This is a genomic window from Xanthomonas prunicola, assembly GCF_002846205.1.
Lineage (GTDB): Bacteria > Pseudomonadota > Gammaproteobacteria > Xanthomonadales > Xanthomonadaceae > Xanthomonas > Xanthomonas prunicola.
In genome coordinates, this window is the sequence record NZ_PHKV01000003.1 from 229811 (window position 1) to 343915 (window position 114105).

The following is a 114105-nucleotide window of genomic DNA, read 5'->3' on the forward strand; positions in this document are numbered from 1 at the left end:
CCACGGTCGCGGAATTGTGCGAACACGTGCTGGGCCCGGACTACCCGACCACCGCCGAAATCATCACCCCGGCCGCCGACCTGCGTGCGATCTACGAAACCGGCCACGGCAGCGTGCGCGCCCGGGCCACCTACAAGAAAGAACACGCCAACATCGTCATCGATGCGCTGCCGTATCAGGTGTCTCCGTCCAAGGTGATCGAACAGATCGCCCAGCAGATGCGCGCCAAGAAGCTGCCGTGGCTGGAAGACATCCGCGACGAATCCGACCACACCAGCCCGGTGCGGGTGGTACTGGTGCCGCGCTCCAATCGCGTCGATGCCGAGCAGTTGATGGGCCATCTGTTCGTCACCACCGATCTTGAGCGCAGCTACCGCTGCAACCTCAACGTGATCGGCCTGGATGGTCGCCCGCAGGTCAAGAACCTGCGCCAGTTGCTGAGCGAATGGCTGACCTTCCGCAGCGACACCGTCACCCGCCGCCTCAACCATCGCCTGCAGAAGGTCGAGCGTCGCCTGCACCTGTTGGAAGGCTTGCTGATCGCCTTCCTCAACCTGGACGAAGTGATCCGCATCGTCCGCAGCGAGGACGAACCCAAGCCGGTGCTGATCTCGCGCTTTGCGCTGAGCGAAGAACAGGCCGAATACATCCTGGAAACCAAGCTGCGCCAGCTGGCGCGCCTGGAAGAGATGAAGATCCGCGGCGAGCAGGAAGCACTCGCCAAGGAACGCGCGCAGATCATGGCGATCCTGGAAAGCAAGACCAAGCTGAAGAAGCTGATCAAGGACGAGTTGATTGCCGACGCCAAGAAATTCGGCGATGCGCGCCGTTCGCCGCTGGTGCAACGTGGCGCCGCGCAGGCCATCGACGAAACCGAGATGGTCGCCAGCGAACCGATGACCGTGGTGCTGTCGGAAAAGGGCTGGGTGCGCGCGGCCAAGGGGCACGAGGTCGATCCGGCCGGCATGTCGTATCGCGACGGCGACAGCCTGCTGGCGGCGGTACGCAGCCGCAGCACGCACCAGGTGGCGTTCCTGGATTCGGATGGCCGCGCCTATTCCACTGCCGTGCACACCCTGCCCTCGGCACGTGGCAACGGCGAACCCTTGACCGGCCGTTTCTCGCCGGCATCGGGCGCGGCGTTCCAGGTCATGGCCAGTGCCGACAACGCCAGCCGCTTCGTGCTGGCGTCATCGCACGGCTACGGCTTTGTCACCCGCTTCGAAAACCTTACTGGTCGCAACAAGGCCGGCAAGGCGATGCTCAATCTCACCGCCGGCTCGCACGTGCTGACGCCAGCGCAGGTAAGCAACCCGCAAACCGATCGCATTGTTGCGGTCACCAGCGCCGGCAATCTGCTGGCGGTGCCGGCCACGGACGTGCCCGAACTGGACAAGGGAAAAGGCAACAAGATCATTGAGATCCCCAAGGCCAAGCTCGGTACCGAACGCGTGGTGGCAGTGGTCGCGGTAGCGCCGGGCAACACGCTGCTGGTGCGCAGCGGCGCTCGCACCATGAGCCTGTCGTTCAAGGAACTGGACACGTATGTGGGCGCTCGGGCAAGCCGTGGATCGCTGTTGCCGCGCGGATGGCAGAAGGTCGACGGGTTGGAGGTGCAGTAACGATTGTTCACCCCTGCGCCGCACGGCGGCGCGGCTGGGATTGCGGTCGCCTCAGGCTGCTGAGGCGTCGTTGTTGAGCCAGGAGGCGACGTGCAGTATTCGGATAACCATGAAGCGAAATCAGGCGATCTGATCCAGATCGACACGCTGTATCGCGGCAAGGTCACCGCCTGCATGGACACAGCCGATTACCTTCCGGGACAGGAAACCTGGAGCTACCTTGGCGAAGGCATCATGGTCGATACGGATTTCTGCGGCCTAGTCCATTACACGCAGGAGTCTGCGCTTGCCGAGGATCTTGTCCTTCTTCAACGAAGCGCGTCTGCCCCGCAGGGCAGTTGAACCTCCACTGCTCCCGTGCAACGCGACCAAACGTCTGAGCACGTTTGGCGTTTCAGGTAACACACCTGCTGATGCACCGGCATCACGTATTTGCGCTTTCCAGACACAACGATGCAGGCGCAAAGGCGCTGCCGACGCGGCGCAGCGCTTCATAACGCGCCATGCCGCACTCTCACATGACCGCAGTGGAGACAGCCACTGACAAGGCGATGCATGGACACGAATTTCTGGTTGGAACGTTGGCAGCTCGGACAGACCGGCTTTCATCAGCAAGAGGTGTTGCCGCTACTGCAAAAGCACTGGCCTGCCCTGCAATTGCCGCAGGAGGTCCGCGTGCTGGTTCCCCTGTGCGGCAAGACGCTGGACATGCATTGGCTAGCAGCGCAAGGCCATCGCGTGCTCGGCGTGGAGCTGTCGCCGCTGGCGGTAACGCAATTCTTCGATGAGGCAGGACTGCAACCGCAGCGGCATATCAGCGCCGCAGGCGAGCATTTCATCGCTGGCCCGATCGAGATCATCTGCGGCGATGCATTCGCGTTGGACGCCCGCGTGCTGGCCGATTGCACGGGCGTCTACGACCGTGCCGCACTGGTCGCGCTACCGGCCGAACTGCGCCAGCGTTATCTGCAAACGGTCTACGCGCAGTTGCCGACACACTGCCGCGGCCTGCTGATCACCCTGGAATATCCGCAGGCAGAGAAGGCAGGCCCGCCGTTCTCGGTGAACGCAACAGACGTGCACGCACTTTTCGATGCCGTTTGGCAGGTGGACCAGCTGGAAAACCGCGACATCCTCGATCAGGAACCACGCTTCCGCGCTGAGGGTGTCACTGGATTATCGACTGCTGTCTATCGCCTGCAACGCCACTGAGCACCGCTGTCCAAGCGGTACGGGCATCATCGCGACCGTCGCATGTCGCGCATGCGACCAGTGCCGCCAGCCGTTCAAGACCGCGCGGCGTTGCGCCAGGTGATGGTGCCGCATCGCAGCTCCGTGAAAATGCATCCGGCAACCAGCTGCAAATCGCCGGCAAGTCGCACAGCCCATAACCGGCAATGGCAAGGCGCTCGTCCTATGTCGAGCCGATGCCATGCTGCGTCAGTCAGGCGACTGCGCAGCATCGGTTGCCGGCTCAACCGGAAGCGTGGCCCTTGTCGATCTTCGAGGTCTGGTACAACTCCAGACCAATACGCTTGATCAGGCCAAGCTGCTGCTCCAACCACCACGCATGGTCTTCTTCGGTGTCCTGCAACTGCTTGAGCAATATGTCGCGGCTGACGTAATCGCCGTGGTCTTCGCACAGTTTCATGCCGGCGGCGAGCGCAGCACGTACTTCGTATTCGACCACAAGGTCGCGCTCAAGCATCTCCACCACGGTCTTGCCGGGCGCAAACTCGGCCGGGCGCATGTCCGGGTCGCCTTCCAGGAACAGGATGCGCCGCAGCAGCGCGTCGGCGTGCTCGGTTTCCTCTTCCATCTCGTGGTTGATGCGCTCGTACAGCGCCATCAGGCCCTGATCCTCGTAGCGGCGCGAGTGCAGGAAATATTGATCGCGCGCCGCCAATTCGCCGCGCAGCAGCTGCTTGAGGTAATCGACGACTTCGGGATGGCCTTTCATGATGTGCTCCAGCAACGCAATGCGCGCATGGTGCCCTAAGCCTGCGGGCAATGATCTAATCGGAATCACTTTCAGTTGCGCTTGCGGCTAGACCCGCCACGGTCATGTCCGCCGGTCACACTTCAACCGGGCTCAAGGAACCGACAATGCGTAAATGGCTGGGCCGGCTGCTGCTGGCAATCGTGCTGCTGGCCCTGATGGCCAGCATGGCGCTCTATCTATTAATGCGCGGCAGCCTGCCGCAGCTGGATGGTGACGGCGCCCTCAGCGGCCTGGCTGCGCCGGTCAGCGTGCAGCGCGATGGGCGCGGCGTGGTCACCATCGATGCGGCGAGCCAGCTCGATGCGATGCGTGCGCTCGGCTACGTGCACGCGCAGGAACGCTATTTCGAAATGGATTTGATGCGCCGTGCGCCGGCCGGCGAGTTGTCCGAGCTGTTCGGCGCCAAGGCCGTGGATCTGGACAAGCGCAACCGCGTGCACCGCCTGCGTGCCCGCGTGCATGCCAGCCTGGACATCGCCGCCGGCAGCCAACGCGCCGCATTGCAGGCGTATACCGACGGCGTCAACGCCGGGCTGGCCGCACTCCGAGTGCGGCCCTGGCCCTACCTGCTGCTGCGCCAAACGCCGCGCGCATGGACGCTGGACGACTCCATCCTGACTGGCCTGGCGATGTACGCGGACCTGCAGGACAGCAGCAACCAGACCGAACTGGCTGCCGCGCGCATCCGCGCCGTGGTGCCGCCTGCGCTGGCGGCGTTGCTCGACCACCAGGGTTCCAGCTGGGATGCGCCGTTATTCGGGCCGCCGCAGGGCGACGCCAGTTTGCCGGATGCGGCCACGCTGGACCTACGACGTCTGCCGCATCCGGCGACCGCCCCACACGCGGAAACGCCGACGCCAGGCAGCAACAACTTCGCAGTCGACGGCAGCCTCACCGCCGACGGCCGGGCCATCGTTGCCGACGACATGCACCTTGGCCTGCGCGCGCCCAATATCTGGTTCCGCGCACGCCTGCGCTATGCAGACCGCAACGCGCCCGATGGCAAGGTGGACGTCACCGGATTCACCTTGCCCGGCCTGCCGGCGGTGGTCGTCGGCAGCAACGGGCATGTGGCCTGGGCGTTTACCAACAGCTATATCGATACGGCGGATTTTGCACGCATTCCTGCGCCCACGCCGGGCCATGCGCAAGCGCTGACCACGCATATGGAAACCATCCGCGTGGCCGGTGCAGCGCCGGTGCGTTTCGAGGTGCGCGAAGCGGCGTGGGGGCCGGTACTGCACACCAACGCTGATGGCAGCATGCTGGCGTTGCGCTGGGCCGCGCAGCTACCGGGAGCGATTCGGTTGGACTTCGCACAGATGAGCACAGCGGGCGATCTGCAGGCGGCGTTTGCGGTGGCCGACCGCTCCGGCATTCCGGCCCAGAACCTGCTGTTGGCCGATCACAGCGGGCGTATTGCCTGGCGTCTGATCGGCGCGCGCCCGGAACGCAATGCAGGATGCAGTCCAAGCGGGATTGCCGAACTTGCGACCTCTGGACCTACGTCGAACGCAGCATCGAGCGCACCTGCAGATGTGGCTGCAACACCGTCGATGTCCGGCACTTGCCTGCCGTGGGCGCTGCGTAGCGATGCGGCGCCTGCGCTGATCGACCCGCCGTCGCACCGGCTCTGGACCGCCAACAGCCGCATCGTCGATGCGCAGCAACTGGCCACGCTTGGCAATGCAGGTTACGACCTTGGCGCGCGTGCGCAGCAGATTCGCGACGCGCTCTTCGCACAGCAGCGCTTCAACGAGCGCGATCTGCTCGCCATCCAGCTTGACGACCGCGCCCTGCTGCTCACGCGTTGGTGGCAGTTGCTGCGGGGCGTGGTCGACCACCGCAAGGACCCGGCGCTGCAACAGATCGCACTTGCCACGCGCGATTGGGATGGACATGCCTCCACCACGTCGACCAGCTACCGCATCGTGCGCGAATTCCGTAGCAAGACCATCGATGCCGTGGAAGCCGGCCTGCTGGCACCCGCCAACGCCGCGCTTGGCGAGGATTTCTTGCCGCCACGTCGCGCGCAGTTGGAAGGCATCGTCTGGCCGTTGCTGCAACAGCGCCCGGCCAACTTGTTACCGCCAGCGTTTGCAAGTTGGGAGCAGTTGCTCAGCGATGCGGCGCGTAACGCGCAGTCCGCCGTGATCGCAGAAGATGCGCAGAGCGATGTGCGCGGCCCGCACACCTGGGGCCAGCGCAATACCGCTGCCGTCTGCCATCCCATCGCACGTGCACTACCCGCCCTCGCCAAGCGTTGGCTATGCATGCCGGCCGACCACCTGCCGGGCGACCGCGATATGCCGCGCGTACAAGGCCCGGCCTTTGGCGCCTCCGAACGCATGGTGGTCTCGCCCGGCCACGAGCAGGACGGCATCGTGCACATGCCTGGCGGCCAGAGCGGACACCCGCTATCGCCGTTCTGGGGCGCAGGACACGACGATTGGGTGCATGGACGACCAACACCGTTTTTGCCCACTGCCACGCGCTACACGCTGCAGTTGCATCCACAGTAAAAGAGTGCGGCAACCCTGCTGCGCAGCGGCCAGGGAAGAAGGACGAAGACGTTCAAGCATCGCCGCTCCAAAAGCCCCTCTGCCCTCTGGACAGGGGTTGGGGTGAGGGGACGGCCAACGCGCAGTATTGGACTGGTGCGCAATGTCGCCGTGCACATCGGCGTTCAAAATGCTCGGGCGCACAAGCGCACGAGGCGTCGCACATACCCTCATCCGCCCTCCGGGCACCTTCTCCCAATGAGGGGAACAATGTCCCGGCGGAGAAGGGAAGCGATGCATTCTGCATTCCTGGCGTCGGCGTCTTCGCGTCTGGCGTGTCTACCTCCGCGCGTGGACCTGCAGTTGCACACGCAAATCGCACCTGCGTTACCAAGCCTCGTACCCCGCGGGCAGCGACCTCTGCAATCAAGCGCTCACATCATGCTAAGATGCATTTGATAACCATTCCCATTAGTGATCAATGCGCCCCACGCTTCTTGTCACCGCGCTCGCCGCTGCGCTCGCTCTGCATACCCAGCCTGCTCACGCTCAACACACCGCACCCACCGTGACCGAGCTGGATGGCGTGGATGTCGTCGGCCGTGCGCAGACGCTCTACAAATCCGAAGACGCTGCCGTTGCCACGCGCACCGATACGCCGCTGGCGCTGGTGCCGCAGTCGGTACAGGTCCTGCCGCGCGAGTTGATCGACGACCAGGCTGCACGGCAGATCACCGATCTGTATCGCAGCATCAGCGGCATCAGCTTCTTCAGCTATGCCGGTGTGACCTTGCGCGGCTTCCGCCAGGAGAACGTGCTGTACGACGGCCTGCGCGGCGACCCGTACGCCGGCTTCTCGGTGCCGCAACTGTTCAACATCGAGCGCGTGGAAGTGCTCAAAGGCCCTGCCGGTGCGCTGTACGGCGGCGGCGAACCAGGTGGTGTCATCAACTATGTAACGCGCAAACCAGGACATCAGGCGGCGCGGCGCGTGGAGCTGCAGGTCGGCAATCAATCCTTCGGTGCCGCCTCGTTCGAAGCCACCGGGCCGGCGCGCGAAGATGGCCGCATCCGCTACCGCATCGGCGCCTATGCCGATGGCGAAGACGGATTTCGCTGGAATACCGACAGCCAGAGCCAGATTGGCGATGCGTCGGTGGCCTTTGATATCGGCGATACCGGCGAACTGACCCTGCAGTACACCGACATCACCCAAAACCTTGGCGGCAACCGCCTGCGCGGCGTGCCGGTGGATAACGCCGGCAACTTCCTCACCGACCGGCGTTGGAACCACAACGAGCCCACCGACTTCCTGGACATGCGTGCCAAGGTAGCATTTGCGCAGTACCGGTTTGCGCCATCCAGCGCCTGGGAGGTGGACATGGCCCTACGTTGGTTCAAGAACGACGAGCATCAGATCTACCACGAGCCGATGGGCTTGATCGACCGCGATCGCGATGGCACTGCCGAGTGGATGACCCGACAGCTGCGCAATCAATACCGCGACAACGATGCGATCTCCAGCAACGTCAATGCGGTGTACCGCACCAGCACCGGCGCAATCGAACACAAGCTGCTGATGGGCGCTGACGGCTACCGCCTGGACGCCGATTTCCGCGCGCAAACCGCCAATACTGCCGACAGCGGACGTGTGCGTGGCCCGGTGCCGGGTATCGATCTGTTCAACCCTGTGTACGGGCGCAGCGGTTTCTACGATTACGGCCTGGACACCCTGCCCTGGCGCGCCACCAGCACGCGCAGTCAACGCTATGGCGCGTATCTGCAGGACGAACTCACGCTGACTTCGCGCTGGTATGCAATGGCCGGGCTACGCTGGGACGGTTTCAAAGACGACAACCTGCTGGACGGCTCACGCGTCACCGGCAACGATCTCAGTTGGCGCGTCGGCAGCACCGTTGTGCTGCGCGAGGGCATTAACGCTTATGCAAGTTACGCCAGCGGTTTCCTGCCGCAGGACGCCGCCAATCAGGACAGCAGCGTGGGTGGCCCGTTCGCACCAGAACGCAGCACGCAATGGGAAGTCGGCCTGAAGACGGCGCTCAACGATGGCGGGCTCACCCTCAACACGGCGCTGTATCGCATCGAGCGCAGCAACATCGTGCAGGCCAATGGCCGCATCGTCGATGGCGTCAATCAACTTTCTGCGCTTGGGCTGGTACGCAGCGAAGGCCTGGAAGTGGACCTATTGGCCGACCTCACCGAACGCTGGGTACTTAACCTCACCTACGCTTACAACGATGCACGCGTGCTCGATGCAGGTACCAACGGCATCACCAATGCGTCCGGTGATCGCTTCGCCAATGCGCCGCGCAACACCTTCGGTCTATGGACACGCTACGACCTGCCAGCATGGCACTCGGCGATCGCCTTTGGTGCCGACTACGTGGGCGAACGCGTCAGCCTGGACGGGCAGCGCGTCAAACCGTATGCCATTTACGACATCAGTTGGCAGACGCAGTGGGACGCGTGGAAATTGCAGATCAACGTCAAGAACCTGTTCGACAAGGTTTATGCGGTGAGCGGTTTCAACACCCGCGCCGGGCACTTTCCCGGCGAGCCGCGCCGCATCTACGCGCAGCTGGCTTACAGTTTCTGACGATCGCGCAGTTGGTGTGCGAGGTGCGTCCGCCGGCCGGTTGCGATGTCAGCGCGCATCATGCAGCACGCGTGCGATGTGCGCTTGCGCAGCACCGGCATGACTCACGCTTCAAGCGTTGAATCATGCACGGGCTGCAGCGAGTCGCATGCAGACGCATGTGCCAACGGCATGCAAACACTGCGCGACGGGGGCGAGCATCTTTGTGCGATAGACGATCGCGACGCCGAACCCCTTTCGTCGTGTTAGCAATGTGACGCACGTCAGTCGATGCGACTGCGTGCACACCGAATGCAGCCTCAACTGCAGCGATGGCATGAACCTGCGCCGAATCGTGCGGGTGCGCATGGGCTGGAACTTAACGTCTGGTGGGACACACTAGAGCCCGTCGCGATGTGGAGATCTGCTCCACACATCGCCCTCTTCCCCCCCACTGACCGGAATCCGCATGCCTTTGCTTGCCCGCTCCGTTTCCGCCCTGTTGCCACTGATGTTCGCGACGGCCTGCTCGGCCGCGCCGCCTGCCAAATCCGGCCCGCCGGATGCGCCTGTGGCTGCATGCACCGCCAAAGTACGTCCTGGCCAGGACCTGCAAAAAGCCATCGACAAACTGCCGCAAAGCGACAAGCCGGCGGTGCTATGCCTGGAAAAAGGCGAGTTCCCGCTCAATGGACTGGTGTCGATCCACCGCGGCAATTTCACCCTGCGCGGCCAAGGCCCCAGCACCGTCGTGCGCATGGCCGACGGCGTGCAGCAGCCGGCCCTGGTCGTCGGCGATTACGAAAACCAGCAGCCCACCGGCGTCATCCGCAATGTCAGCATCGAAGACATGCAGATTGTGGCCAGCACCGGCGACAAGGAGTTCATGCCGGAACGCCCCTACTTGAGCAATAGCGCGGTGGTGGTGCGTTCCGGGCAAGGCATCCGGCTTGCCGGCCTGCAGGTCAACAAGTGCCGTAGCGCGTGCCTGCTGAGCGAATACGATACCCGTGAGATCACCATCGAAAACAACGATGTGTCCGGTGCGATCTGGGACGGCGTGTCGTTCAACCGCACAGCGAAGGTCACGATGGTCAACAACTACATCCACGACAACGTGGCTGCTGGTTTAACCACCGAACACCTGGAAGATAGCGAGATCCGCAACAACCGCTTCGAGCGCAACGGCAGCCAAGGCATCTATCTCTCGGATGCGCGGCGCAATCGCTTCAGCAACAACCAGTTCGATGGCAACAAGGTGGCCGGTGTGTTCCTGGCCTGTGCAGTGCGTTATCGCACGCCCGAAATCCTGTGCTGGGACAACAGCATGAGCCAGGACAACGTGTTCGAGAACAACCGCTTCGCCAACACGCCATTTACCTACACCATCGGCGTAGACCGCGCTGCCAACTGCACGGCAGCCGACTTCAAGCCGAACCTGTGGCGCAACAACCAGGCCGATGTGGCTGGTGTGGATATCGATCCGCAGCGCTATGGCTACTGCGTGCGCCACGAGCAATAAGACACGTGCACCAAGCGCAGCGGCCGGCCGTGCAGCATTGCGCGCCGGCCGCTGCAGTTACGGCAGCCTTACGAGGCCAGCGCCTGCGCGTGCACCCCGGCAATCGCGCGGCCCGATGGGTCTGCCATCGCGGCAAAACTCGCATCCCAGGCGATCGCCGTCGGCGAAGAACAGGCAATCGACTTGCCGCCCGGCACGGTTTCGGCCGCTGCCTGCCCGGGAAAAAATTGCTCGAACAAGGTGCGATAGAAATACGCTTCCTTGGTCTGCGGCGGGTTGACCGGGTAGCGTCTGTCGGCGGCGGCGAGCTCACGGTCGCTGACATTCGCTGCGGCATGCGCCTTCAGCCCGTCGATCCAGCCGTAGCCCACGCCATCGCTGAACTGCTCTTTCTGACGCCACAGGATCGACTCGGGCAGATAGCCGGCGAATGCGTCGCGCAGCACGCCCTTTTCCATGCGCGTGGCGCCAGTGCTGGTCTTGTCGATCATCTTGAAACTGGCATCCATGCGCATGGCCACGTCCAGGAACTCGCGGTCCAGGAACGGCACGCGCGGCTCCACGCCCCAGGCCATCATCGACTTGTTGGCGCGCAGGCAATCGTAGTTGTTCAGCGCGTCGAGCTTGCGCACCAGCTCTTCATGGAATTCGCGCGCGTTCGGCGCCTTGTGGAAATACAGATAGCCGCCGAAGATCTCGTCGCTGCCTTCGCCGGAAAGCACCATCTTGACGCCCATCGCCTTGATCCGCCGCGCCAGCAAAAACATCGGTGTGGAGGCGCGAATGGTGGTGACGTCGTAGGTTTCGATGTGGCGAATGACGTCGGGCAACGCATCCAGGCCTTCGTCGAAGGTGTATTCGAAGCCGTGATGCACGGTACCCAGCGCAGCGGCGGCCACCTCCGCTGCTGCCAGATCGGGCGAGCCTTTCAGCCCGATCGCGAAGGAATGCAGGCGCGGCCACCATGCTTCGGTGGTGTCGTTTTCTTCGACGCGGTGACGGGCGTAGCGCGCAGCAACTGCTGCAACCAATGAGGAATCCAGCCCGCCCGACAACAACACGCCGTACGGCACGTCGGTCATCAGCTGACGGTGCACGGCACGCTCAAAGGCTTCGCGCAATTCCTGCAGTTGCACCTGCACACCTTCCACCTTGGCATATTCGCGCCAGGCGCGCTCGTAGTAACGGCTCAGTGCGCCGGTGGCGCTATCGTACCAATGGCCCGGCGGAAACTGCGCCGCATCGGCGCAATCGTCCACCAGCGATTTCAATTCCGACGCCACCCGCAGACGGCCTTCGCGGTCGTGCCCCCAGTACAGCGGCACGACACCGATCGGGTCGCGCGCGATGATCACCCGCCCGGCTGCCCTGTCCCACAACGCGAACGCAAAGATGCCGTTGAGGCGATTGAGATACGAGGCCGGCGTATCTTCGCGATACAACGCATTGATCACCTCGCAATCGGAGCCGGTCTGGAACGCATATGGCTGCAGCAGTTCGGCCTTGAGTTCGCGATGGTTGTAGATCTCGCCATTGACCGCCAACGCGAGCTGCCCGTCCTCGGAAAGCAACGGCTGCGAGCCGCCGGCCGGGTCGACGATGGCCAGGCGCTCGTGCACCAGGATGGCCCCGGCATCGACATACACGCCGCTCCAGTCGGGACCGCGATGGCGCTGCCGCTGCGAACATTCCAGTGCCTGCCGACGCAGCGCCTGCAAGTCGTCACCGGGTTGCAGGTCAAAAATACCGAAGATGGAACACATGGAAAGACTCCTGAAAAACTGCGGGGGTTGGCGGCCGGTGAGATAGCGTGCTGCATGGAAATGACACCCATAAAAAAAAACCCGCATCGGCCGATGCGGGTTTTCTGATTCCTGGGCGTTTGGTGGACGTCGCCTAGTCGCAGACCCGCATCGGCCACGCGCAATTATTCGCGCGCAGGTTGTTGCGGTTGGCGTTATTGTGGTTGGCGAGGCGGATAACCATGGAGCCGACGCTAACCGTTCGGTTTCACCGACGCAACTGTTTCAGCGGCAACGACGGCGTGCACGCCACTCGCTCACCCGACCAGCAAGCGCTCGATCAGCGTGCGATACAGCGCTGGCAGTGCTTGAAGATCAGCCACGCGCACGTGCTCATCGACCTGATGAATGCTGGCGTTGACCGGACCGACTTCGATGCACTGCGCGCCCAATGGCGCGATAAAGCGTGCGTCCGAGGTGCCGCCCCCCGTGCTCTCTTCCGGCGGCGCACCGGCGAACTCGCCCAACACCTCACGCGCGACGCTGCGCAACCGCCCTTCCGGGGTATAGAACGGCTCGCCGCTGCGATGCCAGCGCAGCGCGTAGTCCAGCGCATGCCGATCGAGCAATGCAGTGATCTCGGCCTCCAGGCGCGGCGCGTCCCAATGCGGCGTGTAGCGTAGATTGAAGGCCACCTGCAGCTCGCCGGGAATCACATTATTGGCGCCGGTGCCGGCATGGATGTTGGAGAGTTGCAGGCTGGTCGGCGGGAAGCTTTCGAAGCCGTCGTCCCATTGCCGGGCGACTAATTCGGCCAGCGCAGGCGCTGCCAGATGGATCGGGTTGCGCGCCTTGTGCGGGTACGCCACATGCCCCTGCACCCCCTTCACGGTCAGCGCGCCGGACAAGCTGCCGCGACGGCCGACGCGCAACAGATCGCCCAAGCGCTCGGTGGACGATGGCTCGCCGGTAATGCACCAATCGATCGCCTGCCCGCGTTCGCGGAAGATGTCGGCGACCCGGCGCACGCCATCGATGGCATCGCCCTCTTCGTCCGAGGTCAACAGCACCGCCAACGTGCCCGGATGCGTGGGGTGCGCGGCGACGAACTGCTCTGCGGCGACGACGAACGCGGCGACGCTGCCTTTCATGTCTGCCGCACCACGCCCGTACAGCACGCCGTCGCGAATCTGCGGATCGAACGGATCGCTGGTCCACGCCTGGCGCGGGCCCGGCGGCACCACATCGGTATGCCCGAGCAACACCAGCACTGGCGCACCGCTGCCATGGGTTGCCCACAGATTGTCGACCTCGCCCAAGCGCAGGTGCTCGCAGGCGAAGCCCGCGGCAGTCAAGCGCCCTGCAAGCAGTGCTTGGCAGCCAGCATCGTCGGGGGTCACCGAGGCGCGCGCGATCAGATCGCAGGTCAGCTCCAGCACATCGTTCATGTCGTCAGGCCTTATGTGATCACACGGTTGATGCATGCATCGCTGGGGCGGCATCCGGGCCATGCCACTGCATCGTCTGCACGCGCACTGCAAAACGCTCGTTTCCCGGCATGCGTCCGCCGTGGCTGCCGGTGACGACGAAGCCGCAGCGTTGGTAGAAGGCCAGTGCTGCGTCATTTCCTTCCAGCAATTCCAACGACAGGCCGTTTGGACGATCCTGCTGGACCGCTGCAACAAGCGCTGCGCCAACGCCGCGCCGTTGCGCGCCCGGCGCCACGTACAGCCATGTGAGTTCCTGCGCATCGTAGGCAACGAAACCCAGCACGCGTCTATCCAGCTCGGCCACGCGCAGCGTGTAGTCAAACAGTGACTCACGCTCGGCGGCGATCGGCAGGGGCAGGAATGCTTCGGGCAAGCCGGCCGCTCGCAGCTCTTGCTGCCGCGCCGCATCGTGCACGGCACACAGCTGGAGCCAGTCCTCGCCCTGGTAGGGCCGCACGTTCACTCGACGCCGAACCGCTTCTTGAAGCCGTTATCGGAGAATCCCTGGCTCAACGCGCCATCGTCGGTCACGACCACGGGCCGTCGGATCAGCTGCGGATACTCGCGCAGCAGCAGCTTCCATTCGGCCTGCGAGCCAGGCGTTTTTTTGTTGTCGGGCAGCTGCCGCCAGGTCGTCGAAGACTTGTTGATCAAGGCATCGAAGCCGCCCGCCTGTTCGGCCCAGGCGACCAGCGTCTCCGGCTCCGGCTTGTGCTCGCGGTAATCGACGAACGTATGGGCCAAGCCGAAGCGGTCCAGCCACTTGGTCGCCTTCTTGCAGGTGTCGCAATTCTTCAATCCGTAGAGCGTGGTCATGGTCTGCCCTTCTCGACTGCGCGGCGCGCGCTTGCGCGTGCCGACAGTGTGTTTGCCAATTGATGGTGTTCAAGGCCACATGCTGGGAGAAACACCACATCGGCGCGTTGGCCATGGAATTTCAGTGCCATCCGCAGCGGCGGAATCAGCCCTGCGACATCGACGCAGCGCAGCTCGGCAAGATCCACGCGCTGCGATCGTCCTTGTTGGACGATCTCCAGCGCATTGCCCGCATCGCAGACCTGCGCCCATCGGGTAGACGCCCACGTCAGACGCAAGCTCAGGACCACCATGAGTGCAGGCGCCAGCCAACGCAGAATGTCCAGCTGCTGCGGAACGCCATCGCGCATCAGCGCGCCGGCAGCGTAGACCGCCCCCCATCCCAACCATACGGCCGGGATGCCCCAACGGATCCAGCCACTGGGCGAACGTGACAGCATGGCGCCGAACACAGGCTGTGTCGTACTCAATCGGCCAGACCGCGCAGCAAGTCGTTGACGCTGGTCTTGCTGCGCGTCTTGGCATCCACCTGCTTGACGATCACCGCACAGTACAGCGAGTGCGAGCCGTCCCTGGAGGGCAGCTGGCCGGACACCACCACGCTGTAGGGTGGCACGTATCCATAGGAAATTTCGCCGGTGGCGCGGTTGTAGATGCGTGTGCTCTGGCCGATGAACACGCCCATGCCGATCACGCTGTGGTGGCCGATGACGACGCCCTCCACTACTTCCGAACGAGCGCCGATGAAGCAATGATCTTCGATGATGGTGGGGCTGGCCTGCAGCGGTTCGAGCACGCCACCGATGCCGGCACCGCCGGACAGATGGCAATGCTTGCCGATCTGCGCACACGAACCCACCGTGGCCCAGGTGTCGACCATGGTGCCTTCACCGACATACGCACCGATGTTGGTGAAGCTCGGCATCAGCACTACGTCCTTGCCGAAGTAACTGCCGCGCCGCGCCACCGCGCCCGGCACCACACGCACGCCGGCCTTGCGGAATTCGGCTTCATGGAAGCCGGCAAAGCGCGATTCCACCTTGTCCCAGAACGGCGCGGGCTGCGCATCGATCACCGCCATCTCGTTGACGCGGAAATACAGCAGCACGGCTTTTTTCAGCCACTCGTTGACGGTCCAGCCGCCCTGCCCATCCGGCTCGGCGACGCGGAATTCGCCGCTCTCCAGGCCGTCGATCGCGCGCGTGACCATTGCGCGCGTGGAGCCGTCGATCTCGTCCATGGTCAACGTCGCGCGACGTTCGAACGCGCTTTCGATACCGAATTTGAGTTCATCGCTGCCGACCTGCGTTGCGGCGCTGTGCACGGCCTGCTCGGCAATCGGCAGCGTCTTTGCCGCAGCAGCCTTCTTGCCGGCCGGTGCACAGACCACCTCAGTCGGCCGCTTGGCCACGCGCGGCGCGGCGGCGGTCGTCGTCTTGCCGACAGCCTTCTGTGCAGCAGTCTTCTTGCCTGCTGCGTCAGGTGCGGCAGTCTTTTTGCCGACAGCGCCAGCAGTGGCGCTCTTCTTGCCCGCGCCAACAACCGGCGTGGAGGCGGCGGCAACCGTCGCCTTGGCAGCCTTGCCGCGCGTTGCGCCCGTGGACTTGGACGCTGCGTTGGTGGTGGTCGCGCTCTGCTTGCGCGCGGTCTTCTTGCTGGTGGCCATGGGGGGTCTCCGGAGGGCTAGACAGGGTCGAGGCAGGCGCACAGCGCATCGCGCAGGGCCTGCCGGGCGGATTCGGACAACGGGCGGTCGTGCTCGTCGGTGATCTGGAACTGGTCTTCGGCGCGCTCGCCGAAGGTGGCGATGCGCGCGTCGTGCACGCGCAGGTTCTGCATACGCAACACATGCGCGACATCGGCGAGCAGACCGGGACGGTCGGGCGCGACCAGACTGATGCGGGTGCGGCGGCCGCCGGCGCTTTCGCTGAATTCCACCCGCGGTGCGAAGCGGAAGTGCCGCAACTGGCGCGGCACTGCGCGCCGTGCCGGGCGCACCTTCTGCAGGTCGCCGGCCAGCACCTGGCGCAGCGTTGCCGCCAGCCGCTGCGGGTCGCCGTCGGCGTAGGTGTCCTGCGGCAGCACTTCGAACACGTCGAAGATCGCATCGTGTGGCGCATCCAGCACGCGTGCACGGTGAATACCGTAGCCCTTGCGATCGAGCGTGGCCACGATGGCCGCAAACAGCCCATCGCGGTCCGTCGAATACACGAACACTTCCAGCGCATCGTTGTCCGGCACCGCGCGACGTGCCTTGACCAGGGTCTGGCCGATGTCCACTTCGATCAGCGACGCCGCCTGCCAGGCCAATTGCTCGGGACGGAAGCGCAGGAAGTTCTCGTCCGGCATGCCGGCGAATTGCCGGTCGATGGTGGCATCGTCATGCCCTTGCGCCTGCATCAGCGCACGTGCGGAATCGCGCGCTTCGCGTAGGCGTTCTTCGCGCGGCGGCGGATGCTCCAGACCTTCGCGCAAGGCGCGACGCGCGGCGAAATACAGGTCCGCCAACAAGCGATCCTTCCATGCATTCCACAACTTGGGACTGGTGCCGGCAATGTCGGCGCAGGTGAGTAGATACAAGTAATCCAGCCGTTCGCGGGTGCCGACCAGGGTGGCGAAACGGTGGATCACCTCCGGGTCGGAGATGTCCTGTTTCTGCGCGGTGACCGACATGCGCAAGTGCTGCTCCACCAGCCAGGTCACCAGTTCGGTATCGCCTTCGCTGAGGCGATGCGCAAGGCAGAACGCGCGCGCATCGACCGCACCCAGCTCGGAATGATCGCCGCCGCGGCCCTTGGCGATATCGTGAAACAGCCCGGCCAGCAGCAGCAATTCCGGCTTGCGCAGACGCGGCCAGACTTCATGCGCGATCGAAAAACGCTCGTCCGCACGGCCAGCGGCAAACAGCGCGATGTTCCGCAACACCATCAAGGTGTGCTGATCCACCGTATAGACATGGAAGAGGTCGAACTGCATGCGCCCGGACACACTGGCAAATGCCGGAATCCACTGCCCCAGCACGCCCAGCCGCGCCATACGATTGAGCGTATCGACCGCGCGCGGACCGCGCAGCAGCGCCATGAAACGATCGCGCGTGGCGGCATCGGCCACGTGATAGGCCGGCAGTTGCTGCAGCACTTCGGCCAGCGCACGCGCAGTCAACGAATGCAGGCCGCGCACCTCGCGATGTGCCGCCCATTGCGCGAACAGTGCGAACACTTGCAACACATCGTCGCCCGGCCAGCTCTCCGAGTCGGCAGCCAGATAACCGCGACGCAGGCTGAAGCCGCCGCCCAGCGGTTCCGGTGTCGCTTCGCCATCGAACTGCTCTTCGAAGCGCTGCAGCAGTCGGTCGCTGATGCGGCGAATCAACGCAGCGCTGCGATAAAAGCGCTGCATCATTTTTTCCACGCCCAGACTTTCCAGGTCGTCGGCAAACCCCAGCCGCTCGGCCAGGGTCTTTTGATAATCGAAACGCAAGCGCTCTTCGGGCCGGTTGGCCACGGTGTGCAGACCGAAACGCAGACGGGCGAGCTCTTCGCGCTCGCGGCGCAGCGCGGCGGCTTCGTCGAAACCCACATGACCCAGTCCGACCAAGGCCTCCAGGTCCTTGACCCCGAACGCACGCAGCGCCATCCAACCCAGCGTCTGCAGATCGCGCAGACCGCCGGGGCCATCCTTGATGTCGGGTTCGAGGTTGTCGGCGGTGTCGCCGAAACGCTGATGGCGCGCCAGCAATTCCTCGCGCTTGGCTTGGAAGAAATCGCGCGGCGGCCAGACCTGTGGCGGCGCGATTGCCGCGGCCAGTGCAGCGCGCGCGGCGGCATCGGCCACCAGTGCGCGCGATTCGATCAAGGCAGTGAGCACGGTCTGATCGGCGGCCGCCACCGTGCACTGCGCCGGTGAGCGCACCGCGTGGCTGATCGGCAGACCCACATCCCAGAGCAGCGCAAACAAGCGCGCCAAGGCCTGCTCATGCTGCTGCTGCGCAGCGCTTTCTCCCAGCACCAACACATCCACATCCGAGCGCGGGAACAGTTCGCCGCGCCCGTAGCCGCCAACCGCATGCAATGACAAACCGCTATCGGCCGGAATGCAGCGGGTCCAGGCATTGCGCATCAACTGGTCGACCGCGCGTGCGCGCAGCGCGACCAGGCGCTCGATCGGCTCGCCCTGATCGAAGCGCTTGCACAGCCGCATGTCCGCGTGCACCAGCAGCGGACGGGCCTGTGCGGCCCACCCCGCGTCGCCGGCGACGCCCGGGTCGGGTCGCTCCGCCGGCGTCTCCGTCATACCGGTGCGGGCGAATTGGCCGACAGCGTCAGCACATCCACGCCGTCTTCGGTCACTGCCACCATGTGTTCCCACTGCGCAGACAACTTGCGGTCCTTGGTGACCACGGTCCAGCCATCCGGCAGGGTCTTATGGTGATAGGTGCCTTCGTTGATCATCGGTTCGATGGTGAAGGTCATGCCCGGCTTGAGCACCAGCCCTTCGCCCGGACGCCCGTAATGCATGACCTGCGGCTCGTCGTGATAGACCTTGCCGATGCCGTGGCCGCAGTAATCGCGCACCACGCTGAAACGCTCGGCCTCGGCAAACTTCTGGATCGCGTGGCCCACATCGCCCAGCGTGGCGCCCGGCTTGACCGCCCGGATGCCGCGCCACATCGCTTCATAGGTGGTGTCCACCAGGCGCTTGGCCATCACCGACGGCGTGCCCACGTAGTACATGCGACTGGTGTCGCCGTGCCAGCCGTCCTTGATCACGGTGACATCGATATTGACGATGTCGCCGTCCTTCAACACCTTGGCCGCGCTCGGAATGCCGTGGCAGATCACGTTGTTGACCGAGGTGCATACGCTTTTGGGAAAGCCGCGATAGCCGACATTGGCAGGAATGGTGCCCTGCACGTTGACGATGTGGTCGTGGCAGATGCGATCCAGCTCGGCAGTGGTCACGCCCGGCTTGACGTGCGGGCCAACGATGTCGAGCACCTCGGCGGCCAGACGGCCGGCGACGCGCATCAGTTCGATTTCTTCTTTAGTTTTCAGATTGACGCTCATGGACGCGATTATCGCCGATTCGGGCTGAATCTGAACGACCCACGCCTGCGTTTTTTTGCAGGAACTCGCAGCGCGGCGACAAGCGAACGGTGCAGCAAAAACCCGTCGCAGCCGCCTATTCATGTGTGACGCCGCGCACCCCGCGTCAAAACCCGCATTAACGGAGCCATCCGCAGGACATCGCATTTTCACGAAAAATACCTGCCAAGACAGCGAGATAGCATGTGAATTTCGCGTGATTTTTGGCACAGTTAATGCATCGCAGGGAAGGCGACAACTCGTCGCATCATCAATGACCAGAACGGTCAAGGAAATGTCCATGCATACTGTCCGCCCTGTCCTGCTGTCCCTCGGCCTCCTCTCGACCATTGGCATGGCGAGCGCGGCAGACACCACCACTTTCAACGTCAAGATCGCGGTCACCAAGGCCTGCACGATCACCGCCGCGTCCGCCACGGATGTCGACTTCGGCTCGGTGCTCTCGACCTCGACCGCCAATGCGGACGCCAACGGCAGCGTGACCGCCCAGTGCACCGCATTGACGCCTTACAACATCGCACTGAGCGCGGGCAGCAATGCCGGTACCGCCAACGACGTCACCACCCGCCGCATGAAAAATACCGACGCGCTGGTGACCACCAACAACTTCATTGCGTACCAGCTCTACCAGGATCTGGGCCGCAGCACGGTCTGGGGCAGCACCACCGGCACCAACACGCTCAGCCGCACCGCCACCGGCCTGAATCAGGTCTACCCGGTCTACGGTCGTGTGACCAACCCGTCGGCCAACAATCCCGCGACCGGTAGTTACCAGGACACGATCACTGCGACGATCGTCTATTGAGCACGCGCATGCCTGTGCATCAGCTGTTGTCACGCTTACCCGCCTGGCTGATGTCGGCCGGGCTGGCGACGGCGCTGGTCATGGCCAACGGCGTCCTGCCGACGCCGGCACATGCAGCCAGCCTGCAGTTGGCGCCCACATCGCTGAGCCTGAGCGCCCAGCAGACCGCAGACGGGCTGTGGCTGAGCAACAGCGGCAGCGCGCCGGTCCAGGTGCAGACCCGCGCCTATCGCTGGACCCAACGCGATGGGCAGGATCAGCTCGATCCCACCCAGGATCTGCTGATCAGCCCGCCGATGCGCACCCTGGCCGCTGGCGAGCGCCAGTTGATCCGGGTGATCCGCGCCGGGCCTGCCCCAAGCGGGCAGGAGCAGTGTTACCGCATCATCGTCGACGAGCTGCCCAGCGCCGATGCCGACCGCAAAGGGATGCAGTTCGTGCTGCGTTACTCGGTGCCGATCTTCCTGCTGCCGCCCGGCAACACCGAACCTGCGCCGAACCTGAGCGCGCAAGTGGTTGCCGGCAGCGATGGCAAGGCGCAGATCCAGATCAGCAACACCGGCAACGGACATGCCCAGGTCGCCGACCTGCGGCACCAAGTCGATGGCGCGACCACGACCGCATTGAATGGCTTGGTGGGTTATGTGCTGCCAGGCCAGACCATGCGTTGGTCGCTGGGTGCGCCGCTGGCGCAGTTCGGCCGCGGCACCATCATCGCAAGGATCAATGGTGAGGCTGACGAACGCACCTTGTTGGCCGCGCCGACGGCGCCTTGATGCGGTGCGGCTGGCGATGACGCTGCTTGCGACCGCCAGCTGCCTGAGCAGCGCCGCAGCCGGCGATCTGGCCGACGTGGCGTCGCTTCCCGATCAGCCGCCGCCCAGCGCCACGCCACAGCCGCAAACGCTGTATCTGGACGTGACCTTGAACCAGGCCGACCGCGGCCTGGCGCCGTTCGAACTGGTCGACGGCCGGCTGCGCGGCGCGGTGGAGACCCTGCGCAGACTCGGCTTCATCCTGGCCGACCGCGCCCCTGGCGAATTGGTCGATCTGGACCGCCTGCCCGACGTGGAAGTGCGCTACGACGCCGCGCTGCAGCGGCTCGCGCTGCAGGTGCCGCTGGCGCAGCTGTCGTTGTCCACCACGGTGCTGAAAGCAGAAGAAGTGGCCCCGCCCAGCGCCACCGCATCGCCAGGCATGCTAGTCAATTACGATCTGTATGCCACCCGCAACGCCGGCGTCAGCAGCGCGTCGCTGGCCACCGAAGTGCGCGCCTTCGGCATCGGCCGCGGCATGGTCGACACCACCGCGGTCTTTCTGGCCTACGACCGCCCACAGGACAAACGCTGGCGCAGCGAAGCGGTGCGCCTGGACAGCGCTTGGCAGATGGATTTCCCCGACAGCGCCACCAGCCTCACCGTCGGCGACTTCTACAGCGGCTTCGTCGACTGGAGCCGCTCGATCCGCCTGGGCGGCGTGCAGATCGGCCGCAACTACGCCTTGCAGCCGTACCGCGTGCTGACGCCCACGCCCAGCTTCCTGGGCGAAGCGACCGTGCCTTCGACCGTGGAGCTCTACGTCGACGGGCTGCGCCAGTACAGCGGCCAGGTGCCGGCCGGCCCCTTCCAGCTGGCCGCACAGCCGGGCATCAGCGGTACTGGCCAGGCGCAGATCGTGGTGACCGACGCCTTCGGCCAGGTGCGCCGGCTCGACTTTGCGTTCTATGGCACGCCCCAGTTGCTGGCGCGCGGTGTTTCCGAATGGTCGGCGGGCATCGGCCATCTGCGTCAGGACTACGGCGTGCGCTCGTTCTCGTATGAATCGCGCACGGTGGCCAGCGCCACCCTGCGCAAGGGCCTGCGCGATGACGTCACCGTCGAGGCGCATGCCGAAGCCGGCGGCGACGTGGCCAATGCCGGCGCCGGCGGCGTGTGGCTGCTCGGGCCCGGCGGCGTGGTCAACGCCGCGTATGCGCATAGCCGGATGGGCGGGCTGCGCGGCGGCCAGTATGTGCTGGGCTTCGCTTGGAACAACCGTCGCTTCAACCTCAATCTAGGTACCCAGCGCACCCACGGCGACTACCGCGACCTGGGCGCGCTGCAAGGCGCGTTGCCGGCACGCATCAGCGACCGCGCGGTGTTCGGCGTCAACGTCAATGCGATCGGCTCGCTGGGCACCAGCTACGTGCGGCTGAGTTATCCCCAGGGCGACACCTCGCGCTATGCCAGCCTGTTCTGGTCGCGCAGCTTCGGGCGCAACTGGGCCGCCAACCTGTCCGGCAACCAGAACCTGGATCTGCGCAGCGACCGCAGCCTGTACCTGTCGCTGTCGACCACCTTCGGCGAGTTGCGCCAGGCCAGCGCTTCGATGCAGCGCAACGGCAACCGCACCGGATTCGTCGCCGATGTGAGTCAGCCGTTGCCAGGCGACGGCGACCTAGGCGGCATCGGCTGGCGCGTGCAGGGACGGGCCGGCGACGATGCCAATGGCGGGCTGGCCGAACTGGGCTGGTTGAACCGGGTCGGCCGCTACAACCTTGGCGCGGCCAATCAGGACGGCGACAGCTTCGGCTACGCCAGCGCCAGTGGCAGCCTGGTGTGGATGAACGGGAGCGGCTTTGCCGCGCGCGACATCCAGGATGCCTTCGCGGTGGTCTCCACAGACGGCCAGGCCGGCATTCCGGTGCGGCTGGAGAATCGTCTGATCGGCGTCACCGACGCACGTGGCATGCTGCTGGTGACACCGCTGCAATCGTGGCAACGCAATCAATTGTCGATCGATACCCTGAACCTGCCGGCGGACCTGCGCGTGGATCGCGTCGAAACCACGGTGACGCCGCGCCAGCAATCCGGGGTGGCGGTGCGCTTCGGCATCACCCGCGTGCGTGCGGCGATCATCGTGTTGCACGACGCGCAGGGCGCGCCGTTGCCGGTGGGCAGCGTGGTGCAGCGCGAAGGCGACGGCGAGCGGGTGGTGGTCGGCTACGACGGCGAGACCTATCTGGACAACCTGCAGCGCGACAACCGCCTGCTGGTCGAATCGCCGAACGGGCGCTGCACCGTGCAGTTCGCCTACCCGGCCGCTCCCGGCGGGATTCCGCGCGTCGGCCCGCTGGCCTGTCTGGCTGAGCAGAACACACCATGAGCATGCACCCACTCTGGCGCATGCTGCTGGCACTGACGATCGCCACGCTGTGGCTTGCGCCCACCCAGGTCGCGCGCGCCGACACCACCTGCACCGCCACCCTGGGCACCCCGCTGGCGTTCGGCAATGTCGCGGCCAATGGCACCAGCGATGCGGTGGCGACGCTCAACGTGTCCTGTTCGACCGCCGCGCTCAGCGTCCTGGGCTACTCGCAGGTCAGCCTGTGCCTGGACCTGGGGCCAGGCAGCGCCAGCGGCGGCCTGTACGCGCCGCGCCAGCTGCGCAACACCACCGGCGACAGCCTGGACTTCCAGATCTACAGCGACGCCTCGCGCACCCAGATCTGGGGCGCCACCGCATCGACCACCCCCTCACCGGTTCTATTGACACTGTCGTACGGTGTCCCGGTGGTCACCGGCGGCTCGCAGACCACCAGCGTCACCCTGTACGGGCGCATTCCGGCCAACCAGATCCTGTCGATCGGCAACCACACCAGCAGTTTCGGCGGCGCTGACACGGTGCTGCGCTACTCCTACAACGAGAGCGTCATCGGCATGCCGCCGGCACCGAGCAGTTGTACCGCTGGTGGCAGCGGCGCCAAGACCGCCAGCAACGCGTTTCCGTTCACCGCCTCGGCCAACGTGCCGGCCCGCTGCAATACCTATGTCACCACCGATCTGGATTTCGGCAGCATCGCCGGCAGCATCAACACGGCCATCGACCGCACCTCCACCATCAGCCTGGCCTGTACCAACCGCACCGCCTGGAACATCGGTCTGGACAACGGCGTCAACGCCAGCGGCGGCACCCGACGCATGCGCCACGCCTCCAGCGCCAACTATGTGACCTACCAGCTTTACCGGGATGCCGGGCGCGCCAACCTCTGGGGCACCACAATCGGGGTGGACACGCTCGCCGGCACAGGCAACGGCGTGACCCAGACAGTCACCGTTTACGGCCGTGCGCCCGGCGCGCAATTGCCCATCGCAGGGGCCTACAACGACACGGTGACGGTCTCCATCACTTACTGACAGTTAATAAAGTTCGCATGGGGAACGTCGCTATTTGTTACGTCTCCAATGCAAACGATTGCCTCCATGACACTGGTCACCCTCTTTAAAAGTCTGACCGTGGTTGCGCTCGTCCTCACTGCAACAGCAGCCAGCGCCGCCGCCGGCCGCGGCCCGGAAAATTCCACCCTGCACATCGGTTTGCGGCTGCTCAGCGGCTGCGAACTGCGCACCACCCCGCCACGTGCCAGCTGCTCCAGGGGCACGCCGATGGCGATCGCCCAGCCGGCACGCGCCACCGAGGCCCCCACCAGCACCGGCCAGGACGCCAGCGCACTTGCCGGGCCAGCGCCCGCCAGTGCGGCACGCATGACCACGATTGCGTTCTGACTATGACCATGCCCCGCTTGCTTGGTTGCTGGCTCGCGCTCGGAATGGCCTGCCTGGCACCGAATGGCAGCGTTGCCGCTGCCGAAATCGCGATTGCCCCCACCACGGCGCACATTCCCGCCGACAGCGACCAGACCGCCGTGTGGCTCTACAACCAGGCCGCAGTGCCGTGGCACGCCGAAGCCAAGCTGTACCGGTGGAGCCAGGACGGCGACCGTGAGCTGCTTGAGCCCGCCAAAGGCGCCACCGTCAGCCCGAGCCATTTCGAAATCCCGCCGCAAGGGCGGCAGTTGTTGCGGGTGATCCGTCTGGGACCAAGTCCGCAACAGACCGAAGACAGCTACCGCCTGGTGGTGACCCAGCATGCCTCGGAAGGCGACACCGAACTGTTGCGGTATTCCACGCCAGTCTTCGTCCTGCCCAGCGAGCCGGGCGATGCACACCCGGCTCTGCGGACAACCCTGTCGGTCGATGGCGCCGGTCTTGTCTTGAACGTGCATAACGCAGGACTTCACCATGCGCGCCTGGCCGACCTGGCCTACATCGATGCCGGCGGCACCCGCCGCAGCATTCGCGACAACCTGGCCGGCTACGTCCTGCCCGGCCAGACCCGTCAGTGGGCATTGCCGGCCAACCTGACCGTCGGCCATGGCCGTTTCGTGGCACGCGTCAACAGCGATATCGAGACGACGCTGGCACTGCAGCCATAGGAATCGGGAATCGAGAGTGGGATCGGCAGGCGCATCGGCGCCGCCGACTGCGTACAGGGCGTCCGGACGGCCAAGCTCTTGCGATTCCCGATTCCCGATTCACAGGCCTGAAGGCCTGGCGGACGCCGGCATTGAACCAATTGCACAGCCCCGGCCTGCCGACTATAATCCGTCGGCTGTTTTGCGTCTTTCACGCATTGCGTCGTTCACGTCGGACGTCACCGACGAATTCACACCTGCTGCCGCCATCCGCGCCGGGGTGCCCTCACACAGGGTTCGTCGCGGAGGCAACAGGGAAGCCCAACCCCGGAATCGAGTGCGTTTTGATGCGAGTCCCTCGCAACAGCCCGCACATCCATGTGCGGACTCTTCAAAGTCAAGGCCGCGCACGGTGATTCCGCTCTTATCGGAGTTACTGCAATGCCCCAAGTCACCATGCGTCAGATGCTGGAAGCCGGCGTCCATTTCGGCCACCAGTGCCGTTACTGGCACCCCAAGATGGCGCCGTACATCTTCGGCGCGCGCGGCAAGATCCACATCATCAACCTCGAGAAGACCGTTCCGCTCTTCAACGACGCGATGAACTTCCTGTCCTCGATCGCGCAGAAGCGCGGCACCATCCTCTTCCTGGGCACCAAGCGCAGCGCGCGCGAGTCCATCAAGGAAGAAGCCGAGCGTTGCGGCATGCCCTTCATGACCCAGCGCTGGCTGGGCGGCACGCTGACCAACTTCCGCACCGTCAAGCAGTCGGTTGCCCGTCTGAAGGAACTGGAAGCCGCCGAAACCGACGGCACCTTCGAAAAGCTGGTCAAGCACGAAGTGCTGGGCCTGCGTCGCGAACGCGAGAAGCTGGACGCCTCGCTGGGTGGCATCAAGGAAATGAACCGTCTGCCCGACGCGATCTTCGTGATCGACATCGGCCATGAAGACATCGCCATCAAGGAAGCCAAGAAGCTCGGCATCCCGGTGATCGCCGTGGTTGATACCAACTACGATCCGGCCCTGGTCGACTACGCCATCCCGGGTAACGACGACGCCATCCGCGCCGTGCAGCTGTACGCACGTGCCGCTGCCGATGCCGTGCTGGAAGGCAAGGCTGCTGCGCCGAATTCGGCGTCGGTGCGCGAAGAAGAGTTCTCGGCCGAAGCCGCCGACGAAGGCAAGGGCCGTCGCGCTCCGGCCAAGAAGGGCGAGAAGAAGGCCGACGCCCCGGCTGCCGAGTAATCGGCATGCAATGCGGCCGCACCATGCTGTGCGGCCGCAGCCCCGACGGCGCCCTTGCGGCCCGTCGCCGAGGCCACTGACTACATCTACGGGGGCGGCGGCACGCTGCACCGTCTCCTACTGGCGGAAACACTTCCGCCGCACGCATTCGTCCATATGAGGTAATTCCATGGAAATCACTGCTTCCCTGGTCAAGGAACTGCGCGAGCGCACCGGCGCCGGCATGATGGAGTGCAAGAAGGCACTCGTCGAAAACGCAGGCGACATCGACGCCGCGGCCGAGTGGCTGCGCAAGTCGGGCCTGGCCAAGGCCGACAAGAAGGCTGACCGCGTTGCCGCCGAAGGCCGCATCGCCACCGCCCAGACCGGCGGCAAGGCCGTGCTGGTCGAAGTCAATTCCGAGACCGACTTCGTCGCCAAGGACGAGAACTTCCTGGCCTTCACCGAGGTTGTGGCCAATGCCGCACTGAACTCGGATGCTGCCGATGCCGAAGCGCTCAAGAGCGTCAAGCTCGACAGCGGCGAGACCATCGAAGAGCGTCGCGCCGCGGTGATCGCCAAGGTTGGCGAAAACCTGCAGGTGCGTCGCCTGGTCCGTATCGATAGCGCCAACAACGTCGCGGCCTACGTGCACGGCGGCCGTATCGGCGTGCTGGTCGAGCTGAAGGGTGGCGACGTCGAGCTGGCGCGCGGCATCGCGATGCACATCGCTGCGATGAACCCGCCGCACGTCAAGGCCTCCGACGTTCCGGCCGAATTCGTTGCCAAGGAAAAGGAAATCGAACTGGCCAAGATGTCTGAGAAGGACAAGGCCAAGCCGGCCGAAATCCTGGAAAAGATCATCAGCGGCAAGATCAGCAAGATCGTCAACGAAGTGACGCTGTACGGCCAGCCGTACGTGCTGAACACCGACCAGACCGTCGAGCAGGCCGTCAAGGCCGCCGGCGCCGAAGTGGTCGGCTTCCAGCGCCTGGCCGTTGGCGAAGGCATCGAGAAGGTGGTGGAAGACTACGCCGCCGAAGTGATGAAGCAGGCCGGTCTGGCCTGATCTTCGCCACTCAGAAAAAAGCCGCGGCATGCCGCGGCTTTTTTTTGCCTGCACGCCACGCATCCGCAGCGTGGCGCGAATCTGAAGCGACCGCATCCGGCAGCGTGACAAGCGGCCGCAACGCTACAGATGCGATCGGCATTGCCGTTACCTCAACGATGGCGACCGGGCTTTTGGCGTTCATCACGCACGTTTTCCTGCGCGGCGATGGCAGGACATGGCGCGCCCCACTCAACGACCACAGCTGTATGCTTGTGGTCACTGTCGGCGATGACTCATGCAACCAGATCTCCAGGCCGCCCTGCACTACTGCCGTAACCTGCCATCGCCTCCCGGCATTGCGCTGCGCATCATCGAACTTGCGCAGGACCCGGATGTGGACATGACCACCACCGCCAACGTCATCGGCATGGACATGGCATTGACCGCGCGCATGTTGCGGGTGGCCAATTCGCCGCTGTACGCCAGCCGCCGCCGCATCGACAACCTCGGCCAGGCGTTGACCATGCTCGGCCTCAACGCGACCCTGAGCCTGGCGCTGGGCTTTTCGATGGTGCACGGCGTACGCAGCACCTTCATCGCGCACCCGTTGCATGAGCGCATCTGGCGCCGCGCCGGCCTGTGTGCGTTGGCCAGCCGTATCCTGGGCCAGGCCTACGGCATCCGCAAACCCGAAGAATTGATGTTGGCCGGTCTGCTGCAGGACATCGGCAAGCTGGCCCTGCTGCAAGGCGCGCCCGAGGTGTACGGGCCGCTGCTGGAACACGCACCCGACAACGCATCATTGCTGGAAGCCGAACGCGAACACCTGGGCGCCACCCATGCAGAAGTCGGCGCGTGGCTCGCGCATCAGTGGCAGTTGCCGCCGTACCTGCAGAATGCGATCGCACAGAGCGAAGAAGAACCGGCGAGCCTGGAGCCTTTCATGGCCTGCGTGGCGCTGTCCGGACGCTTGGCCGATATCTGGCTCTCGGCCAGTGCGGTCACCGCCACCGAACATGCCCAGCGGCAGGCCCAGGACGTGCTGGAGCTGGATGCCGAACGCTTCGAGAAAGTGATCGAACGCATCGCCGAATCACTACCGGAACTGGAGGCACTGTTCGACATCCGCGTGCCGCAACCCGAGCACATCCAGATGATCTTCGAGCAGGCACGCGAGCTGGCGATGCTGCGCAGCCTGCGTGAATTGCAGGACGTGGCCGAAGCGCGCCGGCATGCCGACGAATCGGAAAACCGCATGCGCCACTTGGCCGAACAGGCCAGCCGCGATGCGCTGACCGGAGTGTTCAACCGGCATCAGCTCGACACCGCGCTGACGCATGAATTCGAACTGGCCTCGCGCCAGGGCTGGCCGCTGTCGATCGCCTTCATCGACCTGGACGACTTCAAGCGCGTCAACGATGCGCACGGGCATCTGGTCGGCGATGAAGTGTTGCGCAACTTCGCGCAAACGCTGCAACGGATGGTGCGCACCAGCGATCTGGTGGCGCGCTATGGCGGCGAAGAATTCCTGGTGATCCTGCCCAATACGCCCGCCGATGCGGCGTTGATGGTGATCGAACGCATCCTGACCGAAACCGCACGTACGCCGATGGCGCAACTGCCGGGCGGCCCGTTGCATATCACCTTCTCCGCAGGCCTTGCCACGCATGGCGGTGTCGAGCGCCAGTTCGAAAGCATCGAACATTTATTGCAGGCGGCAGACAGCACGCTGTATCGCTCCAAGCATCGTGGCCGCAACCGCGTCACTGCCTACGATGCGACCGATATCCCGACACCGCCAAACCCGCGCGCACACTGAGCAACTGGTCACGCCGCTGCCAACAAAGGAATTTTTACCACGCCAGGTGACGGGCTTCCGCTAGAATTGCCGGCGTTTGTCGATCCCCTACCCCCGAGGTCTCCCCCATGTCCGAACTTTCCTATCGCCGCATTCTTCTCAAACTTTCCGGGGAGGCGCTGATGGGAGACGGGGATTACGGCATCGACCCCAAGGTCATCAATCGCCTTGCGCATGAAGTGATCGAAGCCCAGCAGGCTGGCGCGCAAGTGGCGCTGGTGATCGGCGGCGGCAACATCTTCCGCGGCGCCGGCCTGGCTGCCAGCGGCATGGACCGCGTTACCGGCGACCACATGGGCATGCTGGCCACCGTGATCAATGCGCTGGCGATGCAGGACGCGCTGGAAAAGCTCGGCGCCAAGGTGCGCGTGATGAGCGCGATCAAGATCAACGACGTCTGCGAGGATTTCATCCGCCGTCGTGCGATCCGCCATCTGGAAAAGGGCCGCCTTGCGATCTTCGCCGCCGGCACCGGCAACCCGTTCTTCACCACCGACTCGGGCGCAGCGCTGCGCGCGATCGAGATCGGCGCCGACCTCCTGCTCAAGGCAACCAAGGTCGACGGCGTCTACGACAAAGACCCGAAGAAGCACACCGACGCGGTGCGCTACGACAGCCTGACCTACGATCAGGTGATCATGCAGGGCCTGGAAGTCATGGATACCGCCGCCTTCGCCCTGGCGCGCGACAGTGACCTGCCGCTGCGCATCTTCGGCATGAGCGAGCCGGGCGTGCTGCTGCGCATCCTGCACGGCGAACAGATCGGCACCTTGGTGCAGGGCCGGAGCTGAGGGCGGGAATCTGGGATCGGGATTGGGGATTCGTTAGAGCGCAGTGCTGGCGCCTGCGTTGACGCCTGTCCGTCGAGCGCCTTCAGCGGCAAGTGAACCGGCTGCGCGGGTCCTGACGACCCGCGAGTCGTGAAACCCCAGTCCCGGCTATAATCTCCGGATTCAGCTCCACACGGATTCCGGCGATGCTCACCCAGATCAAACAAGACGCGCTCACGCGCATGACCAAGAGCATCGATGCTCTGCGCCATTCCCTGACCACTATTCGTACCGGCCGCGCCTCGCCGGCGCTGCTGGACGGCATCAAGGTCAAGGCCTACGGCACCGACACGCCCCTGAATCAGGTTGCCAGCATCAGCGTGTCCGAAGGCCGCTCGCTGGTCATCAGCCTGTTCGACAAGGGCATGATCAAGGACGTGGAAAAAGCCATTTATGCCTCGGATCTGGGCCTGACCCCGACCGTGGTCGGCACCGTGATCCGTCTGAACCTGCCGCCGCTGACCGAGGAGCGCCGCAAGGAGCTCAGCAAGTCCGTGCATGGCGAAGGCGAAGACAGCAAGGTCGCCATCCGCAACATCCGTCGCGATGCCAACCAGCAGGTCAAGGATCTGCTCAAGGACAAGGCCGTCACCGAAGACGAAGCCCGCAGCGCCGAAGACGACATCCAGAAGCTCACCGACAAGGCGATCAAGGATGTGGATGAGGTCGTCAAGGCCAAGGAACAGGAACTGATGACGGTCTGATCGTGGCATCGCCTGCCATGCATCCAGTCCCCTCTGCTGCTGACATACCGCGCCACATTGCCATCATCATGGATGGCAATGGGCGTTGGGCGCAGCGTCGGCGTCGTCCGCGCGTGATCGGCCACCGTGCTGGTGCGCGCGCGGTCAATCGCACGATCGATTTCTGCCTGGAAAAAGGCGTATCGGCGCTTACCCTGTTCGCGTTCTCCAGTGAAAACTGGGGCCGTCCGCAGGATGAGGTCGACGCGCTGATGAAGCTGTTCCTGCATGCGCTCGACCGCGAGGTTGAAGAACTGCAGCGGCGTGGCGTGCAGGTGCGCTTCATCGGTGACCGCAGCCGCTTCGCCGCACCGTTGCGCGACCGCATGGCCGGTGCCGAGCGCAGCACCGCCGCCAATTCACGGTTGGTGCTGAGCATCGCGGCCAGTTACGGCGGACGCCAGGACATCGCCGCAGCTGCCCGCGCGTTGGCCGAAGACGTCGCCGCCGGCCGCCTGCAACCGCAGCAGATCGACGAAGCACTGCTGTCCAGCCGGGTCGCCCTGGCCGACCTGCCGGCGCCGGATCTGTTCATCCGCACCGGTGGCGATACCCGCATCAGCAATTTCCTGTTGTGGCAGCTGGCATACACCGAGCTGTGGTTCACCGAAACCCTGTGGCCGGAGTTCGATGCCGGCGTGCTGCAGCAAGCGCTGGACGACTATGCCGGGCGCGAACGCCGCTTCGGCCTGACCAGTGCACAGATCGCCGACAAGGCGACGGAGACGTCCTCCGCATGACCAAGACCCGCGTGATTGCCGCGCTGATCATGGCGCCGCTCGCGATTTGCGCGATCGTGCTGCTGCCTACCCAATGGCTGGCAGCGCTGGCGGCGATCCTGTTCCTGACCGGCCTGTGGGAGTGGCTCAAGCTCTCCGGCATCGACGACAGCCTGCCGCGCACCGTGCTGCTGATGCTCAATCTGCTGCTGATGGTGCTGATGGTGTGGGCCTCGGCCGGCTCCATGGTGTTGTTTCAGATCGCGTCGCTCGTGGGCGTGGCGTGGTGGTTGCTGGCACTGCTGTGGCTGCGCTTTTTCACCTTCGGTGCCGATCATGGCAATGGTCAGGCGCGTGCGCTCAAGCTGGCCGCCGGCACCCTGGCGGTGCTGCCGGCATGGGCGGCACTGGTGTTGCTGCATGCCAGCCCGGAGAAAGGCAACCTGTGGCTGCTGACCGCGCTGACCATGGTGTGGGCGGCCGACTCCGGCGCCTATTTCGCAGGCCGCGCGTTCGGCAAGCACAAGCTCGCGCCGCGTGTCAGCCCCAACAAGACCATCGAAGGGTTGCTCGGCGGGATGCTTGCTGGCATTGCGGTCGCTTGCGCGTTCGGCTGGCTGGCCGGGCTGACGCTGGCGCATGTGCCGCAGCTGGTGCTGGTTTCTGCGCTGGCAGTGCTGGCATCGGTGCTGGGCGACCTGTTCGAGAGCCTGCTCAAGCGTCACGCCGGCGCCAAGGACTCGGGCACGCTGATCCCGGGCCACGGCGGCGTGCTGGACCGGATCGACGGCGTGCTCGCCGCCCTGCCGGTGTTCGCACTCGGCAAGGAAATTCTCGGATTCTAGGCATGGCTGGCACTTCTCTTCGTCAGGTCGCCGTATTCGGCGCCACCGGCTCGATTGGCGCATCGGCGCTGGACGTGATCGCACGTCACCCGCAGCGGCTGCGCGCCAGCGTGCTATCGGCCGGCAGCAAGGTCGAGGACCTGCTGGCGCTGTGCGCCACCCACCGGCCTGCGCATGCGGTGATCGCCGATGCGTCGCTGTACCCGGCCCTGCGGGATGGCCTGCGCGTGCTTGGGCTGGCGACGCAGGCGCATGCCGGCGCCGAGGCGCTGGACGTACTGGCTGGCAGCGACGCGTGCGACACCGTGGTGGCGGCGATCGTGGGCGCGGCCGGGCTGCCGTCCACCCTGGCCGCAGCCCGCGCCGGCAAGCGCCTGTTGCTGGCCAACAAGGAATCGATGGTGCTGGCCGGCGAGCTGCTGACCCGCACTGCAGCCGTCGCTGGTGCTGAAATCATCCCGATCGACAGCGAACACAGCGCCATCTTCCAGTGCCTGCGCTCCTGCGACGCCAGCCGCGGCGTGCGGCGGGTGATCCTGACCGCCTCCGGCGGACCGTTCCGCGGCTGGGACCGCGCCGCGCTGGCGGCGGTCACGCCTGCGCAGGCAGTGGCGCATCCCAAGTGGTCGATGGGGCCCAAGATCTCGGTGGATTCGGCCACCCTGATGAACAAGGGCCTGGAAGTCATCGAGGCGCACCATCTGTTCGGCCTGCCGGGCGAACAGATCGATGTGCTGGTACACCCACAAAGTCTGGTGCATTCGCTGGTGGAATTCGTCGACGGCTCCACCCTGGCCCAGCTTGGCCTGCCGGACATGCGCACCACCCTGGCGGTAGGACTTGCCTGGCCGGAGCGGGTCGAATCCGGGGTCGGCGGGCTGGACCTGCTCAGTCAGGGCCGGCTGGATTTCGAGGCCCCGGACACCGTCGCATTCCCGTGCCTGCGCCTGGCCTGGGACGCATTACGGGCTGGCGGTACCGCGCCGGCGATCCTGAACGCGGCCAACGAAGTCGCTGTTTCAGCGTTTCTTCAGGGCCAGGTGGGTTTCCTAGCGATCCCTGCGTTGGTCGAACACACACTGACAACGCTCCCGCGGCACAATGCCGACACCCTCGACACCCTGCTTTTTGCCGATGCGCAAGCCCGGCAAATCACTGAACGCGCCCTCGCCCACCACGCCCTTCATGCCTGATCGATCCACGCACGCGAGCTGCACACATGGGTGACTTCATCGGTTCGGTCTGGTGGATGATCGTCAGCCTGGGCGTGTTGGTGACCTTCCATGAATTCGGGCATTTCTGGGTCGCGCGACGCTGCGGGGTCAAGGTGCTGCGTTTTTCGGTGGGCTTCGGCAAACCGTTGTGGATGCGCCGCGACCGCCACGGCACCGAGTTCGTGGTTGCCGCCATTCCGCTGGGCGGCTACGTCAAGATGCTCGACGAGCGCGAAGGCGACGTGCATCCGGCCGAGCTGGACCAGGCCTTCAATCGCAAGACCGTGTGGCAGCGCATTGCCATCGTGGCGGCCGGCCCCATCGCCAACCTGTTGCTGTGCATGGCGATGCTGTGGGCGATGTTTGTGGTGGGTAAGCAGGATTATTCGGCCACCGTCGGCCGTGCCGATGGGCTGGCCGCCGAAGCCGGGCTGACGCCGGGCGAGCGCATCGTGCGCATCGACGGCCGTAGCGTGAGCAGCTGGAGTGACGCCAGCATGCAGCTCACCACCGCGGCAATGGACAAGCGCGATGTCCGCGTGCTGACCGCCTCCGACGCTGCGAGCAGCAGCGAACACACCTTGCGCCTGTCGCAGTTGCCGGTCGGCTTCGACGAGCGCCGGGTGGCTGCGCTGGCCGGCATCGGCTGGCAGTTCATGTTGCAGCCGCCGGTGATCGCCGAAGTGGTGAAGGGCTCGGTATCCGACGGCCTGCTCAAGCCGGGCGACCGCATCGTGGCCATCGACGGCCAGCCGATCCGCTCGGCCGACGACATCATTCCGCAAGTGCAGGCGCTGGGCGCGCATGGCGGCCCGGGCATGATCGAGGTGGCGCGCGGCGAAGACCGTCTGGCACTGGAAATCGCCCCACGCAAGTCGCCGCAGGGCCAGTGGATGATCGGCGTGCGTCCGGCTGCCGCGCCGGCCCCGGAATACGACAGCCGTCAGCAATACGGGCTGTTCGCCGCCGTGCCGGCTGCGATCCGTGAAACCGGCCGAATGACGGCCGATTCGCTGGGCATGATGAAGCGCATGCTGACCGGCCAGGCCTCGGTCAAGAACATCTCCGGCCCGGTCACCATTGCCCGCGCCGCCAATGCATCGGCCGAACGCGGGCTCGACTGGTTCCTGTATTTCCTGGGATTGCTGTCGCTCAGCCTGGCGATCATCAACCTGATGCCCATCCCGATCTTGGACGGGGGGCATCTGCTGTATTACCTTATCGAGTTGATCAAGGGCAGCCCGATCAGCGAACGGGCCATGATTGCAGGACAATACGTCGGCCTGGCGGTCCTGGCCGGGTTGATGGGACTGGCGTTCTACAACGACATCCTCGGCCTGGTTCCACGATGAAGCTGCTCCACTCTTTCCGCCTGTTGTCGTCGTCATACGCCGGCATCCAGCAACACCCGAATACGACTCCAACCGGATGTGACATGACGCGTCTTCCCACTCGCCGCCTGCTTGCCCTCGCTCTTGCCGCCGGCCTCAGCCTGCCGGCCGTTGCCCTGGCCGCCGAGCCGTTCGTTGCCAGCGACATCCGCGTCGACGGCCTGCAGCGCATTGCCTCCGGCACCGTGTTCACCTATCTGCCGGTGAACCGCGGCGACACCGTGGACGATGCCAAGGTGGCCGACTCGATCCGTGCGCTGTACCGCACCGGCTTCTTCGAGGACGTGCAGCTGGATCGCCAGGGCAACATCCTGGTGATCACGGTCAAGGAGCGTCCGGCGATCAACAAGCTCACCGTGACCGGCAACAAGGACATCAAGTCCGAGGAACTGCTCAAGGGCCTGGGCGACATCGGCCTGACCGAGGGCGGTACCTTCGACCGCCTGAGCCTGGACCGCGTGACCCAGGAACTGACCCGCCAGTACAACAACCGCGGCAAGTACAACGTGGAAATCACCCCAACGGTGAGCCCGCTGGACCGCAACCGCGTCGATGTGGCCATCGCGATCAAGGAAGGCAAGGCGGCCAAGATCCGCCACGTCAATCTGATCGGTACCGAGAAGTTCGCCAACGAGGACATCCTGGACAACTGGGAATCCAAGGAACACAACTGGGCTTCGTGGTACCGCCGCGACGATCAATACTCCAAGGAAAAAATGTCCGGCGACCTGGAGAAGCTCAACTCCTGGTACCTGGACCGTGGCTATGTGGACTTCAGCATCGACTCCACCCAGGTCTCGATCAGCCCCGACAAGCGCGACATGTTCATCAGCGCCGGCGTCACCGAGGGTGAGCAGTACAAGATTTCCGAGATCAAGGTCACCGGCGACACCGTGCTGCCGCAGGCCGACATCGAGCGCCTGGTGATCCCCAAGGCCGGCGACATCTTCTCGCGTGCGCTGCTGGAGTACACCTCCGATGCGATCACCAACACGTTGAGCAACGTCGGTTATGCGTTCGCCAAGGTCAACCCGATCCCGACCCCGAACCGCGAAGACCGCACGGTGGCGGTGAACCTGCAGGTGGTGCCCGGCCCGCGCGTGACCGTGCGCCGCATCCTCTACAAGGGCAATAGCCGTACCTCCGATGAAGTCTTGCGCCGCGAAATGCGCCAGTTCGAAAACACCTGGTACTCGCAGGCGGCGATCGACCGTTCCAAGATCCGTCTGCAGCGCCTGGGCTACTTCGAAAGCGTCGACGTGGAAACCCCTGCGGTGCCCGGCAGCAACGACCAGGTCGACGTGGTCTACAACGTCAAGGAGACCACCTCCGGCAGCTTCGTGTTCGGCCTGGGTTACTCGCAGAGTTTCGGTGTGACCACCTCGGTGCAGTTGTCGCAGAACAACTTCCTGGGCGGCGGCAACCGCGTGGCAGTGGAGGCCTCGCGCAGCAGCTATCAGCAGCGCTATGCGTTCTCCTACACCAACCCGTTCTTTACCGACGATGGCGTGTCGCTGGGCTACAACCTGTCCTGGCGGTCGCTGGATTATTCGGACTTCAACACCGCCCAGTACAACAGCAAGAACGGTTCGGCGCAGGTGGTATTCGGCGTGCCGATTACCGAGAACGACACCGTCTCGGCGATGGTCGGCATCGACAGCAATCAGATCAACACGTTCCAGGGCCAGACTCCCCAGTCGATCATCGACTACATCGATGCAGTCGGTACGCGCACCTTCCACGCCTGGCGCACCGAATTGGGTTGGGCGCGCGACACTCGCAACGATTTCTTCATGCCAACGCGCGGCATGTACCAGCGTGTGGGCCTGGAAACCACCCTGCCCGGCTCCACGGTCGAGTACTACAAGCTCAACTACCAGATCTCCAACTATTGGCCGATCATCCCGGCGCTGGTGTTGAACACGCGCTTCGAGCTGGGCTATGGCGATAGCTACGGCAAGGACAGCACCCGCGTGTTGACCAACCCGGATGGGTCGACCCGGACCGTCACCGCCAGCGGCCTGCCGTTCTATGAGAACTTCTACGCTGGCGGCACCAATTCGGTACGTGGTTTCGAAGACAACACCTTAGGTCCACGCTCGGAGCGCACCTTGAACTACAACCGCGGCCAGCCGCTGGGTGGTTCGTTCAAGACGGTGGGCTCGGTGGAAATGTATTTCCCGAAGCTGTTCGACAGCCCGTCGGCGCGCATTTCGGCGTTCTTCGACTTCGGTAACGTGTACAACGGCGTGGACAACTTCAAGGCGAACGAGCTGCGTGCGTCCACCGGTGTGGCGCTGTTGTGGCGTGCCCCGGTCGGCCCCATTTCGATCAGCTACGCGTTCCCGCTGAAGAAGGAAGACAACGACGAGATCGAGCGTCTGCAGTTCACCTTCGGCGGTCAGTTCTAAGATTGGATGGAAAAACAATGGCGGCCCGGATGCCCGGGCCGCCATTGTTGTTTGAACAACGTGGTGTGAAGCAGGGTTAGATGTCGTTGTTCCGGACGTTGCCCAGGCAGGTGGCGGTGGCGCCCGCATTGGATGAGTCCCGCATTGCACCTGCTGTTCCCAGAAGCTCAACGCGTCGGCGCGCTGCTGCGCGATATCGTTGACCGATGCACGGGTGACTGCACCCAGCAGTATCACGCGACCAAGAATGGCTAGGACAGTTTTCAGATGCGATTTGCTGGGTTCGTCACATCGTCGCGGCCTGGCACGCCACACGCCTGACTGCCCCGACCAACCTAGCCATTTCCCCTGTAAAACCAGAAAATTATCGTCTCCCCGAGGTTTACCCTGATGCGATTAACCGCCAGTGCGATTGCCGAACAGTTTGGGTTGACCGTTGTTGGTGACGGCAGCACCGAAGTCAGCGGCGTCGCCACCCTGGCCCATGCAGGCGCGGGGCAGCTCAGTTTCCTGTCCAACCCACGCTATCGCCCGCAACTGGCCGACACCCATGCCGCTGTCGTGGTGTTGCGTGCCGACGATGCCGAAGCCGCGAAGGGCACCGCGCTGGTCGCCAAGGATCCGTATACCGCGTTCGCCAAGATCGCCGCGCTGTTCGATGTAGCGCCGGTACGCGAACCGGGCATCCATGCATCTGCGGTGATCGACCCGACCGCGCAGGTTTCGCCTGGCGCGCATGTCGGTCCGTTCGTCAGCATCGGTGCGCGCAGCCGCGTCGGCGATGGTTGCGTGATCGGCACCGGCAGCATCATCGGCGAGGACTGCGTGGTGGACGACGGCAGCGAGCTGCTCGCCCGCGTCACCCTGGTCACCCGCGTGCGGCTGGGCAAGCGCGTGCGGATCCACCCGGGCGCGGTGATCGGCGCCGACGGCTTCGGCCTGGCCATGGATGCCGGACACTGGATCAAGGTGCCGCAGCTCGGCGGCGTGGTGATCGGCGACGACTGCGAGATCGGTGCCAACACCTGCATCGACCGCGGCGCGCTGGAAGACACCGTATTGGAAGAAGACGTGCGCGTGGACAACCTGGTGCAGATCGCCCACAACTGCCGGATCGGCGCGCACAGTGCCATTGCTGGCTGCACCGGCATTGCCGGTAGCGCCAAGATCGGCCGTTATTGCCTGCTTGGTGGGCATGTGGGCGTGGTCGGCCATCTGGAGATCTGCGACAAGGTGGTGATCACCGGCAAGTCTGTCGTGCGTAATTCCATCCATGAGCCGGGCGAGTATTCGTCTGGCACCCCTCTCACCGACAATCGCACGTGGCGCAAAAATGCTGCGCGCTTCAAACAGCTCGATGTGCTCGCGAGACGCATCCTGGCTGTGGGCAAGGAGAAAGAATGAGCCATCCCGTTTACGAACTGCCGATCGACGTCAACCAGATCCAGACGCTGCTCCCGCACCGTTACCCGTTTCTGCTGGTCGACCGTATCCTCGAACTCGATCTTGAAACCAAGTGGATCGTGGCGCAGAAGAACGTCAGCATCAACGAGCCGTTCTTCCAGGGCCATTTTCCGAACCGCCCGGTCATGCCTGGCGTGCTGATCATCGAGGCGTTGGCGCAGGTCGGTGGCTTGATGACCCAGCTCGGCCTGGGCCGCGATGCCTTGTCGCAGCTGTTCTACATGGTCAAGGTCGATAAGGCCCGCTTCAACAAGCAGGTGGTCCCGGGCGATGTGTTGATCATGGAAGTGCAGATGAAGCGCCTGATCCGCAACGTGGGATGCTTCTACGGCGAAGCCAAGGTCGATGGCGAAGTGGTGGCCAGTGCCGAGGTGATGTGCGCCGGCGCCAGGTAATCACCCGCTTTCGGAGTAAGACACGATGCGTGATTCAACACCTTTGATCCATCCGACGGCGGTCATCGATCCATCGGCAACGCTGGCCGACGACGTGCGCGTCGGCGCCTTCTCGCTGATTGGCGCGGATGTGCAGATCGGGGCGGGCACCGAGGTGGGGCCGCATTGCTCGATCCACGGCCCGACCCGGATCGGTCGCAACAACCGCTTCATCGGTCACGCCGCGATCGGCGGCGAACCGCAGGACAAGAAGTACGCCGGCGAGCGCACCGAACTGGTGATCGGCGACGGCAATGTGATCCGCGAGTTCGTTACCATCAACCGCGGCACCGGCGGTGGCGGCGGCATCACTACCGTCGGCAACGACAACTGGATGCTGGCCTATACGCATGTGGCGCACGACTGCCATGTCGGCAACCACTGCGTGTTTTCCAACAACACCACGCTGGCCGGCCATGTCACCGTGGGTGACTACGTGATCATCAGCGGCTTTGCCGGCGCGCATCAGTTCTGCCGTATTGGCGCCCACGCCTTCCTGGGCATGGGCGCATTGACCAACGGCGATGTACCGCCGTTCACCATGGTCGGCAGCGAATCGCTCGGCCGCCCGCGCGGCATCAACAGCGAAGGGCTCAAGCGTCGCGGTTTCGACGCCGAACGCATCAGCGCGATCAAGCGCGCCTACCGCACGCTGTACGTCGCCGGACTGCCGCTGGCCGACGCCAAACTGCAACTGGCCGAACAGGCCAAGAGCAGCGACGATGTGCGCGGCATGCTCGAGTTCATCGAAGCAGCAGAACGGCCGTTGTTGCGATGACGGGAATCGGGAATCGGGAGCCGGGCATCGAGACAGGCGTGCAGGATCGCGCGCCTGCCGTCGGCGACCCGACAGCGCTGCCGATGCCCCGGTCTGCACTCCCCAGTCCCGGTGCGCATACGCGTCCTCCCCGTTTCGCATTGATTGCTGGCGAGGCCTCTGGCGACATCCTCGGCGCAGGATTGATCGAGCAATTGCGGCTGCGCTATCCGACTGCCGAATTTGTCGGCATCGGCGGCGATGCGATGCGTGGAGTCGGTTGCCAGACCTGGTTCGATGCCAGCGAGCTGGCGGTGATGGGCCTGACCGAAGTGCTGCGGCATTTGCCACGCCTGCTCAAACTGCGTAGCGCGTTCCGCGAGCGCGTGCTGGCGTGGAAACCGGACGTGTTCATCGGCATCGACGCGCCGGATTTTAATCTACCGGTGGAGCGCTGGCTCAAGCAGCGCGGCATCAAGACAGTGCACTACGTTAGCCCCTCGGTGTGGGCGTGGCGCGAGAAGCGTGCCGAGAAAATTGGCGTCAGTGCCGACCTGGTGCTGTGCCTGTTCCCGATGGAGCCACCGATTTACGCCAAACACGGCGTGGATGCGCACTTCGTCGGCCACCCGATGGCCGACGATATCGCCTACCAAGCCGACCGCGGTGCTGCACGCGCCACATTGGGTCTGTCCGCCTCCAGTACCGTGCTGGCCGTGCTGCCCGGCAGCCGGCACGGCGAAATCAGCCGGCTCGGCGACGCGTTTTTTCAAGCTGCCTGGCTGGTGTCCGAACACATCCCAAACCTGCACGTCGTGGTGCCGGCCGCCAACGCAGGCTGCAAGCAAGTGCTGGCCGAGCAGCTCTCGCGCTCGTCGCTGCCGGTGATGCGCTCGCACCTGCTCGACGGCCAGGCGCGCACCGCGATGCTGGCCGCCGACGTGGTGCTGCTGGCCTCCGGTACCGCGACGCTGGAAGCGATGCTGGTCAAGCGCCCGATGGTGGTGGGCTACAAGGTCGCCCCGCTCACCTACCGCATCGTGAAGATGCTGGGCCTGCTCAAGGTCAACCGCTACGCCCTGCCCAATATCCTGGCCAACGACGACCTCGCCCCCGAGCTGATGCAGGACGACTGCACGCCCGAGCGACTGTGCGTGGCGCTGCTGGACTGGTTCAAGCACCCCGACAAGGTTGCCGCCCTGCAGCCGCGTTACCTGGCCCTGCACGCGGAGCTACGTCGCAATGCATCCGCACGCGCGGCCGATGCGGTGGCTGGGCTGCTTCAGGGCAGAGATTCGGGAGTTGGCATTCAGGATTCGTCAGGAGCGAAGGCATGACCCGCCGTGCCTCGCACATCCCGGCTGAGAGCGCAGATGCCGAGCAGCGTCAGTCGCCGTTGTTTGGCCAATCCCACATACCCAATCCCCAATCCCGGCGTTTAATCGCCGGTGTCGACGAAGCGGGCCGCGGCCCACTCGCCGGCCCGGTCGCTGTGGCCGCGGTGGTGTTCGATCCCAGCAAGCCGCGTATCAATGGGCTGGACGATTCCAAGCAGCTCACCGCCGAACGGCGCGAGCAGTTGTATGCACGCATCGTGGATCGGGCGCTGGCGTGGTCGGTGGTGTTGATCGACAGCGAGGAGATCGACCGCATCAATATCTACCAGGCGACCATGCTCGGCATGCGGCGTGCGGTGGAAGGCGTGGCGCATGTGGCCGGGTTCGCGCGCATCGATGGCAACCGTGTTCCCAAGGGACTGCCCTGCCCGGCTGAGGCGCTGATCGGCGGCGATGCGCTGGACCGCGCCATCATGGCCGCCTCGATCGTGGCCAAGGTCACCCGCGACCGGCTGATGCACGAACTGCATGCACAGCACCCGGAATATCGCTTCGACCAGCACAAGGGCTACAGCACGCCGATGCACCTGGCTGCATTGCAGACCCACGGGCCATGCCCCCAGCATCGGCGCAGCTTTGCGCCGGTCCGGCTGGCGCTGGAAAGCCGCGAGCAGGGATCGATCGGGATCCGGGACCCGGAGCAGTTGCAGGTCGCGCAGCTGGTTGCGCCGCTGTAGGAGGCGCCGCCGTCCATACGCGGCTTGCCTGGCTGCTGCGGGGTCCAGACCAGCTGAAGATTGGAACGGAGTGCCCCGCCGCGAGCGCGGTGACCTTCTCAATCGCCCGGCTTGGCTGCTTGTCGGGACCAGGAGAGCCGCCTGCCGCGTCATGCGCCAGGGCTGTTGCAGTAACGGATTCCTTGACGCTTGGCCTGGCGACTGCGTATCGAATGGGTCACAGCGGCAAATCGTGGGATGCGTCAGGCCGTTTCAGGCACGGATCGTTCCACCCGCACCGGCCCGACATTTCCCCAACGCTTCGGGACGCAAGCCCGCCACGCCTACCTGGAACCCTGGCGCCATTCGATTCGCCCGCCTATTGACCCCATGCTCTCGGCGCCGAGGCGTCACCCTGACCCCGCCGCCCCACCTGTCAAGCCTTGTTCGTCCCCGCCCCCGCCGGTACCCTGACCGCGCATTATTCCGGTCTCGCATGTCCACTTCCCGCTTTGTCCATCTGCACGTCCACACCGAGTTCTCGCTGGCGGATTCCACCATCCGCGTGCCCGAGAAACCGGATCAGGCTGACCCGAAAAAGGCCAAGCAGGCCAACCTGCTGAGCCGGGCAGTCGAACTCGACATGCCCGCGTTGGCAGTCACCGACCTCAACAACCTGTTCGCGCTGGTCAAGTTCTACAAGGCGGCCGAAGGCGTAGGCATCAAGCCGATCGCCGGCGCCGATGTGATGATCGCCACGCCGGACATGACGCCCTGGCGCATGACCCTGCTGTGCCGCGACCGCGAAGGCTACCTGAGCCTGTCGCGCCTGCTGACCCGCGCCTGGATGGAAGGCCACCGCCCCGAAGGCGGCGTGGCGATCCACCCGGAATGGCTGCAGGCCGGGCACGCCAACCTGTTTGCCCTGGCCGGCCGCGACAGCCTGGCGGGCCGTCTGTTTTCCGAGGGTCGCGCCGACCTGGCCGAGCAACAGCTGGCCGACTGGCAACGCGTGTTCGGCGACGGCCTGCACCTGGAACTGACCCGCACCGGGCGCGAGGGCGAGGAACGCTTCAACCAGTTCGCCCTGCATGCCGCCGGCGTGCGTGGCCTGCCGGTGGTGGCCAGCAACGATGTGCGCTTTCTCTACGCCAGCGACTTCAACGCGCACGAGGCGCGCGTGTGCATTTCCTCTGGCCGCGTGCTCGACGACCCCAAGCGCCCGCGCGACTACAGCGACCAGCAATACATGAAGTCCAGCGAGGAGATGGCGGCGCTGTTCGCCGACATCCCCGATGCGATCGACAACACCCACGCGCTGGCGCAGCGCTGCAACATCGAGATGCGCCTGGGCACCTACTTCCTGCCCGCCTATCCGGTGCCCGAAGACGAGACGCTGGACAGCTGGATCCGCAGCCAGTCGCGCGCGGGCCTGGCCGCGCGCCTGGAAAAGAGCCCGATCGCGCCCGGCAAGACCCGCCAGGACTACGTCGACCGGCTGGAATTCGAGCTGGACACCATCATCAAGATGGGCTTCCCCGGCTACTTCCTGATCGTGGCCGACTTCATCCAGTGGGGCAAGAATCAAGGCATCCCGATCGGCCCGGGCCGCGGTTCCGGTGCCGGCTCGCTGGTGGCCTGGGCGCTGCAGATCACCGACCTGGACCCGCTGCCGTACAACCTGCTGTTCGAGCGCTTCTTGAACCCAGAGCGCGTGTCGATGCCCGACTTCGACATCGACTTCTGCATGGATCGCCGCGACGAAGTCATCGACTACGTGGCGCGCAAGTACGGGCGCGAGCGGGTCAGCCAGATCATCACCTACGGCACCATGGCCGCCAAGGCGGTGGTGCGCGACGCCGGGCGCGTGCTCGGCTTCACGTACGGGTTGGTCGACAGCGTCGCCAAGCTGATCCCCAACATCCTGGGCATCACGCTCAAGGATGCGATGGGCGAAGGCAAGGATTCGGAGATGGCCTCGCCGGACCTGATCCAGCGCTATCAGGTCGAAGACGACGTACGCGACCTGATGGACCTGGCGCGCCAGCTCGAAGACCTCACCCGCAACGCCGGCAAGCACGCCGGCGGCGTGGTGATCGCGCCCGATCCGCTGTCCGAGTTCTGCCCGCTGTTCGCCGAACACGACGAAGACGGCCGCGGCAAGAATCCGGTCACCCAGTTCGACAAGGACGACGTCGAAGCGGTGGGCCTGGTGAAGTTCGACTTCCTCGGCCTGCGCACGCTGACCATCATCGATTGGGCGGTCAAGGCGATCAACGTGCGCCACGCGCGCGCCGGCATCGACCCGGTCGACATCACCACCATTCCGCTCGACGACGTGCCCACCTACAAGGGCGTGTTCGCCTCGGGCAACACCGGTGCGGTGTTCCAGTTCGAATCCTCGGGCATGCGCCGCCTGCTCAAGGACGCGCGCCCGGACCGCTTCGAAGACCTGATCGCGCTGGTGTCGTTGTACCGCCCCGGCCCGATGGACCTGATCCCGGACTTCAACGCGCGTAAGCACGGCCAGCAGGAGATCGTGTATCCCGACCCGCGCACCGAAGTCATCCTGAAAGACACCTACGGCATCATGGTGTACCAGGAGCAGGTGATGCAGATGGCGCAGATCGTCGGCGATTATTCGCTGGGCGGCGCCGACCTGTTGCGTCGTGCGATGGGCAAGAAGGTGCCGGCCGAAATGGCCAAGCACCGCGAAATCTTCCGCGAAGGCGCGGCCAAGGGCGGGGTGAGCGCGGCCAAGGCCGACGAAATCTTCGACCTGATGGAGAAGTTCGCCGGCTACGGCTTCAACAAGTCGCACGCCGCCGCCTACGCGCTGGTCAGCTACCAGACCGCCTGGCTGAAACGGCATTACCCGGCCGAATTCATGGCCGCGACGCTGTCCTCGGACATGGACAACACCGACAAGGTGGTCGGCTTTCTCGATGAGGTGCGCAACCTCGGCCTCACCGTCAAGCCGCCGCGGGTCAACGAGTCGGCCTACATGTTCGAGGCCGCCAGCCCGGACACGATTCAATACGGCCTGGGCGCGATCAAGGGCGTCGGCCAGGGTGCCTGCGAGGCGATCGTCGAAGAACGCCAGCGCGGCGGCCCGTACACCACGCTGCTGGATTTCTGCACGCGTGTGGGCACCGCAAAGCTCAACCGCCGCACGCTGGAAGCGATGATCAACGCCGGCGCGATGGATGGGCTGGGCAGCAACCGCGCCTCGCTGATGCTGCAATTGCCGGAAGTGATGAAGGCCACCGAGCAGATGGCGCGCGAACGCGCCTCGGGGCAGAACTCGCTGTTCGGCGGGCCGGATCCGAGCGCGCCGGCGATGCGCCTGGACCTGCCCGAAAGCAAGGAATGGCCGCTGGGCCAGTTGCTCACCGGCGAGCGCGAAACGCTGGGCTTCTACCTCAGTGGCCACCCGTTCGACCCGCACCGCGACGAAGTCCGCGAGCTGGTCGGCTGCGACCTGGGCGCGCTGGAAAAGATCCTGGCTTCGCAACAGCGCGGCGGCAGTGGTGGTGGCGATGGCGAAAAACGCGCCTGGCGCCCGGAAGTCAGCGCGATCCTGGCCGGCCAGGTGATCGGCGTGCGCCGCAAGGGCGACAGCCAGGTGTTCGTGCAACTCGAGGACGGACGCGGGCGGGTGGAATGCAGCGCGTTCTCCGATGCGATGGCCGAGTTCGGGCATCTGCTCACCCGCGACCGCATCCTGATCGTCAAGGGCGGCCTGCGCGAGGACGAATTCAACGGCGGCTACAGCCTGCGCATCCGCCAATGCTGGGACTACGAGCAGATCTGCGCCGACCACGCACAGCGACTGTCGCTGCGTCTGGATCTGCGCGAGAAGCAGGCCTGGAAGCGCATCGACGCGCTGCTGGCCAAGCACCGTCCAGGCAAGACTCCCTTGCGCCTGGACCTGTTGCTACGCGCGCCCAGCGGCGGCGTGGCCGGCATGCTCGATCTCAACGGCGGCCACTCGGTGCGCATCGACCAGCACCTGATGGACAGCCTGCGCGCGGACCCGGCGGTGCGGACCCTGAAGATCAAGTACAGCCCTCCGTGGGCGTGAGAATGGGGAATCGGGAATGGGGAATCGCAAAAGCGAGGCCGCCATCCGTCCTGATTTGATCCCCCATTCCCGATTCCCGATTCTCCCAACCCCACCGTACGGGTCCATCAGACGCATTCGGCTACACTCCCCGCCTTACGTTGACGACGCCATTGCATGAATCCTAACTACCTCGACTTCGAGCAACCCATCGCCGATCTGGAAGCAAAGATCCAGGAACTGCGCAAGGCCAGTACCGGGCCTGCGGTCAACGTGGAGACCGAAGTGCGTGCGCTGCGCGACAAGGCACGCCTGCGCACGGCGCAGATCTTCCGCGATCTGTCCGCCTGGCAGGTCTCGCAGCTGGCGCGCCATCCGCAGCGCCCGTACACGCTGGACTACATCAACACCATCTGCGACCAATTCCAGGAGCTGGCCGGCGATCGCGCCTATGCCGACGACAAGGCGATCGTCGGCGGCCTCGGCCGTATCGACGGGCGACCGGTGGTGATCATTGGGCACCAGAAGGGCCGCGACACCAAGACCAAGGTGGCGCGCAACTTCGGCATGCCGCGTCCGGAGGGCTACCGCAAGGCCTTGCGCCTGATGAAGCTGGCCGAACGTTTCCGCCTGCCGCTGCTGACCTTCATCGACACCCCTGGCGCCTACCCGGGCATCGGTGCCGAGGAGCGTGGTCAATCCGAGGCGATCGCGCGCAACCTGCTGGAGATGGCCGAGCTGAAGATCCCGGTGATCTGCACCGTGATCGGCGAAGGCGGCTCCGGCGGCGCGCTGGCGATCGGCGTGGGCGACCGCACCCTGATGCTGGAATACGGCACCTATTCGGTGATTTCGCCCGAAGGCTGCGCCTCGATCCTGTGGAAGGACGCGGCCAAGGCCAAGGACGCCGCCGAACAGCTCGGCCTCACCGCCAAGCGCCTGAAGGGCCTGGGCCTGGTCGACAAGGTCATTCGCGAACCCACCGGCGGTGCGCATCGCAATCCGGAACAGATGGGCAAGCGCCTGAAAGCGGTGCTGCTCAACGAGCTGGACGCGCTGGAAAAGATTCCGGTGGATGCGTTGCTGCAGCAACGTTACGAGCGACTGCGTAGCTACGGTGCCTACGAAGGGCATTGATCTGCGTGCATGATGACGGCCGCGCCGAGTACGCGGCCATGGAAAGGACGCCACACCCGCATGTCTCCGCTCCTGCTGATCTCACTGCTGCTGCAAGCCGCCTGCTGCGTCCACGTCGTGCGCAGCGGGCGGCCCTTGTACTGGATCTTTCTGCTGCTGGCGTTTTCGCTGCTGGCGGTGCTGGTCTACGTGTGCGTGGCGGTCATCCCCGATCTGCGCAACGACCCACACGCACGCCGTAGCCTCAAACGCGTGCGCAACACCCTGGATCCGCAACGTGAACAGCGCGATGCCTCACGCCGCCTGGATGTGGCCGACACTCCGGAAAATCGTCGCCAGCTTGCCGAGACCTTGCTGGCGCAAGGCGATTACGCGCAGGCGGCCGAGCATTACCAGGGCGCCCTGCGTGGCTTGTATCGCGACGACCCGCACCTGATGCTCGGCCTGGCCAAGGCCCAATTCGGACTGGGGCAGCCACAGCAGACGCGGCAGACCCTGGATGCCTTGATTGCGGCAAACCCCAGCTTCCGTTCGCATGACGGGCATCTGCTGTATGCACGCGCAGTCGAAGACAGCGGAGACACCGAGGCTGCGCTGCACGAATACGAGACGCTGGCACAGGGCTATCCGGGCGAAGAAGCACGCGTGCGCTATGCACAGCTGCTGCAGCGCATCGCACACCCCGATCAGGCCAAGACGGTCTACGAACAAGTGCTACGTCACGCCGCCGCCTCGCCCAAGCATTACCAACGCGAGCAACGCGCCTGGGTCGAGTTGGCGCGCAAGGGTCTGCGCGAACTGGACCCCAGCGCCTGATCCAATCGTCACTCGCACACATCTCCGCAGCGACACGCGACATGCATTGAATCGATCGGCCATCTGATCAAGGCGACCACCCATGCAGAGAAAGCCTGAAATCGAGGCAGGTCTCAAAGCCGAGATCGATCACCTGCTGGAGCAGTCCGCGCAGACGTTTCGCAGCGGCGCCCTGGCGGAATCGCTCGCTCTGGGATGTCAGGCGTGGGCGCTGATCCCCGAGCCCAAACAGCGCTGGGATTACTACCCGCAAAGCCTGTCTGCAAGTTTCGTGAAGGATTACGCCGATCTGCACGACAAGGACAACGTGTGCAAATGGATCGAGCTGATGGCGCTGATGTACGACGACCCAGACCACACCGACCATCTTGTCTTAATGACCGAAGGCGAAGCGATGCTGCAGCTCGGAGATGAAGCGCGCACCCGAGAGGTATTCGGCAAAATTTACGCGCTGTACGGCAGGAAGGGATTTGCCGGACACCAGAAACAGTCTCTGGAGATGTTGCTCAAGCAACAGCCGACAGGCGCATAACCTCGCTGCGCCTGCCGCGTGCGTTAGACATCACGTTGGAGATTTAAGGAAATGGACTCGTACAACGCGCACGACGTTCGCACCTCCCTGCCACTAGCCGCTGAAACAGTGACGCGCGCCATGCAGGAAGATCGCATCGATCGCCTGAATGTCTCGGAGAAATGGAAGAAGCGTTTCCAGGTGATCACAAAGGCCGGTGGTACAACGCTGCCAAATTTCGCTCCCTGCCGATTGCCGAAAGGAATCAACTTCAACTGGCTCGCCTTCCTGCTGGGGCCATTCTATTTCCTGGCAAAGGGGCTCTGGCGTCAGGCCCTTGTTTACGTGCTTCTTGCGATTGCCTTGGTAACCCTCCTGGAGTTCGCAGGCCTCGGTCAGTTCGGGAGAGCGGTAGGCTATGGATTGGCTGCGATTTACGCAGTCCGCGCTAACGTGAGCTATGACGCCAACGTTGTCCAAGGCCAGGCTCCGTGGATCTAATGTCCCACCATGCAGTCAAACCGACGCCGTTTCGCGACGCGGTCTGGCTCAAGCGTTATCCAGCATCGCCGGACGTCGCTGCATCGCGTGCGCAGATCGAGCTGTGGGGTCAGTCGCTGCCCGCCGACCGACGGCAGCGTGATGCTTCACGACAGAAGGTCTGCACGCAGAGGCAGCGTCCCGCGCCTGCGATACCGCACCGCGCAGGTGTTCCTGGCGCGGTGCGGAATGCACTCAGAACGGCTTGGCCAGCACTAGCCAGATCACGCCGACCAGCAGAATCACCGGGACTTCGTTGAACCAGCGCAACGCCCGCCCACTGGGCACTGCGCGCCCCTGTTCGGCGCCTTTGACCCAGCGGCCGGACACGATGTAATGGGCAAGGATCAACGCCACGGCAAACAGCTTGGCGTGCAACCAGCCGCCCGTCACCATCGTCGGGAAGTCTGGAATCACCCGGTAGCCCTGCCACAGCACCGCGCCCAGCAACAGCGCCAGGCCGAGCATGCTGTGGCCAAACGTGTAGAGCCGCCGCCCCATCAACACCAAGCGCGCGCGCACTGCGGTGTCGTTCCCGGCTTCGGCGATGTTGACCAGAATGCGCGGCAGATAGAACACCGCGGCCATCCAGGCGATCACGAACAACAGATGGAAAGTCTTGATCCACAAATACAGGGTCATGCGCTGGCTCCACTGGCTCGCGTAGGATGACCCGCATTTTCACCTATCCGCGCACGCGAAAGCAGCTGACGTCCATGCAGCAGTCCGACCCCAAACAGTACGACGCCCACTATTTCCGCCGCTGGTATCGCGATGCGGGCCTGGCCGACCCTGCACGCCTGCGGCGCAAGGTCGCACTCGCCGTGGCCCAGGCCGAGTACTACCTGGAACGGCCGATCCGTAGCGTGCTTGATGTCGGCTGCGGCGAAGCGGCATGGCGCGCGCCCTTGCTGGCGTTGCGGCCGAAGCTGCGCTACCTGGGCTTCGACAGCAGCGCCTATGCGGTTCAGCGTTATGGCCGCAGCCGTCAGATCCACCCCGCCCGCTTCGGCGATTTCGCCTGGCTGCGCCCATGCGCGCCGGTGGACTTGCTGATCTGCTCGGACGTGCTGCATTACGTGCCAACCCGCGAATTCAACCAGGGCCTGCCCGGACTGGCCGAGATGTGCGCAGGCGTGGCGTTTCTGGAAGCCTTCGCCGAAGAAGACGCATTCGAAGGCGATCACGATGGCTTCCAGGCGCGACCGGCGCGCTGGTATCGCAAGCGCTTCGCCAGCGTGGGCTTTGCCGCACTGGGGTCGCATTGCTGGTTGTCGCCGCAATTGGCCGGAGAAACGTCTGCGTTGGAACGTCGCTGACCGGCGTGTGGGCGACTCCAGGTCATCCATGACGGGAGCTTGGCCCCTCCCCCACCCCATCCCCGCCGGCGCGTTTGCTGCCATATTCCACATGACAGCCTCAACCGTCCGCAGCCCCATTAAGGTGCAAATGCGCCAAAACCGGTATGCTGCGCGGCAGCAAAACCGCACGGATGGGTGGAATGCTTTATCAACTGCATGAGCTGACCCGCAATCTGCTAGCCCCCTGGGTGCATCAGGCCCAGGCGAACGCCAAGATGTTTTCCGACCCGGACAGTCTGTGGGCTTCGCTCCCGGGCGCCGAGCGCATGGCCGCCGGCAACGAGTTGTTCCACCGTCTGGGCAAGGAATACGAAAAGCCCGCCTGGGCGCTCGACGATGTCGAGGTCGATGGCCATTCGCTGCCGATCATCGAACGCGAAGTATTGAGCAAGCCGTTCTGCCGGCTGCTGCGCTTCAAGCGTTTCAGCGACCACGTCGAACTGATCGGCAAGATGAAGGAGCAGCCCGCCGTGCTGGTGGTGGCGCCGTTGTCCGGCCATCACGCCACCCTGTTGCGCGACACCGTGCGCACCCTGCTGCGCAATCACAAGGTCTATGTGACCGACTGGGTGGATGCGCGCATGGTGCCGCTGGAAGCGGGTGCGTTCCGGCTCGACGACTACATCGCCTACATCCAGGACTTCATCCGCCATATCGGCGCCGAGCGCCTGCATGTGGTGAGCGTGTGCCAGCCCACCGTGCCGGTGTTGGCGGCGGTGTCGCTGATGGCGACCAACGACGAACCCACGCCGCGCTCGTTGGTGATGATGGGCGGGCCGATCGATGCGCGCCGCAGCCCCACCCAGGTCAATAACCTGGCGACGGAAAACGGCATCGAGTGGTTCCAGAACAACCTGATCCACACCGTGCCGTTCCCGTATCCGGGCCATGGCCGCCAGGTGTATCCGGGCTTCCTGCAGCACGCCGGCTTCCTGTCGATGAACCCCAACCGGCATGTGATGTCGCATTGGGATTTCTACACCGATCTGGTCAAGGGCGACCTGCAGGATGCGCAGGCGCACCGGCAGTTCTACGACGAGTACAACGCCGTGCTCGACATGCCGGCCGAGTATTACCTGGACACGATCCGCGTGGTGTTTCAGGACTTCCTGCTGCCGCAGGGAAAGTGGAAAGTGGACGGCCAGCTGGTCAAGCCGTCGGCGATTCGCAACACCGCCCTGTTGAGCATCGAAGGCGAACTGGACGATATCGCCGGCCTCGGTCAGACCGAGGCCGTGCACGATCTGTGCACCGGCATCGACGCCGCGCATCGTCGCCATTTGGTGGTGGAAGGCGCCGGTCACTATGGCATCTTCAGCGGCCGTCGTTGGCGCGAAGTGGTGTATCCGCAGGTACGCGAATTCATCGCCCGCTACGATGCCGACCCGGTCGGCAGCCGTGATCCGGCTACCGTGACCCCGATCCGCAAGCGCAGTAAACGCGCCTGACCGACGCAATAAGAAATTCCCCGGCACGGCCGGGGAATTTTTTGTCCTCCCTACGCGCGACCGCTCAGGCGGGTTCACGTGCGGCAGCAAGCGCCGCCATCGACGCTGCGCACACCGACATACCGGCCAGGCGCATCACGCAGCCGCCTCACCGCTCTTGACCAGCAGTTGCTTGGCGAACATGCCATGCAGCTTGCCGAAGGCGCGTGCCACATGCAGCGTGACGAATAACAAGAGCACGCCCACCAGGAACAACGGCAGCGTCAGCCAGCCGCTGGTGATATCCACGCCATCCCAGGTCAGTACCGCAGCGTTGTCGAACAACAGTGCGAGCGGTGACGCGGCCAAGCCCAACGACAGCGACAACAGCGTGCAAAACACGGTGAAGTAGATAACACCCAGCGGCAGCATCAACAGGAAGTACAACATGGTGCTCCAGGTGCGCACGTCGGTGAACATCGCACCGATGCGCTGTAGCCAACCACCCTGCAGCCCCGGATGTGGCGGGCGACGCGGCATGCGCACACCAAGTAGCGTTTCGACCACGCGACCTTCTACCAGCGACAACACCCGCACCGAGCCGAAGAACAGCACCAGCAACGGCACACCGATGATCAGGATCATCAACCCGATCGACAGGCTCGCGCCAGCGACGACCCAGGTGAAATAGAAGATGCCGGTGAGCAGCGACAGCAGCATGTAGAACAATGCGCCGTAGGTGCGTGGGTCGGCGGCCACGCCGAAGAACGCGCCGATCCACGATGCGCGTTTGGGTGGCACCGGTGGGCGCAATGCGCGGGTCACGGTCACTTCGGTTTCGCGATAGATCTCGGCCACTTCCTCCGGCGCGCCGTAGCTGCTGGCCACGCCTGCAATGACCTCGGCTTCGTTCTTGCCTTTCTGCTCTGCCAGTTCGGCACGCAGATACTCTTCGGCGTCGTAGAGCGCGTCCTGAATCATCGCCGGGTCAGCGCCGGACAATGCTTGGCGCAGTTGCAACAGATAATCGGGAATGGTGGTCGGCAACGGATGTGCCTGCGTCATCGTGTTCATACGTGGGTCCCCTCCAGCACTGAATCAACGGAATCTCGGGTGGCACGCCAGGCGGCGGTCCAATCGCGCAGGCAGTCACGCCCGCTATCGGTAATGCGGTAATACCGCCGGGGTGGCCCGGAGGCCGATGGCTCGATATGGCTTTGCAGCAACCCGGCCCCTTCCAGATTGCGCAGGACGGGGTACAAAGCGCTTTGCTTGCCACTGAGCACGCCTTCCAGACGCTCGAGCCGTTTGGCAATGAGATAGCCGTACAGCGGCTCATCGGCCTGGGCCAGGACGGCCAGCAAGGCCAGTGACACCGTGCCCGCACTCAACTCCTTCTGAAATTTGCGTAGGTGGATATCCGGCTCGCTCATCGGCCCTCTCCGCTAGGTCGAAGGTGATGCTATGTAGAACCTATCTATAGTGAATGTGCCGGTCGTCATGGGCGGGGATTGGGGATTCGCAAAAGCAAAAGCAAAAACAAAAGCGAAGGCGTGATCGGCCAGCCTCGCTTGAGCAATCGCGGGCAACGCAATGCGGTCCACCGCAGAGCGCAGCACCGCCGTTGCGAATCCCCCAATGCCCACTCCCCACTCCCCGCCCCACTAGCGCCCGCCTGCGCAAACCCGAGAGCGTTCATGAGCTTAGAACCTTTGGGTTACTGCCTTTCTGGCACGGCTTAACTACAGTCGACGTCCCCCGTGCCGATAAGTTCGCTCAGGGGTTTTTCACTTTCGATGGGGCACTACGATGCAATTGACACGCTTGGCGCGGCCGGCCATGGCTGATACTTCCTTTGGTGCCACACGGCGCCTGTGCCTCGCGATCGGGTTGGCGCTGCCGGTACTGGGCTTTGCACAGACGCAACCTGCGCCCACCAATGCAGAACAGACCCAGCCGGAGCCTGCCAAGCCACCGGTCACCGCCGCACCCGCCACCGCCAAGGGCTACCCGCTCGAAGCGCAGGGATGGGGCGCCAAACAGGGCGGCAATATGTGGCAGGTGCGCTGGGCCGAAGACTGGTCGTATCTGAAGGACCCGTCCAAGCGCAAAAGCCCGTTCGATCCGCTCAAGTACATCCCGCTCAATGAAGACGGCGATGTGTATGTGTCGCTTAGCAACGAGCTGCGCGTGCGCAGCAACACCATCACCAATCCGGGCCTGATTCCCGGTAGCCATTCGCAGCAGCAGTATTTGCTGCGCGCCTTCTTGGGCGCGGACTTCCATGTCGGCGAACACTTCCGTCTGTACACGGAGTTGGCGCACGGCAGCCTGGATGGACGCAACGAAGGTACCAAGACCGGCACCCAGGAAAACAACGCGATCCTGCAGCAGGTGTTCTTCGATGTGAAGGGCAACATCGGCGGCGCCGATACCGGTCTGCGCGTCGGTCGCCAGGTGTTCGTCGACGGCCCTACCACGTTGATGGCGTTGCGCGACAACACCGATATTTTCGTGACCTTCAACGGCGCGCGCGCTTGGGCAATCGGCGACAAGACGCGTGTTGACGTGTTCGATTTCAATTTCAACCTGGATGGCACCGAAGGCCTGGGCGATGACCGCATCGACCGCTCGCGGCACTTCCGCGGTGTGGTCGGTGGCTATCGCTTGCCGACGGCCAAGCCCATGTATCTGGAGCCGTTCTTCTATCAGTTCCGTAACGACAACCAGGTCTGGGGCCGCCAGACTGCCGAAGAAAACCGCAATTACTACGGCCTGCGCCTGTGGGGCAACGTGGGCAAGCTGCGCACCGACTCGTTCGTGACCGTGCAGCGCGGCAGCTTCGGCGGACGTGATCTGCGCGCCTACATGGCCAGCACCTCCAACGCCTGGTCGTTGAGCGAATCGGGCTGGAAGCCGCGTCTGGGCTTCCATAGCGAAATCGCTTCCGGTGGCGGTGGCGCCTCTGGCACCGGCACGCTGCGCAACAACAACTTCTTGTACGGCAACACGATCTACTTCAGCTGGGCCACGTTCTTCGGCCCGGTAAACCTGGTCACCGCCGCACCGACGTTCACGTTCTCGCCCACCTCCAAACTCACCGTGAATCTGGAATGGGAAACCCTGTGGCGCCAGACCACCAGCGATGCGATCTACAACAACCAGGCGCGTGCCTACGCTCGCACCCAGAACACCAGCGAGCGCCGCATCGGCACCATGCCGCGCATCAACGCGACCTGGAATATCGATCCGAACTGGTCGGTGACCTTCCGCGCCGAACACCTGATGGCGGGCCCGGCGTTGGAGAAAGCCGGCTACGGTGATTCGACCTTCGTGATGGGCTGGTTGAACTTCCGCTTCTAAGCGCGAAGTGCGCGATGTGCCTGTGCGCATCGCGTCGTTCTTCCATCGCTGTTACGCATGCACATGCCGCGTCCTGTCTGGGGCGCGGCATGTTGCGTTTCAGCATTGGGTTCAAGTCCCTGTGCGGGCGGCAGGCGTGAGGCAGGCCTGCATGCAACACCCATGGCGATCGCGCCGCTTCGGCGGAGAACGGCCAAGACACTCCGTCACACACTCACTGCAGCGACGCGCTTTTCCCGCGACACATCCGATGGATGCATCGTGCTGATGGAGCATCGCCGAATCTACTGAATGGCATCGGCCTGAGGTTCTTCTGTGATCCGGCTGGCCGGCAATGGCCAGCGATATTCACCCGCCTCAGCTTCGCGGCGGGCGTACTGAACCAGGATCAGATGCTTGCCGTCGTCATCGACTTTCAGTGGGCGCGCCTGTTGGCGCAGCGCAGGCGGTAGCGCGGCAAGTCGCTGCGCCAACAGTGTTGCGTCGGCTGGGTGATCGCGCAACCACAGCATCGTCGAAACCGTGCGCAATGCAGCGGCAGTGTCCTGCAGCTTGTGTTGGTAATTTGCGTAGTCCGGACGCGACACGCTCGCCAACAGGCAACCGCTGGCATTGGCCACGCAGGCCAGCGATGTGGTCTCGGGCACCGGAACGCTGTGCTGCGGTAGCGCCCGATCCTGCGCCAGCACTGCCAGCACCGGCGCGCTGCAAGCCCAGGTAAAGGTCGGCGCCAGCAGGGCCTGGGTGCGCTCGCGGTCCAGCACCTGTGGCGCGACGCGCTCCAGCCAGTTGCGACCATCGTGCGGAGGAGGCACGTCCTGCAGCAGCGAAAACACCATCCGCGATTCGCCATGCAGCGCATGACAGAGCGAGATTTCTTGCGTCGTCGCCGGTGCGAACGCGGCGGCGCAATGGACAGGCAGCGACTGCTGCACCGGTCGCTCGGCCAGCATGTCGGCAAACAGCTGCGCATTGCCACGCAGCATTGCCGCACCAATCATCGTGATTGCCAGGTTGTCGCCGCTGCGCATCAGCACACGGGCAACCTGGGCATCGGTGCAGACGCCGGAAAAGGCTTGGGTGGTGCGCCCCTGGACGAAGTCCAGGGCGCTGGCTGTCATCGACAACCGCATCCGCGGCAGTTCGGGCAACGGCGTATCGCCTCGTGGCCGGAATGGACTGCGGTAGTCGGCGTAGTCCGCCAATGCCCGCATCCGGGCCAACATCGGCGCCTGTGTTGCCAGTGCATCGGCATAGGCCTGCGGGTGTTCGCGCACACGCTGCAAGCAGCCACCGGCGCTGGCAGTGCACAGCGCGGGCGCAGTGGATGGCCAACCTGGCAAGCGCGGATAGCCCGCTGCGGCAGGTTGAAATGGCACCCGATCCGGTAGCCGATTGAATCGCTCCACGTCCCGTGCCAGTACCGTCTCGCGCTGCGCTTGCGGTAGCGCGTACGACAGCGACCACAGCGCTCCGAACATGTTGGCGCCGCGCAATGGCGGCAGCGGCTGACGCAGCTGCGCCAGCGCCTGACGCTGGGACTCTGGAATCGGCCAATACCTGGAGGCCGCATACAGCGCCAGCACGGCCGCAAGCAGGATGCAGACACCGAGCAAGGCAGCTTTGAAAAACTTGGCGATCACGTGCATACATCCTTCCCTGGGTGCTGCGCATCTTAGTGCCATCGTCGCAGGCCTGCGACGGGCAGACCCGACCGTGTCGCCAAATGGACATCGCGCGCTCGGGGAATACGCGCACGCCGGCACGCAGAAGGCATTGCGGCGGCCAGACGCATGCGAAGCGTTTTGGCCAATCCCGAATGCCCGCCGCCAAATCCGCACGACATCTCCACCGAACGCGGCCGAATGCCTACACTACGCCGATGTCCGAATCCCCCACTCCGCACGCCCGCCCTTCCCTGCAACGGGTCTTTCTGACCGGGTTGCTCACCTTGCTGCCGGTCTGGTTGACCTGGGTAGTGGTGAAGTTCGTTTTCTCGCTGCTCTCCGGCATCAGCAGTCCCTGGGTGGTGCCGTTATCAGAACGCATCGCGGCCTCGTTCCCCGATTATCTGGGCTGGTTCAAGGCGCTATGGGTGCAGAACACCATCGCCCTGATCGCCACGGTGGCAGTCATTCTGTTCGTCGGCATCCTGAGCCGGCGCGTGATCGGCCAGCGTCTGCTGCGCTGGTTCGAGGCGATCATGCGGCGCATTCCGCTGGCCAGCGTGGTCTACGACAGCGCGCGCAAGCTGCTCGATATTTTGCAGACCCAGCCCGGCAGCACCCAGCGCGTGGTGCTGATCGACTTCCCGCATCGGGATATGAAGTCGGTAGGCTTGGTCACCCGCGTGATCAAGGAACAGGGCACCGGCCGCGAGTTGGCGGCAGTGTACGTGCCGACCACGCCCAACCCCACGTCCGGCTACTTGGAAATCGTGCCGGTGGAACTGCTCACGCCCACCGACTGGAGCGTGGACCAGGCGATGAGTTTCATCATTTCCGGCGGCGCAGTGGCGCCAGAATCGGTTCCCTTCACCCGGACTGCGGATCGCTAAGACCATGACCCATGTGCGTACCCTCGACGATCGTGCGGTACGCCTGTTCATTGCGCTGGCGGCCTTCTTCTGCGTCAACGCGGCCCTGGCCGAGTTCATCGGCGTCAAGATCTTCGCGCTGGAAGACACCCTCGGCATTGCGCCGTTGAACTGGAATCTGTTCGGCCAGAGCGGCTCGCTCAGCTTCACCGCCGGCACCTTGCTGTGGCCGGTGGTGTTCATCATGACCGACACCATCAACGAGTTCTTCGGCAGTCGCGGGGTGCGCTTCATCTCGTGGGTGGCTGTCATCCTGATCGGCTACGGCTTCGTGTTCGCATTCGCAGCCATCGCGCTTGCGCCTGCTGGCTGGTGGGTCACCGCAGCGCAGAGCCAGGGCGTGCCGGATTACCAGGCCGCGTTTGCGGCGGTGTTCGGGCAAGGCCTGTGGACCATCGGCGGCTCGCTGGTGGCGTTCCTGTTCAGCCAATTGATCGATGTCTCGGTGTTCCACCGCATCCGCCGCATGACTGGCGAACAACACGTGTGGCTGCGCGCCACCGGCTCCACAGCGGTCTCGCAAGTGGTGGACAGCTTCGTGGTGATCTATATCGCCTTCGTGCTCGGCCCGCAGCACTGGTCCATCGACCAGTTCCTGGCGGTGAGCACGCTCAACTACATCTACAAGATGGGCTTTGCGGTGTTGCTGATCCCGCTGCTGTATCTGGCGCGCCGCGGCATCACCGCCTATCTGGGCGCCGAGCGTGCTGAACAGCTACGCGAAGAAGCCGCTGCCGACTGAGCCGGGCGGCCTCCGGCCAAGGTCATCGCGCCGCAATGTGTTGCGGTGACAACACCGGACCGACAGTGGTCTTCATCATCGCGTAGTAGGCGAACGCACCCTGCGCTCTGGCCCCACACGCGGCATTTCTCCACATGCCGCAGCGCACCACACCACGCAGGTGCAGCACCGCGCCCATGCGCCGCATGAATTGCCGATAGGCGGTATGTCTCCGATGGGTGGCCGTAACCGTGCGGATCGGGCAAGCTCCCCGCTCGCTTGTTTCCGGAGCCGGTAATGCCCCTTCGCTTTTCCCGCCTGCTGTCCCTGGCCATGGCCGCCCTGGTGAGCCTGTCGCTGGCGGCGCCGGCCGATGCGGCCAAGAAGAAGACCGCCAAGGCACAGACCACGCAAACGCGCGCGAAGGCGAGCAAAGGCAAGAAGACCGCCAAGCCGGCAGCCAAGAGCACCAAGGGCACCAGGGGAAAGGGCAGCAAGGCCGCCACGGTCAGACCACGCGCGGTTGCCGCGCCGGTGGTGCTGACCAAGGCGCAGCAGCTCAACCTGTTATACGACCAGTACTGGGACGCCTCGCTCAAGCTCAACCCGCTGCAGGCCACCTTCCAGGGCGAGAGTCGCTACAACGACCAGTTGCCGAACTTCCTGTCGCCGGCGTTCCGCCAGCAATCGCACGATTTCACCGTGCTGTGGCTGGGCAAGGCTGAGGCACTGGGGCCCGATGGCCTAAGCGGACAGGATCTGCTCAGCTACCAGATCTTCGTGCGCGATGCGCGTAGCGCGCTGGCCGCCGAGCAATTTCCCAGCTGGATGCTGCCGATCAACCAGTTCTACAACATCGCCAGCATTGCAGTGGTGTTGGGCTCGGGCACCGGCGCGCAGCCGTTCAAGACGGTCAAGGATTACGACAACTGGTCGCGGCGTGCGCTCGGCATCCCCGATCTGTTCGAGCAAGCCATCGCCAACATGCGTGCCGGCATGCAGGCCGGCGTGGTGCAGCCCAAGGTGCTGATGCAGAAGGTGTTGCCGCAGCTGGATGCGATCATCGCGCGCAACGCCGAGGACAGCCTGTTCTGGGGCCCGGTGCGCAACCTGCCCGCCGACATGCCCGAAGCCGACAAGCAGCGCATCACTGCCGAGTACAAGCGCATGATCGAGGTGCGCATCATGCCGGCCTACCGTGCGTTGCGTGGCTTCATCGCCACTGAATACCTGCCTGCCTGCCGCGACAGCGATGGCCTCGCCGCCTTGCCCAATGGCGCGGCGTGGTACGCCTACGACGTGCGCCAGAGCACCACCTCTGACCTGAGCCCGGCGCAGATCCACCAGATCGGGCTGGAGGAGGTCGCGCGCCTGCAGGGCGAGATCACCGCGCTGACCAAGCAGGTCAAGTTCCGCGGCAACCTGCCCAAGTTCTACAAGTTCATGCAGACCGACAAGCGCTTCGGCTTCCGCAGCGACACCGAGCTGCTGGCGACGTATCGCAGCCTGCAGGGCCGCGTGCAGCTGGCAGTGCCGCGGCTGTTCAACACCCAGGGCATGCCGGCGCTGGAAGTGCGCGCGGTGGAACCGCAGCGCGCGCAATCGGCTGCCAGCGGCTCGTACATGCGTCCCAGCGTCACTGGCAGCAATGGCGGCGCGCCGGGCATCTTCTACGTCAACACCTCCGACCTGCCCTCGCGCAAGACCTGGGAAGCGGAGAGCCTGTACCTGCACGAAGCGATTCCGGGCCACCACTACCAGCTCGGGTTGCAGCAGCAGCTGACCGACCTGCCCAAGTTCCGCCGCCTCGGAGGCGAGACCGCCTACATCGAGGGCTGGGGGCTGTACGCCGAATCGCTGGGGCGCGAGTTGGGGCTGTATCAGGACCCCTACAACTACTACGGCTACCTGCAAAACGCACTGTGGCGCTCGATCCGGCTGGTTGCCGATACCGGCCTGCACAGCAAGGGCTGGACGCGAACCCAGGCCATCGACTACATGCTGGACAACTCGGCGATGAGCCGCACCGATGCCGAAGCCGAAGTCGACCGCTACATGGCCATCCCCGGCCAGGCGCTGGCCTACAAGGTCGGCGAGATGAAGATCACGCAGCTGCGCGAGCAGGCGCAGCGCGAGCTGGGGCCGCGCTTCGACGTACGTGCCTTCCATACCGAAGTCCTCAAGGATGGCTCGGTGCCGCTGGAGATCCTGCAGGAAAACGTGCAACGCTGGATCGCCACGCAAAAGGGCTGACCGCAGCGGGCTGCAGGCCGCCGCTGCGGCGCTTGGCATGTGTTAGCCACTCGCAGGCCGGGCGCCTGCGCTGCCGCCCACAGGACGTGTACCGATGCCTTCTGACGATGACCGCACGCATGCCGCATCACCGCGCGAGATTCCCTCCCAAGCGCCCTTGCTGTCGCCCAGCCTGACCGAGCGTCTGCGCAACGGCCGGTGGTGGCGCAATCTGATCGGAGAAGCGGGTGCAGAGGTATTCCGCGTGCAGCTCCCTACCGGCCCGGACGTTTTCCTCAAGCAGGCTGACGGCGACGACGCGCAGGCGCTGATCGACGAGAGGGTTCGCCTGGCGTGGTTGTCGCGCCTGGATGCGGACAACCTGCCGCCGGTGCCGGCCATCGTGCACGCCGACACCACGGGCGGACGCACCTGGTTGCTGACCAGCGCCATGCCGGGCCGCACTGCCTACGCCTGGCTGCAGGACGATCCCGGACGCGGCGTGGCCATCGTGCAGTCCCTGGCTGCAGCGCTGCGGCGCTGGCATGCGTTACCGGTGCACTGCTGCCCGTTCAACGCCGACCACATGCTGCGGCTGGCCCACGCCCGTCGACGCCTGGACGCCGGACTGATCGATGCCGACGATTTCGACGATGCCCGCGCCGGCTGGACGCCTGCGCAGGTCTGGGCGGCGATGCAGGCGCTGCTGCCGCTGCGGGCCGAGCGCGTGGTGACCCATGGCGACTATTCGCTGGACAACATCCTGCTCGATGCGCAAGGCCAGGTCACCGGCATCATCGATGTGGGCAAGGCCGGCATCGCCGATCCGTATCAGGACCTGGCCATCCTCTGGAACTGCCTGTCGGAGTTCGGCGCCGAGCTACAGCAGGCGCTGCTGACGGCCTACGCCACCGAACTGGACCTGGACCGTCTCACCTTCCACCTGTACCTGGACGAGTGCTTCTGACCGCCGGCGGATCCTCCCGCCACGCGCCCGGCCTGCCACATCCACCGCTCCGATGGATGACCGCGCGAATCGAATCACGCCTGCGCCCGCGCGGCCGCCAACGCGGCGATATCGCGCGGAGTGGTGCGGCAGCAGCCGCCGATCAGACGCGCGCCTGCAGCCAGCCACTGCGCGTGTTGGTCTGCCAGGCTGCAGGCAGGCGCATCGCCGGCATGCCAGCGTTTGTCGCCGGCGTCGTAGTGCTCGCCCGAGTTGGGGTACACCACCAGCGGCAAGGCGGTCAGCGCCGACAGACTCTGCAATGCGGCGGTAACCCGATCCAGCGCGATGCAGTTGATCCCCACCGCGATCACCTGCGCGCAGGCATCCAGCGCCGGAATCACGTGCGCCAACGGTGTGCCGTCGCTCAGATGATCGGCATCGCGCAACGTGAAAGAGAACCACGCGTGCAATTGCGGAAATTCTTCCAGCAGCAGGCGTAACGCGATGATCTCGTTCGCCGAGGGCAGCGTCTCGCAGGCCAGCACATCCACGCCCGCCGCGGCCAGCGCGGCGATGCGCGGGCGATGGAAGTCCATCAGTTGCGCCAAGGGCAACGTGTAGTCGCCGCGGTATTCCGAGCCATCGGCCAGATACGCGCCATACGGCCCGACCGACCCGGCCACCCATAACGGTGCGTCCTGCGGTTGCATCTGCAAATGATCGGCGCGCGCCTGCGCGGCCAGGGCCACGCTGCGTGCGATCAACGCCTGCGACTGCGCAACATCCAGTCCACGTGCGGCAAAGCCCAGCGGCGTGGCCTGGTAACTGGCAGTGATCGCGCACTGCGCGCCGGCAGCGAAGTAGTCGCGATGCACCTGATAGATCAGCTCCGGTTGCTCCATCAGCACGCGCGCCGACCACAGCGCATCGTTGAGATCGCAGCCGCGTTGTTCCAGTTCGGTAGCAAGCGCGCCATCCAGCAGCACATACCCGTCGTGCTGCAACGCCTGGCTGAAAGGCGCATTGGCGCGCGACTGGCGTGGAAGAATTGTCATGCGTGCAGTCTCCGGGCCGCAAGCCACTGGGTAAATGCATAAGCGCCATAGCACAGCGCGACGAACGGAATACCGCACCACAGCGCAATGCGCTGCTGCGGATCGAATGCCAGCCCGATGCAGGCCAGAAGACACAGCGAAAAGCCAAGGATCGGTGTCCATGGGTACCACGGCGCGCGATACGCCAGCGTCTCCAGCGCAATGCCATCGCGCAGCAGTTGACGACGGAAGCGGTAATGCGCGGCGCAAATGCTCAGCCACACCACGACGACCGCAAATCCCGACACTGCAGAGATCGCAACGAACACGGTGTCGGCCGCATACACAGCGGTCAGCAGCGCCAGCAAGCCGCCCAGCATGCTCAGTGACACGGCACGCAATGGAATGCCGCGGCCGGTCAACCGCGCCAGGCCCGAAGGCAACGTGCCTTCGTTGGCCAGCGACCACAGCATGCGCGCGGCCGCATACAGGCCCGAATTGGCCGCCGACAGGATCGCGGTCAGGATCACCGCGTTCAGGATGTCCGCCGCATACGGAAGGCCCAGCAGCTCGAACGCACGCACGAATGGACTTGTCTCCACCGCCGCCTGGCTGGCCGGCAGCAGCGCGGCCAGGACCAGCACGGTCCCGACAAACAACACCACCAGCCGTACCAAGGTCGTGCGAATCGCCAAGGGAATCGCACGCGCCGGCTGCGCGGTTTCGCCGGCGGCCACGCCGATCAACTCGGTACCGGAGAATGCGAAGTTCACCGCCACCATCGTCATCAGGATCGGCAAGGTGCCATGCGCAAACCAGCCATCGGCACGCAGATGCCGCAGCCCGGGCGCAGGCGAGCCATCGGCCAACGGCAGCAGGCCGATCACCGCCGCGCCACCCAGCACGATGAACACCAGGATCGTGATCACCTTGATCAACGAAAACCAGAATTCGCCCTCGGCAAACCAACGCGCCGACACCGTATTCAAGCCAAAGATCAGCGCGCAGAACAGTAGACACCACGGCCACGCCGGGCTGTGCGGAAACCAGTACTGCATGCAGAACGCCGCGGCGGTAAGGCTTGAGCCCAATGCCACCGTCCAGGTCAGCCAGTACAACCATGCCACCACGTAGCCGGTCGCCGGCCCCAGATAACGCGCCGCATAGACATGAAACGCACCGGTCTGCGGCATCGCCACCGCCAGTTCGCCCAGGCATTGCATCACCAGATACACCACCAGCGCGCCGATCAGATAGGCCAGTACCGTGCCCAGCGCGCCGGTGCTGGCGATGATGTAGCCGGTGTTGAAGAACAGCCCGGTACCGATCACGCCGCCCAGCGACAGCATCACCAGATGGCGCACCTGCATGCTGCGCTGAAACTGCGGTGCGGTGGTGGACGATGGCTCGGACATGGGTGCGCGTGATCGGGGGGGCTCCATACTGCCACGCGCCCGCAGGCGGGCACAGCCGTGCACACCCGAGCTGTGACGCAGGGCCTGCCGCTCAGTGGCGGACGGTTATGCTGCCGTTTGGTTTTTTGCTGGCTCTCCCTCATGCCACACCATCGCCTTACAGTCCTGCACACATCGTTGCGTCGCCTCGCTGACTCGAGCTTGCCCGGACGATCGCCCACTCCACGCAGCGCAACGTGCGCAGGCAATGCTGACCTTGCCGCGCTTTTCGTCGCGCGCACGCGTCTGCGCCGTGCGCGCAGCGAAGAGTGCAACACATCGACAACAGCCGCATTGCCGACAGCAGTGCTTCGGAGCGCCGCATGATGCTCGCCGGAATTCACCACGTGGCAATCATCGCTGGCGACTACGCGGTATCCAAACGGTTCTATTGCCAGATCCTGGGTCTGCGTGTGCTCGACGAGCATTACCGGCAGGCGCGCGACTCGTGGAAACTGGATCTGGCGCTGCCCGACGGCGGGCAGATCGAGCTGTTCTCGTTCCCCAATGCACCACTGCGGCCCAGCCGCCCCGAAGCGCGCGGCTTGCGCCACCTCGCCTTTCGCGTCGACGACCTTGATGCCGCGGTCGCACATCTCAACGCACACGGCGTGGCGACCGAAGACATCCGCATCGACGAATACACCGGCCGCCGCTTTACCTTTTTCGCCGATCCGGATGACTTGCCACTGGAGCTGTACGAGGTCGGCTAGCACCTACAGAACTGGCAGTCCGGTTATGCGGTGCGGTCACATCTGTGGCATCGACGCGTCGAGATGACATGACTTCCGGCGCATGCAGCGATACGGCCATCGCGCGGATGATCCTTGCAACCCGGACACAGGACCGTCCATGCTACAGATCCGCGCGTTGTCCAAGACCTACGCCAATGGCGTGCATGCGCTGCAAGGCGTCACGCTCGACATTCCCCGCGGCATGTTCGGGTTGCTCGGGCCCAACGGCGCCGGCAAGTCCTCGCTGATGCGCACGCTGGCCACCTTGCAGGAGCCGGACGCGGGCAGCGTGACGCTGACGGACGCAGACGGCAGCAGCATCGACGTGCTCAAGGAAAAAAACCTGTTGCGGCGCCGGCTGGGCTATCTGCCGCAGGATTTCGGCGTGTACCCGAAGGTCAGCGCGCTCGACCTGCTCGACCATTTCGCCGTGCTCAAGGGACTCACCAACCGTGCACAGCGCAAGGAAGTGGTCGAGCGACTCTTGCAGCAGGTCAATCTATGGGACGCGCGCAAGCGCAAGCTGGGCACCTATTCCGGCGGCATGCGCCAACGCTTCGGCATTGCGCAGGCGCTGCTGGGCAACCCGCAGCTGGTCATCGTCGACGAACCCACCGCCGGGCTGGACCCGGAAGAGCGCAACCGTTTTTTGAACCTGCTGGCCGAAATCGGCGAGAACGTGGTGGTGATCCTGTCCACCCACATCGTCGAAGACGTCACCGACCTGTGCCCGACAATGGCCATCATGAACAAGGGACAGGTGTTGCTGACCGGAAAGCCGGCCGATGCGATCGACATGCTCAACCAGCAGGTCTGGCGCAAGCAGGTCAACAAGAACACCTTGCCCGATTACGAAGCGCGCTTCACCGTCCTGTCCACGCGCCTGATCGCCGGCCATCCGGTGATCCACGTGTTCAGTGCGGGCTGTCCGGAACCGGGCTTCGAACAGGTCGCGCCCGATCTTGAGGATGTCTATTTCCAGCGCCTGCGCAAGCACGCGCTGGCTGCCTGACGGAGCGCGGCCATGATCCTGGCGTTCCTGCGCTTCGAGCTGCGCGAACAACTGCGCTCGCCCTTTTTGTGGTTGCTGGCCGCGCTATACGCCTTGCTGGCCTTCGCCGCACTCTCCAGCGATGCCGTACAGATCGGTGGTGGCATCGGCAATGTGCTGCGCAATGCGCCGACCGTCATCGCCAGCGTCCTGGCGATCTTCAGTCTGCTCGGTCTGCTGGTGGCTGCCTTGTTCGTCAGCAACGCGTTGCTGCGCGATTTCGAGCTGGGCACCGCCGAGCTGGTGTTCTCCACACCGGTGCGCCGCCGCGATTACCTGGTCGGCCGCATCGGTGCGGCACTGATCGCGGGCACGGTGATGTATCTGGTGATCGCACTGGGCATGTTCGTGGCGCAGTTCATGCCGTGGATCGACCAGGCGCGGCTGGGGCCGGTCGCGCTGCTGCCATACCTGTGGTCGCTGCTGGTGCTGGTGCTGCCCAACCTGCTGTTCACCACCGCGCTGCTGTCGGTGCTGGCGGTGACCACGCGCAGCATCCTGTGGGTCTACATCGGCGTCATCGTGTTTTTCGTGCTGTACGGCGTGAGCCGTGCGCTACTGGCCGATCTGGACAACGTCTGGGTTGCCACGCTGTCCGATCCACTCGGCATCCGCGCACTGTCGCAGACGTTGCGCTACTGGTCAGCGGAACAACGCAACCTGCAGCTGCCCCCATTCACCGGCTACCTGCTCGCCAATCGCGCCCTGTGGCTGGGCATGAGCGGGCTGTTGTTCGCGGCGACCTTCGCACTGTTCCGCACCGAACGTAGCGGCACGCGTCGTCGACGCGGCGTGGCGCCTGCTGCATACACCAGCGCACGGGCAGCCAGCGTGCGCGTCACCACCCCCCGCCTCACCGTGACGCCAGTGTTCGCGGCCAGCACTGCCTTCCGGCAACTGCTGCGCCAGATCCGTTTCGATACGCTCGGCGTGCTGCGCAGCGCGCCGTTCGTGGTGCTGCTGATCCTGGGCCTGGCCAACTTCATTCCGACCGCGCTGTTCAATGCGCGCCTGTACGGTACCGCCGTGCTGCCGGTCACCTCGTTGATGCTGCAGGCAATGCAGAACAGCTACAGCTTTCTGCTGATCATCGTGGTGCTGTTCTATGCCGGCGAACTGGTGTGGAAAGAACGCAGCACTCGCATCGACGGCATCACCGATGCCATGCCGATGCCGGACTGGGTACCGCTGCTCGGCAAGTTCGTCGCACTGCTGGCAGTGATCGCCAATTTCCAGCTCGCTGGCGCATTGACCTCGATCGCACTGCAACTTGGCCGCGGCTACACCACGATCGAGCCGCTGCTGTATCTCAAAACCCTGGCGCTTGGCTCGGTGCTGTATGTGCTGATGGGCGGCATGGCCCTGGTGCTGCAGGTTTTGAGCAACAACAAGTTCGTCGGCTATGCCATGTTGATGCTGGTGTTGATTGGGCAATCGGCGTTGTCGATGCTGGACTACACGCAGAACCTGTACAACTTCGGAAGCTGGCCCAACGCGCCGTATTCGGACATGAACGGCTTCGGCCACTTCCTGCCCGGGCAGTTGTGGTTCCAGGGCTATTGGGGCGTCTTCCTGCTGGCCTTGTTGCTGCTGTCCTCGGCGTTCTGGCCACGCGGCGTCGGCCATGGACTGCGTCAGCGGGTGCGCCTGGCAGTGCAGCGCTTACGCAGCCCCACCGGCGTGGCCTTGGCGGCTAGCCTGCTTGGCGTTGCGGCGATCGGCGGTTGGCTGTACTGGAATACCAACGTGTACAACAGTTTCCTGTCGCCGGAGCAGCGCTTGGACCTGCAGGCGCGCTATGAGCGCGATTACCGCAAGTACAAGGATTTGCCGCAGCCGCGCATCATTGCCGTGGACAACCATGTCGACCTGCACCCGGAAACGCAGTCGGTCGTGATCGATGCTACCTGGACCGTGCGTAACTCCCACAGCGCACCGATCAACGAGGTGCATATCGGCATGCAGGGCACTACCGGCGATCGTAGTCTGGTCAAGGTGGATCTCGGCGGGCAAACGCTGATCACCCACGATAGTCCGGCAGGCTACCGCATCTATCGGTTACAGCGCCCGCTGCAACCTGGCCAGGAGCGCGTGTTCCGCTTCCGCGTGGACCAGCACCCGCATGGCCTTAGCGCCGGGCAGGCACAGACCGATCTGGTCGCCAACGGCAGCTTCTTCAATAGCCAGGTATTGCCCTGGTTCGGCTACAACAGCCAAACCGAGATCACCGACCGCAACGATCGCCGCAAGCGTGGTCTGGGCGAACCGACACGCATGCCCAGGCTGGAAGATCAGGCCGCACGCGCCAACACCTACGTCAGCGACGATGCCGATTGGCTCAGCTTCGCCAGCACCATCTGCACCGCGCCGGACCAGATTGCGCTGGCACCCGGCTATCTGCAAAAGGAATTCCGGCAGGCGGGCAGGCGCTGCTTCCGCTACGTGATGGATCGCCCGATGCTCAACTTCTATGCGTACCTGTCGGCGCGCTGGCAGGTGCGCAAGGCTTACTACAAGAACATTCCGATCGAGATCTATTACGACTCCAAGCACCCGTACAACGTGCAACGCATGATCGAAGGCGTGCAGAAATCGTTGGCCTATTACGAAGCCAACTTCACCCCGTACCAGCATCACCAGGTGCGCATCATCGAGTTCCCCGGCTATGCCGGATTCGCGCAGTCGTTCGCCAATACCATTCCCTACTCCGAATCGATCGGTTTCATCGCCGACCTGCGCGACAAGGACGACATCGATTACGTGTTTTACGTCACCGCGCATGAAGTGGCGCACCAGTGGTGGGCGCATCAGGTGATCGGTGCGAATGTGCAGGGTGCCACGCTGCTGTCCGAATCGCTGGCGCAGTACTCGGCGCTGATGGTGATGGAGCGCGAATACGGGCGCGCGCACATGCGCCGCTTCCTCAAGTACGAACTGGACCGCTACCTGGAAGGGCGCGGCGGCGAAACGATCGATGAGCTGCCGTTGTACCGGGTGGAGAACCAGCAATACATCCATTACCGCAAAGGGTCGCTGGCGTTCTATCGCCTGCGCGAGGAGATTGGCGAGCAGGCGCTCAATCGCGCGTTGCAGCGTTTCCTGCAGGCCAAGGCGTTTCAGCAACCACCCTACACCACCTCGGCCGAGCTGCTGCAGGCCATTCGTGCCGAGGCACGCCCGGACCAGCAGGGAATGATCACCGACCTGTTCGAGAAGATCACCTTCTACGACAACCGTGTGGTGAGCGCACAGGCCCGCAAGCGCCCGGATGGGCGCTTCGATGTGACCGTGCAGGCGCAGGCGGCCAAGTTGCAGGCCGATGGCCGCGGCAAGGAGCATGCGGTGCCGATGGACGACTGGATCGAAGTCGGGATCTACGGCCAGCCCGCCGGCAAGAACGCCCAGGCGCCGGTGCTGGCGCTACAGCGGCAGCACGTCACCAGCGCCACGCCCAGCGTCACCCTGACCGTCGACGCCTTGCCCATCGAAGCTGGCTTCGATCCCGACAACAAGCTGATCGACCGGGTGCCGGACGACAATCGCAAGCGGGTGACGCTGCAATAGCGGGCGATCGCGGTCGCTGGCCGGTGATCGCTGGTCGGCCAGGACCGGCGATGCGCACAGCCAACCACTGCAAGCGAGCCGAACAAGTCCGCGACCGCCGAGGTGACGACGCGCCCTGCGCGCGCGTCATCGACCCGGTCGCAGCGAACGGACTGCATTCACTCGTGCTACCGGATGTGCGACAACGCACGTCGCACGACGGGATTTGCCCACTTAGCGCCGGCCCGCAAGCGGTCAGCCTGCGCAGCCGGCGTTCTCAGCGGGAGCGGCGCAGCTGCGGCACCGCAGCTGCGCGGCATGAACGCATCCCGCAGCGCGTCTTTCCCGCACCATACCCCACGGTATACATTCGCCATCAGGCCGCCGACGGCGGCCACAGCAATCCCTGGGAGGGGACACATGCGCAAGACCTTCAAGACCTTGATGGTGGCACTGCCGCTGGCCGCCGCCTCGCTGCTGGCCCAGGCGTCCGATTCGCCGGTGGGCCGCTGGAAGACCATCGACGACGAGACCGGCAAGCCCAAGTCGGTGGTGCAGATCGAACAGGCCACCAACGGCACGCTGAGCGGCAAGGTGGTCGAGATCCTGCAGTCCAACCATGGGCCCAACCCGACCTGCGACAAGTGCGATGGCGCGCTGAAGGGCAAGCCGATCAAGGGCATGACCATCCTGTGGGGCCTCAAGGCCGACGGCACTGCCGTATGGGATGGTGGCTCGGTGCTGGACCCGGCCAAGGGCAAGACCTACAAGGCCAAGATCACCTTGACCGACGGCGGCAAGAAGCTGCAGATGCGCGGTTATATCGGCATCGAAGCGCTGGGCCGTACTCAGACCTGGGTGCGTGAGTAGTCGGGAATCGGGAATCGGGATTGGGGAATCGGTAAGAGCAGGCGCCCGTGAGGGCGCCTTTTTTGCGTGTGTCCATCCTGACGTTACATGCGCGGCCAACACCTGCGCGCCTCGACAACACGGCCGCATGACCCTAGCTTTGACCGATTCCCCAATCCCGACTCCCGATTTCCAGCCCCAATCCCGGCTCCCGACTAATGCGATAATCGGCTGTCCCCCGCATTACGCCTGCCATGACCCGCACCGCACTTGTCACCACCGCTTTGCCGTATGCCAACGGCCCGCTGCATCTTGGCCATCTGGTCGGCTATATCCAGGCCGATATCTGGGTGCGCGCGCGCAGGTTGCGCGGCGACAAGACCTGGTTCGTCTGCGCCGACGACACCCATGGCACGCCGATCATGCTGGCGGCCGAGAAGGCCGGTGTGACCCCGGAAGCCTTCATCGCCAACATCCAGGCCAGCCATGAGCGCGATTTCGCCGCGTTCGGGGTGACCTTCGACCATTACGACTCGACCAATTCGCCGGTCAACCGCGAGCTGACCGAGGCCTTCTACACCAAGCTGGAGGCGGCCGGCCACATCAGCCGCCGCTCGGTGGCGCAGTTCTACGACCCGGCCAAGGGCATGTTCCTGCCGGACCGCTACATCAAGGGCATCTGCCCCAACTGCGGCAGCGCCGACCAGTACGGCGACAACTGCGAAGTCTGCGGTGCCACCTACGCGCCAACCGAGTTGAAGGAGCCCAAATCGGTGATTTCCGGTGCCACGCCGGAGCTGCGCGATTCGGAGCATTTCTTCTTCGAGGTGGGCCATTTCGACGGTTTCCTGCGCGAGTGGCTGGCCGGCGACGTGGCATTGCCGGGCGTCAAGGCCAAGCTCAAGGAATGGCTGGATACCGAAGGCGGCCTGCGCGCCTGGGACATCTCGCGCGATGCGCCGTATTTCGGCTTCCAGATTCCCGGCCAGCCGGGCAAGTATTTCTACGTGTGGCTGGATGCGCCGATCGGCTACCTGTGCAGCTTCAAGACGCTGTGCGCGCAGATGGGCGAAGACTTCGACGCGCACTTGGTGGCCGGCACGCAGACCGAACTGCATCACTTCATCGGCAAGGACATCGTCAATTTCCACGGCCTGTTCTGGCCGGCGGTGCTGCACGGCACCGGCCACCGCGCGCCGACGCGCCTGCACGTCAACGGCTATCTGACCGTGGACGGCGCCAAGATGTCCAAGTCGCGCGGCACCTTCGTGATGGCGCGGACCTTCCTGGACGTCGGCCTGGAGCCGGAGGCGCTGCGCTATTACTTCGCGGCCAAGTCCTCCGGCGGCGTGGACGACCTGGACCTCAACCTGGGCGATTTCATTGCGCGGGTGAATGCCGATCTGGTCGGCAAGTTCGTCAACCTGGCCAGCCGCTGTGCGGGCTTCATCGGCAAGCGCTTCGACGGCAAGCTGGCCGAAGCGCTGCCCGATCCGGCGCAGTACGAACGCTTCGTCGCCGCGTTGGCGCCGATCCGCGAAGCCTACGAGCGCAACGACGCGGCCAGCGCGATCCGCCAGACCATGGCGCTGGCCGACGAGGCCAACAAGTACATCGACGACACCAAGCCGTGGGTGATCGCCAAGCAGGAGGGCGCCGACGCGCAGCTGCAAGCGGTGTGCACGCAGGGCCTGAACCTGTTCCGGATCCTGGTTGCGGCACTCAAGCCGATCCTGCCGCGCACCTGTGCCGAGGCCGAGGCCTTCCTGTCGGCGCCCATGACCAGTTGGGAAGACGTGGAGCGCCCGCTCACGGCGCACACGATCCAGCCCTACACTGCCCTGTTCACCCGTATCGACCCCAAATTGATCGACGCCATGACCGACGCTTCAAAAGACACCATGGCCGCACCTGCGGCACCCGCTGCGGCCACCGTCAGCGCTGCAAAGGTGGCCAACACCGATGCAAAAGCGGCCACGCCGGCCAATCCCCTGGCCTCCGTTTCGCATCCAGGTCTTATTGGCATGGACGATTTCGCCAAGCTCGACCTGCGTATCGGCAAGGTGCTGGTGTGCGAATTCGTGGAAGGCTCCGACAAGCTGCTGCGCTTCGAGCTGGATGCCGGCGACTTGGGCAAGCGACAGATCTTTTCGGGCATCCGCGCCAGCTACGGCGAGCCGGACACCTTGGTCGGCCGCAGCGTGGTATTCATCGCCAACCTGGCCCCGCGCAAGATGCGCTTCGGCATCAGCGAAGGCATGATCCTGTCGGCCGGTTTCGACGGCGGCGCCCTGGCGCTGCTGGATGCCGACAGCGGCGCCCAGCCGGGCATGCCTGTGCGGTGACGCGGAATTGGAAATGCGGGAATCGGGAATCGTAGAAGCCAGAGCTGATTGTTGAGGGAGGCCTGACCCGCGTACTTGGCGCGTCCCCTCATCCGCCCCTGCGGGGCACCTTCTCCCGCACGCGGGAGAAGGAGATAGATCGACGCTGTAGTAGCCCCTCTCCCGCAAGCGCGAGAAGGAGATAGATCGACGCTGTAGTAGCCCCTCTCCCACCTGCGGGAGAGGGGAACAAACCAGTCACCGTGCTTTTGACCAATCCCCAATCCCCAATCTCGACTCCCCAATTCCCGCCTCTCATGCACCTAGCACTGTTCGACTTCGACCACACCATCACCACCTGCGACACCTATGGGCGTTTCCTGCGCAAGGTGGCAACGCCTGCGCAGGTGGCGGCGGCGAAGTGGCAGGTGGGACCGTGGGTGCTGGGCTATCGGATGGGCGTGGTGTCCGCAGCAACCTTGCGCGCGCGGGTGACGCGACGGGTCTTCAGCGGCCGCTTGCTGGATGACATCGCCGCGCTTGGTGTCGAGTATGCGCGCACCACGCTGCCGGGCGTGCTGCGTGCAGAGATGATGCAGCGCATCGACTGGCACCAGGCGCAGGGGCATGAGGTGGTGCTGGTGTCCGGCTCGCTGGATCTGTATCTGCAGCCGTGGTGCACACAGCATGGGCTGTCGCTGATCTGCAACCGGCTGGACCACAACGACGGCCGCCTGAGCGGACGGTATGCCGACAGCGATTGCGGACCGCACAAGGCCGCGCAGATCCGCGCGCGCTATGACCTGTCGCAGTACGACTGCGTGCACGCCTACGGCGACAGCCGCGAAGACAAGCCGATGCTGGCACTGGCGCAACAGCGCTGGTATCGCGGCAATCCGCTGCACTGATCGCATATGCCCGTCCCCACGCCCCCCCTGGTCGAACGTCTCGACCGCCTGCTGCCACAGACCCAATGCGGTCAATGCGGCTACGACGGCTGCCGCCCCTATGCGCAGGCCATGGCCGACGGACTGGCCGACGTCGACCACTGCCCGCCCGGCGGCGATGCGGGCGCACGTGCCCTGGCGCAGGTGCTGGAGGTACCGGCGCGCCCCTTCGATCGCAGCCGCGGCGCGCACAAATCGCCACAGGTCGCCTGGATTGTGGAAGCCGATTGCATCGGCTGCACCAAGTGCATCCAGGCCTGCCCGGTAGATGCCATCGTCGGCGGGGCCAAGCACATGCACACGGTGATCGCGCCGCTGTGCACCGGCTGCGAGCTATGCCTGCCGGCCTGCCCGGTGGATTGCATCGTGCTGCACCCAGCCGGCTGAACGCGACGTTCAGTCCGCTATCGCACCCAGCCGATGCCTGCGCGGCCACCGATTCGCGCACATCGCATCACGGTCAGACACGGCGCAAGCCGGGTCTGAGCGAACGCGCAATGTCATGCGCCCACACCTTCAACGCTCTGCACCATGCGCGCTTGCCTGCACGTGTCCACACCACTTGCCGCCGCCGCACCCACGCATCACGGCACGCCCCCCCGTTCCGGCACGGTTCCATGCCGCCGCTAGCACCGCCGATGCCATCACCAGCTGCCGCCAGCGACTCCCAGGCCATCGGCCCCAGCGCTCCAACCACCGTGCCGTCAGGAACGTCCTGACGCAGCCGGCGCATCCGTGCTGCGGCCGCGCCCGTATTGGTATGCACTCCCATCGAGGATCTGCCGATGCGCCCATTTGCCGCTGCCATCGCTGCGTTCACCATCCGTTGCCGGTCGATTCGGCCAATACTGCTGCTAGTGCTATGCAGCCTGCCACTCAGTGCAGCGGCAGTGACGCGAGTGGATGGCGATGCCTTCGATGGGGACAGCGGCGCGTTGCGGTATCGCGAGTCGCATTGGCTGCTCGACGACGGCGGGCGGCTGGTGCTGTACCGCTGCCCGGACGGGAGACCGTTTGCGCGCAAGCAGGTTGACGGCGGTGGCAGCTCACCCGACTTCAGCCTGATCGACGGGCGCGACGGGTATCGCGAAGGCGTGCGCCAACGCGATGGCGTGCGCGAAATGTTTCAGCTTGTCCCCGGCAAACCCGAACGCCGCACCACGCTGCCGCCCGGCACCGGCGCACGGGTGATCGACGCCGGGTTCGACACCTACTTGCGCGAGCAGTGGGACGCCATTGCGAGCGCACCGCAAAAGGTGGATTTCGTATTGCCCAGCCTGCAGCGGCAGTTGGGTTTCCGGGTCGAACGCATGGGCGATACTGCCGGCCAGCGGCGTTTCCGCATCAGTCTGGATGCCTGGTACGGCGCGGCGGTGCCGTCGCTGGAGGTGGGTTACTCGATCGCCAACAGGCGCCTGCTCGAATTCCGCGGTGTGGGCAATCTGCGCGATGCGAACGGCCGCTATCCGCGCGTGCGCATCGTTTTCCCGGATAGTGCTGCGCGCGCGGCCAGTGCCGAGGAATTACGCGCGGCCCGCGAGCAGCCGCTCACCAAGGCGTGCAGCGCCCCGTGAGCCGCGCCCGCGCCATCTTCACGTTCGACCACGCGCTGTTGCGTACAACGGCCCGGGCACCCATTCCCCGCACAGGAGCACCGTCGTGGCAAAAGCCTATCTCTGGATCAATGCAGTGCTCTACTTCGTCCTGGCGGTGTGGTGCACGCTCTCCCCGGCCAAGACCGCAACGGCGGTGGGCTATACCCAGCTCTCGCCGGCAGGGCAATCCGAATATCTGGTCATCTACGGCGGTCTGCAACTGGGTATGGCGTTCCTGTTCGGCTATTTCGCATGGATCGATCAAGCCCGCACCGGCTTGGTGGTCGCACTGGCGTTCTATGTCCCCATCGTGCTGTTCCGTAGCGTCTCGCTCTCGCGCTTGTGGCCGGTCTCCGCACCCACTGTTGCGCTTGCCGGCGTGGAGATCCTGCTGCTGCTCGCCGCGGTGCTGCTGTGGTTCCAGCGCAAGTGAAAGACACACCCCGCCCAGTCCGGTAGCATCGCTCCCACCTCACCCAACGCCCGAACGCATGAGTGCCATTCCTGGCCACGACGACGATGAGACCGGACGCCTGCTGACCGCAACTGCGAGCGGCGACCGGCATGCTTTCGAAGCGCTGTACCGGCAGACCTCGCCCAAGCTGTTCGGGGTGTGCCTGCGCATGATCCCGCAACGCGCCGAGGCCGAAGAGGTGCTGCAGGACGTGTTTACGCTGATCTGGCACAAGGCCGGGCAGTTCGACCCGAGCCGCGCACGCGGGCTGACCTGGCTGGCGATGATCGCGCGCAACAAGGCAATCGACCATCTGCGCGCCAACGCGCCGCAGCGCCGCAACGTGGCGCTGGACGATGCCGGCGAACTGCGTGCCAGTGATGCCTCGCCGCTGGAGCGCACCGAGCGCGCCAGCACGCGCCGGCGCATCGATCATTGTCTGGCCGAACTGGAGCCGCCGCGCAGCGAAATGATCCGCACTGCGTTCTTCGAAGGCATCACCTACGAAGAACTCGCCGCGCGCACCGATACGCCGATCGGCACGGTCAAAAGCTGGATCCGTCGTGGTCTGGCAAAACTCAAGGCATGTCTGGAACGATGAGCACGCCATTTCCCATCGACCAGGAACCGCCGCGCGATGTGCTTGCCGGCGAATACGTGCTTGGCCTGCTGAGCGCCGAAGAACGCCTGGCGGCCGAACAACGCGTTGCCACCGACGATCAGTTCGCCCAGGCAGTCCTGCAGTGGCAGGAACTGCTGGCGCCACTGCTGGAAGAAATCGCCGCGGAGACGCCAACGGATCAGGTGTGGGCGCGCGTGCGCCAGACGCTGGGCTTCGATACCCCCTTGCGCGCAGTGCCGTCTGCAGTGCCGGTCAGCCCCAATGCGCCGGCAGCACCGTTGTGGAACAACGTGCGGTTCTGGCGCTGGGCCAGCGTCGGTGGGCTGGCCACCGCAGCGGTGTGCGTGCTCGCCCTGCTCAACGTGCGTACGCCGTCGGCACCGGTGCAGCAGCCGCCAAGCGGCGAGGTGGTGCAGACTCCGGTCACCCAGCCGCAGACCACCAAACCGCCCGCAGCAACCGGGATCGCCATGACCTCGACCCTGGCCACCGAAGACGGTCGCCCTGGTTACGTGGCCTTGATGGATGCCGACAAGCACACCATCACGGTGACGCCGCTGGACCGCACCGCCACCGTCGACAAGGTGCCTGAGCTGTGGTTGATCACCCCCGATGGCAAGGCACATTCGATGGGCACGTTCGACGATCAACGCGCACGCCGTGCGCAGATCCCCGATCAGTTGATGCCCATGCTCAGCAACGACGCGCTCCTGGCCGTCACACTGGAACCGCCGGGCGGCGCACCGGGTGGCGTTGCCACTGGCACGGTGGTTGCCAAGGGTGGCATCAGCACGCTGGCAATGGCGCCCTGATTCAGCACGCCTGACCCCGCTTGCGAGCGCATCGCAAGCGGGATTCATTGGAAAACAGCCTCTTCCGCGCCAGCAGTGCCTGGCGCTGGCAATGTGTGCGCAGTTGCGCGTTTCATTCGCGCCGCCAAGCGAACCCCAGCCACGCATGCGACGATCAAGCGGCCTGGTGCATCTGTTTTCCGGCAGCGTCCGTACTGGGTCACGACTACCTATGGAGAATCACGCGTGCCGAGTACTGGCTCCGACCCTCACGCTGCAGCGTCGCAGCCCGTAACCACGCCACCGCGTGGAGGGTTGGCCGCGCGCATCGGCAGCCTGCGTCGCTGGGTGGATTCGCAAACCGACGAGCCCCTGGACGAAGCGCGCGCCGATCGCATCGACTGGCTGCGTGCACTGCCCTTCATTGCGCTGCATCTGGCTTGCCTGGCGGTGTTCTGGGTCGGTGCGTCGTGGTTTGCGGTAGGCATGGCGGTGGCGCTGTACGCGCTGCGCATGTTCGCGCTCACCGGTTTTTATCACCGCTACTTTTCGCACCGCGCGTTCAAGACCTCGCGGATGCTGCAATTCGTCTTCGCCGCCATCGGAGCTACCTGCGTGCAGCGCGGGCCCTTGTGGTGGGCAGCGCACCATCGCAATCATCACCGGCATACCGACACCGGCCGCGACCCGCATTCGCCAGCCCAGCACGGCTTCTGGTGGAGCCATACCGGCTGGTTCCTGACCCCGCGCAATTTCCGCACCGATTGGGACGCGATTCCCGATCTGCGCCGCTTTGCCGAATTGCGCTTTCTGGACCGCTTCGACATCGTGATGCCGGTGGTTCTGGCGGTGGGCCTCTACCTGCTCGGCGACTGGCTGGCAGATGCTGCGCCCACGCTGAAGACCAACGGTGCGCAATTGCTGGTGTGGGGGTTTGTGATCTCCACTGTGGCGCTGTTCCATGCCACCTTCACCATCAACTCGCTGGCGCATCGCTTCGGCAGCCGGCGTTTCGAAACACGCGACGACAGCCGCAACAACTGGTTGCTGGCGCTAATCACCTTCGGCGAAGGCTGGCACAACAACCATCACTTTTTCCCCGGTTCCGCGCGCCAAGGCTTGCGGTGGTGGGAATACGACATGACCTGGTACGGGCTCACCGCGATGTCGTGGGTGGGGCTGGTATGGGATCTCAAGCCGATGCCGAAGGGGCTCACCCAGCGCGCCGAACGGGTGACGCGATGAGCGAGGGCAGGATTGCCGTGGTCGGCAGCGGCATCGCCGGCCTGGGTGCAGCGTGGCTGTTGTCGCGGCGCTACGAAGTGACCTTGTTCGAAGCAGCCGATTATGTGGGCGGGCATACGCACACGCACGACATCCTGTTGGAGGGTCAGCGTTACGCGGTGGACAGCGGCTTCATCGTGTTCAATCCGCAGCATTACCCGCTGCTCACACGCATGTTTGCCGAGTTGGACGTCGCCGCACAGCCGACCACGATGAGCTTTTCGGTACACGATGCGCGCAGCGGGCTCGAATACAACGCCGGCAGCCTGGGCGGGTTGTTCTGCCAGCGCCGCAACCTGCTCAGCCCACGTTTCTGGGGCATGCTGGCCGACCTGCGCCGCTTCTATCGGCAAGCACCGGCAGTGCTGCACAGTGACGAGCGTTTCAGCACGCTGGGTGCGTACCTGCAGCGGCACGGCTATTCGGATGCGTTTCGCGACCAGCACCTGGTACCGATGGCCTCGGCGCTGTGGTCGTCGCCCTCGCAGACCATTCTCGAATTTCCCATGGGCCAGCTGATCGGCTTCATGGCCAATCACCACATGCTGCAAGTGAGCGGCCGTCCGCAGTGGCAGGTAGTGCGTGGCGGATCCAACAGCTATGTGCGTGCGTTGCGTCGGCGTTGGCAGGTGATCGAACGCCTGTCAACGCCGGTACAGTCAATCCGCCGTACGCCCAATAGCGTGGTGGTGAAGGCGTCACGTTGCGAGGAACACTTCAACCACGTGGTGTTGGCTTGCCACGCCGATGATGCGCTGGCCTTGCTCAGCGATGCCACGCCAGCCGAGCAGCAGATCCTGGGCGGCATCACGTATCAGGACAACGACACCGTGCTGCACACCGATGCTAGCGTGCTGCCACGCGACCGGCGCGCCTGGGCGGCATGGAACGCGCACGTGCCGGCCGATCCAGATGCCGCCTGCACAGTGAGCTATTGGATGAACGCACTGCAGTCGATCACCTCCCCGCAGCAGTTCATCGTCAGCCTTAATCGCAATCACGAGATCGACCCCAGCAAGGTACTGCGGCGCATGCGCTATCGCCACCCGGTACAGAACGCAGCCGCACTGGCAGCGCAGACGCGCAAGGCCGAGATCCAGGGCGTGCAGAACACCTGGTTCGCCGGCGCCGCATGGGGCTTCGGTTTCCACGAAGACGGCCTGCGCAGCGGCGTGGATGTGGCGCAAGGCCTGGGAGTGCAGTGGTAATGCAGCTGCTGCGCGAAGCCCACACCGACGCGGTGCCCTTGCCCCCTGCCGAGGGCGACGGTGCCGGTCGCGTGGTGGAGCCGTTGCACAGCGCGATCTACACCGGTTGGGTGCGGCATCGCCGATTCATGCCCAAAGCGCTGCAATTCCGTTATCGCCTGTTTCTGATGTATCTGGATCTGTCCGAACTGGATCAGGTGTTTGCGCAGCGCTGGTTATGGTCGGTGGGACGCGCCAACCTGGCGCAGTTTCGTCGCAGCGATTATTTGGGCGATGCACACGTTCCGCTGGACCAGGCGGTACGCGACTGCGTGCAGTCGCACACCGGTGAGCGCCCCGACGGTGCGATTCGGCTGCTGACGCATTTGCGCTACTTCGGCCACGTGTTCAATCCGGTCAGCTTTTACTATTGCTTCGATCGTCACGACAGCCTGCGCTGGATCGTGGCCGAAATCACCAACACGCCCTGGCAGCAGCGTCACACCTATGTGCTGCCGGTTGCACAGGCGCGCACGCATCGCGATGTGCATGCGTGGCGCTTCGACAAGCGCTTCCACGTTTCGCCGTTCATGGGCATGCAGCATCGCTACGACTGGCGCTTCAACGTGCCCGATGCGCAGTTGCGCGTGCACATGGATGTGCTGGACGCCATCGGCGACGATGCCGGCGGCGCCATCGACAACAGCGGCACGCGCCGCTTCGACGCCACCTTGGTGCTGCAACGTCAACCGCTCACCGGGCGCAGCCTGGCGCGTACGTTGCTGGCTTATCCGTTGATGACGGTCTGGGTGGTAATCGCCATTCATTGGCAGGCCTTGCGCCTGTGGCTGCGCGGCAACCCTGTCCACGACCACCCTCACCCGCCTGTGCGAGAACCCCGATGAACGCCACGTCCCTGCCCGAACACGCTGCGCCGCGCGCGGCCTCCTGGACGGACCGTCTGCTACGCAAGCGCCTGCTGGCCACGCTTGGGCAATTGCGCGATGGGCAGTTGCAGCTCCATGACGGCGGCACTGTCACCACGCTGGGCACGGCCAGCGGCGCGCAGGCGTTGCAGACGCAATTGCGTGTGATCGATCCCGGCTTTTATCGCCAGGCTGCGCTCAACGGCAGCGTCGGTGCGGGCGAGTCGTATATGGATGGACAGTGGCAGTGCGATGACCTGGTTGCCTTGATGCGTCTGCTGCTGCGCAACCGTGAGCGGTTGGACGCAATGGAGACCGGCACCGCGCGCCTGGGCGGTTGGGCCATGCGCAGCCTGCATACGTTTGCGCGCAATACCCGCAGCGGCAGCCGGCGCAATATCGCCGCGCACTACGATCTGGGCAACCCGCTGTTCAAGCTGTTTCTGGATGAAAACCTGATGTACTCGTCGGCGATCTTCGTCGATGGCGAAGAAGCGCAGGGCGAAGCGGCGCTGGAGCGCGCGGCCACGCGCAAGCTCGAACGCATCTGCCGGAAGTTGCGCCTGGGCCCGCAGCATCATGTGGTGGAAATCGGCACCGGCTGGGGCGGCTTTGCGCTGCATGCGGCGCGCGAACACGGCTGCCGTGTGACCACCACCACCATTTCGCGCGAGCAGTTCGAGCTGGCCACGCAACGCATCGCTGCAGCCGGATTGAGCGATCGGGTGACGGTGTTGTTGCGCGACTACCGCGATCTGGAAGGTCGCTTCGACCGTGTGGTGTCGATCGAGATGATCGAAGCGATCGGCCATCAGTATCTGGACACGTATTTCGCCAAGGTCGGCAGCCTGCTGGCCGACGATGGCGAGGCGCTGATCCAGGCCATCACCATCGAAGACCACCGCTACAAGCAGGCGCTGCACTCGGTGGATTTCATCAAACGGCATATCTTCCCGGGCAGCTTCATTCCCTCGGTCGCGGCGATGACCGGTGCAGTCGCGCGCGCCAGCGATCTGCGCCTGTTCAACCTGGAAGACATCGGCCCGAGCTATGCGCTGACATTGCGCGCGTGGCGGCAGCGCTTCATGGCGCAGTTGCCGCAGGTGCGTGCGCTGGGCTACGACGAGCGCTTCATCCGCATGTGGGAGTTCTACCTGGCGTATTGCGAAGCCGGATTCCTGGAACGCTCGATCGGCGATGTGCATCTGTGGCTGAGCAAGCCCGGTGCGCGCCCGCCGCAGTTCGTGCCCGGCCTCGCTGCCGACGCATGAAGCAGCTCGGCAACTACCTCGGCCTGCAAGTGCTATGGCTGGTGGCGGTCAGCACCGCTGCGCATGCCCGCATCTGGCCAACGCTGCTGGCGCTGGCCGTATTCGCGCTGTACCAGCTGTGGCCATCGCGGCGCGCGCCCGGCGATATGCCGTTGATGATCGCGGCGTTGTCGCTGGGATTGCTGTTGGACACCACGCTTGCCGCCGCCAATTGGGTGCGCTACGCCGCGCCGTGGCCAGGCAGCCTGCTGGCACCGCCGTGGATTCTGGCGTTGTGGCTGGGCTTTGCACTCACCCTCAATCATTCGCTGGCCACGGTGATGCAGCGGCCGTGGCTTGCGGTGCTGCTCGGCGCCATCTTCGGGCCATTTTCGTATTGGTTGGCGCAACGCAGCTGGCACGCGGTGGAATTTCAATCGCCCTATCTGCATGCCGTGCTTGCCGTGGGCATCGGTTGGGGCGTGGCCTGCGGCCTGTTGTCGCTGTATGCACGCCGGCTGGCGCGACCATTGCCTGAGCACATCACCGGAGAACTGCAATGAATGCCTGGCCGCTGCTGCATGTGGGCGTGTTCGCAAGCGTGGTGATGATGATCGGCTGGCTGTGGCAACGCCGCAGCGGCAACGCCGGCCCGGTCGATGTGTTGTGGGCGGGCTGCCTGGCGGTGGCTGCGCCGTACTGCGCATGGATGTCCGATGGCGCCGTGCTGCCGCGCGTGCTGGTCGCGGTGCTCGGCGGCGTGTGGGGTGCGCGGCTGGCGCTGCATCTGGGCGTGCGCGTGTTCGGCGACCCGCACGAAGATGGCCGCTACCGCGCATTGCGCGCACATTGGAATGGCAGCCAAAGCAAGTTCCTCGGGTTTTTCCTGGCCCAGGCTGTGGTGGTGGTGCTGTTCGCGGTGCCGTTTCTGGCCGCTGCCAGCAACCCGACTCCTGATTGGAGCCTATGGACCACCATCGCTATTGCCGTATGGTTGATCGCGGTCGGTGGCGAAGCGTTGGCCGACAGACAGTTGTCGGCGCACAAGGCCAACCCGGCCAATCGTGGTAAGACCTGCCGCACCGGTCTATGGCGTTACTCGCGCCATCCCAATTATTTCTTCGAGTTCGTGCACTGGTTTGCGTATCTGGCGCTTGCCGTCGGTGCCGGGCCGTGGCCGGTGGCGCTGTGCGCGCTCGGCCCGGTGGTGATGTTCGTGTTCCTGTATCGCTTCACCGGCATCCCCTATACCGAGCAGCAGGCATTGCGCTCGCGTGGCGAGGATTACGCCCAGTACCAACGCAGCACCAGCGCGTTCTTCCCGCTTCCCCCTTCGTCCTGAGTTGCCTGGAGAGTTGCATGTCTACCGTTACCATCCCGCCCTCCACGCAGCCTGAAGAAGCCTTCGCCACGCGGCTCGCCGAATCCGGCGTGCTGCCCGACGCCGCGTTGCGCTACGGCATCCGTCGCCTGTGCGCGCAACGCCTGCGCGACGAGCGCGGCAGCGATGCCGATGCCAATGGCGAACGCCAGCGCGCCTTCATCGACAGCCTGCGTGCCAGCGCGATCGCGATCGAAACCGATGCGGCCAATCGCCAGCATTACGAATTGCCGCCGCAGTTCTTCACCCTGTGCCTGGGCCGCCGGCTCAAGTACAGCAGCTGCTATTGGGACGCCAGCACGCCGAATCTGGATGCGGCCGAAGAACGCATGCTGGCGCTGTACGGCGAGCGCGCCGAACTGGCCGATGGTCAACGCATTCTGGAGCTGGGCTGCGGCTGGGGCTCGTTGACCCTGTGGATGGCCGAGCGCTATCCCAATGCCAGCATCACTGCGGTGTCCAACTCACGCCCGCAGCGCGCGCACATTCTCGAGCAGTGCCGTGCGCGCGGGCTGAGCAACGTGCAGGTGATCACTGCCGACGTCAACGCGCTGGCGCTGCCACCGGGCGGCTTCGATCGCGTGGTGTCGGTGGAAATGTTCGAGCACATGCGCAACTACCGCGAGTTGCTTGCACGCGTCAGCAGCTGGATGGCGCCGGGCGGCAAATTGTTCGTGCACATTTTTTGCCACCGCGACCTGGCCTATCCGTTCGAGGTGGCCGGCGAAGACAACTGGATGGGCCGGCACTTCTTCACCGGCGGACTGATGCCGGCGGCCGACACCTTGCTGCATTTCCAGCAGGACGTGGTGATCGAACAACGCTGGGTGCTATCAGGCGAACATTACGAAAAGACAGCCAATGCCTGGCTGGAAAACCAGGACCGCCACCGCGACCGGATCATGCCGTTGTTGAAGCAGACCTACGGCGACGACGCACAGCGGTGGTGGCAGCGCTGGCGCATGTTCTGGCTGGCCTGCGCGGAACTCTTCGGCTACGACCAGGGCCGCGAATGGGGCGTGGCGCATTACCGCTTTGTCAAGCGCTGAGCGCGCGCCGCCAGCATTCGTTGCAGATACGACTGGCGGCGACACGTGCACCCGCGTGCATGCGCGCATCGTGACAACTGCGCAGCACTCACTCGGTCGCAATGATGCGGTGCGTGCAGTCGCGCGCACCGCCTATCGATCGCTTTACTCGGTGATGCGATCAGCCCGCCGCAGCGGTCACCACGATTTCCACCTTCCACTCCGGCCGCGCCAACTTGGCTTCGACGGTGGCGCGCGCAGGCGTGAAACCGTGCGGAACCCACTCGTCCCAGGCCTTGTTCATGCCATCGAAATCGGCGATGTCGGCAAGGAAGATTTCTGCACGCAGGATCTTGGTCTTGTCGCTGGCCGCCAGCGCCAGCAGCTTGTCGATCTCGCCCAGCACCTGGCGGGTCTGCCCGGTGATGTCTTGGCTGGTGTCCTCGGCAATCTGGCCGGCCAGGTAACACACGCCGGCATGGACGGTCATTTCGGACATCCGCGGACCCGCATCGAATCGCTGCACCATTTTCAGACTTCCTACGGTTGATTGACGCCCGCATTGTCCCGCGAATGCGGCAGACGTGCAGCCCCGTCGCGCACGCAGCGCGCCAACACTGTGCCCGCCCGTGCCATCCAGACCACGATCAGCACGATGGCGATCTTCTGGCTGATGCCCAAGGGCGCGCTGGTGACGGTGACATGGAACAGCAACGCCGCAAACGCTGCCCAGCCCAGCGAGAAGGCCACTGGAAAGTGCGCGCGCCACAGCCGATCGCGGCGGAAATACCACGACTGCAGCAGCACCGCTGCAATCACGCACAGAAACGTCATGTCCGCCGACAACACGTGCACCATCTTGGCCGCCTCCGGCGCCAGCTCGGGCATCCAGCTGTCGCCGATCGACACCATGCACAACCCCACCGCCGCCATCCAGAACAGACCCAGCACGGTGCGGCTGCGCGCGGCCGGCGCCAATGCTGCATACAGGCCAAGCGCGAGCCATGCCATCGTGGCCGCCAACAGGCAGTAGGCGGTGCGCAGCAACAAGCCGTACGGGCCGTGCAGATAGGCGCTCAGTTGCGCATCCACCCACCACAGGTCGCGCCGCAGCCATTGCAGCGGCAGCACCAGCCCGATGAACGCCAGGCCCGCAGTGGCGGCGATGCGGCCGGCGTGGCCGCTCCAACGCGGCGGCAGTGCCTGCGCCGGGGCCGCAAACGTCGGGGAATCGGGTGGATTGCGCATCAGCAGCCTGTCTGCCTTCCAACTGTCATGGCGGTCCTGTCGTGTCCGTTCGGCACCTGTGTGCGGCTTTGCCCTATGATGCGCGCGGCCGGCCCGCACAGGCACTATGTCGGTAGGATCGAACCACGCGTTCACTGGATGTCGGCACCTTCGCAACCACGCTGCATGCACCATCCACCCGACCGGCACATGCACTGCAGATACGCGCGCGGCACGCCTCGTGCATGCACCCTCCTTCCCTTTCAGCAGATCCCGTTGCCCTCATGACGGATACCCCCGCCTCTTCCGAAACCTCCGCCAGCGGTTGGCGTCGCGCCCTGCCGGTCATCATCAGCCTGGCGATCCTGGCGATGGCCCTGCATGCGCTGTCGTCGCAGTTCACCGACCACGGCTACCGCCAGATCCGGCATGCCTTCCGTGCGCTGGGTGGCGGGCAGGTCGCGCTGACGCTGCTGCTCGGCTTGAGCAGCTACGCGTGCCTGGTGGGCTTCGACTGGGTGGGTCTCAAGCGTACCGGCAAGCAGCTACATCCGGCGCGGGTGGGCATTACCGCCTTCATGGCGCATGCGGTCGGGCAGACCTTGGGTTTTGCCGCACTCACCGGCGGCGCCGTGCGTCTGCGCGGCTATGGCAGCGTGGGCCTGACCCTGGCCGAGATCGGCCAGGTCGTGCTGATGAGCACGCTTGGCTTCATCTTCGGGGCGTGGGTGCTGCTCGGTCTGGCGCTGATGCTGGAACCGGAAGCGGCCGCGCGCGCGTTGCCGATCACTGCGCAAGCCATCCGCATCGCCGGCATCGGCCTGCTGGTCGGCTATGTCGCCATGCTGGTGCTGGTCGGCAAACAGGGCCGCGAGTTCGGCATTCGTAGCCATCGTTTCTGGTTACCAGACCGCACCACCGTGCTGGGCGTCACCGCACTCAGCGTGGTCGAGCTGGGCCTGGCAGCGGCTGCGTTCTATGTGCTGTTGCCGCCAGACCCGGGCACCGGCTACTTCGGTTTCATCGGCATCTGGCTGGTGGCCGTGGTGGCCGGACTGATCTCCACCGTACCGGCCGGCCTGGGCGTGTTCGAGTGGAGCCTGCTCAAACTGCTGCCGCATGTCAGCCCTGCCGCGGTGCTGGCGGCGGCGCTGGCCTACCGGGTCACGTATTACATCGTGCCGCTGCTGATCTCGGTGGCCATGGCGGCCGCCTCCGGGCTGGGTGCGCCGGTACGCGTCGGCGCCAGCACCGCGCGGACCGTGTGGAAGGCCTTGCGCCCGTGGCTGCCGCAGATTCTGGCACTGGCGGTGTTTGCCGTGGGCGCGGCGCTGGTGATCGACGGCACCCTGCCCACACCGCGCGCGCGCCAGGAAGTGGCGCCGCTGCCGCTGATCGAAACCTCGCATCTGCTGGTCAGCCTGGGCGGCATGATGCTGCTGCTCATTGGCCAGGGCTTGCAGCGCCGCAGCCATGCGGCCTGGGTGCTGGCGCTGGGCGTGTGCTTGCTGCTGCCACCGTTGGCACTGCTGCGCGGCAGCCATATCTCGGTGTCGTTGTCGGCGGCGCTGGCAGCGGTGGCGCTGTGGGCGGCGCGGCGCGAGTTTTATCGTCAGGGCGCCCTGCTGGACGAAGCCTGGTCGTGGCGCTGGCTGAGCAACCTTGGCCTGGTCTTGGTCGCCACGTTCTGGCTGCTGTTCTTCGTCTACAGCCATGTCGAATACAGCAACGATCTGTGGTGGCAGTTCGCTACCTCGGCCAACGCGCCGCGTGCGCTACGTGCCGCGCTGATCCTGTGCGTGGGCGTGATCGTGTTCGGCATGGCGCGCCTGCTGCGTGGCGGGCGCCGCCCGATGCCCGCAGCCGATGCACCGACGCTGCAGACGCTGGCACCGATCCTGGCCACCAGCACCGATACGCAGGCCTGCCTGGCGCTGACCGGCGACAAGGCGTTCCTGCTGGATGAGCAGAGCAGCGGCTTTGTGATGATGCAACGCTACGGCGGCTCCTTGATCTCGATGGGCGACCCGGTCGGCCCGCCGGAGGTGGCGCGTGCGCTGATCTGGCGCTTCCGCGAAGAAGCCGACCATATGGGGTTGCGCCCGGTGTTCTACCAGGTCGGCGAAAAGTACTGGCAGACCTATCTCGACATGGGGCTGACCCTGGTCAAGCTTGGCGAAGAGGCGATCGTGCCGCTGGAAGGTTTCACCCTGGAAGGCCGCGACCGTGCCGACCTGCGCCAGGCGTGGAACCGCGGCAAGCGCGGTGGCCTGAGCTTTCGCATGCTGCAACCCGAGCAGGTGGATGACGTGCTGCCGCGTCTGGCCGAGGTCTCGGACCAGTGGCTGGAAGAAAAATCCGGCGAAGAGAAAGGCTTTTCGCTGGGCAGCTTTGACGCGGACTACCTGCGGCGCTTCCCGGTGGCGGTGGCCGAGGCAGAAGGCCAGATCGTGGCGTTCGCCAACGTTTGGTGGGCGCCCGCCGGCGGCGAGCTGTCGGTGGACCTGATGCGACACAGCGCGCAGGCACCGAAGGGCACCATGGATTTCCTGTTCATCGAATTGTTCATGTGGGGCCAGGCCAACGGCTATACACGGTTCTCGCTGGGCATGGCGCCGTTGTCCGGCCTGGCCGAGCATCGCCTGGCTGGGCGCTGGAACCGCTTCGCCAGCCTGGTCGCGCGCCACGGCGAGCGTTTCTATGGCTTCAGCGGTCTGCGCCGCTTCAAGTCGAAGTTTGCACCGACCTGGCGCCCGCGCTATCTGGTCGCCCCCGGCGGCATGCATCTGCCGGCCGCGTTGCTGGATGTCACCCGCCTGATCTCGGCGGATCCGGGACGGCCGGAGTAAGGCCTTGCGGAACACTGGCGCCAGACCTGCGGATCTGGCGGGCATTGGTTAGCCGCTCACCAACGCGGATGTCGACATCTCAGGCGCATGTCAGTTCCTGAAATTCTGGCTTGCCAACAGACGGCCGCGAAACGTGGAAGCGCGGTGTCCCATTCGGGGTGGGACCGTGTGGCGGCATGGATGCTGCCACCGAGCTTCCAGGGATGGATTCACAGCATGTGCCGACAGCCGATGCGACACCGCGCCGCTGACCAACGCTGCGTTTGATCAATGCGGGTCCTGAGCGAATGCATCGGTCGCTGCGGGCGCTTGCACGCGTGCCATCGGCGGCGAGCAGCGGCTGAAAGAGCGGCATCTGATTGAATCATCGAACGTCTGTACGTTGCCTTTGGCAGCAACGTACAGAGGCCATACGCCGACACCGACACGTCGGCGCGCGCATCAGAGCAAGCGGTATCGCGCGCCTTACGGCTTGGACAGCGCGTGCATCTGGTCCATGATCGTCTTGGCCAGGGTCGCGTAGTCGCCCTTGAAATGGTGATCGCCCGGCAATACGACCCGCTTGGCCACGTTGGCGGGCAGGCTCGGGCAGAGCGCGTCGTCGTCGTCCTGGCCGTAGATGCACACCGTGGTACCAGCCGGCAGACGCTGTACTTCCGGAGCGATCGGCAGACCTTCGTCATCCGAGCCCAGCCAGTTGCTGACGTGGAACTCGTAGTCGGCCAGCTTGCCGACCGACAACAGTGCCGTCATGCGCAGGTTCTGCTTGGTCGCAGCGGGCAGTTTATTGATCGCCGCAGGCAGCACGTCGGCGCCCTGCGAAAACCCGATCAGTACCACGCGCTGACGATCCCAACGCTGCGCATAGATGCGGGCAATGCGATCCAGGTCGTCAGCAAAGCCTTGCGGCGTGCGCTCGGTCCAGAAGTAACGCAGCGAATCCAGGCCGACGACTGGAATGCCTTGCGCGGCGAGTGCATCGGCCACTTCTTCGTCCAGGCCGGCCCAGCCGCCATCGCCGGAGACGAAGATCACGAAGGTGTCGTCGTCGCTGTCGCCGTCCGGCTTAGCGGGCAGCTCCACCACTGGCAGATCCGCCAGACCGCCCGGCGGCGGCGGCAATGCCACACCCTTCTGCGCGCCCAACGAGCGGACTGCGGCGCGCAGCCCAGGCAGGATGTCTCCTTGCGCAGACCGTCGGAAGGTGCGCGCCTGCGGCACCTGCTTGAGGAAGCCCTCTTCGGCAGCCGCGGGGCAGCGTTTGTCCTGGCTGACGGCAAGCACCCAGGGAATCTGCAGCGGTACCGGCAGCAACGTGTTGGTGCCGGGGCTGACACCCGGTTGGCAGATCGCCTGGTTGGCTACGTTGGCTGGGCACAGCCCGTCGGTCAGCACGCCGGCCAGCACATGCGGCTTGGATTGCGCAGCGATCGCATAGGCCAGCGCCGCACCCTCGCCATCGCCCACCAGCAGCGGCAGGCGATAGGTGGGGATGTGGTAGAAGGCCTGCATGTAGCGCGAGAAATTTTCCACATCGCCCACCGAGAACGTGCAGGTACCGCCGGCCTTGCGCAGCACTGCGTACAGGTGCGCGGTATCGACCACCGCCACCATCGCACCGTCGGCGCGCAGGCTTTCCGCCTGGGCCTGGCGCTTGGCGGCATTGCCCGCACCGGCCAGCCAGATCACCACCCGTTGCGGCTCGCCCTTGGGCATCAGCACCGGCACCTGCTCGAAGCGGCCATGGCTGACCGGTTCCGGCGCCTGCGCGACGGCCATGCCCGACAGCGTCAACATTGCCGCGCCGCAGAGCGCGCCCCACATTTCAAGTCGTCGCATGTCGCACCATCGGGAAAAGTGGTTCAAAGATAATCGTTTCAGGCGGCAGCGCGAAGTGCAGGACTTCGCTCATTGTGCCTTTGGCCCGCTGACAACCGGCTGGCGCGCTTCCCAGGCCGCCAGGGCTTGGCGGTAACGCGTCAGCTCCTCGGCATACAGATCGTGGACGCACAGCGGGCAGCCGCTCTCGCAGCATTCGTTGGGCGCAGGCGGCTGTGGGGCGATCGGGCGTGGGTCGGGGCTGGAAGCAGCGCTGTCGTGCATGCGGCCATTGTAGCGTGCGCATCGGCCTCATCCGGGCACATCGCACGAGCCGATGCGCTCAGCGGCCCAGCCGCCGGCGCAGATTGGCGCGCGCTGCGGCGTCGTGATGGGTATGGAAGTAGTCGCTCAGGAAGATGCGCGGTTGCTTGAGCACACCGGCCAGGAAGCGGCGGCGATTGAGCTTGAACAGCAGGCGTGGCACGTGCCCGCGATATTCCTCGGCGATGGCCTCATCGTAGGCATCGAACACCGCCGCTGGCGCGGCCAGGATCGCCATGTCGCAGTCCAGGAACAGCGCGGCATCTTCGTCCACCTCCTGCGGCTGCAGTTGCCCATGCCGCGCAGTGAGCAGGATCAGTGTCTGCACCCGCTCGACATCCAGCTGCGCCTGCGGCCACCAGCGCGGAATGGATTCGGCCGCCATCAATGCCGATTGCGCCTCGTTGTCGCTGCGTCCGGGTTGATACACCGCATCGTGAAACAGCACCGCCAGCCACACCTCTGCCGGCTGACGCCAGCCCGGCCCGGCAGCGACCTGCGCATAGTGCTGCAGCACCGCGCGCACGTGGCCGAAGTGGTGGTAGGGGCGCGGCGGTGTGGCATAGGCCTGTTCGAGTGCGGCCAGGTGATCGGCATGCAACGGCAATGGCGTGGGGATGTCCATGCGCTCAGGCTACCGCGTAGGCGCGGCGATGCACATCAGCGCAGCGACCAGCGGCCTTCGATCTGGTAGCGCGACTGGCCAAGGAAGCTGCGCACCAGCGCAAAGTCGCGCACGGTCCAGGCAAGCGCATCGCAGCGCCGTTGTGGCACCGCCTGATTGCAGTACAGCAGCGTCATGTGTGGCGTGTACTGCGCATCGCAGGCAATGCCGACATGCGCAAGCTGCTTTCCCAATGCGCCTTGCAGCTCGTAGAGCCCGCGTACCTGCTCTTCGCCACGCAGCACGCAGGGAAGCTGCGAGTGCCTGCCACCGAAGGTACCCACGCGGTCGAATTCCACTGCGAACGCATCCATCGCCACCCGCGCTGCGGCCTGACTGGCGCGGCTCACCAACGATGGCGGCAAACCACCGGCGTAATCGCCTAGATGATGCAGGGTCACATGCAGCCGTTCGCGTGCGAGCGGCTTGCCTTCCGCGTACCCGCCTTGCAGCAGGCTGTCGGCAATCCGCGCCGCATGCTCGGCAGTGGGCGTATCGGCCATCACAGCGAAAAACAGGCGTTCAGTGGTCTTTTCTTCCCCAAGCCCAAGCGACAACTGTGCGTCGGCCGATGACAGGTACAGGAACTGTTGCTTCATGGATGGATGCCACGACCGCGCAACGCGGGCCTGCCTGAAGAAGGGCGGCGGATACTAGCAGACCCGCTGCCTGCCGAAAATGCCGTCGTGCGCGCTACCGACGTTGACCCTGTTGCGATGCGTGGAACTGCCATTGCTTCGTCAGGTCGTGCTCTTGCGCGCTGTTGCGATACAAAAAGAAACGGGCAGCGTGCGCTGCCCGTTTCCGCCTTTATCGTTTTACCCCGGAACTGCATCGGATCGGTGACGATGCACTTCGGTCAAGCGCGCAGGTTATGCAGCGCTCTTCATCGCATGCTTGCGGTTACGCATCACATCATGGCAAGCACGCACCTCCGGCAGCAGGCGAAGCGCGGCTTCGCGTGCAGCGGCCGGAGTGTCCTGATCGGCGATGGTTTCGTCGAACGCCTTCAGCAAGCGATCTTCCGACTCTTCCAACTCGGCCACGTAACCGTACTTGGTGTCGCCCAGGGTTGCACGCACCTTGCCGTAGAACTGCTGCATGCTGCCCACCATGGTGCCGTGCTGTTCCGGCGTACCACCCGCGGCGGTGACCACACTGCTCAGGCTGCTGACGATGTCGGTCTTGACGCCGGCAATGCGCCGGAACAGCGTCGCAAGCTCTGCATCACCCACCTTGGCCGCGGCTTCATCATAGAAGTCCTTGCCGTCGCGCGAGATGGCGATAAGGTCGTTGAGGCTGTGCTCGGTTTTGCTCTGAATGCTCATGTGTGGCTCCTTATTGAAATGGACCGACGCTGCGCTTTGCAATGACTGCGCGTGCGGCGGGAGGTGAGTCAATCGATGGACTGATTGCAGTGCCGTCGCGTTGTGTACGGCTTCATCCTCGCGTCGTCTGCATAATCGATATGTGAGCGAAGTGGGCATCATCCTCACGCCACCGTGCAGGCGATGAATCGCAATTCATCCATGCCAACAGCGGGTCAACATCACTTCTGCTGACGGCTGGCCCACATGTTATCGACCAAATTCGGATAGGGACGCCCGGCTTCTTCGGCACGCTGTTTGGCGGCCGCTTTCTGCGCGTCGGTCAACGGTGTCGACTTCGCTTTGCCTTTGGGATTCGAGCGCTTCCACGGCGGTGAAGTGAATTCAGTCATGGCGCTGTTCGGTCCGCTTGATTTGGCGCGCAGTCTCGCCGGCAGGCTGTGAGACGGCTGTGGTGATGCAACACGCCCATCGTTGTCCAACTGCTGCGAGGCACGTTTGCGAGCACTTAGTGCCAGGTGCACCCACCCAGATTGGTGTGTGCCGCCTCAGCAGTTCGCCAGCACCGTGCGCTGCTGGCGACGCTCCTGCCACACCGCCAATGCGTAGACCAGCAACCCACCGAGCGCAGTGGCCGCGCCAACGTAGCCGGTGGAGGTCCAGCCCCAACCCGCCGTAATCGCCATCCCACCCAGCCATGGACCCAGCGCATTGGCCGTATTGAATGCTGCGTGGTTGGAGGCTGCGGCCAGGGTCTGCGCTTCTGCCGCCACATCCATCAAGCGTGTCTGCAAGGCAGGCGCCAACGCCCCCATGGTGCCGACCGCTACGATGGAGACGAACACCCATACGTCTGATTGCGCAGCCAGCGGAAACGTCAACATCACCACCACCGACCACACCAGCAACACCGGCACCGCGCGGAACTGCATGCGGTCGAACAACCAACCGCCCAGGATGCTTCCCAGTACCCCGCCCACACCGAACGCCACCATCGCCAACGGGACGCGCGCGGCAGTAACGCCGGTCACCGCAGTCAACGTGGGCGCCAGGTAACTGAAGACGCAGAACATGCCGGAAAAACCCACTGCACCGATCGCCAATGCCAGCCACACTTGCGGCTGATTGAAGGCCCGCAATTCGCGCAGCGGCTGCTGACGCGGCTCGTCGGGCTGCGGTGGCAGCAGGATCGCCACAGCTGCGACCGTTCCCAATGCAATCACCGACACCGCGGCATAGGCCCAACGCCAGCTCACGATTTGCCCCAGCCAGGTCGCCAGCGGGTTGCCCACCAGCAACGCGACGCTCAAACCCAACAGGACCCGCCCCACTGCAGTGGCACGTTGATTGGGCGGGCTGATCGATGCGGCCACCAGGGACGCAACACCGAAGTACGCGCCATGCGGCAGCCCGGCGATAAAGCGGCACAACAGCATCGTGTGGTAGCTCGGCGCCAATGCGCTGGCCACGTTGCCCAGGGCATAGAACACCATCAACAGCAGCAACAAGGTACGCCGCGGCCAGCGCGCACCCACAATCGCCAGCAATGGCGCACCGACCACCACGCCCAACGCATACGCACTGATGACGTGGCCGACCTGTGGCTCGCTAATCTGCAAGCCCTGCGCAATCTGCGTCATCAGGCCCATGGTAGAGAATTCGCTGATACCGATCGCAAAGCCGCCCATCGCCAGCGCAAGCAGGATCAGCACGTAGTCGCGCCGGGGCACGCGTGGCGAAGAAAGATCGGTATCGGTCATGCCCGACTCCAGTGATGGCGAGGCGATCTATTATTGTGCAATGCAGCAGAGCAGGAAAGCTCGCCCTTCGCCGTGATTCAGCGCCAGCACCCAACATGTCACAGTGGGATTGCGTTCAACGCGATGGGGACGCTGTGTCCTATCTGCATCGCTCGAATCTGCTTGAGTCCGCCACCATCGCTATGGAGCACCGCGATCGTCGCGGCGTCGCGCCTGGCGCGTGATCAAAATTCGATTGGTTGCTGATGCCCAAATCCACTGAATCCCCCTTGTTCTCCCCGGTGCGCCTGGGCGTGCTGGATCTTGCCAACCGCGTGATCATGGCCCCGCTGACGCGTAACCGCGCCGTCGCCGGCCAAGTGCCCTCGCCACTCGCCGCCGAGTACTACGGGCAGCGCGCCACCGCCGGCCTGATTGTGGCCGAAGGCACCCAGATCAGTCCGCTGGGCCAGGGCTACCTGGATACGCCCGGCATCCACACCAAGGAACAGATCCAGGGCTGGCGCGCGGTCACTGACGAAGTGCATCGCCGCGGCGGCAAGATCGTGCTGCAGCTGTGGCATGTGGGCCGCGTGTCGCATACCAGCGTGCTGCCCCCGGGCGAAGTGCCGGTTGCGCCCAGCGCCATCCGCGCGGAAGGCAAGACCTTCACCAAGAACGGATTCGAGGACGTGTCCGAGCCGCGCGCACTGGCATTGGACGAAATCCCCGGCTTGATCGAGGACTACCGCATCGCGGCACGCAACGCGATCGATGCCGGCTTCGATGGCGTGGAAGTGCATGCGGCCAACGGCTACCTGCTCGACCAGTTCCTGCGCGACAGCTCCAACAAGCGCACCGACGCCTACGGTGGCGATATCGAAAACCGCACTCGCCTGCTTGCCGAAGTGGTGCAGGCGATTGCGGACGAAATCGGTGCCGACCGCACCGGCGTGCGCTTGTCACCGGTGACCCCGGTGTATGGCGCGCACGATTCCGACCCGCAGCCGCTGTTCGAGCGTGCGGTCGAGCGCCTCAACCTGATCGGTGGGCTGGCCTTCGTGCACGTGATCGAAGGCGCGACCGGCGGGCCGCGCGACAACATCGCCTTCGACTACGCCGCACTGCGCGCCAAGTTCGATGGCGCCTGGATCGCCAACAACGGCTACGACCGCGGCATGTCCGAACACGCCATCAGCAGCGGCTATGCCGATGCGATCGCCTACGGACGCCCGTTCATCGCCAACCCGGATCTGGTGCGTCGCCTGCGCGAGCATGCACCTCTGGCCGAACTCGACCAGGCAACGATGTACGGCGGCGGTGCCAAGGGTTACACCGACTACCCCGCATTGCCGGAGTCTGCCTGATCAGCCGCTGATCACGCGACCGCACCTGCCAGCCGGCACGGTGCGGCCGCGTGGGATAAGGCAGATGGACCGCATGCTTGCTGCTGCCGGGTACGCAGTTGCTCGCCTTGCACAGCTGCAAACGGCTGGGTCTGCAACGGCGCACAGGCGTATGTCAGCACCGGCGCACGCACGCGCGCGCCTAGACACGTCAGCTCACGCTTCGCGCATCACGCCTTGCGCAGAAAACAGGTCTTCAACACCAGGCCCTTGATCTTTTCCGAGTTGCCTTCGATGTGCTCGGCATCGTCTTCGACAAGGCGGATATTGCGGATCACCGTGCCCTGTTTGAGCGGAATCGAGGAACCTTTGACCTTGAGATCCTTGATCACGGTCACCGTATCGCCGGCCTGCAGCACGTTGCCGTTGCTGTCGCGCACCATCGTCGTGTTTGCGGCGGCATCGCCAGCGCTCCATTCGAAGCCACAGTCGGCGCAGATCGACATCACGCCGTCGAGATAGGTGTTCTCCAGACCGCATTGCGGACAGGCGGGGACGCTGGACATGCAATTCCTTGATCGAAGCGGGCGTGGATTGTAGCCTCCGGGCCGCGCGATCACGCACCCGGCACGGCGATGGCGCGATAGTGCGGCGCTTGTCGAACGCTCCGCAGGTCGCGCGTGTCCAATCAGCCAGCACCCACTTCCCCGCGAGCAACCGCAGGCTCCGGTAACGCCAAAGCTGCCGCCAGCGGCACAGGCACAGGCAAGCCCAAAGGCTCGCACCTGGTGGTCTACGTGGCGCTGGCCGGAAATCTGGCCATTGCCGTCGCCAAGTTCATTGCCGCCGGCATTTCCGGCAGCTCGGCGATGCTCAGCGAAGGCGTGCATTCGCTGGTGGACACCGTCAACGAAGTGCTGCTGTTGTATGGCTTACGCCGCGCCGCGCAGCCGCCCACACCCACCCATCCATTCGGCTACGGGCGCGAGCTGTACTTCTGGAGCTTCATCGTCGCGCTGTTGGTGTTCGCGATGGGCGCTGGCGTGTCGCTGTACGAAGGCATCGTGCATTTGCGCAACCCGGAGCCGGCCAAGAGCCATCTGCTCGCCTATCTCGTGCTTGGCGTGTCGATCGTGTTCGAAGGGATCTCGTGGGTGGTGGCATTGCGCGAATTTCGCTCCAAAAAGGGACGCATGGGCTATTTCCAGGCGTTTCGTCAAAGCAAGGACCCAAGCACCTTCACCGTATTGCTGGAAGACAGCGCTGCGCTGATCGGTCTGCTGATGGCGCTGCTGGGTCTGGCCGGTGCGCAGCTATTCGACATGCCCGAACTCGACGGCATCGCCTCGATCGGCATCGCGGGGGTGCTGGCATTTACCGCGTTCTTGCTGGCGCGCGAAACCAAGGGCCTGCTGATCGGCGAACCGGCGCATGCGCATGTCACCGACTCGCTACTGCGCATCGCCGCCAGCGATCCGGACGTGCGTGCTGCCAATGGGGTACTCACCATGCAAATGGGGCCTAACCAAGTGGTGGCCGCATTGAGCGCCGAATTCGAAGACAGCCGCACCACGCCGCAAATCGAGGCCTGCGTCGGGCGGATCGAAGCCGCTGCCAAGCAGCAGCACCCCGAACTCACCGCCCTGTTCATCAAGCCGCAAACTCCGGAAACCTGGCGTGCACGGCGTGCGCAGATCGAGCGCGGCGCAAGCACGGAATAAGCGACGCAACGGCATTTGCGGCAGCCATGTGTCCTGTGCACGTGCGTCAGTCTTCAAGCGTCCGGCGCAACATGGTCGAGCAGCCGTGCTGCCGCGAATGATCGCTATAGCCGCGATTGGCTGGCCGTGCCAGACCACTTCTCCTGCTTTTGCGGCCGGCCGTGCCCGCATAACGCATGCGTCTGTGACAATGACTCCAACAAACTGATCCTCGCCTCAACCGCGATCCCGGCTGCGGTTGCATGATCCAGTGCGATTGCCTACGGTGTGCGTGCAGCATCTGTTCGCATCGTGAATGAGCCGATGCATTCCCCTCGATCACCCGTCATGGAGGTTTCCAATGGAAATCAGCCAGGGTCGCGTTGCGACCATTCACTACACCCTTTCCAACGACAGCGGCCAGGTCATCGACCGCTCCACGCCCGATACGCCGCTGAGCTATCTGCATGGCGTCGGCAACATCGTGCCCGGCCTGGAACAGGCGCTGGAAGGCAAGCGGCTGGGCGACACGCTCACTGCCGACGTGGTACCCGAACAGGGCTACGGCCCGCGCCACGAGCAGCTCATCCAGCATGTGCCCCGCGATGCGTTTCCGACCGATGTCGACGTGGTACCAGGCGTGCAGTTCGAAGCGCGCACGCAGCAAGGTCCGGTCTTGGTCACCGTGACCGAAGTTGGCCCGGACCAGGTCACCGTGGACGGCAATCACCCGCTGGCCGGGCAAACCTTGCACTTTGCGGTGGAAGTGGTGGCGGTGCGCGAGGCCACCACTCAGGAACTGAACGACGGGCACGTGGCCGACCTGGCCGCCTGACCCCGCGTGCGCCGCACGCCTGCGCGGGTGCGGCGCGGCCATGCCGTGCTTCGGTATTCACGCAAGCCTGGTTGCCGGTCTCGACGGCCGATGCTGTCGCCGTAGTAAAGTGCGCGGCCCGCTCTCCAGGCCTGTCTGCATGAAACTCGGCATCGACTTCGGTACCAGCAACTCCGCCGCCGCGGCGATCGTCGATGGGCAGGTAGCGCCGGTGCGTTTCGGCGAGGCCTTGCAGTTCCGCACGACGGTGTACTTCCCGGAGACCATGCGCGACCCGGACGACTTCAGCCTCACGCCGGCGCTGGAATACGAAGTGGAGCGGCTCATTGACTCGGGCCGCCGCGATGCAGTGGCCGCCGGCCGTACCCCCAACAACGACAGCCTGCGCCGCGATGCGATCCGTATCGTGCGGCGGCAATGGATGGAAGAGCAGGTGCGCGAGCCACGCAGCTCCGCCGCTCTGCTACAAAACGCGGTCTATGGCGACGAGGCGCTGGACGCCTATTTTCTCGAAGGCGAAGGTAGCTTGGTGCAAAGCCCCAAGTCGATGCTCGGCTATAACCTGCATCCGCGCGCACGCCAGACCATTACCGGCATCGCCACGCATGTGCTGGAGCACATCCGGCTGACTGCCTCGCGCCAGTTCGACATCAATATCCGTCACGCCACCCTGGGCCGCCCGGTGCAATTTCGCAGCTCGATCGGTGAGGCCGGTAACGCGCAGGCGCTGGAAATCCTGCAGACCGCCGCGATTGCCGCCGGTTTTGACGGCGTGGATTTTCTCGAAGAACCTGCAGCGGCCGCGATGCATTACCACGTCAGTCACGATAGCCGCCACGACACCGTGGTGGTGGATATCGGTGGCGGCACCACCGACGTTGCGCATGCCAGCGTCGGCGGCAGCGCTGCGCCGCAGGTGCACCGTGCCTGGGGTATTGCGCGCGGCGGTACCGATATCGATCTGGCGCTGAGCCTGGCCGCCTACATGCCGCTGTTCGGCCGCGGCATCACCCGCGTACCGACCCACCATTACGTCGAGGCAGCGATGGTGCAGGACATGACCCGCCAGCGCGAATTCCGTCTACACAAGTATCAGGACGTTCCTGCCCCCTTCGACAAGCGCCTGCAGGCCTTGCAGGACACCGGCAACACCGCACGTCTGTACCGCGGCGTAGAGGCCTGCAAGATCGCGCTCAGCGAGCTCGACCAGCACCGAGCGTCACTGGATTTCATCGAACGCGGTCTGGGCGTGGACGTGCAAGCCGACGCGCTGGTTGCGTCCGCTTCCAACTACCTCGGCGAACTGGAAAGCCTGCTGGCGCAGGTGCGCGCCGATATGGCCACCGCACCGGCGACGGTGTTCCTCACTGGCGGCATGTCGCGCGCCGGTTATATCCGCGACACCGTGGCTGCCGCGTTCCCGGAATCACGCCTGGTGCATGGCGATCCGTCATTCGGCGTGGTCCAGGGCCTGGCCTGGGCGGCCGCACAGGACGCCCGTCCGTCGGGCGGTTAACACACCCGGGGATCAGACTCTTTATAATTCACGGTTGCTGCTTGACGCCCCGCCGTCTTGTCTGCAACGGCACGCACCCTGTGCCACCGCGATTGCGCACCGAACGCCGTCGCACTCTCGACACCGCTTCCGCGCGCGCCACCCTAGCCGCACGCGGTGTCACCGCACTTCCCCGCTACAGGAGGCCACATGGCACGCCCCGCGACCAAGCAGAAATCCCAGCCCAGCATCGCTCGCAGCGAAGGTAAGTCGCAGCCGCTCAGTCGTGAACGTATCGCTGCCGACATCGCCGCGTTCCGCAAGACCGGCGGCCGGATCGAAGTGCTCACCACCAACTTCGGCCCGGCACGCAACGACGGCGACAAGATCGCTTAAGCAGCGAACGACACGCTGCAAATGGCCGTCAGGTAGGTGTGGATTCCCAACCCCTGCCGCGTTCACTGGCCATTGCGCCGCAGTGGTGTGAGCTGCTGTTGCGTGTTGCCGCAAAGCTGGATTGTTGTACCAACGTGCCACCGCGAGGTGGCACGTTTGTTTCCGGGCTTAGTTGGTGTAATCGATCCGCACAGAGCCCGAATGCGACTCCAGTTTGACATCGCCATTGCCGGCCCCCATCGTCGCCTTGAGATGCTTTCCGGGGCCGTATTCCGGCCGTTCTACCCTGCCGGCGACCGAATGGATATCGCCGCTGAAGACATCCACATCCAGCGCTGCCGACAAATTGCGCGGCACCCCCAGCGTAATCGTGCCACTGACACTCTCCGCCGCAATGCTGCCGCCCGGCGCCAGTCCTGCAACGGTGACCGCGGTCGTCCCGGACACGCTCTGCGTGCGCAATTGCGATACCTGGCCGGCACCGATGTGGATATCACCGGAGACGGACTCGATTGCCACCACGCCGCTGGCGCCTGCCGGTGCGTTGAGCTGCCCGCTCACCGTGCCCAATGTCATCCGTCCGCTACTCACTGTGCTGCGCAACGCGCCACTTACCGTTTCCAGCTGCGCCTCCTTGGCGCGCCCGGCGGCGACCACATCGCCACTGACCGATTTGAGCTGCAGGCGCGCCAGATCGACCTGATCGACATTCACCGCTGCGCTCACCGCATCCACCTGCAGCACCGCGCCGCGCGGCACCCGCAACTCCAGTTCGGCGCCCTTGCTGTTGCGGCTATTGCGTGGGTAGATCACCTCGAACTGCAGCCGGTTGGAGCTTTCGTCCACCTGCAGCCGTTGGCCTTCGCCCAGGCTGCCGGTCAACGCCACCTCATCGCGATCCCAGCCGCGCACGCGAATGCTGCCGGCGATGTTCTCCAACTCCACGCGTCCGCCGCGCGCCAGCGGATGACTTTGCTTGACCGCCGTTTGCGCCGCTGCGGGCACAGCGCAGAAGGCTGCCAGCAATAGCAGGGAAAGATGGGCATAACGCATGGAGTTGCTCCTCAGCTTGGAAAGGATGCCTCGCCTTCGCAGGCCAGACGGGTCAGTTGCAATCGCTTCGCGTAGGCGCGTTGCAATTGCGACAACAAAAATGCCGAACGTGGGCTCTGCACGATGGCGGCATGGATGGCCTGCGCGCTGCGATCCAGCTCATCGAGTGCCGGCAGTAGATCGGCGGGTACCTGCTGCACCGGCACCTCAGCGATGGCCTGCTGGTAATGCTCAGCCATCGCCTGTGCTTGCGTCACCAGCGCCGGTTGAGCTGCGGCTGGCGACGGCGCCTGTCGATCGATCCCTGGGGCGATGGCGACGAGCGCCACTGCCGCGGCCAGCGCCAGCCCCGCTGCCGGCAGGATCCAGCCGCGCCGACGTAGCGGCACCAATGCAACCACAGTGGAGCGGTCCGTCAACGCAGGCGCGATACGCTCCCAGATCTGCGACGGTGGCTGGCGCTGCGACGGGAGTGCCTGCAACTGCGCGAGCAGAGCGGCATCGTCTTCATGGTCGCGATCGTGCAGGGTGTGATTCATGCGTTTTCTCCAAGCCATGCACGCAGCAAGCCACGTGCGCGATGCAGGTGTGCTTTGGAACTGCCAACCGCCATGCGCAGTTCGTCGGCAATTTCCTGATGTTTCCAGCCTTCGAGGTCGTGCAGCACCAGCACGGCGCGCGCACGCGGCGGCAGCGCTTCCAGGGCGCGCTCCAGGTCCATGCGTGTCGATTGGCAGCCACTGGTGCCGGCAACTTCCGCGAGCATGTCGCCGTCGGCATCGTCAACAATGTGATCACTGGATGCCGAGCGCGCGCGTAGCTCCATCAATGCAGTATTGACCGCCAGGCGATATAGCCAGGTACCCAGCGCGCTCTGAAAACGGAACTGCGGTAATGCCTTCCATGCAGCGACGAAGGTGTCCTGGAGCACGTCATCGGCGCGTGCTGCGTTGCCGCCGCACAGGCGCCACACCAGCGCATACAGGCGTGGTGCGTGACGGCGATAAATCGCCTCATAGGCAGCGCGGTCTCCCCGTGCCGCCATACGCGCCAACGTCACGTCGTCACGGTCGTCGGAGCTCTGGCTGGATGGGGCAACGATGGGCACGGGGGTGTCGAGCATACCTACTTGGATGTCTCGGGCGACGCAAAGGTTTAGACCTGACCGGAATTTTTTTGGGCTGCGGTCGAAGCCGGCTTCCCAAGGGAAATGCACCCAGATCGCGCGCGTACTTCAGCATTGCCAGCATCCGCAGATGAGTCTGTATTTACCCTGCGCACCTACAGCGCAAGGGACGCCCCGTTACAATGAATGCCCCTTTCGACCCTGCATGATGTGATGTCCGCGCCCGACGCCTTGCCCGCCATGATCCGCAGCCTGTTACCCCAATGGAATCCGGAGTGGCTGGCGATTGCGGTACCAACGGTCAAGATCGTGCTGATTCTGGCTGTTGCCGCGTTGGCACGGCTGCTGCTACGGCAACTACTGCGGCGCTTGTGTACGCGTTACAGCGTGCCCGCCGAAATGACGATCGGCATCCGCCGTGTAGGGAGCTTCGTCATTTCGGTCAGCGCCTTGTTGATGGCGCTCCGGGTCATCGGCGTCAGGGCAGACACCCTGTGGACTGCATTTACCGGGTTCGCAGCCGTCGGTGCGGTCGCGTTCTTCGCTGCTTGGAGTGTGCTATCCAATATTTTCTGCACATTCCTGATCATCACCACGCGCCCGTTTCGGCTGCACGATCACATCGAGCTACTTGAAGGCGGCGACAAGCCGGGCTTGAAGGGACGCGTGATCGATATCAACGTGATCTACACCACGCTGGAAGAGACCGGCGACCGTGCCGGCAGCGTGTTGCAGGTACCCAATAGCCTGTTTTTCCAGCGCACCACGCGCCGCTGGCGCGAGACCAGCAACTTCAACGCCAACTAGACATAGGCGACAAGGCGTTGCTTGCAGAGGCCAGTTCGCCACCGGCGAACGCCAATCACGACGACACAAACAAGTCGTAGGACCTGCGAATGCAGCCGGCGCCATTGCAGCGTCCGTTTGGTGCGGCGATGCCGCGCTCATGGGGAGAGAGGCAGCACTGCTTGCAGCGTCGGGAAATAAACATCGCCCACTCAACGCAGCTGACTATCCTTGCTGCCACGACGGTTGTAGCCGCCTTGAGCCCCCTGTTCCAGGTCGTGCGCTTCCTGGCAGTTCACGCACAGGTGCACCCCGGGCACTGCCTTGCGGCGCGCCTCGGGAATCGGTGCCTCGCAGTCTTCGCAGTGCGTCAAACTTGGGCCCTGATGCAGCTGGCTGCGCGCACGCTTGATCGCATCGTCGACTGTGGCATCGATCTGGTCCTGTACCGCTCCATCACCCGCCCATCCGGTCGCCATGATCACTACACCTCGCTGGTCCTGACACGTAGATGGTCATTCGCGCAGGCAAATCCAAGCCGCATGTGCACAGTACACTCAAGCTGGGTGATCTAGCATTCAAATCAGCGCCACTTGCCGGCACGTGCGGCAAGCGGCCAGGCACTCAGTCATCCGCACTCTCGAGGAACTGCAATGGAACAGCCCGTCCACCCGTTTTCCGAACTATTCGCCCAGCTGGGCCTGCCCGCCGACGAAGCCAGCATTCGCAACTTCATCGCAGAGCACTCTCCGCTGCCGGGCGATATGCGCCTGGAAGAGGCGCCGTTCTGGACACCTGCGCAATCCCAGCTGTTGCGTGAAGAGCGCCTCGACGATGCCGACTGGATCGTGACCATCGATCAGCTGAATATCGCTCTCCATACGACGGCAGACACGACTGGCGTCTGAGCACTGCGCCTGTACGTGCAAACCACGCTTGAGATCGCCTGCGGCAGACATGTTTGTTGGCTGATTCGCAGAACAAAAAAGAGCGGCCAGTGGCCGCTCCTTTCGATAGTGGGTAAGGCAGCCAGGCAGCGAAACGCGTGCCCGGCGGCGCGCCCTGCGTCAGGTCACTTTCTTGGCGATCGTCATGCCCAGCACGAAGAGCACGATGGCAATGATGATGCCCGCCCAGAACAGGAACTTGGCGATACCCATCGCAGCGCCGGCCATGCCGCCGAAGCCCAGCGCACCGGCAATCAAGCCGATAATTGCGAAAATGATGGCCCACTTGATCATGATGTTGTCTCCTCATCGGCACCGTGCCGTTGTTCGATCGTGTGCTTGCGACGCAGCGCCGCAAAACATGCACCGCACGCTACCGATTGGAATGTGCCGCATTCGTGAATACGCCTGACACACGCTGCCATACGTGCGCTATGTTCAGAAGACGATCGCCACCGGGATATGACCGCACAAGCGTCGTGGAAAGGTCATCACAGCGCGGCAATGTGCCGTCCATGTCCACCCCGGCACCCGATCACGACAGATGCTCCCTCCTGCCATGCATCGATGTGCAGCGAGCATGCACTGCCCGTTCGTCGTCAATCAGTTGCACCGGTGAATTCGCCAGCCGCTATCGCATGGGCGATCATGCGCGCTTCGCCCGCGATCGATCGCCATGGACACTCTTCGCTACCTCACCGGCTATCCGCCTGCTGTCCTGGAGCAGGTTCGCGAGTTGATCGCACAAGACAAACTCGCCACCGTGCTGGCGCGGCGCTATCCGGACCGGCACGCGATCCGCACCGACCGTCATCTCTATGATTACGTCAAGGCGATGAAAGAGCGCTACCTGCGCTCATCGCCTACCTTGCATAAGGCGATGTACGACAACCGTCTACATGTGGTGAAGCATGCCCTCGGCACGCATACGGCGATTTCGCGTGTGCACGGCGGCCGCTTGAAGGCCAGCCGCGAGATCCGCATCGCCTCCGTGTTTCGCGACGCGCCGGAACCGTTCTTGCAGATGATCGTGGCGCACGAACTGGCGCATCTGAAGGAAGCCGATCACAACAAGGCCTTCTACCAGCTCTGCAACCACATGACCCCGGACTACCACCAGCTGGAATTCGACCTGCGCCTGTATCTGACGCAGTTGGCCCTGTCTGCCGATAGCTGATCGTGCAGTACACGTGCCAGGCGTAGAGCGGCTAACAAACCGACGACTCAGCCCCAGGCGGGCGCGGGCGCGGCCGGTGCTCGGAATCGGCATGTGCCACGCGCACATTGCGGTTCCTGCACGCCGTCCGCACCCGCCTGACGGCTGCTCGCACGCCTTGTCAGCCACGCTTAGGATGCGCGCATGCAGCCGGCTTTTCTTGCGGATCCACCTTCGCCGTCCCACGCCAGCCGCCGGCCTGCCGGTCACGACTGGTTGGAAACGCTGTTGTTCCGGCAGCAGCGCCACCGGGATTGGTGAACAGATTCATACACACCCCCCTGCCGACGTGGTTTAACATGTTGCAGCGCGACGTGATCGGACAGGATCTGCAAACGTCGCGTTTTTTGTTTCCCACTGCACGGGTGCATACCCGGCTTCAGGGAAGGCACATCACGCAGCCCCGCGGAGCCTTCGATGCTTTTCGAAACCCTCGATACCACCGGCCACGAGCAGGTGATTTTCTGTCACAACCGCGACGCCGGACTCAAGGCGATCATCGCCTTGCACAGCACGCGCCTTGGGCCAGCGTTGGGTGGTGTGCGCATGCGCCCCTATCCCAATAGCGAGGCGGCGCTCAACGACGCGCTGCGGCTCAGCCGCACCATGACCTACAAGAACGCCCTGGCCGGCCTGAACGTCGGCGGCGGTAAGGCGGTGATCATCGGCGACCCCAGGACCGACAAGACCGAGGCGCTGTTCCGCGCCTTCGGCCGGTTTGTCGACACCCTGGGTGGGCGCTACATCACCTCCGAGGACGTCGGCACCGACGTCAACGACATGGAACAGATCTACCTGGAGAGCGAGTACGTCACCGGCGTGCACCAGGTGCACCGCGGCTCCGGCGACCCGGCCCCGTTTACCGCCTACGGTGCGCTACAGGCGCTGATGGCCTCACTCAATCGCAAACTTGGCCACGAGGAAGTCGGCAAGGCCAGCATCGCGATCCAGGGACTGGGCCATATCGGCATGGAGCTGGTCAAGCTGCTCAAGGAGCGCGGCGCAAAACTCTACGTGGCCGATCTGAATCAGGCACTGGTGGACCGTGCCGTGGCCGAATACGGCGCAGAAGCGGTACGCCCGGATGAAATCCATCAGGTCCCGGCCGACGTGTTTGCCCCCTGCGCGCTGGAAGGCGCCATCAACGAAGACACGCTGCCGCAGCTCAAGGCAAAGATCATCTGCGGCACGGCCAATAACCAGCTGGCCAGCGCCGCCATCGGCGAAGAGCTGCATCGGCGCGGCATTTTGTATGCGCCCGATTACGTGGTGAATGCCGGCGGGGTGATGAATGTGTCGCTGGAGATCGACGGCTACAACCGCGAACGTGCGATGCGGCTGATCCGCAGCATCTATCACAACCTGGAAAAGGTCTTCGATCTCTCCACGCAGCTGGACGTTTCGCCGCAGCAGGCGGCTGATCAGATGGCCGAAGCGCGCATCGAGGCCATCAGCAAGCTCAAACTGCCGCTGGGCCGCACCGCACCGCGCTTTTTGCACAAGCTGCGCGGCGAATGAAGCCCTGTCCAGGCACGCTGCCTGGACAGGGAACACATGGATCAGACAGATAACGCGCCGATCAGAAATCGGCGCTGTAACGCAGGCTCAACGCGCGATCGTCGCCGCGCTCGCCCACCCGCTGGTCATAACCAAAACGCAGCTGGCTCTGCTGACCCAAAGGCGCTGCCGCAGTGATCCCGAGCAGTCCGCCCGAGCGTGCCGGCTGCATGCCACGCAACGGCGCCCACGCGTCCACACCGACGAAGCTGGCATCCAGCATCAAGCCGTCGCTGCTCAGCGCTTGCTGCCATTCGGCATAACCGCCCAACTGGATACCGTGCCAGCGATACGCCGAGCGCACACCGGCAAGCGCCTGCGTGCGCGAGGACGTGCTCGCGTTGGCACGCAAGCCGAAACCATCGCCGCCGCTTTCGCGGAAGCCATCGCTGCGCAAACGCACATAATCCAACCCCATATACGGGGTCAGGCTTGCATGCGCACCGCCCCAACGGTACCCGGTTTCCAGATTGCTACTAAGATACGTGCCGCTGTAGTCGCTGAAGGCGCTGCTGCGGTCTTCGCCCAGTTGCAGGCTGCGCTCGATCTGCCGATTGACGTTGCCAAAACCCATCTGGCCCAGCGTGTACGCGGCACCGAACGTCGTGCCCCAGTACAGCTGCGCCTGCACCTGACGATCGCGCCCGCGTGCCCCATCTAGATCGCCCAGATTGCTCGAGCGCGTTTCGCCGAATGCAAAGCCGGTCACCGCACCCGACGCTAGCCGCAGATCGTTGCCCATCATCCAGCCGGAGGTAGCAAAGCCCGAGGTGGTCGCACCGCCCTCGCCCGGCCCTCCAAGTGCGCGCTGCCAGTTGCCCAACAGGCGCGGCTGTTGCGACAGACCATCGAAATGCGCTGCCAATGCGCGGCGGCCCAAATCGATGGTGTCGAAGGTCATCGCGGCAGATTCCGCGTGCGCACGGCCAGACAGACTGCGCAGCGAGTCTGCAGCGGCCTTGGCGGTTGGCGATTGCTGCAACGCAGCTGCGGCGCGAATGAAGTCGCCGCTGAGGGCACCATTGCCCTGGAATTGCTGCGCATCGACCTTCTGGAACGCCTGCTCGACGCGAATGGCCGCATCCATCGATGCGGTGCCGATCGCGCCAAGCGATGCGGCGACCGCAGTGACATCCATGCGCTGCAGCGAGACATACGCGGTATTGGCGTCGTAGCTGCGTGTCGCGGTCAGAAAGGTCACGGCCGGCCCACTGCTCAGCGTATCGAAGGTGCCTTGCAGACCATTGGTCGCTTGCAGCACTGCGTAGGTCGTGTTGTTGACGACGTAATCGCGCCTGCCGAGCAGTTGCAGGTCGCCTGCGATGGTCGCCGTCCCGGCGACATTCAAACGGTCGCCCACGTTCACTGCCAGGCGCCCGTTACTGGCCTGGGTGTAATTGCCGGTCATGGACGCGGTCGCGCCATTGACCTGCAACGTGCCGGCGTTATCAACCTGACCACCGATCCGGCCGGCACCGACCAGGCTCGCACCATTGGCGATGCTCACACGCGCACTCTGCAAACTGGCGGTCTGCAAGGTGCCAGCGAGTACCTGGGTATCGCCGGTGAAGGTATTGGCCGTGCTGCTCAATACCAACGTGCCGGTGCCGCGCTTGGTCAGGCCGCCGGTGCCGCTGATGTCGTTGGCCCAGGTCGAACGCAAGGTAGTGACGTTGACATCCACCGTGCCCCAATCGAAGCGTGCCGGCCCCAGCACTGCCTTGCCGACATTGAGCAACCCATAGCCGAATACCGGGTCCACGCCCGCAGCACCCAGATCAGTGGCGGTTCCCAGCAAGGTCTGGCGCACCAGATCGTTGTTGAAATACGGGAAGGCCTGCCATACCAACGCAGCCGCACCGGAGACCAGCGGCGCCGCGAACGAGGTGCCGCTGCCATAGAAATAACGGATGTTGCCAGCGGTAGCATCGGGATCGATGAACAGCGAGGTCCCCGGCGCGACCAGGCAGTAGCGCATCGCCACACCACAGGCATTGGAGTACGACGCCAGCTGCGTCGGGTTGGCGGTATCCACCGCACCGACCACCAACCAGCCGCGCTCCAGATCGGCCGCCGGCAGCGTTCCATTCGGGCCGGGCTGACTGGGCAGCGCCGCAGTATCCGACGGCTGCGAGCGCGACTCATTGCCCGACGCGAACACCACCAGCCCATCGTTACCGATGATGAAAGGGCGGTATTCCTGCGCAATCTGATTGGTCACCGTCGGGTCGTTCCAATACAGCCCGCCCCACGAATTGTTCATGATGCGCACGCCTGCACTGATCAGATCGGCATGCACCGGCCCCAGACCAAGCGGGCCATCGACCTCGTTGCCATCGCCGCTGCCGTCGTCTACCGGTGCGCGGTCGCTGATGATGCGTGCAGACACCAGACCGGCGCCGGGGGCGATACCGCCAGGCCACTGACCAACCGCACGTCCGGCCGCCAGCTCGGCAACGACGGTGCCGTGCCCGACCACATCGCCCACCGCGGTGTTGTTGTTCCGCGGATCGACATAGATGAAGCTGTTGCTGACGCGCCCCTGCAACGCCGGATGATTGGCATTGATGCCGGTATCGATGACCCCGATGCGATACCCGGCGCCGGTAAAGCCGAGCGCTTGCGCTGCACGCGCATTGGTCAATGCCAGGTGCGCATCGATCGCTGGCTCTGGAATCGTTGGCGTCGTCACCGGCGGCGGCGGTGAGGTCGGCGGCGGCGGCGGCGAGGTCGGCGGCGGTGCGGCCGGGGTGCTTTGACGGACAATGCCCCCGCCCCCACCGCCGCCGCACGCGGTCAATGCAACAGCCAGCGCCGAGGCCAGCACAGTCCTGGCGACGTCTTTCTTCTTCATTGGTGTTCTCCCCGAACCCATTCCATGGAATGGGGCCCAATCGGGCCCGAATAACGCTTTGCTTACTTTAATCGGAAAGCGCGCGCGCGGGTGCGTGTGCTGGCGCGCCGCGGCCATGAGGCAGATAATCGTTTCACTTTAAACGGTATCTGCTCATGTCCGACATCGTCATCGTTGCTGCCAAACGTACTGCCATCGGCTCGTTCCTCGGTCAATTCAACGGAGTGCCGGCTCCCACTCTGGCCGCCGCCGCCATCCAGGGCGCGCTCGCGCAGTCGGGCATTGCGCCGGCCGATGTGTCCGAAGTCATCGTCGGCTGCGTGCTGCCAGCCAATCTCGGCCAGGCACCGGCGCGTCAGGCCGCGATCGCGGCAGGCATCCCCACCTCGACCGGCGCTACCACCATCAACAAGGTCTGCGGCTCGGGCATGAAGGCGATCATGTTCGGACACGACCTGATCAAGGCCGGCTCAGCCAGCATTGTGGTGGCCGGCGGCATGGAATCAATGAGCAATGCGCCGCATCTGCTGCCTAACTCGCGTACCGGCAACCGCTATGGCAATTTCCAGGCGGTCGATCACATGGCCTGGGATGGTCTGACCAACCCGTACGATGGCCAGGCAATGGGCGTGTTCGGCGAGGCCACTGCCGAAAAATTCGGCTTCAGCCGTGCCGACCAGGATGCGTTCGCCATCGCATCGGTGGAACGCGCGCAGGCCGCGCAGCGCAGCGGCGCGTTTGCCGACGAAATCGTTCCGGTGACGGTGGCCACGCGCAAGGGCGAGGTCGTCGTCGACAGCGATGAGCAGCCGGGCAAATCCGACGTGGCCAAGATTCCGACCTTGAAGCCGGCCTTCAAGAAAGACGGCAGCGTGACCGCAGCAAGTTCCTCCAGCATTTCCGATGGCGCAGCGATCACCGTGCTGATGCGCGCAGACGACGCGCAACGCCGCGGCGTGACGCCGTTGGCGCGCATCGTCGGCCATGTCACCCACTCTCAGGAACCCGAGTGGTTCACCACCGCGCCGGTCGCTGCGATCCAATCGCTGGTCGGCAAGATCGGCTGGCAATTGGACGACGTGGATCTGTTTGAAATCAACGAAGCATTCGCCGTCGTGGCGATGACGCCGATCAAGCAACTGGGCATCGCGCACGACAAGGTCAACGTGCATGGTGGTGCGTGCGCATTGGGTCATCCGATCGGTGCATCAGGCGCGCGCTTGGTGGTGACATTGGTGAACGCGTTGCGCAGCCGCGGAGGCAAGCGCGGAATCGCGACGCTATGCATTGGTGGTGGCGAAGCGACTGCCATCGCTATCGAATTGATTTAATTGTCTTTAACGGCGATTTTGCAAAACTGAATGCGCGTGCGCTTGACACTCGTCTTGTGGCCGTCATCATGTCGGGGGCGCGCAATAGCGCGTTGCCTAATCTAACGACGAGGATTGAAACAATGACCATTAACAAGCTGCTGATCGCAATGGCTCTGGGCCTGGCCCTGACCGCTTGCTCGAAGCCGGAACAGGCTCAGGACGCTGCTGCTTCGGCTAACGAAGCTGCTGCCGATGCTCAGACCGCTGCTGACCAGGCTGCTGCCTCGGGCTCGCAGTCGGCTGACGCCGCTCAGTCTGCTGCCAACACCGCCGCTGCTTCGGCCGACACCGCTGCTGACGCTGCCCAGGCCGCTTCCGGCGCCGCGACCGACGCTGCTGCCGGCCAGGCTGCTGACGCTGCCAAGACGGCTGAAGACACCGCCAAGGCTGCTAAGGACACCGCAGAAGAAGCCAAGAAGTAATCACTTCTTGACTCCAAGCGAGTTCGGAAAAAGCCGCTGGTTTCCAGCGGCTTTTTCTTTGCCTGTAATTCAAGCGCTGCAGGCTGCACCCACCGACAAGAAACGAGCGACACGCAAGACTGCATCTCCCTACCCGGCGGCTGAATGGCCCGCCGCGCATTGACGCAGGCTGCATCGGCCCCTGCCTAAGCTCCGGCTTCCACCACCGGAACAGGAACAGGACCACCCATGAAGACGATCCGCATGCTGTCATTGAGCGCCATTGCCGCCCTTACCCTTGCTGCCTGCCAGGGCCCGGATGCCGAGCAGGCGCGCCGCGATGCCGCGTCTGCCGCCAAGCATGCCGCCGCCGCGACCGAACAGGCCGCCGACCGCGCCGCGGTAGAGGCGAAGGCCGCGACTGCCGATGCACGCGTGGCTGCGCGCGAATTGGCCGCCGACGCCAGCCGCGCCACCGCCAATGCGGCCGATGCCACCGCCGACAAGACGCGCGAAATGGCCAACAAGGCCGAACAGAACGCCGACAAGCACGACGCCGATCACACGCAGCACTGAGTCCGGATACCTTCTGCAGCATCCCGCAACGCGCCGGCCGTGCGCCGGCGCGCTTCTCTCTGCCAACGGATCTCTCGTGTTGTCGAGGCCGGCAGGCTAGCATTCGCATATGTCCTCCTCTTTTACATCGCGCCGGCGCAACCAGCTGGCGCTGATCTTCTCCGCGCTGATTTTTGTCGTCATCGGAATCGGCATCTTCGTCGGTGCCCGTCGTTCACTGGCCGATGCCGCGCTGGTGTCGCACACCCACGAGGTGATCGGCCGTGTCGACGAGATCCAGGCACGCGTGCTCGATGCCGAATCCGCGCAGCGCGGCTTCCTGCTCACCGGCAACGACGCCTACCTGCTGGACTACCAATCCAGCGTCGAACGTCTGCCGATCCTGCTCGACAATCTGCGCCGCCTGATCGCCGACAACCCGGCACAGGAACAGCACCTGGCGCAGCTGCGACAGCTGGTGGAAACCCGCCTACGGCAGATTCAGCACGTGCTCGACGTCTATGCGCAAGGTGGGCTGGAGCCGGCACGCGCTGACATCCGGCAGAGCGCCTTCCGCACCACCAGCGCGATCCGCGAGCAGGCGCGAACGATGGTGCAGCGCGAGCAGGAACTGCTGGCGCAGCGCGCTGAAAGCAGCGGCCAAAGTGCCAATCTGTTGCTTGCGCTGGCGTTGGCCGGCATTCCATTCGGGCTGACGGTGGTCGGCATGGTCTATGCGCTGTTGATGCGCGAACTGCGCCACCGTGCGCAGGCCGAACAACTGGCCGCACAGGCCAATCGCGAGCTGGGCGAGAGCATCGACGCGCTGCAGCGTAGTACTGCGGATCTCAGTCTGCTCAGCCGGTACACCGGCCTACTGCAGAGCTGCATTAGCGCCGAAGAAGCGCTCATGGTCAGCAGCCGGACCCTGGCCAGCCTGCTGCCGGGCGTGGCGGGAAGCGTGTATTTGCTGCGCGCTTCGCAAGACCGTGCCGAGGCGATCAGCCACTGGGGCGAGCCGCTGGTGCAGAGCGCGCCGCATCTGTTGCCGGAACAGTGCTGGGCGCTGCGCCGCGGCCAACCGCACATCATCGAAGACCTGGGCCGGGATGCGCTATGTGCGCACATCGAAGAGCTCCCTGGCGATGCGTCTGTCACCACCGCGTGCCTGCCGATGTCGGCGCAAGGCACCCAGCTCGGGTTTTTGTTCCTGTCTGCGGCCGGCCCAGGCCCGATGCCGCGGCTGGAAATCGCCGAGGCAGCAGCCGAGCAGTTGGCGTTGGCGCTGAGCAACCTGCGCCTGCGCGAATCGCTGCGCCGGCAGTCAATCCGCGATGCGCTGACCGGGCTGTATAACCGCCGCTATCTGGAAGAATCGCTCAGCCACGAACTAGCGCGCTGCGCGCGGCGTGGGCTGCCGTTGTCGGTCTTGATGCTGGACGTGGACCATTTCAAACAATTCAATGACAGCCAGGGCCATGCCGGCGGCGACCTGTTGCTGGCGGCAGTGGGCGAATTGTTGCTCACTCGCTTGCGCGCCGAAGATGTGGCCTGCCGCTACGGCGGCGAGGAATTCACCGTGATTCTTCCTGAAGCCGATGGCGAGGAAGCCATGCGCGTGGCCGAGCAGATCCGTGGCTACATCGCTGCGCTGGCGGTCAGCGACGGTATGCGCTCGTTGCCGAAGGTCACTGCCTCGATCGGGGTGGCCAGCTTCCCGGCCGATGGCGAACAGGGCGCGAGCCTGATCCAGAGAGCCGATGCAGCGTTGTATCTCGCCAAGCACCGCGGACGCAATCGGGTGGAGCGACACGGCGCTGTCAGGGGCACGGCAGGCTGAGCACGCACAGCGTCCATCGCGGATTGAGTAATTGGTCACACAAAAGATCTAGTTGCGCAGCGATAGTCGGCGTCGACC

At 64.6% G+C, this 114105-nt stretch carries 102 protein-coding genes, 1 other RNA gene and 2 pseudogenes (1 of these 105 running past the window's edge); 72 read left to right on the plus strand and 33 right to left on the minus strand.

Features of this window, described 5'->3' with window-relative positions; translation table 11 throughout:
• The 3 genes from parC to XpruCFBP8353_RS11030 form a co-directional block, all read left to right on the plus strand.
• Positions 1-1622, plus strand: partial view of a DNA topoisomerase IV subunit A gene (parC, locus tag XpruCFBP8353_RS11020; RefSeq protein WP_101363280.1) — the 3' portion only. Its footprint begins 622 nt before the window's first position; the window shows 1622 of its 2244 coding nt (coding positions 623-2244); the start codon falls outside the window, past its left edge; it ends in the stop codon at positions 1620-1622.
• A 90-nt stretch (positions 1623-1712) separates the two neighbouring features.
• Entirely contained in the window at positions 1713-1964 is a 252-nt protein-coding gene (locus tag XpruCFBP8353_RS11025; RefSeq protein ID WP_101363281.1) for a hypothetical protein, read from the plus strand.
• Positions 1965-2177: 213 nt separating this feature from the next.
• Positions 2178-2834 carry a thiopurine S-methyltransferase gene (locus XpruCFBP8353_RS11030; RefSeq protein WP_101363282.1) on the plus strand — a complete coding sequence of 219 codons (657 nt, stop codon included), beginning with the start codon at positions 2178-2180 and terminating at the stop codon, positions 2832-2834.
• Between the two features lie 262 nt (positions 2835-3096).
• On the opposite strand, the gene bfr is transcribed toward XpruCFBP8353_RS11030, so the two are convergent.
• Positions 3097-3582: a bacterioferritin gene (gene bfr, locus XpruCFBP8353_RS11035; RefSeq protein WP_108723542.1), complete on the minus strand. Its 486-nt coding sequence runs from the start codon at positions 3580-3582 to the stop codon at positions 3097-3099.
• 146 nt (positions 3583-3728) lie between these two features.
• On the opposite strand from bfr, the gene XpruCFBP8353_RS11040 reads away from it, so the two are divergent.
• From XpruCFBP8353_RS11040 to hpaM, 3 genes are all read left to right on the plus strand, one after another.
• A complete protein-coding gene (locus tag XpruCFBP8353_RS11040) occupies positions 3729-6146 on the plus strand; it encodes a penicillin acylase family protein (protein ID WP_101363284.1) in 2418 nt (805 codons plus the stop codon).
• Between the two features lie 460 nt (positions 6147-6606).
• Positions 6607-8742, plus strand: coding sequence for a TonB-dependent siderophore receptor (locus tag XpruCFBP8353_RS11045; RefSeq protein WP_101363285.1), 2136 nt, complete (start codon positions 6607-6609; stop codon positions 8740-8742).
• A gap of 448 nt (positions 8743-9190) precedes the next feature.
• Positions 9191-10243, plus strand: coding sequence for a type III secretion-associated outer membrane-bound protein HpaM (hpaM, locus tag XpruCFBP8353_RS11050; RefSeq protein ID WP_101363286.1), 1053 nt, complete (start codon positions 9191-9193; stop codon positions 10241-10243).
• Positions 10244-10311: 68 nt separating this feature from the next.
• On the opposite strand, the gene asnB is transcribed toward hpaM, so the two are convergent.
• From asnB to map, 8 genes are all read right to left on the minus strand, one after another.
• Positions 10312-12006 carry an asparagine synthase B gene (gene asnB, locus XpruCFBP8353_RS11055; RefSeq protein WP_101363287.1) on the minus strand — a complete coding sequence of 565 codons (1695 nt, stop codon included), beginning with the start codon at positions 12004-12006 and terminating at the stop codon, positions 10312-10314.
• A gap of 296 nt (positions 12007-12302) precedes the next feature.
• Entirely contained in the window at positions 12303-13433 is a 1131-nt protein-coding gene (gene dapE / locus XpruCFBP8353_RS11060; protein WP_101363288.1) for a succinyl-diaminopimelate desuccinylase, read from the minus strand.
• A 19-nt stretch (positions 13434-13452) separates the two neighbouring features.
• The gene (locus tag XpruCFBP8353_RS11065; RefSeq protein ID WP_101363289.1) at positions 13453-13938 is read right to left on the minus strand and encodes a GNAT family N-acetyltransferase; all 486 of its coding nucleotides are present in this window, start codon (positions 13936-13938) and stop codon (positions 13453-13455) included.
• Entirely contained in the window at positions 13935-14291 is a 357-nt protein-coding gene (locus XpruCFBP8353_RS11070) for an arsenate reductase (RefSeq protein WP_101363290.1), read from the minus strand. Before XpruCFBP8353_RS11070 ends, XpruCFBP8353_RS11065 begins: the two co-directional genes overlap by 4 nt.
• Positions 14288-14761, minus strand: a complete 474-nt coding sequence (locus XpruCFBP8353_RS11075) for a hypothetical protein (protein ID WP_101363291.1) — start codon at positions 14759-14761, stop codon at positions 14288-14290. Before XpruCFBP8353_RS11075 ends, XpruCFBP8353_RS11070 begins: the two co-directional genes overlap by 4 nt.
• Positions 14758-15957 (minus strand): 2,3,4,5-tetrahydropyridine-2,6-dicarboxylate N-succinyltransferase, encoded by a 1200-nt coding sequence (dapD, locus tag XpruCFBP8353_RS11080; protein ID WP_101363292.1) that lies wholly within the window; start codon positions 15955-15957, stop codon positions 14758-14760. The genes XpruCFBP8353_RS11075 and dapD overlap by 4 nt, the downstream gene beginning before the upstream one ends.
• Before the next feature lie 17 nt (positions 15958-15974).
• A complete protein-coding gene (locus XpruCFBP8353_RS11085; protein WP_101363293.1) occupies positions 15975-18584 on the minus strand; it encodes a [protein-PII] uridylyltransferase in 2610 nt (869 codons plus the stop codon).
• Positions 18581-19357: a type I methionyl aminopeptidase gene (gene map, locus XpruCFBP8353_RS11090; protein ID WP_046963027.1), complete on the minus strand. Its 777-nt coding sequence runs from the start codon at positions 19355-19357 to the stop codon at positions 18581-18583. The genes XpruCFBP8353_RS11085 and map overlap by 4 nt, the downstream gene beginning before the upstream one ends.
• Before the next feature lie 319 nt (positions 19358-19676).
• Here map and XpruCFBP8353_RS11095 point away from each other — a divergent pair, with 319 nt between their 5' ends.
• The 8 genes from XpruCFBP8353_RS11095 (at position 19677) to tsf (ending at position 27727) form a co-directional block, all read left to right on the plus strand.
• Positions 19677-20201, plus strand: a complete 525-nt coding sequence (locus tag XpruCFBP8353_RS11095; RefSeq protein ID WP_101363656.1) for a Csu type fimbrial protein — start codon at positions 19677-19679, stop codon at positions 20199-20201.
• Positions 20202-20209: 8 nt separating this feature from the next.
• Complete coding sequence (locus XpruCFBP8353_RS11100) at positions 20210-20977, plus strand: fimbrial biogenesis chaperone (RefSeq protein WP_101363294.1); 768 nt, start codon at positions 20210-20212, stop codon at positions 20975-20977.
• A 16-nt stretch (positions 20978-20993) separates the two neighbouring features.
• Complete coding sequence (locus tag XpruCFBP8353_RS11105) at positions 20994-23345, plus strand: fimbria/pilus outer membrane usher protein (protein ID WP_101363295.1); 2352 nt, start codon at positions 20994-20996, stop codon at positions 23343-23345.
• Positions 23342-24376 carry a Csu type fimbrial protein gene (locus tag XpruCFBP8353_RS11110; protein ID WP_101363296.1) on the plus strand — a complete coding sequence of 345 codons (1035 nt, stop codon included), beginning with the start codon at positions 23342-23344 and terminating at the stop codon, positions 24374-24376. The genes XpruCFBP8353_RS11105 and XpruCFBP8353_RS11110 overlap by 4 nt, the downstream gene beginning before the upstream one ends.
• A 48-nt stretch (positions 24377-24424) precedes the next feature.
• Positions 24425-24745 (plus strand): hypothetical protein, encoded by a 321-nt coding sequence (locus XpruCFBP8353_RS11115; protein WP_101363297.1) that lies wholly within the window; start codon positions 24425-24427, stop codon positions 24743-24745.
• A gap of 2 nt (positions 24746-24747) precedes the next feature.
• Positions 24748-25455 (plus strand): fimbrial biogenesis chaperone, encoded by a 708-nt coding sequence (locus XpruCFBP8353_RS11120; protein ID WP_101363298.1) that lies wholly within the window; start codon positions 24748-24750, stop codon positions 25453-25455.
• Between the two features lie 420 nt (positions 25456-25875).
• Complete coding sequence (gene rpsB / locus XpruCFBP8353_RS11125; RefSeq protein ID WP_101363299.1) at positions 25876-26679, plus strand: 30S ribosomal protein S2; 804 nt, start codon at positions 25876-25878, stop codon at positions 26677-26679.
• A gap of 169 nt (positions 26680-26848) precedes the next feature.
• Positions 26849-27727 (plus strand): translation elongation factor Ts, encoded by an 879-nt coding sequence (tsf, locus tag XpruCFBP8353_RS11130; RefSeq protein ID WP_101363300.1) that lies wholly within the window; start codon positions 26849-26851, stop codon positions 27725-27727.
• 10 nt (positions 27728-27737) lie between these two features.
• Here the strand turns inward: tsf and XpruCFBP8353_RS23710 are convergent, their stop codons facing one another.
• The gene (locus XpruCFBP8353_RS23710; RefSeq protein WP_157935122.1) at positions 27738-27911 is read right to left on the minus strand and encodes a hypothetical protein; all 174 of its coding nucleotides are present in this window, start codon (positions 27909-27911) and stop codon (positions 27738-27740) included.
• A gap of 93 nt (positions 27912-28004) precedes the next feature.
• On the opposite strand from XpruCFBP8353_RS23710, the gene XpruCFBP8353_RS11135 reads away from it, so the two are divergent.
• The 8 genes from XpruCFBP8353_RS11135 (at position 28005) to bamA (ending at position 37720) form a co-directional block, all read left to right on the plus strand.
• Positions 28005-29528 (plus strand): sensor domain-containing diguanylate cyclase, encoded by a 1524-nt coding sequence (locus tag XpruCFBP8353_RS11135; RefSeq protein WP_101363301.1) that lies wholly within the window; start codon positions 28005-28007, stop codon positions 29526-29528.
• A 107-nt stretch (positions 29529-29635) separates the two neighbouring features.
• Positions 29636-30358 carry a UMP kinase gene (gene pyrH, locus XpruCFBP8353_RS11140; RefSeq protein WP_101363302.1) on the plus strand — a complete coding sequence of 241 codons (723 nt, stop codon included), beginning with the start codon at positions 29636-29638 and terminating at the stop codon, positions 30356-30358.
• A gap of 185 nt (positions 30359-30543) precedes the next feature.
• Entirely contained in the window at positions 30544-31101 is a 558-nt protein-coding gene (gene frr, locus XpruCFBP8353_RS11145; protein WP_101363303.1) for a ribosome recycling factor, read from the plus strand.
• Positions 31102-31118: 17 nt separating this feature from the next.
• Entirely contained in the window at positions 31119-31880 is a 762-nt protein-coding gene (gene uppS / locus XpruCFBP8353_RS11150) for a polyprenyl diphosphate synthase (protein ID WP_162301025.1), read from the plus strand.
• Positions 31877-32704, plus strand: a complete 828-nt coding sequence (locus tag XpruCFBP8353_RS11155; protein WP_101363305.1) for a phosphatidate cytidylyltransferase — start codon at positions 31877-31879, stop codon at positions 32702-32704. Before uppS ends, XpruCFBP8353_RS11155 begins: the two co-directional genes overlap by 4 nt.
• A 2-nt stretch (positions 32705-32706) precedes the next feature.
• Entirely contained in the window at positions 32707-33897 is a 1191-nt protein-coding gene (locus XpruCFBP8353_RS11160; protein ID WP_101363306.1) for a 1-deoxy-D-xylulose-5-phosphate reductoisomerase, read from the plus strand.
• Between the two features lie 26 nt (positions 33898-33923).
• Positions 33924-35270 (plus strand): RIP metalloprotease RseP, encoded by a 1347-nt coding sequence (rseP, locus tag XpruCFBP8353_RS11165; protein ID WP_101363307.1) that lies wholly within the window; start codon positions 33924-33926, stop codon positions 35268-35270.
• A gap of 83 nt (positions 35271-35353) precedes the next feature.
• The gene (gene bamA, locus XpruCFBP8353_RS11170) at positions 35354-37720 is read left to right on the plus strand and encodes an outer membrane protein assembly factor BamA (protein ID WP_162301026.1); all 2367 of its coding nucleotides are present in this window, start codon (positions 35354-35356) and stop codon (positions 37718-37720) included.
• A 76-nt stretch (positions 37721-37796) separates the two neighbouring features.
• Here the strand turns inward: bamA and XpruCFBP8353_RS23940 are convergent.
• Positions 37797-37987: pseudogene (locus XpruCFBP8353_RS23940) on the minus strand (hypothetical protein).
• 123 nt (positions 37988-38110) lie between these two features.
• On the opposite strand from XpruCFBP8353_RS23940, the gene lpxD reads away from it, so the two are divergent.
• The 10 genes and pseudogenes from lpxD (at position 38111) to XpruCFBP8353_RS11225 (ending at position 49456) form a co-directional block, all read left to right on the plus strand.
• Entirely contained in the window at positions 38111-39124 is a 1014-nt protein-coding gene (gene lpxD / locus XpruCFBP8353_RS11180) for a UDP-3-O-(3-hydroxymyristoyl)glucosamine N-acyltransferase (RefSeq protein WP_101363309.1), read from the plus strand.
• Positions 39121-39579 carry a 3-hydroxyacyl-ACP dehydratase FabZ gene (fabZ, locus tag XpruCFBP8353_RS11185; protein WP_101363310.1) on the plus strand — a complete coding sequence of 153 codons (459 nt, stop codon included), beginning with the start codon at positions 39121-39123 and terminating at the stop codon, positions 39577-39579. Before lpxD ends, fabZ begins: the two co-directional genes overlap by 4 nt.
• Positions 39580-39604: 25 nt before the next feature.
• On the plus strand, positions 39605-40396 hold the full coding sequence (gene lpxA, locus XpruCFBP8353_RS11190; RefSeq protein ID WP_101363311.1) for an acyl-ACP--UDP-N-acetylglucosamine O-acyltransferase: 792 nt from the start codon (positions 39605-39607) through the stop codon (positions 40394-40396).
• Positions 40397-40479: 83 nt separating this feature from the next.
• Positions 40480-41712: a lipid-A-disaccharide synthase gene (lpxB, locus tag XpruCFBP8353_RS11195; RefSeq protein WP_101363657.1), complete on the plus strand. Its 1233-nt coding sequence runs from the start codon at positions 40480-40482 to the stop codon at positions 41710-41712.
• Entirely contained in the window at positions 41709-42449 is a 741-nt protein-coding gene (locus XpruCFBP8353_RS11200) for a ribonuclease HII (protein WP_101363312.1), read from the plus strand. The genes lpxB and XpruCFBP8353_RS11200 overlap by 4 nt, the downstream gene beginning before the upstream one ends.
• Positions 42450-42924: 475 nt before the next feature.
• Positions 42925-46512, plus strand: coding sequence for a DNA polymerase III subunit alpha (gene dnaE, locus XpruCFBP8353_RS11205; protein ID WP_101363313.1), 3588 nt, complete (start codon positions 42925-42927; stop codon positions 46510-46512).
• Between the two features lie 156 nt (positions 46513-46668).
• Positions 46669-47628 carry an acetyl-CoA carboxylase carboxyltransferase subunit alpha gene (locus XpruCFBP8353_RS11210; RefSeq protein WP_101363314.1) on the plus strand — a complete coding sequence of 320 codons (960 nt, stop codon included), beginning with the start codon at positions 46669-46671 and terminating at the stop codon, positions 47626-47628.
• A 60-nt stretch (positions 47629-47688) separates the two neighbouring features.
• Positions 47689-48444 (plus strand): tetratricopeptide repeat protein, encoded by a 756-nt coding sequence (locus tag XpruCFBP8353_RS11215; protein WP_101363315.1) that lies wholly within the window; start codon positions 47689-47691, stop codon positions 48442-48444.
• 45 nt (positions 48445-48489) lie between these two features.
• Positions 48490-48976, plus strand: a pseudogene (locus XpruCFBP8353_RS11220) (hypothetical protein).
• A gap of 51 nt (positions 48977-49027) precedes the next feature.
• Positions 49028-49456, plus strand: coding sequence for a DUF2628 domain-containing protein (locus XpruCFBP8353_RS11225; protein WP_101363317.1), 429 nt, complete (start codon positions 49028-49030; stop codon positions 49454-49456).
• Between the two features lie 234 nt (positions 49457-49690).
• Here XpruCFBP8353_RS11225 and XpruCFBP8353_RS11230 read toward each other — a convergent pair whose 3' ends face one another.
• Positions 49691-50137, minus strand: coding sequence for a CopD family protein (locus XpruCFBP8353_RS11230; protein WP_101363318.1), 447 nt, complete (start codon positions 50135-50137; stop codon positions 49691-49693).
• A gap of 74 nt (positions 50138-50211) precedes the next feature.
• On the opposite strand from XpruCFBP8353_RS11230, the gene XpruCFBP8353_RS11235 reads away from it, so the two are divergent.
• The gene (locus XpruCFBP8353_RS11235) at positions 50212-50814 is read left to right on the plus strand and encodes a methyltransferase (RefSeq protein WP_162301027.1); all 603 of its coding nucleotides are present in this window, start codon (positions 50212-50214) and stop codon (positions 50812-50814) included.
• A 146-nt stretch (positions 50815-50960) separates the two neighbouring features.
• A complete protein-coding gene (locus XpruCFBP8353_RS11240; protein ID WP_162301028.1) occupies positions 50961-52304 on the plus strand; it encodes a polyhydroxyalkanoate depolymerase in 1344 nt (447 codons plus the stop codon).
• A 135-nt stretch (positions 52305-52439) separates the two neighbouring features.
• Here the strand turns inward: XpruCFBP8353_RS11240 and XpruCFBP8353_RS11245 are convergent, their stop codons facing one another.
• Positions 52440-53357 (minus strand): sensor domain-containing protein, encoded by a 918-nt coding sequence (locus tag XpruCFBP8353_RS11245; protein WP_101363320.1) that lies wholly within the window; start codon positions 53355-53357, stop codon positions 52440-52442.
• On the minus strand, positions 53354-53716 hold the full coding sequence (locus XpruCFBP8353_RS11250) for a PadR family transcriptional regulator (RefSeq protein WP_101363321.1): 363 nt from the start codon (positions 53714-53716) through the stop codon (positions 53354-53356). The genes XpruCFBP8353_RS11245 and XpruCFBP8353_RS11250 overlap by 4 nt, the downstream gene beginning before the upstream one ends.
• Before the next feature lie 376 nt (positions 53717-54092).
• On the opposite strand from XpruCFBP8353_RS11250, the gene XpruCFBP8353_RS11255 reads away from it, so the two are divergent.
• Entirely contained in the window at positions 54093-55646 is a 1554-nt protein-coding gene (locus tag XpruCFBP8353_RS11255) for an alginate export family protein (RefSeq protein ID WP_101363322.1), read from the plus strand.
• 284 nt (positions 55647-55930) lie between these two features.
• Here the strand turns inward: XpruCFBP8353_RS11255 and XpruCFBP8353_RS11260 are convergent, their stop codons facing one another.
• Positions 55931-57295 carry a hypothetical protein gene (locus tag XpruCFBP8353_RS11260; protein ID WP_101363323.1) on the minus strand — a complete coding sequence of 455 codons (1365 nt, stop codon included), beginning with the start codon at positions 57293-57295 and terminating at the stop codon, positions 55931-55933.
• Positions 57296-57528: 233 nt separating this feature from the next.
• Between XpruCFBP8353_RS11260 and XpruCFBP8353_RS11265 the strand changes: the two genes are divergently transcribed.
• From XpruCFBP8353_RS11265 to XpruCFBP8353_RS11280, 4 genes are all read left to right on the plus strand, one after another.
• Positions 57529-58203, plus strand: coding sequence for a DUF502 domain-containing protein (locus XpruCFBP8353_RS11265; protein ID WP_101363324.1), 675 nt, complete (start codon positions 57529-57531; stop codon positions 58201-58203).
• A gap of 4 nt (positions 58204-58207) precedes the next feature.
• The gene (locus XpruCFBP8353_RS11270; protein ID WP_101363325.1) at positions 58208-58984 is read left to right on the plus strand and encodes a queuosine precursor transporter; all 777 of its coding nucleotides are present in this window, start codon (positions 58208-58210) and stop codon (positions 58982-58984) included.
• A 276-nt stretch (positions 58985-59260) separates the two neighbouring features.
• On the plus strand, positions 59261-61216 hold the full coding sequence (locus tag XpruCFBP8353_RS11275; RefSeq protein ID WP_101363326.1) for a DUF885 domain-containing protein: 1956 nt from the start codon (positions 59261-59263) through the stop codon (positions 61214-61216).
• 94 nt (positions 61217-61310) lie between these two features.
• Positions 61311-62162 carry an APH(3') family aminoglycoside O-phosphotransferase gene (locus XpruCFBP8353_RS11280; RefSeq protein ID WP_101363327.1) on the plus strand — a complete coding sequence of 284 codons (852 nt, stop codon included), beginning with the start codon at positions 61311-61313 and terminating at the stop codon, positions 62160-62162.
• 74 nt (positions 62163-62236) lie between these two features.
• On the opposite strand, the gene mmuM is transcribed toward XpruCFBP8353_RS11280, so the two are convergent.
• Positions 62237-63199, minus strand: coding sequence for a homocysteine S-methyltransferase (gene mmuM, locus XpruCFBP8353_RS11285; protein WP_101363328.1), 963 nt, complete (start codon positions 63197-63199; stop codon positions 62237-62239).
• Positions 63196-64593, minus strand: coding sequence for an S-methylmethionine permease (gene mmuP / locus XpruCFBP8353_RS11290; protein ID WP_101363329.1), 1398 nt, complete (start codon positions 64591-64593; stop codon positions 63196-63198). The genes mmuM and mmuP overlap by 4 nt, the downstream gene beginning before the upstream one ends.
• Before the next feature lie 362 nt (positions 64594-64955).
• On the opposite strand from mmuP, the gene gloA2 reads away from it, so the two are divergent.
• From gloA2 to XpruCFBP8353_RS11380, 18 genes are all read left to right on the plus strand, one after another.
• The gene (gene gloA2, locus XpruCFBP8353_RS11295; protein ID WP_101363659.1) at positions 64956-65345 is read left to right on the plus strand and encodes an SMU1112c/YaeR family gloxylase I-like metalloprotein; all 390 of its coding nucleotides are present in this window, start codon (positions 64956-64958) and stop codon (positions 65343-65345) included.
• Between the two features lie 139 nt (positions 65346-65484).
• Positions 65485-66378, plus strand: coding sequence for an ABC transporter ATP-binding protein (locus XpruCFBP8353_RS11300; protein ID WP_101363330.1), 894 nt, complete (start codon positions 65485-65487; stop codon positions 66376-66378).
• A 12-nt stretch (positions 66379-66390) separates the two neighbouring features.
• Positions 66391-69981, plus strand: coding sequence for an ABC transporter permease/M1 family aminopeptidase (locus XpruCFBP8353_RS11305; protein ID WP_101363331.1), 3591 nt, complete (start codon positions 66391-66393; stop codon positions 69979-69981).
• Between the two features lie 399 nt (positions 69982-70380).
• Positions 70381-70830: a DUF2147 domain-containing protein gene (locus tag XpruCFBP8353_RS11310; protein WP_101363332.1), complete on the plus strand. Its 450-nt coding sequence runs from the start codon at positions 70381-70383 to the stop codon at positions 70828-70830.
• A gap of 233 nt (positions 70831-71063) precedes the next feature.
• Complete coding sequence (gene metG, locus XpruCFBP8353_RS11315; protein WP_101363333.1) at positions 71064-73154, plus strand: methionine--tRNA ligase; 2091 nt, start codon at positions 71064-71066, stop codon at positions 73152-73154.
• A gap of 296 nt (positions 73155-73450) precedes the next feature.
• The gene (locus XpruCFBP8353_RS11320) at positions 73451-74041 is read left to right on the plus strand and encodes an HAD family hydrolase (RefSeq protein ID WP_101363334.1); all 591 of its coding nucleotides are present in this window, start codon (positions 73451-73453) and stop codon (positions 74039-74041) included.
• Between the two features lie 6 nt (positions 74042-74047).
• A complete protein-coding gene (gene rnfB, locus XpruCFBP8353_RS11325) occupies positions 74048-74467 on the plus strand; it encodes an Rnf electron transport complex subunit RnfB (RefSeq protein ID WP_101363335.1) in 420 nt (139 codons plus the stop codon).
• A 398-nt stretch (positions 74468-74865) separates the two neighbouring features.
• The gene (locus XpruCFBP8353_RS11330; RefSeq protein WP_101363336.1) at positions 74866-75654 is read left to right on the plus strand and encodes a hypothetical protein; all 789 of its coding nucleotides are present in this window, start codon (positions 74866-74868) and stop codon (positions 75652-75654) included.
• An 85-nt stretch (positions 75655-75739) separates the two neighbouring features.
• Positions 75740-76108 (plus strand): hypothetical protein, encoded by a 369-nt coding sequence (locus tag XpruCFBP8353_RS11335; protein WP_005911668.1) that lies wholly within the window; start codon positions 75740-75742, stop codon positions 76106-76108.
• Between the two features lie 58 nt (positions 76109-76166).
• The gene (locus tag XpruCFBP8353_RS11340; protein ID WP_101363337.1) at positions 76167-76730 is read left to right on the plus strand and encodes a sigma-70 family RNA polymerase sigma factor; all 564 of its coding nucleotides are present in this window, start codon (positions 76167-76169) and stop codon (positions 76728-76730) included.
• The gene (locus tag XpruCFBP8353_RS11345; protein ID WP_162301029.1) at positions 76727-77563 is read left to right on the plus strand and encodes an anti-sigma factor; all 837 of its coding nucleotides are present in this window, start codon (positions 76727-76729) and stop codon (positions 77561-77563) included. The genes XpruCFBP8353_RS11340 and XpruCFBP8353_RS11345 overlap by 4 nt, the downstream gene beginning before the upstream one ends.
• 225 nt (positions 77564-77788) lie before the next feature.
• Positions 77789-78787: an acyl-CoA desaturase gene (locus XpruCFBP8353_RS11350; RefSeq protein ID WP_101363339.1), complete on the plus strand. Its 999-nt coding sequence runs from the start codon at positions 77789-77791 to the stop codon at positions 78785-78787.
• Positions 78784-80034, plus strand: a complete 1251-nt coding sequence (locus XpruCFBP8353_RS11355) for an NAD(P)/FAD-dependent oxidoreductase (protein WP_101363340.1) — start codon at positions 78784-78786, stop codon at positions 80032-80034. Before XpruCFBP8353_RS11350 ends, XpruCFBP8353_RS11355 begins: the two co-directional genes overlap by 4 nt.
• The gene (locus XpruCFBP8353_RS11360; protein WP_162301030.1) at positions 80034-80918 is read left to right on the plus strand and encodes a DUF1365 domain-containing protein; all 885 of its coding nucleotides are present in this window, start codon (positions 80034-80036) and stop codon (positions 80916-80918) included. The genes XpruCFBP8353_RS11355 and XpruCFBP8353_RS11360 overlap by 1 nt, the downstream gene beginning before the upstream one ends.
• Positions 80915-82210 (plus strand): SAM-dependent methyltransferase, encoded by a 1296-nt coding sequence (locus XpruCFBP8353_RS11365; RefSeq protein WP_101363342.1) that lies wholly within the window; start codon positions 80915-80917, stop codon positions 82208-82210. The genes XpruCFBP8353_RS11360 and XpruCFBP8353_RS11365 overlap by 4 nt, the downstream gene beginning before the upstream one ends.
• Positions 82207-82752 carry a DUF2878 domain-containing protein gene (locus XpruCFBP8353_RS11370; RefSeq protein WP_101363343.1) on the plus strand — a complete coding sequence of 182 codons (546 nt, stop codon included), beginning with the start codon at positions 82207-82209 and terminating at the stop codon, positions 82750-82752. Before XpruCFBP8353_RS11365 ends, XpruCFBP8353_RS11370 begins: the two co-directional genes overlap by 4 nt.
• A complete protein-coding gene (locus XpruCFBP8353_RS11375; protein ID WP_101363344.1) occupies positions 82749-83531 on the plus strand; it encodes a DUF1295 domain-containing protein in 783 nt (260 codons plus the stop codon). Before XpruCFBP8353_RS11370 ends, XpruCFBP8353_RS11375 begins: the two co-directional genes overlap by 4 nt.
• Positions 83532-83548: 17 nt before the next feature.
• Positions 83549-84619, plus strand: coding sequence for an SAM-dependent methyltransferase (locus tag XpruCFBP8353_RS11380; protein WP_101363345.1), 1071 nt, complete (start codon positions 83549-83551; stop codon positions 84617-84619).
• 160 nt (positions 84620-84779) lie between these two features.
• On the opposite strand, the gene XpruCFBP8353_RS11385 is transcribed toward XpruCFBP8353_RS11380, so the two are convergent.
• Positions 84780-85127: a RidA family protein gene (locus tag XpruCFBP8353_RS11385; protein WP_101363346.1), complete on the minus strand. Its 348-nt coding sequence runs from the start codon at positions 85125-85127 to the stop codon at positions 84780-84782.
• Between the two features lie 11 nt (positions 85128-85138).
• Entirely contained in the window at positions 85139-86017 is an 879-nt protein-coding gene (locus XpruCFBP8353_RS11390; protein WP_341475815.1) for a DUF998 domain-containing protein, read from the minus strand.
• Positions 86018-86109: 92 nt separating this feature from the next.
• On the opposite strand from XpruCFBP8353_RS11390, the gene mprF reads away from it, so the two are divergent.
• Positions 86110-88674 (plus strand): bifunctional lysylphosphatidylglycerol flippase/synthetase MprF, encoded by a 2565-nt coding sequence (mprF, locus tag XpruCFBP8353_RS11395; protein WP_101363348.1) that lies wholly within the window; start codon positions 86110-86112, stop codon positions 88672-88674.
• Between the two features lie 465 nt (positions 88675-89139).
• Here mprF and XpruCFBP8353_RS11400 read toward each other — a convergent pair whose 3' ends face one another.
• The 7 genes from XpruCFBP8353_RS11400 to XpruCFBP8353_RS11435 all read right to left on the minus strand — a co-directional run bounded on the left by XpruCFBP8353_RS11400 (position 89140) and on the right by XpruCFBP8353_RS11435 (position 94568).
• Positions 89140-90513, minus strand: a complete 1374-nt coding sequence (locus XpruCFBP8353_RS11400; protein ID WP_101363349.1) for a virulence factor — start codon at positions 90511-90513, stop codon at positions 89140-89142.
• Positions 90514-90582: 69 nt separating this feature from the next.
• Entirely contained in the window at positions 90583-90777 is a 195-nt protein-coding gene (locus XpruCFBP8353_RS11405) for an oxidoreductase-like domain-containing protein (RefSeq protein ID WP_011258646.1), read from the minus strand.
• Between the two features lie 58 nt (positions 90778-90835).
• On the minus strand, positions 90836-91441 hold the full coding sequence (locus tag XpruCFBP8353_RS11410; protein WP_101363350.1) for an HD domain-containing protein: 606 nt from the start codon (positions 91439-91441) through the stop codon (positions 90836-90838).
• Positions 91442-91476: 35 nt separating this feature from the next.
• Complete coding sequence (gene thpR, locus XpruCFBP8353_RS11415) at positions 91477-92079, minus strand: RNA 2',3'-cyclic phosphodiesterase (protein ID WP_101363351.1); 603 nt, start codon at positions 92077-92079, stop codon at positions 91477-91479.
• Positions 92080-92352: 273 nt separating this feature from the next.
• Positions 92353-92808, minus strand: coding sequence for a PA2169 family four-helix-bundle protein (locus XpruCFBP8353_RS11420; protein WP_010380460.1), 456 nt, complete (start codon positions 92806-92808; stop codon positions 92353-92355).
• Positions 92809-93029: 221 nt separating this feature from the next.
• Positions 93030-93200 (minus strand): hypothetical protein, encoded by a 171-nt coding sequence (locus XpruCFBP8353_RS23945; protein WP_101363352.1) that lies wholly within the window; start codon positions 93198-93200, stop codon positions 93030-93032.
• A 156-nt stretch (positions 93201-93356) separates the two neighbouring features.
• Positions 93357-94568 (minus strand): MFS transporter, encoded by a 1212-nt coding sequence (locus tag XpruCFBP8353_RS11435; protein ID WP_101363353.1) that lies wholly within the window; start codon positions 94566-94568, stop codon positions 93357-93359.
• 245 nt (positions 94569-94813) lie between these two features.
• On the opposite strand from XpruCFBP8353_RS11435, the gene XpruCFBP8353_RS11440 reads away from it, so the two are divergent.
• Entirely contained in the window at positions 94814-95914 is a 1101-nt protein-coding gene (locus tag XpruCFBP8353_RS11440) for an alkene reductase (RefSeq protein WP_101363354.1), read from the plus strand.
• 209 nt (positions 95915-96123) lie between these two features.
• On the opposite strand, the gene XpruCFBP8353_RS11445 is transcribed toward XpruCFBP8353_RS11440, so the two are convergent.
• The gene (locus XpruCFBP8353_RS11445; protein ID WP_101363355.1) at positions 96124-96459 is read right to left on the minus strand and encodes a zinc ribbon domain-containing protein YjdM; all 336 of its coding nucleotides are present in this window, start codon (positions 96457-96459) and stop codon (positions 96124-96126) included.
• Between the two features lie 114 nt (positions 96460-96573).
• Between XpruCFBP8353_RS11445 and XpruCFBP8353_RS11450 the strand changes: the two genes are divergently transcribed.
• The 4 genes from XpruCFBP8353_RS11450 to XpruCFBP8353_RS11465 all read left to right on the plus strand — a co-directional run bounded on the left by XpruCFBP8353_RS11450 (position 96574) and on the right by XpruCFBP8353_RS11465 (position 100319).
• Positions 96574-97614 carry a cation diffusion facilitator family transporter gene (locus XpruCFBP8353_RS11450; RefSeq protein ID WP_101363356.1) on the plus strand — a complete coding sequence of 347 codons (1041 nt, stop codon included), beginning with the start codon at positions 96574-96576 and terminating at the stop codon, positions 97612-97614.
• 340 nt (positions 97615-97954) lie between these two features.
• Positions 97955-98428, plus strand: a complete 474-nt coding sequence (locus XpruCFBP8353_RS11455) for an FKBP-type peptidyl-prolyl cis-trans isomerase (protein ID WP_101363357.1) — start codon at positions 97955-97957, stop codon at positions 98426-98428.
• Between the two features lie 139 nt (positions 98429-98567).
• Positions 98568-99944: an Hsp70 family protein gene (locus tag XpruCFBP8353_RS11460; protein ID WP_101363358.1), complete on the plus strand. Its 1377-nt coding sequence runs from the start codon at positions 98568-98570 to the stop codon at positions 99942-99944.
• Positions 99945-100133: 189 nt separating this feature from the next.
• Entirely contained in the window at positions 100134-100319 is a 186-nt protein-coding gene (locus XpruCFBP8353_RS11465) for a hypothetical protein (RefSeq protein WP_010366034.1), read from the plus strand.
• 168 nt (positions 100320-100487) lie between these two features.
• Here XpruCFBP8353_RS11465 and XpruCFBP8353_RS11470 read toward each other — a convergent pair whose 3' ends face one another.
• Genes XpruCFBP8353_RS11470 through XpruCFBP8353_RS11480 form a run of 3 tightly spaced genes read right to left on the minus strand, consistent with a single transcriptional unit; the run spans position 100488 to position 102495 of the window.
• Entirely contained in the window at positions 100488-101372 is an 885-nt protein-coding gene (locus XpruCFBP8353_RS11470) for a DUF4097 family beta strand repeat-containing protein (protein ID WP_101363359.1), read from the minus strand.
• A gap of 11 nt (positions 101373-101383) precedes the next feature.
• Positions 101384-101911, minus strand: coding sequence for a hypothetical protein (locus XpruCFBP8353_RS11475; protein ID WP_101363360.1), 528 nt, complete (start codon positions 101909-101911; stop codon positions 101384-101386).
• Entirely contained in the window at positions 101908-102495 is a 588-nt protein-coding gene (locus tag XpruCFBP8353_RS11480) for an RNA polymerase sigma factor (protein WP_101363361.1), read from the minus strand. Before XpruCFBP8353_RS11480 ends, XpruCFBP8353_RS11475 begins: the two co-directional genes overlap by 4 nt.
• Before the next feature lie 216 nt (positions 102496-102711).
• On the opposite strand from XpruCFBP8353_RS11480, the gene XpruCFBP8353_RS11485 reads away from it, so the two are divergent.
• Complete coding sequence (locus XpruCFBP8353_RS11485) at positions 102712-103305, plus strand: mechanosensitive ion channel domain-containing protein (protein WP_101363362.1); 594 nt, start codon at positions 102712-102714, stop codon at positions 103303-103305.
• Positions 103306-103496: 191 nt separating this feature from the next.
• On the opposite strand, the gene XpruCFBP8353_RS11490 is transcribed toward XpruCFBP8353_RS11485, so the two are convergent.
• Positions 103497-103763: a DksA/TraR family C4-type zinc finger protein gene (locus tag XpruCFBP8353_RS11490; protein ID WP_101363363.1), complete on the minus strand. Its 267-nt coding sequence runs from the start codon at positions 103761-103763 to the stop codon at positions 103497-103499.
• A gap of 174 nt (positions 103764-103937) precedes the next feature.
• Between XpruCFBP8353_RS11490 and XpruCFBP8353_RS11495 the strand changes: the two genes are divergently transcribed.
• Positions 103938-104192 carry a DUF2789 domain-containing protein gene (locus tag XpruCFBP8353_RS11495; protein WP_101363364.1) on the plus strand — a complete coding sequence of 85 codons (255 nt, stop codon included), beginning with the start codon at positions 103938-103940 and terminating at the stop codon, positions 104190-104192.
• A gap of 159 nt (positions 104193-104351) precedes the next feature.
• Here XpruCFBP8353_RS11495 and XpruCFBP8353_RS11500 read toward each other — a convergent pair whose 3' ends face one another.
• Positions 104352-104525, minus strand: coding sequence for a DUF1328 domain-containing protein (locus XpruCFBP8353_RS11500; RefSeq protein ID WP_003489471.1), 174 nt, complete (start codon positions 104523-104525; stop codon positions 104352-104354).
• Positions 104526-104907: 382 nt separating this feature from the next.
• Between XpruCFBP8353_RS11500 and XpruCFBP8353_RS11505 the strand changes: the two genes are divergently transcribed.
• From XpruCFBP8353_RS11505 to XpruCFBP8353_RS11515, 3 genes are all read left to right on the plus strand, one after another.
• Complete coding sequence (locus tag XpruCFBP8353_RS11505) at positions 104908-105408, plus strand: M48 family metallopeptidase (protein WP_101363365.1); 501 nt, start codon at positions 104908-104910, stop codon at positions 105406-105408.
• A gap of 91 nt (positions 105409-105499) precedes the next feature.
• Positions 105500-105574, plus strand: a non-coding RNA gene (locus XpruCFBP8353_RS11510) — sX9 sRNA.
• A 290-nt stretch (positions 105575-105864) separates the two neighbouring features.
• Complete coding sequence (locus XpruCFBP8353_RS11515; protein ID WP_101363366.1) at positions 105865-106965, plus strand: Glu/Leu/Phe/Val dehydrogenase dimerization domain-containing protein; 1101 nt, start codon at positions 105865-105867, stop codon at positions 106963-106965.
• A gap of 61 nt (positions 106966-107026) precedes the next feature.
• Here the strand turns inward: XpruCFBP8353_RS11515 and XpruCFBP8353_RS11520 are convergent, their stop codons facing one another.
• Positions 107027-109858, minus strand: a complete 2832-nt coding sequence (locus tag XpruCFBP8353_RS11520) for an autotransporter serine protease (RefSeq protein ID WP_101363367.1) — start codon at positions 109856-109858, stop codon at positions 107027-107029.
• 155 nt (positions 109859-110013) lie between these two features.
• Between XpruCFBP8353_RS11520 and XpruCFBP8353_RS11525 the strand changes: the two genes are divergently transcribed.
• The 4 genes from XpruCFBP8353_RS11525 (at position 110014) to XpruCFBP8353_RS11540 (ending at position 114027) form a co-directional block, all read left to right on the plus strand.
• Positions 110014-111189, plus strand: coding sequence for a thiolase family protein (locus XpruCFBP8353_RS11525; protein ID WP_101363368.1), 1176 nt, complete (start codon positions 110014-110016; stop codon positions 111187-111189).
• Positions 111190-111311: 122 nt separating this feature from the next.
• A complete protein-coding gene (locus XpruCFBP8353_RS11530) occupies positions 111312-111653 on the plus strand; it encodes a hypothetical protein (protein WP_065469129.1) in 342 nt (113 codons plus the stop codon).
• A gap of 228 nt (positions 111654-111881) precedes the next feature.
• Entirely contained in the window at positions 111882-112208 is a 327-nt protein-coding gene (locus XpruCFBP8353_RS11535; RefSeq protein ID WP_101363369.1) for a hypothetical protein, read from the plus strand.
• A gap of 109 nt (positions 112209-112317) precedes the next feature.
• Positions 112318-114027, plus strand: a complete 1710-nt coding sequence (locus XpruCFBP8353_RS11540; RefSeq protein ID WP_101363370.1) for a diguanylate cyclase — start codon at positions 112318-112320, stop codon at positions 114025-114027.
• Positions 114028-114105: the final 78 nt, after the last annotated feature.

Coding starts and splice junctions, on each gene's coding strand:
- XpruCFBP8353_RS11300 (WP_101363330.1), top strand. CDS start 65,485: ATGCTACAGATCCGCGCGTTGTCCAAGACCTACGCCAATGGCGTGCAT.
- XpruCFBP8353_RS11330 (WP_101363336.1), top strand. CDS start 74,866: ATGCGCCCATTTGCCGCTGCCATCGCTGCGTTCACCATCCGTTGCCGG.
- XpruCFBP8353_RS11230 (WP_101363318.1), bottom strand. CDS start 50,137: ATGACCCTGTATTTGTGGATCAAGACTTTCCATCTGTTGTTCGTGATC.
- XpruCFBP8353_RS11260 (WP_101363323.1), bottom strand. CDS start 57,295: ATGCACGTGATCGCCAAGTTTTTCAAAGCTGCCTTGCTCGGTGTCTGC.
- XpruCFBP8353_RS11215 (WP_101363315.1), top strand. CDS start 47,689: ATGTCTCCGCTCCTGCTGATCTCACTGCTGCTGCAAGCCGCCTGCTGC.
- frr (WP_101363303.1), top strand. CDS start 30,544: ATGCTCACCCAGATCAAACAAGACGCGCTCACGCGCATGACCAAGAGC.
- XpruCFBP8353_RS11245 (WP_101363320.1), bottom strand. CDS start 53,357: ATGAACACGATGACGCAGGCACATCCGTTGCCGACCACCATTCCCGAT.
- XpruCFBP8353_RS11235 (WP_162301027.1), top strand. CDS start 50,212: ATGCAGCAGTCCGACCCCAAACAGTACGACGCCCACTATTTCCGCCGC.
- asnB (WP_101363287.1), bottom strand. CDS start 12,006: ATGTGTTCCATCTTCGGTATTTTTGACCTGCAACCCGGTGACGACTTG.
- map (WP_046963027.1), bottom strand. CDS start 19,357: ATGAGCGTCAATCTGAAAACTAAAGAAGAAATCGAACTGATGCGCGTC.
- lpxB (WP_101363657.1), top strand. CDS start 40,480: ATGCCCCGGTCTGCACTCCCCAGTCCCGGTGCGCATACGCGTCCTCCC.
- XpruCFBP8353_RS11405 (WP_011258646.1), bottom strand. CDS start 90,777: ATGCACGACAGCGCTGCTTCCAGCCCCGACCCACGCCCGATCGCCCCA.
- rnfB (WP_101363335.1), top strand. CDS start 74,048: ATGCCCGTCCCCACGCCCCCCCTGGTCGAACGTCTCGACCGCCTGCTG.
- XpruCFBP8353_RS11305 (WP_101363331.1), top strand. CDS start 66,391: ATGATCCTGGCGTTCCTGCGCTTCGAGCTGCGCGAACAACTGCGCTCG.
- XpruCFBP8353_RS11400 (WP_101363349.1), bottom strand. CDS start 90,513: ATGCGACGACTTGAAATGTGGGGCGCGCTCTGCGGCGCGGCAATGTTG.
- XpruCFBP8353_RS11470 (WP_101363359.1), bottom strand. CDS start 101,372: ATGCGTTATGCCCATCTTTCCCTGCTATTGCTGGCAGCCTTCTGCGCT.
- XpruCFBP8353_RS23710 (WP_157935122.1), bottom strand. CDS start 27,911: ATGAACGCCAAAAGCCCGGTCGCCATCGTTGAGGTAACGGCAATGCCG.
- XpruCFBP8353_RS11440 (WP_101363354.1), top strand. CDS start 94,814: ATGCCCAAATCCACTGAATCCCCCTTGTTCTCCCCGGTGCGCCTGGGC.
- dapD (WP_101363292.1), bottom strand. CDS start 15,957: ATGGCCACCAGCAAGAAGACCGCGCGCAAGCAGAGCGCGACCACCACC.
- XpruCFBP8353_RS11410 (WP_101363350.1), bottom strand. CDS start 91,441: ATGGACATCCCCACGCCATTGCCGTTGCATGCCGATCACCTGGCCGCA.
- XpruCFBP8353_RS11515 (WP_101363366.1), top strand. CDS start 105,865: ATGCTTTTCGAAACCCTCGATACCACCGGCCACGAGCAGGTGATTTTC.
- XpruCFBP8353_RS11495 (WP_101363364.1), top strand. CDS start 103,938: ATGGAACAGCCCGTCCACCCGTTTTCCGAACTATTCGCCCAGCTGGGC.
- XpruCFBP8353_RS11490 (WP_101363363.1), bottom strand. CDS start 103,763: ATGGCGACCGGATGGGCGGGTGATGGAGCGGTACAGGACCAGATCGAT.
- dnaE (WP_101363313.1), top strand. CDS start 42,925: ATGTCCACTTCCCGCTTTGTCCATCTGCACGTCCACACCGAGTTCTCG.
- lpxA (WP_101363311.1), top strand. CDS start 39,605: ATGCGTGATTCAACACCTTTGATCCATCCGACGGCGGTCATCGATCCA.
- XpruCFBP8353_RS11340 (WP_101363337.1), top strand. CDS start 76,167: ATGAGTGCCATTCCTGGCCACGACGACGATGAGACCGGACGCCTGCTG.
- XpruCFBP8353_RS11370 (WP_101363343.1), top strand. CDS start 82,207: ATGAAGCAGCTCGGCAACTACCTCGGCCTGCAAGTGCTATGGCTGGTG.
- uppS (WP_162301025.1), top strand. CDS start 31,119: ATGCATCCAGTCCCCTCTGCTGCTGACATACCGCGCCACATTGCCATC.
- XpruCFBP8353_RS11115 (WP_101363297.1), top strand. CDS start 24,425: ATGCAAACGATTGCCTCCATGACACTGGTCACCCTCTTTAAAAGTCTG.
- XpruCFBP8353_RS11155 (WP_101363305.1), top strand. CDS start 31,877: ATGACCAAGACCCGCGTGATTGCCGCGCTGATCATGGCGCCGCTCGCG.
- lpxD (WP_101363309.1), top strand. CDS start 38,111: ATGCGATTAACCGCCAGTGCGATTGCCGAACAGTTTGGGTTGACCGTT.
- XpruCFBP8353_RS11385 (WP_101363346.1), bottom strand. CDS start 85,127: ATGGTGCAGCGATTCGATGCGGGTCCGCGGATGTCCGAAATGACCGTC.
- rseP (WP_101363307.1), top strand. CDS start 33,924: ATGGGTGACTTCATCGGTTCGGTCTGGTGGATGATCGTCAGCCTGGGC.
- XpruCFBP8353_RS11265 (WP_101363324.1), top strand. CDS start 57,529: ATGTCCGAATCCCCCACTCCGCACGCCCGCCCTTCCCTGCAACGGGTC.
- XpruCFBP8353_RS11520 (WP_101363367.1), bottom strand. CDS start 109,858: ATGAAGAAGAAAGACGTCGCCAGGACTGTGCTGGCCTCGGCGCTGGCT.
- XpruCFBP8353_RS11345 (WP_162301029.1), top strand. CDS start 76,727: ATGAGCACGCCATTTCCCATCGACCAGGAACCGCCGCGCGATGTGCTT.
- hpaM (WP_101363286.1), top strand. CDS start 9,191: ATGCCTTTGCTTGCCCGCTCCGTTTCCGCCCTGTTGCCACTGATGTTC.
- XpruCFBP8353_RS11360 (WP_162301030.1), top strand. CDS start 80,034: ATGCAGCTGCTGCGCGAAGCCCACACCGACGCGGTGCCCTTGCCCCCT.
- fabZ (WP_101363310.1), top strand. CDS start 39,121: ATGAGCCATCCCGTTTACGAACTGCCGATCGACGTCAACCAGATCCAG.
- XpruCFBP8353_RS11500 (WP_003489471.1), bottom strand. CDS start 104,525: ATGATCAAGTGGGCCATCATTTTCGCAATTATCGGCTTGATTGCCGGT.
- XpruCFBP8353_RS11275 (WP_101363326.1), top strand. CDS start 59,261: ATGCCCCTTCGCTTTTCCCGCCTGCTGTCCCTGGCCATGGCCGCCCTG.
- XpruCFBP8353_RS11110 (WP_101363296.1), top strand. CDS start 23,342: ATGAGCATGCACCCACTCTGGCGCATGCTGCTGGCACTGACGATCGCC.
- XpruCFBP8353_RS11045 (WP_101363285.1), top strand. CDS start 6,607: ATGCGCCCCACGCTTCTTGTCACCGCGCTCGCCGCTGCGCTCGCTCTG.
- XpruCFBP8353_RS11375 (WP_101363344.1), top strand. CDS start 82,749: ATGAATGCCTGGCCGCTGCTGCATGTGGGCGTGTTCGCAAGCGTGGTG.
- rpsB (WP_101363299.1), top strand. CDS start 25,876: ATGCCCCAAGTCACCATGCGTCAGATGCTGGAAGCCGGCGTCCATTTC.
- XpruCFBP8353_RS11200 (WP_101363312.1), top strand. CDS start 41,709: ATGACCCGCCGTGCCTCGCACATCCCGGCTGAGAGCGCAGATGCCGAG.
- XpruCFBP8353_RS11535 (WP_101363369.1), top strand. CDS start 111,882: ATGAAGACGATCCGCATGCTGTCATTGAGCGCCATTGCCGCCCTTACC.
- pyrH (WP_101363302.1), top strand. CDS start 29,636: ATGTCCGAACTTTCCTATCGCCGCATTCTTCTCAAACTTTCCGGGGAG.
- XpruCFBP8353_RS11240 (WP_162301028.1), top strand. CDS start 50,961: ATGCTGCGCGGCAGCAAAACCGCACGGATGGGTGGAATGCTTTATCAA.
- XpruCFBP8353_RS11135 (WP_101363301.1), top strand. CDS start 28,005: ATGCAACCAGATCTCCAGGCCGCCCTGCACTACTGCCGTAACCTGCCA.
- mmuP (WP_101363329.1), bottom strand. CDS start 64,593: ATGTCCGAGCCATCGTCCACCACCGCACCGCAGTTTCAGCGCAGCATG.
- mprF (WP_101363348.1), top strand. CDS start 86,110: ATGACGGATACCCCCGCCTCTTCCGAAACCTCCGCCAGCGGTTGGCGT.
- XpruCFBP8353_RS11505 (WP_101363365.1), top strand. CDS start 104,908: ATGGACACTCTTCGCTACCTCACCGGCTATCCGCCTGCTGTCCTGGAG.
- XpruCFBP8353_RS11485 (WP_101363362.1), top strand. CDS start 102,712: ATGTCCGCGCCCGACGCCTTGCCCGCCATGATCCGCAGCCTGTTACCC.
- tsf (WP_101363300.1), top strand. CDS start 26,849: ATGGAAATCACTGCTTCCCTGGTCAAGGAACTGCGCGAGCGCACCGGC.
- XpruCFBP8353_RS11160 (WP_101363306.1), top strand. CDS start 32,707: ATGGCTGGCACTTCTCTTCGTCAGGTCGCCGTATTCGGCGCCACCGGC.
- XpruCFBP8353_RS11070 (WP_101363290.1), bottom strand. CDS start 14,291: ATGACCACGCTCTACGGATTGAAGAATTGCGACACCTGCAAGAAGGCG.
- metG (WP_101363333.1), top strand. CDS start 71,064: ATGACCCGCACCGCACTTGTCACCACCGCTTTGCCGTATGCCAACGGC.
- XpruCFBP8353_RS11465 (WP_010366034.1), top strand. CDS start 100,134: ATGGCACGCCCCGCGACCAAGCAGAAATCCCAGCCCAGCATCGCTCGC.
- XpruCFBP8353_RS11460 (WP_101363358.1), top strand. CDS start 98,568: ATGAAACTCGGCATCGACTTCGGTACCAGCAACTCCGCCGCCGCGGCG.
- XpruCFBP8353_RS11280 (WP_101363327.1), top strand. CDS start 61,311: ATGCCTTCTGACGATGACCGCACGCATGCCGCATCACCGCGCGAGATT.
- mmuM (WP_101363328.1), bottom strand. CDS start 63,199: ATGACAATTCTTCCACGCCAGTCGCGCGCCAATGCGCCTTTCAGCCAG.
- XpruCFBP8353_RS11530 (WP_065469129.1), top strand. CDS start 111,312: ATGACCATTAACAAGCTGCTGATCGCAATGGCTCTGGGCCTGGCCCTG.
- XpruCFBP8353_RS11310 (WP_101363332.1), top strand. CDS start 70,381: ATGCGCAAGACCTTCAAGACCTTGATGGTGGCACTGCCGCTGGCCGCC.
- XpruCFBP8353_RS11540 (WP_101363370.1), top strand. CDS start 112,318: ATGTCCTCCTCTTTTACATCGCGCCGGCGCAACCAGCTGGCGCTGATC.
- XpruCFBP8353_RS11040 (WP_101363284.1), top strand. CDS start 3,729: ATGCGTAAATGGCTGGGCCGGCTGCTGCTGGCAATCGTGCTGCTGGCC.
- XpruCFBP8353_RS11320 (WP_101363334.1), top strand. CDS start 73,451: ATGCACCTAGCACTGTTCGACTTCGACCACACCATCACCACCTGCGAC.
- thpR (WP_101363351.1), bottom strand. CDS start 92,079: ATGAAGCAACAGTTCCTGTACCTGTCATCGGCCGACGCACAGTTGTCG.
- XpruCFBP8353_RS11455 (WP_101363357.1), top strand. CDS start 97,955: ATGGAAATCAGCCAGGGTCGCGTTGCGACCATTCACTACACCCTTTCC.
- XpruCFBP8353_RS11355 (WP_101363340.1), top strand. CDS start 78,784: ATGAGCGAGGGCAGGATTGCCGTGGTCGGCAGCGGCATCGCCGGCCTG.
- XpruCFBP8353_RS11270 (WP_101363325.1), top strand. CDS start 58,208: ATGACCCATGTGCGTACCCTCGACGATCGTGCGGTACGCCTGTTCATT.
- XpruCFBP8353_RS11210 (WP_101363314.1), top strand. CDS start 46,669: ATGAATCCTAACTACCTCGACTTCGAGCAACCCATCGCCGATCTGGAA.
- XpruCFBP8353_RS11420 (WP_010380460.1), bottom strand. CDS start 92,808: ATGAGCATTCAGAGCAAAACCGAGCACAGCCTCAACGACCTTATCGCC.
- XpruCFBP8353_RS11030 (WP_101363282.1), top strand. CDS start 2,178: ATGGACACGAATTTCTGGTTGGAACGTTGGCAGCTCGGACAGACCGGC.
- gloA2 (WP_101363659.1), top strand. CDS start 64,956: ATGATGCTCGCCGGAATTCACCACGTGGCAATCATCGCTGGCGACTAC.
- XpruCFBP8353_RS11480 (WP_101363361.1), bottom strand. CDS start 102,495: ATGCTCGACACCCCCGTGCCCATCGTTGCCCCATCCAGCCAGAGCTCC.
- bamA (WP_162301026.1), top strand. CDS start 35,354: ATGACGCGTCTTCCCACTCGCCGCCTGCTTGCCCTCGCTCTTGCCGCC.
- XpruCFBP8353_RS11225 (WP_101363317.1), top strand. CDS start 49,028: ATGGACTCGTACAACGCGCACGACGTTCGCACCTCCCTGCCACTAGCC.
- XpruCFBP8353_RS11105 (WP_101363295.1), top strand. CDS start 20,994: ATGACGCTGCTTGCGACCGCCAGCTGCCTGAGCAGCGCCGCAGCCGGC.
- XpruCFBP8353_RS11475 (WP_101363360.1), bottom strand. CDS start 101,911: ATGAATCACACCCTGCACGATCGCGACCATGAAGACGATGCCGCTCTG.
- XpruCFBP8353_RS11100 (WP_101363294.1), top strand. CDS start 20,210: ATGCCTGTGCATCAGCTGTTGTCACGCTTACCCGCCTGGCTGATGTCG.
- XpruCFBP8353_RS11365 (WP_101363342.1), top strand. CDS start 80,915: ATGAACGCCACGTCCCTGCCCGAACACGCTGCGCCGCGCGCGGCCTCC.
- XpruCFBP8353_RS11250 (WP_101363321.1), bottom strand. CDS start 53,716: ATGAGCGAGCCGGATATCCACCTACGCAAATTTCAGAAGGAGTTGAGT.
- XpruCFBP8353_RS11085 (WP_101363293.1), bottom strand. CDS start 18,584: ATGACGGAGACGCCGGCGGAGCGACCCGACCCGGGCGTCGCCGGCGAC.
- dapE (WP_101363288.1), bottom strand. CDS start 13,433: ATGAACGATGTGCTGGAGCTGACCTGCGATCTGATCGCGCGCGCCTCG.
- XpruCFBP8353_RS11445 (WP_101363355.1), bottom strand. CDS start 96,459: ATGTCCAGCGTCCCCGCCTGTCCGCAATGCGGTCTGGAGAACACCTAT.
- XpruCFBP8353_RS11380 (WP_101363345.1), top strand. CDS start 83,549: ATGTCTACCGTTACCATCCCGCCCTCCACGCAGCCTGAAGAAGCCTTC.
- XpruCFBP8353_RS11255 (WP_101363322.1), top strand. CDS start 54,093: ATGCAATTGACACGCTTGGCGCGGCCGGCCATGGCTGATACTTCCTTT.
- XpruCFBP8353_RS11435 (WP_101363353.1), bottom strand. CDS start 94,568: ATGACCGATACCGATCTTTCTTCGCCACGCGTGCCCCGGCGCGACTAC.
- XpruCFBP8353_RS23945 (WP_101363352.1), bottom strand. CDS start 93,200: ATGACTGAATTCACTTCACCGCCGTGGAAGCGCTCGAATCCCAAAGGC.
- XpruCFBP8353_RS11095 (WP_101363656.1), top strand. CDS start 19,677: ATGCATACTGTCCGCCCTGTCCTGCTGTCCCTCGGCCTCCTCTCGACC.
- XpruCFBP8353_RS11120 (WP_101363298.1), top strand. CDS start 24,748: ATGACCATGCCCCGCTTGCTTGGTTGCTGGCTCGCGCTCGGAATGGCC.
- XpruCFBP8353_RS11525 (WP_101363368.1), top strand. CDS start 110,014: ATGTCCGACATCGTCATCGTTGCTGCCAAACGTACTGCCATCGGCTCG.
- bfr (WP_108723542.1), bottom strand. CDS start 3,582: ATGAAAGGCCATCCCGAAGTCGTCGATTACCTCAAGCAGCTGCTGCGC.